The organism is Micromonospora cathayae (assembly GCF_028993575.1).
Taxonomy (GTDB): domain Bacteria; phylum Actinomycetota; class Actinomycetes; order Mycobacteriales; family Micromonosporaceae; genus Micromonospora; species Micromonospora cathayae.
On record NZ_CP118615.1, the window covers coordinates 1819451 to 1931555 of the forward strand.

At 73.1% G+C, this 112105-nt stretch carries 107 protein-coding genes, 2 pseudogenes and 1 riboswitch (1 of these 110 only partly in view); of the genes and pseudogenes, 57 read left to right on the forward strand and 52 right to left on the reverse strand.

The genetic code is table 11. The features are described 5' to 3' along the window. Positions 1-84 precede the first annotated feature (84 nt). Genes PVK37_RS08500 through PVK37_RS08510 form a run of 3 tightly spaced genes read left to right on the forward strand, consistent with a single transcriptional unit; the run spans position 85 to position 2281 of the window. Positions 85-591, forward strand: a complete 507-nt coding sequence (locus PVK37_RS08500) for a DUF2231 domain-containing protein (protein WP_275033247.1) — start codon at positions 85-87, stop codon at positions 589-591. Further along, a complete protein-coding gene (locus tag PVK37_RS08505; protein ID WP_275033248.1) occupies positions 588-1166 on the forward strand; it encodes an Hsp20/alpha crystallin family protein in 579 nt (192 codons plus the stop codon). The genes PVK37_RS08500 and PVK37_RS08505 overlap by 4 nt, the downstream gene beginning before the upstream one ends. Before the next feature lie 5 nt (positions 1167-1171). Then, entirely contained in the window at positions 1172-2281 is a 1110-nt protein-coding gene (locus PVK37_RS08510) for a glycosyltransferase family 9 protein (protein WP_275033249.1), read from the forward strand. Here PVK37_RS08510 and PVK37_RS08515 read toward each other — a convergent pair. Together PVK37_RS08515 and rfaE2 are read right to left on the reverse strand one after the other, a co-directional pair. Then, positions 2268-3128, reverse strand: a complete 861-nt coding sequence (locus PVK37_RS08515) for a glycosyltransferase family 2 protein (RefSeq protein WP_275033250.1) — start codon at positions 3126-3128, stop codon at positions 2268-2270. The two genes, PVK37_RS08510 and PVK37_RS08515, sit on opposite strands and share 14 nt — an antisense overlap. After that, on the reverse strand, positions 3125-5095 hold the full coding sequence (gene rfaE2 / locus PVK37_RS08520; protein ID WP_275033251.1) for a D-glycero-beta-D-manno-heptose 1-phosphate adenylyltransferase: 1971 nt from the start codon (positions 5093-5095) through the stop codon (positions 3125-3127). The genes PVK37_RS08515 and rfaE2 overlap by 4 nt, the downstream gene beginning before the upstream one ends. A 161-nt stretch (positions 5096-5256) precedes the next feature. On the opposite strand from rfaE2, the gene PVK37_RS08525 reads away from it, so the two are divergent. Further along, positions 5257-5799: a type 1 glutamine amidotransferase domain-containing protein gene (locus PVK37_RS08525; protein WP_275033252.1), complete on the forward strand. Its 543-nt coding sequence runs from the start codon at positions 5257-5259 to the stop codon at positions 5797-5799. Positions 5800-5812: 13 nt separating this feature from the next. Here the strand turns inward: PVK37_RS08525 and PVK37_RS08530 are convergent, their stop codons facing one another. After that, complete coding sequence (locus tag PVK37_RS08530) at positions 5813-7159, reverse strand: MFS transporter (RefSeq protein WP_275033253.1); 1347 nt, start codon at positions 7157-7159, stop codon at positions 5813-5815. Positions 7160-7231: 72 nt separating this feature from the next. Next, on the reverse strand, positions 7232-7723 hold the full coding sequence (locus PVK37_RS08535) for an NUDIX domain-containing protein (RefSeq protein WP_275033254.1): 492 nt from the start codon (positions 7721-7723) through the stop codon (positions 7232-7234). A 56-nt stretch (positions 7724-7779) separates the two neighbouring features. Between PVK37_RS08535 and PVK37_RS08540 the strand changes: the two genes are divergently transcribed. Then, positions 7780-9423, forward strand: a complete 1644-nt coding sequence (locus tag PVK37_RS08540) for a fatty acid--CoA ligase (RefSeq protein ID WP_275033255.1) — start codon at positions 7780-7782, stop codon at positions 9421-9423. Positions 9424-9708: 285 nt separating this feature from the next. Here the strand turns inward: PVK37_RS08540 and PVK37_RS08545 are convergent, their stop codons facing one another. The 5 genes from PVK37_RS08545 to PVK37_RS08565 form a co-directional block, all read right to left on the reverse strand. Further along, entirely contained in the window at positions 9709-10722 is a 1014-nt protein-coding gene (locus PVK37_RS08545; protein WP_275033256.1) for an NADPH:quinone reductase, read from the reverse strand. A 9-nt stretch (positions 10723-10731) separates the two neighbouring features. Beyond that, positions 10732-11868 carry a glutathione-independent formaldehyde dehydrogenase gene (locus PVK37_RS08550; RefSeq protein WP_275033257.1) on the reverse strand — a complete coding sequence of 379 codons (1137 nt, stop codon included), beginning with the start codon at positions 11866-11868 and terminating at the stop codon, positions 10732-10734. Positions 11869-11909: 41 nt separating this feature from the next. Further along, on the reverse strand, positions 11910-12563 hold the full coding sequence (locus PVK37_RS08555) for an HAD family hydrolase (protein ID WP_275033258.1): 654 nt from the start codon (positions 12561-12563) through the stop codon (positions 11910-11912). A 3-nt stretch (positions 12564-12566) separates the two neighbouring features. Further along, positions 12567-13436 (reverse strand): SCO6745 family protein, encoded by an 870-nt coding sequence (locus PVK37_RS08560; RefSeq protein ID WP_423791020.1) that lies wholly within the window; start codon positions 13434-13436, stop codon positions 12567-12569. A 79-nt stretch (positions 13437-13515) separates the two neighbouring features. Further along, positions 13516-14193 (reverse strand): FKBP-type peptidyl-prolyl cis-trans isomerase, encoded by a 678-nt coding sequence (locus tag PVK37_RS08565; protein ID WP_275033259.1) that lies wholly within the window; start codon positions 14191-14193, stop codon positions 13516-13518. 174 nt (positions 14194-14367) lie between these two features. Here PVK37_RS08565 and PVK37_RS08570 point away from each other — a divergent pair, with 174 nt between their 5' ends. After that, positions 14368-14760: a PPOX class F420-dependent oxidoreductase gene (locus tag PVK37_RS08570; protein ID WP_275033260.1), complete on the forward strand. Its 393-nt coding sequence runs from the start codon at positions 14368-14370 to the stop codon at positions 14758-14760. A gap of 42 nt (positions 14761-14802) precedes the next feature. On the opposite strand, the gene ku is transcribed toward PVK37_RS08570, so the two are convergent. Continuing rightward, complete coding sequence (gene ku, locus PVK37_RS08575) at positions 14803-15843, reverse strand: non-homologous end joining protein Ku (protein WP_275033261.1); 1041 nt, start codon at positions 15841-15843, stop codon at positions 14803-14805. Positions 15844-15930: 87 nt separating this feature from the next. Between ku and ligD (PVK37_RS08580) the strand changes: the two genes are divergently transcribed. Both ligD (PVK37_RS08580) and ligD (PVK37_RS08585) read left to right on the forward strand, forming a co-directional pair. After that, entirely contained in the window at positions 15931-16878 is a 948-nt protein-coding gene (ligD, locus tag PVK37_RS08580) for a non-homologous end-joining DNA ligase (RefSeq protein ID WP_275033262.1), read from the forward strand. Then, positions 16868-17779 carry a non-homologous end-joining DNA ligase gene (gene ligD / locus PVK37_RS08585; RefSeq protein ID WP_275033263.1) on the forward strand — a complete coding sequence of 304 codons (912 nt, stop codon included), beginning with the start codon at positions 16868-16870 and terminating at the stop codon, positions 17777-17779. Before ligD (PVK37_RS08580) ends, ligD (PVK37_RS08585) begins: the two co-directional genes overlap by 11 nt. 52 nt (positions 17780-17831) lie before the next feature. Here the strand turns inward: ligD (PVK37_RS08585) and PVK37_RS08590 are convergent, their stop codons facing one another. Beyond that, a complete protein-coding gene (locus PVK37_RS08590; RefSeq protein WP_275033264.1) occupies positions 17832-18881 on the reverse strand; it encodes a 3-oxoacyl-ACP synthase III family protein in 1050 nt (349 codons plus the stop codon). Positions 18882-19113: 232 nt separating this feature from the next. Then, on the reverse strand, positions 19114-21411 hold the full coding sequence (locus PVK37_RS08595; protein ID WP_275033265.1) for an esterase-like activity of phytase family protein: 2298 nt from the start codon (positions 21409-21411) through the stop codon (positions 19114-19116). 380 nt (positions 21412-21791) lie between these two features. Between PVK37_RS08595 and PVK37_RS08600 the strand changes: the two genes are divergently transcribed. After that, positions 21792-22757: a zinc metalloprotease gene (locus PVK37_RS08600; protein WP_275033266.1), complete on the forward strand. Its 966-nt coding sequence runs from the start codon at positions 21792-21794 to the stop codon at positions 22755-22757. A gap of 54 nt (positions 22758-22811) precedes the next feature. Here the strand turns inward: PVK37_RS08600 and PVK37_RS08605 are convergent, their stop codons facing one another. Then, positions 22812-23087, reverse strand: coding sequence for a hypothetical protein (locus tag PVK37_RS08605; RefSeq protein ID WP_423791021.1), 276 nt, complete (start codon positions 23085-23087; stop codon positions 22812-22814). Positions 23088-23208: 121 nt separating this feature from the next. On the opposite strand from PVK37_RS08605, the gene PVK37_RS08610 reads away from it, so the two are divergent. Continuing rightward, positions 23209-23457 (forward strand): winged helix-turn-helix domain-containing protein, encoded by a 249-nt coding sequence (locus PVK37_RS08610; protein ID WP_275033267.1) that lies wholly within the window; start codon positions 23209-23211, stop codon positions 23455-23457. A gap of 74 nt (positions 23458-23531) precedes the next feature. Here PVK37_RS08610 and PVK37_RS08615 read toward each other — a convergent pair whose 3' ends face one another. Together PVK37_RS08615 and PVK37_RS08620 are read right to left on the reverse strand one after the other, a co-directional pair. Next, positions 23532-24737, reverse strand: coding sequence for an ImmA/IrrE family metallo-endopeptidase (locus PVK37_RS08615; protein ID WP_275033268.1), 1206 nt, complete (start codon positions 24735-24737; stop codon positions 23532-23534). 588 nt (positions 24738-25325) lie between these two features. After that, a complete protein-coding gene (locus PVK37_RS08620) occupies positions 25326-27005 on the reverse strand; it encodes a DNA repair helicase XPB (protein ID WP_275033269.1) in 1680 nt (559 codons plus the stop codon). Between the two features lie 166 nt (positions 27006-27171). Here PVK37_RS08620 and PVK37_RS08625 point away from each other — a divergent pair, with 166 nt between their 5' ends. Both PVK37_RS08625 and PVK37_RS08630 read left to right on the forward strand, forming a co-directional pair. Beyond that, the gene (locus tag PVK37_RS08625) at positions 27172-28134 is read left to right on the forward strand and encodes a L,D-transpeptidase (RefSeq protein WP_275033270.1); all 963 of its coding nucleotides are present in this window, start codon (positions 27172-27174) and stop codon (positions 28132-28134) included. A 196-nt stretch (positions 28135-28330) separates the two neighbouring features. Further along, on the forward strand, positions 28331-28570 hold the full coding sequence (locus PVK37_RS08630) for a hypothetical protein (protein WP_275035037.1): 240 nt from the start codon (positions 28331-28333) through the stop codon (positions 28568-28570). A gap of 15 nt (positions 28571-28585) precedes the next feature. Here the strand turns inward: PVK37_RS08630 and PVK37_RS08635 are convergent, their stop codons facing one another. Continuing rightward, entirely contained in the window at positions 28586-31051 is a 2466-nt protein-coding gene (locus PVK37_RS08635; protein ID WP_275033271.1) for a helicase-associated domain-containing protein, read from the reverse strand. Between the two features lie 85 nt (positions 31052-31136). Between PVK37_RS08635 and PVK37_RS08640 the strand changes: the two genes are divergently transcribed. Together PVK37_RS08640 and PVK37_RS08645 are read left to right on the forward strand one after the other, a co-directional pair. Then, positions 31137-31751: an HAD family hydrolase gene (locus PVK37_RS08640; protein ID WP_275033272.1), complete on the forward strand. Its 615-nt coding sequence runs from the start codon at positions 31137-31139 to the stop codon at positions 31749-31751. Between the two features lie 36 nt (positions 31752-31787). Then, positions 31788-32174, forward strand: coding sequence for a cold-shock protein (locus PVK37_RS08645; protein WP_275033273.1), 387 nt, complete (start codon positions 31788-31790; stop codon positions 32172-32174). Here the strand turns inward: PVK37_RS08645 and PVK37_RS08650 are convergent. Both PVK37_RS08650 and PVK37_RS08655 read right to left on the reverse strand, forming a co-directional pair. Next, positions 32135-33037 carry a 1,4-dihydroxy-6-naphtoate synthase gene (locus tag PVK37_RS08650; protein ID WP_275033274.1) on the reverse strand — a complete coding sequence of 301 codons (903 nt, stop codon included), beginning with the start codon at positions 33035-33037 and terminating at the stop codon, positions 32135-32137. The two genes, PVK37_RS08645 and PVK37_RS08650, sit on opposite strands and share 40 nt — an antisense overlap. A 34-nt stretch (positions 33038-33071) precedes the next feature. Further along, a complete protein-coding gene (locus PVK37_RS08655; protein WP_275033275.1) occupies positions 33072-34424 on the reverse strand; it encodes an MFS transporter in 1353 nt (450 codons plus the stop codon). Between the two features lie 64 nt (positions 34425-34488). Here PVK37_RS08655 and PVK37_RS08660 point away from each other — a divergent pair, with 64 nt between their 5' ends. Genes PVK37_RS08660 through PVK37_RS08670 form a run of 3 tightly spaced genes read left to right on the forward strand, consistent with a single transcriptional unit; the run spans position 34489 to position 37522 of the window. Further along, a complete protein-coding gene (locus PVK37_RS08660) occupies positions 34489-35154 on the forward strand; it encodes a TetR/AcrR family transcriptional regulator (protein ID WP_275033276.1) in 666 nt (221 codons plus the stop codon). Positions 35155-35213: 59 nt separating this feature from the next. Beyond that, positions 35214-36677 carry a flavin-containing monooxygenase gene (locus PVK37_RS08665; protein WP_275033277.1) on the forward strand — a complete coding sequence of 488 codons (1464 nt, stop codon included), beginning with the start codon at positions 35214-35216 and terminating at the stop codon, positions 36675-36677. Beyond that, a complete protein-coding gene (locus tag PVK37_RS08670; protein WP_275033278.1) occupies positions 36674-37522 on the forward strand; it encodes an SDR family NAD(P)-dependent oxidoreductase in 849 nt (282 codons plus the stop codon). Before PVK37_RS08665 ends, PVK37_RS08670 begins: the two co-directional genes overlap by 4 nt. Positions 37523-37533: 11 nt before the next feature. Here the strand turns inward: PVK37_RS08670 and PVK37_RS08675 are convergent, their stop codons facing one another. Continuing rightward, positions 37534-38199: a futalosine hydrolase gene (locus tag PVK37_RS08675; RefSeq protein ID WP_275033279.1), complete on the reverse strand. Its 666-nt coding sequence runs from the start codon at positions 38197-38199 to the stop codon at positions 37534-37536. After that, on the reverse strand, positions 38196-40022 hold the full coding sequence (locus tag PVK37_RS08680; RefSeq protein ID WP_275033280.1) for an MFS transporter: 1827 nt from the start codon (positions 40020-40022) through the stop codon (positions 38196-38198). Before PVK37_RS08680 ends, PVK37_RS08675 begins: the two co-directional genes overlap by 4 nt. 89 nt (positions 40023-40111) lie before the next feature. Between PVK37_RS08680 and PVK37_RS08685 the strand changes: the two genes are divergently transcribed. Beyond that, positions 40112-40996 (forward strand): DUF3027 domain-containing protein, encoded by an 885-nt coding sequence (locus tag PVK37_RS08685; RefSeq protein ID WP_275033281.1) that lies wholly within the window; start codon positions 40112-40114, stop codon positions 40994-40996. A 100-nt stretch (positions 40997-41096) separates the two neighbouring features. Here PVK37_RS08685 and PVK37_RS08690 read toward each other — a convergent pair whose 3' ends face one another. Next, on the reverse strand, positions 41097-41345 hold the full coding sequence (locus PVK37_RS08690) for a DUF2530 domain-containing protein (RefSeq protein ID WP_275033282.1): 249 nt from the start codon (positions 41343-41345) through the stop codon (positions 41097-41099). An 89-nt stretch (positions 41346-41434) separates the two neighbouring features. Here PVK37_RS08690 and PVK37_RS08695 point away from each other — a divergent pair, with 89 nt between their 5' ends. The 5 genes from PVK37_RS08695 (at position 41435) to thpR (ending at position 46036) form a co-directional block, all read left to right on the forward strand. Beyond that, positions 41435-42910 carry an NCS2 family permease gene (locus PVK37_RS08695; protein ID WP_275033284.1) on the forward strand — a complete coding sequence of 492 codons (1476 nt, stop codon included), beginning with the start codon at positions 41435-41437 and terminating at the stop codon, positions 42908-42910. Between the two features lie 119 nt (positions 42911-43029). Further along, a complete protein-coding gene (locus PVK37_RS08700; protein WP_275033285.1) occupies positions 43030-43479 on the forward strand; it encodes a MarR family winged helix-turn-helix transcriptional regulator in 450 nt (149 codons plus the stop codon). Between the two features lie 63 nt (positions 43480-43542). Continuing rightward, the gene (locus PVK37_RS08705) at positions 43543-44826 is read left to right on the forward strand and encodes an MFS transporter (RefSeq protein ID WP_275033286.1); all 1284 of its coding nucleotides are present in this window, start codon (positions 43543-43545) and stop codon (positions 44824-44826) included. A 99-nt stretch (positions 44827-44925) separates the two neighbouring features. Then, positions 44926-45459 carry a hypothetical protein gene (locus tag PVK37_RS08710; RefSeq protein ID WP_275033287.1) on the forward strand — a complete coding sequence of 178 codons (534 nt, stop codon included), beginning with the start codon at positions 44926-44928 and terminating at the stop codon, positions 45457-45459. Between the two features lie 13 nt (positions 45460-45472). Further along, positions 45473-46036, forward strand: coding sequence for an RNA 2',3'-cyclic phosphodiesterase (thpR, locus tag PVK37_RS08715; RefSeq protein WP_275033288.1), 564 nt, complete (start codon positions 45473-45475; stop codon positions 46034-46036). Positions 46037-46145: 109 nt separating this feature from the next. Here thpR and PVK37_RS08720 read toward each other — a convergent pair whose 3' ends face one another. The 4 genes from PVK37_RS08720 to PVK37_RS08735 form a co-directional block, all read right to left on the reverse strand. Further along, on the reverse strand, positions 46146-47132 hold the full coding sequence (locus tag PVK37_RS08720; RefSeq protein ID WP_275033289.1) for an aldo/keto reductase: 987 nt from the start codon (positions 47130-47132) through the stop codon (positions 46146-46148). 99 nt (positions 47133-47231) lie between these two features. Then, positions 47232-48308 carry a septation protein SepH gene (gene sepH / locus PVK37_RS08725; RefSeq protein WP_275033290.1) on the reverse strand — a complete coding sequence of 359 codons (1077 nt, stop codon included), beginning with the start codon at positions 48306-48308 and terminating at the stop codon, positions 47232-47234. Positions 48309-48492: 184 nt separating this feature from the next. Further along, positions 48493-49620, reverse strand: coding sequence for a phosphoserine transaminase (gene serC / locus PVK37_RS08730; RefSeq protein WP_275033291.1), 1128 nt, complete (start codon positions 49618-49620; stop codon positions 48493-48495). A 216-nt stretch (positions 49621-49836) separates the two neighbouring features. Continuing rightward, a complete protein-coding gene (locus tag PVK37_RS08735) occupies positions 49837-50943 on the reverse strand; it encodes a citrate synthase 2 (protein WP_275033292.1) in 1107 nt (368 codons plus the stop codon). Positions 50944-51221: 278 nt separating this feature from the next. Between PVK37_RS08735 and pdxH the strand changes: the two genes are divergently transcribed. From pdxH to PVK37_RS08770, 7 genes and pseudogenes are all read left to right on the forward strand, one after another. Further along, on the forward strand, positions 51222-51851 hold the full coding sequence (pdxH, locus tag PVK37_RS08740) for a pyridoxamine 5'-phosphate oxidase (protein WP_275035039.1): 630 nt from the start codon (positions 51222-51224) through the stop codon (positions 51849-51851). Next, entirely contained in the window at positions 51848-53143 is a 1296-nt protein-coding gene (locus PVK37_RS08745; RefSeq protein WP_275033293.1) for an MFS transporter, read from the forward strand. Before pdxH ends, PVK37_RS08745 begins: the two co-directional genes overlap by 4 nt. A 45-nt stretch (positions 53144-53188) precedes the next feature. Next, a complete protein-coding gene (locus PVK37_RS08750; RefSeq protein ID WP_275033294.1) occupies positions 53189-54118 on the forward strand; it encodes an aldose 1-epimerase family protein in 930 nt (309 codons plus the stop codon). A gap of 13 nt (positions 54119-54131) precedes the next feature. After that, positions 54132-54728, forward strand: a pseudogene (locus PVK37_RS08755) (nitroreductase family protein); the annotation flags it as partial. A gap of 286 nt (positions 54729-55014) precedes the next feature. Then, positions 55015-55320, forward strand: a complete 306-nt coding sequence (locus PVK37_RS08760; protein WP_275033295.1) for a type II toxin-antitoxin system VapB family antitoxin — start codon at positions 55015-55017, stop codon at positions 55318-55320. Positions 55321-55352: 32 nt separating this feature from the next. After that, positions 55353-56519, forward strand: coding sequence for an acyl-CoA dehydrogenase family protein (locus PVK37_RS08765; protein WP_275033296.1), 1167 nt, complete (start codon positions 55353-55355; stop codon positions 56517-56519). Between the two features lie 136 nt (positions 56520-56655). Further along, entirely contained in the window at positions 56656-57444 is a 789-nt protein-coding gene (locus PVK37_RS08770; RefSeq protein ID WP_275033297.1) for a DUF4230 domain-containing protein, read from the forward strand. A gap of 75 nt (positions 57445-57519) precedes the next feature. Here PVK37_RS08770 and PVK37_RS08775 read toward each other — a convergent pair whose 3' ends face one another. Then, on the reverse strand, positions 57520-57723 hold the full coding sequence (locus tag PVK37_RS08775; protein WP_275033298.1) for a PspC domain-containing protein: 204 nt from the start codon (positions 57721-57723) through the stop codon (positions 57520-57522). A gap of 274 nt (positions 57724-57997) precedes the next feature. Between PVK37_RS08775 and PVK37_RS08780 the strand changes: the two genes are divergently transcribed. From PVK37_RS08780 to PVK37_RS08820, 9 genes are all read left to right on the forward strand, one after another. Then, the gene (locus PVK37_RS08780; RefSeq protein ID WP_275033299.1) at positions 57998-59368 is read left to right on the forward strand and encodes an L-serine ammonia-lyase; all 1371 of its coding nucleotides are present in this window, start codon (positions 57998-58000) and stop codon (positions 59366-59368) included. A 92-nt stretch (positions 59369-59460) separates the two neighbouring features. Beyond that, a complete protein-coding gene (locus PVK37_RS08785) occupies positions 59461-60288 on the forward strand; it encodes an ABC transporter permease (protein WP_275033300.1) in 828 nt (275 codons plus the stop codon). Positions 60289-60305: 17 nt separating this feature from the next. Beyond that, a complete protein-coding gene (locus PVK37_RS08790; RefSeq protein WP_275035041.1) occupies positions 60306-61040 on the forward strand; it encodes an ABC transporter ATP-binding protein in 735 nt (244 codons plus the stop codon). A 116-nt stretch (positions 61041-61156) separates the two neighbouring features. Continuing rightward, the gene (locus PVK37_RS08795) at positions 61157-63115 is read left to right on the forward strand and encodes a DUF5941 domain-containing protein (RefSeq protein ID WP_275035043.1); all 1959 of its coding nucleotides are present in this window, start codon (positions 61157-61159) and stop codon (positions 63113-63115) included. 69 nt (positions 63116-63184) lie between these two features. After that, entirely contained in the window at positions 63185-65434 is a 2250-nt protein-coding gene (locus PVK37_RS08800; RefSeq protein ID WP_275033301.1) for a bifunctional glycosyltransferase/CDP-glycerol:glycerophosphate glycerophosphotransferase, read from the forward strand. Positions 65435-65588: 154 nt separating this feature from the next. Beyond that, the gene (locus tag PVK37_RS08805) at positions 65589-66893 is read left to right on the forward strand and encodes an ABC transporter ATP-binding protein (protein WP_275035045.1); all 1305 of its coding nucleotides are present in this window, start codon (positions 65589-65591) and stop codon (positions 66891-66893) included. 54 nt (positions 66894-66947) lie between these two features. Next, positions 66948-67415 carry a DUF4442 domain-containing protein gene (locus PVK37_RS08810; protein ID WP_275033302.1) on the forward strand — a complete coding sequence of 156 codons (468 nt, stop codon included), beginning with the start codon at positions 66948-66950 and terminating at the stop codon, positions 67413-67415. A 41-nt stretch (positions 67416-67456) separates the two neighbouring features. Beyond that, positions 67457-68209: a beta-phosphoglucomutase family hydrolase gene (locus PVK37_RS08815; RefSeq protein WP_275033303.1), complete on the forward strand. Its 753-nt coding sequence runs from the start codon at positions 67457-67459 to the stop codon at positions 68207-68209. Next, positions 68206-70578, forward strand: coding sequence for a glycoside hydrolase family 65 protein (locus tag PVK37_RS08820; RefSeq protein WP_275033304.1), 2373 nt, complete (start codon positions 68206-68208; stop codon positions 70576-70578). The genes PVK37_RS08815 and PVK37_RS08820 overlap by 4 nt, the downstream gene beginning before the upstream one ends. Before the next feature lie 241 nt (positions 70579-70819). Here the strand turns inward: PVK37_RS08820 and PVK37_RS08825 are convergent, their stop codons facing one another. Next, positions 70820-71005, reverse strand: a complete 186-nt coding sequence (locus PVK37_RS08825) for a hypothetical protein (protein WP_275033305.1) — start codon at positions 71003-71005, stop codon at positions 70820-70822. A gap of 343 nt (positions 71006-71348) precedes the next feature. Here PVK37_RS08825 and PVK37_RS08830 point away from each other — a divergent pair, with 343 nt between their 5' ends. Beyond that, complete coding sequence (locus PVK37_RS08830) at positions 71349-71987, forward strand: dienelactone hydrolase family protein (RefSeq protein ID WP_275035047.1); 639 nt, start codon at positions 71349-71351, stop codon at positions 71985-71987. Between the two features lie 90 nt (positions 71988-72077). On the opposite strand, the gene PVK37_RS08835 is transcribed toward PVK37_RS08830, so the two are convergent. Then, complete coding sequence (locus PVK37_RS08835; protein WP_275033307.1) at positions 72078-73271, reverse strand: AI-2E family transporter; 1194 nt, start codon at positions 73269-73271, stop codon at positions 72078-72080. 160 nt (positions 73272-73431) lie between these two features. Here PVK37_RS08835 and PVK37_RS08840 point away from each other — a divergent pair, with 160 nt between their 5' ends. The 3 genes from PVK37_RS08840 (at position 73432) to PVK37_RS08850 (ending at position 75184) form a co-directional block, all read left to right on the forward strand. After that, a complete protein-coding gene (locus tag PVK37_RS08840) occupies positions 73432-73602 on the forward strand; it encodes an antitoxin (protein WP_423791064.1) in 171 nt (56 codons plus the stop codon). 142 nt (positions 73603-73744) lie between these two features. Next, entirely contained in the window at positions 73745-74941 is a 1197-nt protein-coding gene (locus tag PVK37_RS08845) for a cytochrome P450 (protein WP_275033309.1), read from the forward strand. Positions 74942-74956: 15 nt separating this feature from the next. Continuing rightward, entirely contained in the window at positions 74957-75184 is a 228-nt protein-coding gene (locus PVK37_RS08850) for a ferredoxin (protein ID WP_275033311.1), read from the forward strand. A 112-nt stretch (positions 75185-75296) separates the two neighbouring features. Here PVK37_RS08850 and PVK37_RS08855 read toward each other — a convergent pair whose 3' ends face one another. The 5 genes from PVK37_RS08855 to PVK37_RS08875 all read right to left on the reverse strand — a co-directional run bounded on the left by PVK37_RS08855 (position 75297) and on the right by PVK37_RS08875 (position 79025). Beyond that, positions 75297-75902 carry a hemerythrin domain-containing protein gene (locus PVK37_RS08855; RefSeq protein ID WP_275033312.1) on the reverse strand — a complete coding sequence of 202 codons (606 nt, stop codon included), beginning with the start codon at positions 75900-75902 and terminating at the stop codon, positions 75297-75299. A gap of 198 nt (positions 75903-76100) precedes the next feature. Further along, positions 76101-76835, reverse strand: coding sequence for a C39 family peptidase (locus PVK37_RS08860; protein WP_275033314.1), 735 nt, complete (start codon positions 76833-76835; stop codon positions 76101-76103). 181 nt (positions 76836-77016) lie between these two features. Next, complete coding sequence (locus PVK37_RS08865) at positions 77017-77436, reverse strand: pyridoxamine 5'-phosphate oxidase family protein (protein WP_275033315.1); 420 nt, start codon at positions 77434-77436, stop codon at positions 77017-77019. Positions 77437-77505: 69 nt separating this feature from the next. Further along, on the reverse strand, positions 77506-78297 hold the full coding sequence (locus PVK37_RS08870) for a hypothetical protein (protein ID WP_275033317.1): 792 nt from the start codon (positions 78295-78297) through the stop codon (positions 77506-77508). A 359-nt stretch (positions 78298-78656) separates the two neighbouring features. After that, entirely contained in the window at positions 78657-79025 is a 369-nt protein-coding gene (locus PVK37_RS08875; RefSeq protein ID WP_275033318.1) for a hypothetical protein, read from the reverse strand. A 234-nt stretch (positions 79026-79259) separates the two neighbouring features. Between PVK37_RS08875 and PVK37_RS08880 the strand changes: the two genes are divergently transcribed. Then, complete coding sequence (locus PVK37_RS08880) at positions 79260-79859, forward strand: lipocalin family protein (RefSeq protein ID WP_275033319.1); 600 nt, start codon at positions 79260-79262, stop codon at positions 79857-79859. Positions 79860-79890: 31 nt separating this feature from the next. Here the strand turns inward: PVK37_RS08880 and PVK37_RS08885 are convergent, their stop codons facing one another. After that, positions 79891-80241, reverse strand: coding sequence for a helix-turn-helix transcriptional regulator (locus PVK37_RS08885; RefSeq protein ID WP_275033320.1), 351 nt, complete (start codon positions 80239-80241; stop codon positions 79891-79893). A gap of 170 nt (positions 80242-80411) precedes the next feature. Between PVK37_RS08885 and PVK37_RS08890 the strand changes: the two genes are divergently transcribed. After that, positions 80412-81092: a carbonic anhydrase gene (locus tag PVK37_RS08890; RefSeq protein WP_275033321.1), complete on the forward strand. Its 681-nt coding sequence runs from the start codon at positions 80412-80414 to the stop codon at positions 81090-81092. A gap of 188 nt (positions 81093-81280) precedes the next feature. Here PVK37_RS08890 and PVK37_RS08895 read toward each other — a convergent pair whose 3' ends face one another. The 3 genes from PVK37_RS08895 to PVK37_RS08905 form a co-directional block, all read right to left on the reverse strand. Next, positions 81281-82300 carry a coiled-coil domain-containing protein gene (locus tag PVK37_RS08895; RefSeq protein WP_275033322.1) on the reverse strand — a complete coding sequence of 340 codons (1020 nt, stop codon included), beginning with the start codon at positions 82298-82300 and terminating at the stop codon, positions 81281-81283. 4 nt (positions 82301-82304) lie between these two features. Further along, positions 82305-82435, reverse strand: a riboswitch (cyclic di-AMP (ydaO/yuaA leader). Between the two features lie 166 nt (positions 82436-82601). Then, positions 82602-83918, reverse strand: coding sequence for a YibE/F family protein (locus PVK37_RS08900; RefSeq protein ID WP_275033323.1), 1317 nt, complete (start codon positions 83916-83918; stop codon positions 82602-82604). 124 nt (positions 83919-84042) lie between these two features. Continuing rightward, positions 84043-84732, reverse strand: coding sequence for a hypothetical protein (locus PVK37_RS08905; RefSeq protein ID WP_275033324.1), 690 nt, complete (start codon positions 84730-84732; stop codon positions 84043-84045). Positions 84733-84908: 176 nt separating this feature from the next. Between PVK37_RS08905 and PVK37_RS08910 the strand changes: the two genes are divergently transcribed. The 3 genes from PVK37_RS08910 to PVK37_RS08920 are packed head-to-tail and all read left to right on the forward strand — an operon-like array spanning position 84909 to position 86652. Continuing rightward, positions 84909-85706: a helix-turn-helix domain-containing protein gene (locus PVK37_RS08910; protein WP_275033325.1), complete on the forward strand. Its 798-nt coding sequence runs from the start codon at positions 84909-84911 to the stop codon at positions 85704-85706. Beyond that, on the forward strand, positions 85697-85888 hold the full coding sequence (locus tag PVK37_RS08915; RefSeq protein WP_275033326.1) for a DUF397 domain-containing protein: 192 nt from the start codon (positions 85697-85699) through the stop codon (positions 85886-85888). The genes PVK37_RS08910 and PVK37_RS08915 overlap by 10 nt, the downstream gene beginning before the upstream one ends. Positions 85889-85947: 59 nt before the next feature. Next, on the forward strand, positions 85948-86652 hold the full coding sequence (locus PVK37_RS08920; protein ID WP_275033327.1) for a hypothetical protein: 705 nt from the start codon (positions 85948-85950) through the stop codon (positions 86650-86652). A 449-nt stretch (positions 86653-87101) separates the two neighbouring features. Here the strand turns inward: PVK37_RS08920 and PVK37_RS08925 are convergent, their stop codons facing one another. Both PVK37_RS08925 and PVK37_RS08930 read right to left on the reverse strand, forming a co-directional pair. Then, the gene (locus PVK37_RS08925) at positions 87102-87611 is read right to left on the reverse strand and encodes a hypothetical protein (RefSeq protein ID WP_275033328.1); all 510 of its coding nucleotides are present in this window, start codon (positions 87609-87611) and stop codon (positions 87102-87104) included. Positions 87612-87703: 92 nt separating this feature from the next. Continuing rightward, entirely contained in the window at positions 87704-88000 is a 297-nt protein-coding gene (locus PVK37_RS08930) for a metal-sensitive transcriptional regulator (protein WP_275033329.1), read from the reverse strand. 88 nt (positions 88001-88088) lie between these two features. Here PVK37_RS08930 and PVK37_RS08935 point away from each other — a divergent pair, with 88 nt between their 5' ends. From PVK37_RS08935 to PVK37_RS08950, 4 genes and pseudogenes are all read left to right on the forward strand, one after another. Continuing rightward, positions 88089-88298 carry a heavy-metal-associated domain-containing protein gene (locus tag PVK37_RS08935; protein ID WP_275033330.1) on the forward strand — a complete coding sequence of 70 codons (210 nt, stop codon included), beginning with the start codon at positions 88089-88091 and terminating at the stop codon, positions 88296-88298. Next, the gene (locus tag PVK37_RS08940) at positions 88295-89263 is read left to right on the forward strand and encodes a hypothetical protein (protein WP_275033331.1); all 969 of its coding nucleotides are present in this window, start codon (positions 88295-88297) and stop codon (positions 89261-89263) included. Before PVK37_RS08935 ends, PVK37_RS08940 begins: the two co-directional genes overlap by 4 nt. Positions 89264-89275: 12 nt before the next feature. Next, positions 89276-91606: pseudogene (locus tag PVK37_RS08945) on the forward strand (heavy metal translocating P-type ATPase); the annotation flags it as partial. Positions 91607-91668: 62 nt separating this feature from the next. Then, complete coding sequence (locus PVK37_RS08950; RefSeq protein ID WP_275033333.1) at positions 91669-91842, forward strand: CsbD family protein; 174 nt, start codon at positions 91669-91671, stop codon at positions 91840-91842. A gap of 170 nt (positions 91843-92012) precedes the next feature. On the opposite strand, the gene PVK37_RS08955 is transcribed toward PVK37_RS08950, so the two are convergent. From PVK37_RS08955 to PVK37_RS08975, 5 genes are read right to left on the reverse strand one after another with little or no spacing between them, the layout of a single operon-like run. Then, positions 92013-92417, reverse strand: coding sequence for an arsenate reductase ArsC (locus tag PVK37_RS08955; protein WP_275033334.1), 405 nt, complete (start codon positions 92415-92417; stop codon positions 92013-92015). A gap of 31 nt (positions 92418-92448) precedes the next feature. Continuing rightward, positions 92449-93192: an aquaporin gene (locus tag PVK37_RS08960; protein WP_275033336.1), complete on the reverse strand. Its 744-nt coding sequence runs from the start codon at positions 93190-93192 to the stop codon at positions 92449-92451. A 33-nt stretch (positions 93193-93225) separates the two neighbouring features. After that, a complete protein-coding gene (locus PVK37_RS08965; RefSeq protein ID WP_275033337.1) occupies positions 93226-93888 on the reverse strand; it encodes an arsenate reductase ArsC in 663 nt (220 codons plus the stop codon). Next, positions 93881-94570, reverse strand: coding sequence for an arsenate reductase/protein-tyrosine-phosphatase family protein (locus tag PVK37_RS08970; protein ID WP_275033338.1), 690 nt, complete (start codon positions 94568-94570; stop codon positions 93881-93883). The genes PVK37_RS08965 and PVK37_RS08970 overlap by 8 nt, the downstream gene beginning before the upstream one ends. A gap of 11 nt (positions 94571-94581) precedes the next feature. Further along, positions 94582-94953: an ArsR/SmtB family transcription factor gene (locus tag PVK37_RS08975; protein ID WP_275033339.1), complete on the reverse strand. Its 372-nt coding sequence runs from the start codon at positions 94951-94953 to the stop codon at positions 94582-94584. 84 nt (positions 94954-95037) lie between these two features. Here PVK37_RS08975 and PVK37_RS08980 point away from each other — a divergent pair, with 84 nt between their 5' ends. Then, positions 95038-96453 (forward strand): FAD-dependent oxidoreductase, encoded by a 1416-nt coding sequence (locus PVK37_RS08980; protein WP_275033340.1) that lies wholly within the window; start codon positions 95038-95040, stop codon positions 96451-96453. Between the two features lie 297 nt (positions 96454-96750). Further along, entirely contained in the window at positions 96751-97104 is a 354-nt protein-coding gene (locus PVK37_RS08985; RefSeq protein WP_275033341.1) for an STAS domain-containing protein, read from the forward strand. 81 nt (positions 97105-97185) lie between these two features. On the opposite strand, the gene PVK37_RS08990 is transcribed toward PVK37_RS08985, so the two are convergent. Further along, the gene (locus PVK37_RS08990) at positions 97186-97911 is read right to left on the reverse strand and encodes a GAF and ANTAR domain-containing protein (protein WP_275033342.1); all 726 of its coding nucleotides are present in this window, start codon (positions 97909-97911) and stop codon (positions 97186-97188) included. Positions 97912-98188: 277 nt separating this feature from the next. On the opposite strand from PVK37_RS08990, the gene PVK37_RS08995 reads away from it, so the two are divergent. Continuing rightward, positions 98189-98644, forward strand: a complete 456-nt coding sequence (locus PVK37_RS08995; protein ID WP_275033343.1) for a DUF4383 domain-containing protein — start codon at positions 98189-98191, stop codon at positions 98642-98644. Here PVK37_RS08995 and PVK37_RS09000 read toward each other — a convergent pair. The 5 genes from PVK37_RS09000 to PVK37_RS09020 form a co-directional block, all read right to left on the reverse strand. After that, the gene (locus tag PVK37_RS09000; protein ID WP_275033344.1) at positions 98641-101412 is read right to left on the reverse strand and encodes a cation-translocating P-type ATPase; all 2772 of its coding nucleotides are present in this window, start codon (positions 101410-101412) and stop codon (positions 98641-98643) included. The genes PVK37_RS08995 and PVK37_RS09000 overlap by 4 nt on opposite strands. Positions 101413-101625: 213 nt before the next feature. Next, positions 101626-103410 (reverse strand): IucA/IucC family protein, encoded by a 1785-nt coding sequence (locus PVK37_RS09005; RefSeq protein ID WP_275033345.1) that lies wholly within the window; start codon positions 103408-103410, stop codon positions 101626-101628. 15 nt (positions 103411-103425) lie between these two features. Next, complete coding sequence (locus PVK37_RS09010; RefSeq protein WP_275033346.1) at positions 103426-103995, reverse strand: GNAT family N-acetyltransferase; 570 nt, start codon at positions 103993-103995, stop codon at positions 103426-103428. Then, on the reverse strand, positions 103992-105278 hold the full coding sequence (locus PVK37_RS09015) for a lysine N(6)-hydroxylase/L-ornithine N(5)-oxygenase family protein (protein ID WP_275033349.1): 1287 nt from the start codon (positions 105276-105278) through the stop codon (positions 103992-103994). The genes PVK37_RS09010 and PVK37_RS09015 overlap by 4 nt, the downstream gene beginning before the upstream one ends. Before the next feature lie 25 nt (positions 105279-105303). Next, positions 105304-106854: a pyridoxal phosphate-dependent decarboxylase family protein gene (locus PVK37_RS09020; RefSeq protein WP_275033350.1), complete on the reverse strand. Its 1551-nt coding sequence runs from the start codon at positions 106852-106854 to the stop codon at positions 105304-105306. A 210-nt stretch (positions 106855-107064) separates the two neighbouring features. Here PVK37_RS09020 and PVK37_RS09025 point away from each other — a divergent pair, with 210 nt between their 5' ends. Then, the gene (locus tag PVK37_RS09025) at positions 107065-109245 is read left to right on the forward strand and encodes a penicillin acylase family protein (protein WP_275033352.1); all 2181 of its coding nucleotides are present in this window, start codon (positions 107065-107067) and stop codon (positions 109243-109245) included. Beyond that, positions 109229-109813 (forward strand): GNAT family N-acetyltransferase, encoded by a 585-nt coding sequence (locus tag PVK37_RS09030; RefSeq protein WP_275033353.1) that lies wholly within the window; start codon positions 109229-109231, stop codon positions 109811-109813. Before PVK37_RS09025 ends, PVK37_RS09030 begins: the two co-directional genes overlap by 17 nt. Here PVK37_RS09030 and PVK37_RS09035 read toward each other — a convergent pair. Together PVK37_RS09035 and PVK37_RS09040 are read right to left on the reverse strand one after the other, a co-directional pair. Continuing rightward, entirely contained in the window at positions 109783-110751 is a 969-nt protein-coding gene (locus PVK37_RS09035) for a siderophore-interacting protein (RefSeq protein ID WP_275033354.1), read from the reverse strand. The genes PVK37_RS09030 and PVK37_RS09035 overlap by 31 nt on opposite strands. A 46-nt stretch (positions 110752-110797) precedes the next feature. Beyond that, on the reverse strand, positions 110798-112105 hold the 3' portion of the coding sequence (locus PVK37_RS09040; protein WP_275033355.1) for an iron ABC transporter permease. Its footprint extends 801 nt past the window's final position; only the last 1308 of its 2109 coding nucleotides appear in the window; its start codon lies off the right edge, out of view; its stop codon occupies positions 110798-110800.

Sequence of the window (112105 nt, forward strand, 5' to 3'; positions counted from 1 at the left end):
GCGGGGCCTGTCGCTGCGACCGTGCCCGGTGGGTGTCCCCCGCCGCGTACGGTCCGTCCGATCCGACGATCCCGGGAGGCCAAGATGGAGAGCCGACTGAAGGTGCTGGGGCACCCCGTACACCCGATGCTGGTGATGTTCCCGTTCGGCCTGCTGGTGACCGCGGTCTTCTTCGACGTGGTCGACACGCTCGGCGGCCCCGCCGTCCTCGGCGAGGTGGCGTACTGGAACATCAGCGTGGCCCTGGTGATGGGGGTGCTGGCCGCCGCCGCGGGGGCCTTCGACCTGCTCGCCATCCCGACCGGTACCCGGGCCAAGCGGGTGGCGCTCACCCACGCCGCCGCCAACCTGGCGGTGATCCTGCTCTTCGCCGCCGTCTGGGTGGTCCGGTTCAACGCGGACTCGCGGGCGGCCGGAGGCGCGCTCATCGCGATCGAGGTGGTCGCTCTGGCCCTGCTGGGCATCAGCGGCTGGCTCGGCGGGGAACTCGTCGACCGGCTCGGCGTCGGGGTCGACCGGGAGGCCGACCTGAATGCGCCCAGCTCGCTGCGCCCCTCGGCGACCGCGCACCGGGTCGGGGAGGCACGGTGAGCGAGCCGCACGGCGACGGCTCGGGCCGGGGCTGGCGCGGCCGGCAGCCGGGGGGCTGGGACCCGATGGGCGAGTTGCAGTCGCTGCGCGCCGAGCTGAGCCGGCTGGTCGGCGGCCGGTCCGGCCCGCCCGAGGTGGAGCTGACCGAGACCGCCGACGGGTGGGAGGTCGTCGTCCGGCTGCCCGGGGTGGCCCCGGAGGAGGTGGCCGTCGAACTCGACGACCGGGAACTCTGCGTGCGGGCCCGGTCGGAAGCCGAGGTCAACGCCGACCACGGCATCCCCGGCGGGCTGGAGACCCGGGGCTTCGAGTACCGGATCGACCTGCCGTCCCGGGTGGAACCGGACGCGATCGACGCGGTGATGGACCACGGTCTGCTCCGGGTCCGGCTGCCCCGGGCGGCCCGACCCGCGCCGCGCACCATCACCATCGGCCAGCTGCGCTCCACCAACGGCAGCCGGGGCCACCGGGGCTCCGCCGCGTCGGCCGACCGGGGTACGCCCGGCCTGGTCGACCGGGCCGCCGAGCGGGAGCTGCACCACCCGGACGCCACCGACGAGATCGACCGGCCGTAGCGGAAATGGTCGCCCCGGCCCTCCTCGAACCGGTCGCCGACCGGGTACCGGACGTCGAGCGGATCGCCGTGCTGCGGGCCAACGCGCTCGGCGACTTCGTCTTCGTCCTGCCCGCCCTGGACGCGCTGCGGGCCGCGTACCCGGAGGCGGAGCTGGTGCTGCTCGGCGCGCCCTGGCACGCGGAGCTGTTGCGCGACCGGCCCGGCCCGGTGGACCGGGTGCTGGTGGTGCCCCCGGCCCCGGGCATCCGGGACCCGGTACGGGGCGAGCCGGCGTCGGAGCCGGCCCGCTTCCTGGCCGCCGCCCGGGCGGAACGCTTCGACCTGGCGCTGCAACTGCACGGCGGGGGCGGCAACTCGAACCCGCTCGTCAACGGGCTCGGGGCGCGGCTCACCGCCGGGCTGCGGGCCGAGGACGCGCCCCCGCTGGACCGCTGGATCCGGTACGTCTACTACCAGAACGAGGTGCTGCGCTACCTGGAGGTCGTCGGGCTGGTGGGCGCGCCCGCCACCACCGTCGTACCGCGCTTCCCGGTCACCGACGCCGACCGGGCCGAGGCGCGGCGGGTGCTCGGCGACCCGGACCGGCCGAGGGTCGCGCTGCACCCCGGCGCGACCGACACCCGGCGACGCTGGCCGGCCGGCCGGTTCGCCGAGGTGGCCCGGGAACTCGTCGCCGACGGGTACGAGGTGCTGGTCACCGGCACCCCCGCCGAACAGGAACTGGTCGACCGGGTGGTCGCCGCCGCCAAGGTGCCGGTACGCCCCCAGGTCGGCACGCTCGACCTCGGCGCGCTGGCCGCCTGCTACGCCGGCTGCGCCCTGGTGATCTCCAACGACACCGGCCCGCTGCACCTGGCGGCGGCGGTGGGCGCGGCGACGATCGGGGTGTACTGGGTCGGCAACCTGATCAACTCGGGGCACCTGCTGCGTGGCCGGCACCGCCCGATCATGTCCTGGACGGTGCACTGCCCGGTCTGCGGCGTCGACTGCACCCGGGGCGTGTACCCGGCCCGACCCGGCGACGGCGAGTGCCCGCACCGGGACTCCTTCGTCACCGACGTACCCACCGTGGAGGTCGTCGAGACAGCCCGCGAACTGCTCAGAGCCGGGTGACGACCACCTGCCACGCCTCGACGTCCCGTTCGGTCACGGTGGTCGGTGACTCCAGGTGGTACGCCCCGCTGGGCACGATGCCGGCCCCGCCGTACCGGGCGAGCACGGCGAGCTGGGCGGCCACGTCCTCGCCCTGGTGCCGTTCGTGCAGCAGCCGCCAGAAGTCGAAGCCGCCCGCCGCGACCAGCGCGGCCCGGTCGTAGAGCACGCAGCCACCGATCCAGGAGACCCGGTACGCCCGCCAGGCCCCCGGCGGCAGGTCCAGCTGCTCGGTCACGTGCAGCAGGTTCGCCGCGGAGTGGATCGACGCCCGCTGCCACTCGGGGGTGTCGGGGCGTACGGTCTCGGGGACCGGCCGGCCGGTCCACTCCCGGTAGTGCCGGTGGGTCTCCGGGCGCACGTCGTCGGCGTAGGACAGCCCGTGCACCGCGTTGCCGACGAACCCGCAGCCCAGCTCGCCGATCGCGGTGACCAGCCGGCGCAGGGTGCCCGGTTCCAGCCAGACGTCGTCGTCGAGGCAGAGCACGTACCGGGCGGTCGAGCGGTCCAGCAGGTACGCCCGGTGCTCGGCCAGCCCGCGTCTCGGCAGCCGCCGGGTCAGCAGCACCGGACAGCCCCGGTGCCGCAGCGCCCGGACCATGGTGGCGGCGGCCGGATGCCGCCAGCCCGGCTCGCCGTCGGACTGGTCGCTGACCACCACCCCGAACCCGGGTACGCCCTCCTGGGCGGCCAGCCCGGAGAGGGTGACCGCCAGTTCGGTGGGCCGGTTGCGGGTGGGGATCAGCACGTCCAGCGTCCGCTCCCGGCGGAACGCGTCCGGCGTACCGGGGTCGAGCGGGCGATTCACGGTGTCCGGCCGGTCAGCGTGCCCCGGTCGCCGTTCCCGTTCGGGTAGGGCTCCCGGTCGCCGTTGCCGTTCGGGTAGGGCTCCCGGTCGCCGTTCCCGTTCGGGGCGGGCTCCCCGGTGGACACCTGCTGGGCGCGGATCCGCTCGATGATCGCCGAGGTGGACCGGTCGGGGACGTACCCGAGGGTGCGTACCTGCCCGCCGAGGCGACGGACCAGTGGTGCCTCGGGCACCATCTCGGGCGGGTAGTCGCCGCCCTTGACGTACACGTCCGGGCGGACCGTCTCGATCAGCACGGCCGGGGAGTCCTCCTCGAAGACCACCACGTGGTCCACACAGGAGAGCGCGGCGAGCAGCGCGCTGCGGTCCTCGACCGGGTTGACCGGCCGGTCCGGGCCCTTGAGCCGGCGTACGCTGTCGTCCGAGTTGACCGCGACGATCAGCAGGTCACCCAGTTCGGCGGCCTGTTGCAGGTAGCGCACGTGCCCGGGGTGCAGCACGTCGAAGCAGCCGTTGGTGAAGACCACCGAGCGGCCCGCATCGCGGTGTTCCGCCACGATGGCCGCCAGGTCGTCGGGGGTTACCACCACCGTACGCCCGGCCCCGGCGGCGTCGACGCCGAGCGCGGCGAGCAGGTCCTGCCGGCGGCACACGCAGGTGCCGGTGTCCGAGACGGTGATGGTCGCGGCGAGCTGGGCCAGTTGGGCGGCGGTCGGCAGTGGCGCTTCGGCGGCCAGCGCCAGGGTCATCGCGGCCAGGTAGGCGTCGCCGGCCCCCACCGCGTGGCTGGCCGGGACCGGGGTGGCGCGGCTGCGCCGGGACTCGCCCTCGGCCCCGCCGACGACCGCGCCCTCGGTGTCCAGGGTGACCGCCACCACGTCGGCTCCGGTGTGTTCGCGCAGTTCGGCGAGGCGGGCCTGGGCGAGCAGGACCCGGTCGGTGCTGGTCTGCTCCGCGTCGTCCGGGGCGGACGGACCGTTCGGGCCGGCGGCCCGGTGGGGTCCGCCGCCGTTGGCGGTCCGGGGTCCGTCCGTCGCGGCGATGGTCACGCCGGTACCGGTGATGCTGAGGCCGTCCCCGGTCAGCGACATCCGCTCCTCGCCGGGGGTCGGCTCGCCGGTCGGGCCGGTGGCGGGCGGCACGTCCGCGTGCGTCCGTTCGCCGCCCCGGGCCGTCCGGGCCGCGCCCGGGGCGGTGCCGACGACGAGTTCGGACGGGCCGTCCGGCGGGTCGGGATGAAGAGCGACGTCCGCCGCACCGGCCGGGTGCGCGGCGGCGGCGTTGGCGCGGGCGAGCAGCCGGGTGGCCTCGGCGAAGCTGGGGGTCACCACGGTCGGGGCGAGCCCCCGCCAGTCGGCCAGGTCGTGCGCGTCCAGGGCCACGGTGGCGAAGCGGTGCCGGTTCGCGACCAGCCAGGCGCGGATCGGCGCGGAGAGCGCCCCGAGGCCGTAGTCGCAGACCACCAGGGTCGGTACGCTCCCGCCGCTGGCGGCCCGCAGTTCCTCGATCGCGCACTCCACCGCCGTGATCAACCGGGCCACCCCGTCGTCGGTCAGCACGTCGTCGGGCTCGCCGGAGTCCTCGCGCAGCAGGATCTGGTTGCCGGCGAGCATCCGGCGTTTGACCGGGGTGTGCCGGCCGGGCTGGTTGACCGTCCGGTCCCAGACGCCGGCCCGGTCCAGGCAGTCGTGTAGTTCGTCCCCGGCCACGTCCGCGCCGACCGGCGCGACCAGCGCGGCCAGGCCACCGAGGGCGGCCAGGTTGACCGCCGTGTTCGCCGCGCCGCCGGCGGCGGAGATGCGCCGTCGGAGGGTGAGCACCGGGGCGGGCGCCTCCCGGCAGAGCCGGTCGGAGTCGGCGAACCGCCACTCGTCGAGCATGGCGTCACCGATGACCAGGACGGGTCGGGCCCGCCAGCTCTCCACGACGGTGGCGAGCCTGCGCTGTTCCGCTGCTGCTCCTGCCATACCCTGCGGGATCCCCGCACCTCCCCAGGTCAAACCCGGTCCCCGGTCCGCCGCCGGCAGTGGCGGACCGCACGCCGTGTTTCGTCCCTTCCGCCCCGGGAACCCCAACCAGGAACAGGAGAAGCGGAGTCACCGAGGACGAGACGGAAGGAGACTGGCTGATGGCAGGGCGAGTACTGGAGGGCAAGCGGGTCGCGTTCCTCGCCACCGACGGCGTGGAGGAGGTGGAGTACGTCCAGCCGCGCGAGGCGGTGGAGAAGGCCGGGGCGCGGACCGAGCTGGTCTCGCTGAAGGCCGGGAAGGTCACGGCGTTCAACCACCTCGACCCGTCGACGTCGTACGACGTGGACGTGCCGGTCGCGCAGGCGGACGCCGGGGCGTACGACGCGTTGGTGCTGCCCGGTGGGGTGGCGAACCCGGACTTCCTGCGCACCGACCCGGACGCGGTCCGGTTCGTCCGGAGTTTCCAGGAGCAGGGCAAGCCGATCGGGGTGATCTGCCACGGTCCGTGGACGTTGATCGAGGCGGACGTGGTGCGGGGCCGGCGGATGACGAGCTGGCCGAGCCTGCGTACCGACCTGACGAACGCCGGGGCGGACTGGGTGGACGAGGAGTGCGTGGTCGACGGCAACCTGGTGAGCAGCCGGAAGCCGGACGACCTGCCGGCGTTCTGCGCCGCGATCGTCGAGCGGTTCGCGAGGTAGTGCTCCCCGTACCTCAGGCGGGGGCGCGGTCGGCACCTCCGGTGGGGGCGCGGTCGGCACCTCCGGTGGGGGCGCGGTCGGCGGCGGAGGCCGCCCAGGCCGCGTCCTCCGCCTGTTTGCGGGCCAGCCCGCTCCGGCCGTCGTACCGGACGAAGGCGGGCAGCAGGGCGGCGAGCGCGACGGTGCCGACCACGCAGAGCACCCCGCCGGAGACGATGGAGCCGTTGACGCCGATCCACCGGGCGGCCAACCCGGAGCGGAGCTGACCGAGCAGCGGGCCGGTGGAGTAGGACAGCATCTCGATGCCGGCGAGCCGGCCGCGCAGGTGGTCGGGGATGGTCTGGTTCCAGATGATCATGCGGAACAGGCCGGAGACCATGTCCGCCGCGCCGGCCAGGGCCAGGAAGAGCAGCACCAGCCACAGCGAGTCGACCAGGCCGACGACGAGGATCGCCAGCCCCCAGGCCCCGGCGGCGAGGACGACCATCAGGCCGTGCCGGTGCACCCGGGCGGTCCAGCCGGAGCCGAGCGTGGCGACCATCGAGCCGACCGCCGGGGCGGCGTAGAGCAGCCCGAGCACCGACGGCCCACCCAGCTTCTCGGCCATGAACGGGTAGAGCGCCTGCGGCATGCCGAAGAACATCGCGTTGATGTCCACCAGGTAGGTGCCGAGCAGTTCGGGGCGGCTGCGGGCGTACCGCAGGCCGGTGACCACCGAGCGCAGCGACGGCCGGTCGGCGGCCGGGGGCGGCGGCACCGCGCGGACCAGGGCCAGGCAGACCAGCGAGACCGCGAAGGTGGCCAGGTCGAAGGCGTACACCCAGGCCAGGTCGACGGTGGCGATCAGGATGCCGGCCAGGCCGGGACCACCGAGTTGGGCGAGCTGCATGCGCAGCGAGTTCAGCGCGCTGGCCGCCGGGATCTGGTCCGGCGCGACGATGCGCGGGGTCAGCCCCTCCATGGCCGGTCGTTGCAGCCCGTCCAGGGCGGCGGTCAGCGCGGCCACCAGGTAGAGCAGCCAGAGCTGCGGCTGGTGGCCGAGCGAGTTGACCAGCAGTACCCCGCAGAGCACCGTGAAGCCGATCTCGCCGCCGAGGACCAGCAGCCGGCGGTCCAGGTAGTCGGCGAGCGCGCCGCCGACGAACGCCATCACCAGCAGCGGTACGAGTTCACAGACGCCGATCAGCCCGACCAGCAGTGGGTCCCCGGTGAGCTGGTACACCTGGTACGGCAGGGTGACGTAGGTGATGAACGACCCGAAGCTGGAGATGCCGGCCGCGCTGAAGACCAGCCGGTAGTCCCGGGAGGTGCGTAGCGGCGTCAGGTCGATCGCCGCACGGCGGAGCAGGCTGATCAGCACGTACCGGAATGCTCGTCGGCCCGGCCGGCGCTGTCCAGGGATTTTCCTCAGGTGAGGCTTACCTAACTCCGACTATTTGAGGATCAGCCGGTTGGTCTGGTCGAACACCGCCAGGTCGGCGAGGGTCTCGGGGACCGACCCGGAGAGCGGGGCCGGGAACCCGTCCGGGTGGAACCAGCCGGCGTCGGTGGTCTCGTCGGTGACCCGGGCCAGCTCGCCGTCCCACTCGTCGACCCGGAACGCGGCGGTGAAGACCTGGTACGTGTGGCCGTACATGTTGGTGTGGATCCGGTCCGGTCCGGTGTAGAGGGCGAACGCGGAGACCCGCAGCGCCCGCAGCCCGGTCTCCTCGCGGACCTCGCGGACGGCACAGTCGGCGATCGACTCGCCCAGCTCCATCGCGCCGGCCGGCAGCGACCAGTGGCCGTTGTCGGAGCGCTGGATCAGCAGCACCCTACCGGCCTGGTCGGACAGCACGGCCCGTGCGCCGACGAACATCAGGGTGCGGTCGCCGGCCAGCGCGCGTAGCTGCCCGACGTACGACTCGGCCCAGGAGACGCTCACCCGGCCCAATGTACGGGGGTTCCCAACCTGTTATCCGCGACACTAGTTTGTTACTCATGCGTAGCACGATGATGGATCTTCCGCTCCAGGTCGCTCGCATCCTCGAACACGGGTCCACCGTGCACGGCACGGCCGAGGTGGTCACCTGGACCGGCGCGGAACCCCGCCGGATGTCGTACGCCGAGGTGGGCCGGGCCGCGGCCCGGCTGGCCCACGCGTTGCGCGACGAGTGCGGGGTGACCGGCGACGAACGGGTCGCCACCTTCATGTGGAACAACAACGAGCACCTGGTGGCGTACTTCGCGGTGCCCAGCATGGGCGCGGTACTGCACACCCTGAACATCCGGCTCTTCCCGGAGCAGGTCACCTACATCGCCAACCACGCCGAGGACCGGGTGGTGCTGGTCGACGGCACGCTGATCCCGCTGCTGGCCAGGGTGATCGGGGAGATGACCACGGTCCGGCACGTGGTGGTGGTCGGCGAGGGGGACCCGGCGGCGCTGCTGGCGGCGGCCGGCGACCGGATCGCCGTACACCACTGGGACGCCCTGCTGGCCGACCGGCCGGACACCTTCGACTGGCCGGAGCTGGACGAACGCGACGCCGCCGCGCTCTGCTACACGTCGGGGACCACCGGCCACCCGAAGGGTGTCGCCTACTCGCACCGCTCGATCTACCTGCACTCGCTCCAGATCTGCCTGCCGGAGGGCTTCGGGCTCGGCCCGCACGACCGGGAGCTGGCCATCGTGCCGATGTTCCACGCGATGTCCTGGGGGCTGCCGTACGCGGCGTTCCTCTCCGGGGCCTCGCTGGTGATGCCGGACCGCTTCCTCCAGGCCGCGCCGATCGCCGAGATGATCGCCGCCGAGCGGCCGACCCTGGCCGGCGCGGTGCCGACCATCTGGCTCGACCTGCTGGCGTACCTGGACACCCACCAGGTGGACGTCTCCTCGCTGCGGGAGGTGATCGTCGGCGGGTCGGCCTGCCCGCCGGTGCTGATGCACGAGTTCGAGCGGTACGGCATCGACGTGATCCACGCCTGGGGGATGACCGAGATGTCTCCGCTCGGCTCGGTGGCCCGACCGCCGGCCGGGGCGACCGGCGCGGAAGCCTGGCGCTACCGCTACACCCAGGGGCGGGTGCCGGCCGGGGTGGCCGCCCGGATCGTCGGCCCGGCCGGCGAACCGTTGCCGGCCGACGGCGTTTCGGTGGGCGAGCTGGAGGTACGCGGCCCCTGGGTGACTGCCCGTTACGTCGGCGAGACCACCCCTACGGACGAGAAGTTCCGCGACGGATGGCTCCGCACCGGTGACGTCGGTACGCTCTCCGCGGACGGTTTCATCACCCTCACCGACCGGGCCAAGGACGTGATCAAGTCCGGTGGTGAGTGGATCTCCTCGGTGGAGCTGGAGAACGCGCTGATGGCTCATCCCGCCGTGACGGAGGCGTGTGTGGTCGGGGTGCCGGACGACCGGTGGGGCGAGCGGCCACTCGCCACGGTGGTGCTCTCGCCGGGGGCCTCGGTCACGCCGGAGGAGTTGCGGGAGTTCCTCGCCGGTACGGTGGCGCGCTGGCAACTGCCCGAACGCTGGGCGTTCGTCGACGCGGTACCGAAGACCAGCGTGGGCAAGCTCGACAAGAAGGTGGTCCGCTCGCGGTACGCCGAGGGCGGGCTCCGGGTGCACGAAGTGGCGGTGTAACAGTCTCGGGCGTCTCGACGCCTGAAGGGGAGGGGCGATACTCCTAACTCTCCCTCCCCAGGAGCGGCCCCGGCGTTCGCACCGCGCCGGGGCCGCCCGCTCTTGCGGGTCGTGCCCGCACCTGCATTGTTGCGAATCTTCCTCACGTTTGCCCGCAGGACGGCGGATCGGTCCCCCGGTCGGCGGAAACCGGGGCGAACCACTGGCCGCCGGCCCGGCCGTCAGCTCTCGCTGGCGGTGAACGGCCCGGCCGTCAGCTCTCGCTGGCGGTGAACGGCCCGGCCGTCAGCTCCCGCTGGTGCTGACCAGCACCTTCCCGACCACCGCGTTCTCCACGGCGGTGTGCGCCGCCGCCGTCGCGGCCAGCGGATGGTGGTGCAGCGGCAGGCCCGCCGCCTCGCCCACCCGTACGTGCCCCTGCGCCACCGCCGCCGACACGTCCTCGATCGCCCGACCTTTCGCCGGCCACGGCATGGTGTAGACCAGCACGAACTGCCACCGGGCGTTCGGCACCATCAGCGCCCGCACCGGCAGCGTCACCTCCTCGCCACCGTCGTCGGCGTACACGGCGACCACCGCGCCCGGCCGCAGCATCCGTACGTCGGCGGCGGCGTTGCGGGCGGCGGAGACCTCCACCACGGTGTCCACCCCGTCGGGCGAGATCCGCCGGACCTCCTCGACCACGTCCTGCCGCCGGTAGTCGATCACATGGTCGGCGCCGGCCGCCGCCGCCAACTGCGCCTTCTCCGGGCTGCTGACCGTGGCGACCACCGTCGCGTCGGCCCACCGGGCCAGCTGCACCGCCGCGTTGCCCACCGCACCGGCCCCGCCCTGCACCAGCACCACCCGGCCGGTGAGCGCCCCGGCGTGCAGGGTGTCCGGCACGGTCTCCCCGACGGTCAGGCAGCGGTGCGCGGTCAGGAACGGTATGCCCAGGCAGGCTCCCAGGTCGAAGGAGGCGTCGCCGAGCGGCACCGCCTGCCGGGCCGGCACCACCGTGTACTCCGCAGCCGTCCCCCAGGGCCGCTGCCAGGCCGCCTCCCACACCCAGACCCGCTCGCCGATCAGCCGCCGGTCCAGCCCGGTGCCGACCGCCTCGACCACCCCCGCGCCGTCCTGCCCCGGCGTCTGCCACCCGGCCGGCAGCGGCCACTGCCGCCGGGCCTTCCAGTCGGTCGGGTTCACCCCGGCGACCGCGAGCCGTACCAGCACCTCACCCGGACCCGGCTCCGGGACCGGCCGGTCCACCACCGTCAGCACCGAGGGGTCGCCGTTGTGCTCGTACACGATCGCCTTCATCGTCTCTCCTCACGCGGCCGGCTTGAGTACCACCTTCGAGTAGCCTGCCTCCCGCCGGTCGAAACGCTGGTACGCGTCGGGCGCGTCGTCCAGCGGCAGCTCCTTGCTCACCACGAAGCTCGGCCGGGCCCGGCCGGCGACGATCAGGTTCCGCAGGTACTCGTTGTACGCCTTGACGTTGGCCTGCCCGCTGCCCATCCGGAGGCCCTTCTCGAAGAAGGTGCCCACCTTGACCAGCAGCTCGCCCCGGCCGGAGTGCGCGTCCGGCGCACCCGGGTCGTGCGCCAGGTAGAGCCCGACCACCCCGATCGTGCCGGTCGCCCGGACCACGTCGATCAGGCTGTTCAACACCGCCGCCGGCTGCTCCTCGCCACCCGCGCCGTGCGCCTGGTAGCCGACCGCGTCCACGCCCCGGTCGGTGCCGGTACCGCCGGTACGCTCCCGGATCTGCGCCACCGGGTCACCGGCGGTGAAGTCGATCGCGGTCGCCCCGATCGACTCGGCCAGCCGCAGCCGGTCCGGCACCTTGTCCACCACGAACACCTCGGCCGCCCCCATCAGCAGCGCCGAGTACGCGGCCATCAGCCCGACCGGCCCGCCGCCCATCACGGTGATGGTCTCGCCCGGCCGCAGCCCGGTCATCGCCACCCCGTGGTACCCGGTGGGGAAGATGTCGGCGAGCATCGCGAAGTCGTTCTCGTGCTCGGTGCCCGGCGGCAGCTTCAGGCAGTTGAAGTCGGCGAACGGCACCCGAAGGTACTCGGCCTGCCCGCCCCGGTACGGCCCCATCGACACGTAGCCGTACGCGCCACCGGCGAAGCCGGGGTTCACCGTCAGGCAGAACCCGGTCCGGCCGGCCCGGCAGTTGCGGCAGAACCCGCAGGCCACGTTGAACGGCATGCTGACCCGGTCACCGGTGCGCAGGCTGACCACGCCCGGCCCGGTCTCCACGATCGTGCCCATGTTCTCGTGACCGAAGACGATGCCCGGTTCGGCGTCCGTCCGACCCTCGTACATGTGCAGGTCGGAACCGCAGATCGCGGTCGTCGTGACCCGGACGACGACGTCGTTCGGATCCTCGATCCTCGGGTCCGGCACCTCGGTCACCCGGACGTCGTGCGGCCCCGCGTACACCACAGCCCTCATGACCTCGACCGTAGGCGGGCGGGCCGCCGTGCGCGGCGGGTTCAGCCGAGCCGGTCCACCACCTCCGGGGTGAGGTCCCCGATCGCCGGCAGCACCACCGCCGCGAGGCGTTCGGCGTCCGGGTCCAGCGGGTACGCGCCGTGCGGCACCGCCACCACCCGCATCCCGGCCGCGGCGGCCGAGCGTACCCCGTTGGACGAGTCCTCCACCGCCACGCAGCGGGCCGGGTCCACCCCGAGCCGCCCGGCCACCGTCAGGTACACGTCGGGGGCGGGCTTGCCGTGCGCGGTCTCCTCGGTGGAGAGGGTCGCGCCGAACGCGTCGGTCAGCCCGGTGGCGGCCAGCGCCGCCGCGATCAGCCGGGTCGGCGACGAGCTGGCCAGCCCGAGCGGCCACCGCCCGGCCAGCCGGCGCACCACGTCCACCGCGCCGTCGATCACCGGCACCCGGTCGGCGTACCGGCGGGCCATCTCGTCGACCACCTCGGCGGCGACCTGCCCGGCGGTCCGGTCCACGCCCAGCTCACCGCTGAGGTACCGGGCCCACTCGCCGGTGCTCATCCCCATCAGCCGGCGCTGGGTGTCCGGTTGCCAGTTGCCGCCGTGCGCCGCCACGTACGCCCGGCGGACCTCCTCCCAGACCGGCTCGGAGTCCACGATCACGCCGTCCAGGTCGAAGATCACCGCGTCCGTCATGTCTCACGCCTCCGTGAGCAGGGTCGGCAGGCCGATCGGGTTGCCCGGCGGGATGACGGTGTGGCAGCGACGGGCCAGCGGGTCCAGCAGTTCCCGCAGTCGCGCGACGCGTTCCGCGCCGAGGGCCCGCCACGGGTGGGCGGCGGCCGCGTCGGTGGCCTCCTCGACCGCCCGGAACCCGGCCCGGCCCGCCTCGGACGGCTTCCCCTCCGGGGTCAGCCAGCCCCGCCCGACCAGCCGGTCGCGGGCCGCGTGCCACTGCTCCTCGGTCCAGCCCCGGCCGGTCAGCATGATCGGGGCCATCCCGTCGGCGATCTTGAACGCCAGCGTCTCCACCGGGTCGAGGCCGGCGGCGACCAGCGCCGCGACGTGCCCGTCACCCCGGTGCTCGCGCAGCGTGGTGGCGGCCTGCCAGAGCCGGGCCAGCGGGTACTCGGCCAGGGCCAGGGCGGCGTTGGCCGCGCCGAGCACCCGGCCGCCCGGCTCGACCGCCCCGGCGGCGGCCTCCAGCAGGTCGGCCGCCTCGACCAGGTGCTCCTCCGGCAGTTCGTAGGTCAGCTCGGCGAGCGCCTGGACCGCGCCGGTGAGCCGGGCCCGCAGCGCCTCCTCGGGGCTGGCGAGCTGCCAGACGGCCGGGAGGGCCCGCTCGACCATGGCCGGCGCGAAGCTGAAGAACGTGGCGACCACCGGGGCGGGACCGGTCGCGCCCAGCGGGGCGGCCCGTCCGGCGAAGTACCCCCGCCAGTAGCCGCGCAGCCCGACCGCCTCGAAGGCGGCCCGGGCCCGGGGATGGAAGTAGGTGACCACGTGCAGCGGCTCGTAGTAGGTCCACAGCACCCGAGCGGTACGCCCCGCTTCGTCCTGGTTCGTCACATGCCCCTCCGTGTCCCGCGCGTCCCTGCCGGTGTCGATCCTGGTGGCGGCCGGCACCCGGCCGCCACCAGGAATTCGGTCACTGTGCGGCGAGGACGTCGACCACGAAGCGCAGCGGGCCGGCCGGACGACCACCGGCGGCGTTCTCGCCGTACGCCAGGTCGGCCGGGAGGTCGAGCTGGACCCGGCTGCCCACGTTCACCCCGACCAGGCCCTGGTCCCAACCCGGGATCACCTGACCGGCACCCACCTGGAAGGTGAACGGCTGGCCGGTCTTCCAGGAGGCGTCGAACTCCTCCCCGGTCTTGTAGAACACGCCGACGTAGTTGACCGTGATCTGCTGTCCGGCCTTGGTGGCCGGGCCGGTGCCCTTGATCAGCGGGGTGACGGTGAGCTTGGTCAGGTCACCCTCGCCCTTGGTCACCGTCGGCTTGGTGCCCAGCGCCGGGTCCGCGCCCTCGGGCAGCTGCGGGGCGCCGGGGGCGGGCGCGTCCGGCGCGTCCGGCGCGCCGGACGTCGCCCCGGCCGACGGGGCGCTCGCCGTCTCCCCGACCGGCTCGTCGTCGTTGCCCCCGAAGACCAGGAACGCCGCCACGATCACGGCGACCACGGCCAGACCGGCGAGCGCCCCGAGCATCGACTGCCGGCGACGCTTCGCCTCGGCGGCCTTCTGGGCGGCCAGCTTGGCGGCCAGCCGCCGCTCCGACTTGCTCGCCGTGCTCTGGCCGGTGGACCGGCTCTCCGCGCGCTCACTCACGTCGTGAACTCCCTGTAGCGATGAAGGTGGGTCGGCGCCGGTGCCGGGCCGAGGTCGACGCAAACGGTACCCGGATCGATGCCCCGCAGGCAGGGGGCGCGGACGGACGCCGGAGAAGGCGGGGTCCGGGTGCGTCGGGCGGTGGCGGCGGCCGGGGGCCGGTAGATTTCGGCCATGGCGTTCCTCACCGCAGACGACATTGCCCTCCTGAACGAGCCGCAGCTGGCCCACGTGGCCACCGTCGAAGCCGACGGCACCCCGCACGTCACCCCGGTGTGGGTGGACACGGACGGCGAACACATCATCTTCAACACCGCTCAGGGGCGGGTGAAGCACCGCAACATGGAGCGCAACCCGGTCGTCGGGATCTCGATCTCGGACCGGGCGAACGACTACCGCACCCTCTGGGTCAAGGGCACCGTCGAGATCACCGCCGAGGGTGCCGACGAGCACATCGACAAGATGGCGAAGAAGTACCTCAACGAGGACAGCTACCCGTTCCGCAAGCCGAACGAGGTGCGCCTGATCGTCAGGGTCACCCCGACCCAGCGGCTCAAGCAGGGCTGAGGCCGGCGGGAAGGCCAGGCCGAGGACGGCGAGAAGCCGGGATCAGGCGGTCTTGCGGGCCGCCTTCTTCGGGGCGGCCTTCCTGGCCCCGGTCTTCTCCTCGGCGGCCTTCCCGGTGGTCTTCCCCGCCGGCTCGGCCTTCTTCGCGGCGGTCTTCTTCTCCGTGGTCTTCTTCGCGGTGGTCTTCTTGGCCGGAGCGGCGGCCTTCCCGGCCGCCTTCTTCGCCGGGGCGGCCGGCTTCTCCGCCGGGGTCTTCCGGGCCGACTTCGCCGCCGAGATCGGCGTCGGCTCGGCGGCCGACTCGCCCCGGGCGGCCTTGGCCCGCTCCACGGACGCCTTGAGCGCCGCCATCAGGTCCACCGCGGCGGCCGGGGCCTCCTCGACCTCCTCCGGCTGCACCACCTCGCGCCCCTCCACCTTGGCGTCGATGACCTCCTGCAACGCGGCCCGGTAGTCGTCGGTGAAGGCGTCCGGCTCGAACTCGCCGGCCATCGAGTCGATCAGCGAACTCGCCATCGCCAGCTCCGGGGGGCGGACGGTGATGTCCTCGCCCAGGAAACCGAAGTCCGGTTTGCGTATCTCGTCCGGCCAGAGCATGGTGTTGAGCAGCAGCACACCCTCCCGGACCCGTAGCGTCGCCAGCTGCTCCCGCTGGCGCAGCGCGATCTTCACGATCGCCACCCGCTCGGAGTCGACCAGCGCGTCCCGCAGCAGCACGTACGGCTTGGTGGCGGTGCCCTCCGGCTCCAGGAAGTACGCCTTGTTGTAGAGGATCGGGTCGACCTGCTCGGCCGGCACGAACTCCAGCACGTCGATCGCGTGCGAGGTGCTCAGCGGCAGGTCGGCGAAGTCGGCGTCGGTGAGCACCACCATCTCGCCGCCGCCGATGTCGTACCCCTTGGCGATGTCGTCGTAGCTCACCTCCTCGCCACAGACCGAGCAGGTGCGCTTGTACCTGATCCGCCCGCCGTCCTCGCGGTGGACCTGGTGGAAGCGGATGTCCTTCTCCTCGGTTGCGGAGAAGAGCTTCACCGCGATCGAGACCAGGCCGAACGAGACGGCACCCTTCCAGATCGCCCGCATTGTCGAGCTCCTCTCCCCGGTTCTGACCAGGATCCCAAATGATCGAAGGTCACGCGAGGTGTTCGATTGCCAACTACAGTCGCAGATGTGCCCGGCGCCCCGCTCAAGCCGATGCTCGCCACGACCGGGCCGCTACCCGCCGGCCCGGACTGGACGTACGAGTTCAAATGGGACGGAGTGCGCGCGCTGGCGGACATCTCCCGGGGCCAGCAGCGTCTCTACGCCCGGTCCGGTGTGGAGATCACCGCCGCGTACCCGGAACTGGCGACCCTGCACGACCAGGTCGGCGACGACGTGCTCCTCGACGGCGAGGTGGTGCTCTACGGCGCGTCCGGTCAGCCGTCGTTCACCGCCCTGGCCGAGCGGATGCACGTCCGGGACCGTAACCGGGCGGCCCGGCTGGCGGCGGTCGCCCCGGTGACGTACATGATCTTCGACGTGCTGCGGCTGCGCGGCCAGGACCTGACCGGCCGGCCGTACGCGCAGCGGCGGGCCGCCCTGGAGGCGCTGAACCTCGGCGCGGCCCGGTGGGCGGTGCCGCCGAGCTTCCCGGACGGACCGGCCACCTACGAGGCGGCCGGCGAACACGGCCTGGAAGGGGTGCTCGCCAAGCGGACCGGCTCGCCGTACCGGCCGGGCGTGCGCTCGCCGGACTGGGTGAAGGTCAAGCTGGAGGTGACCGGCGACTTCCTGGTCGGCGGCTGGCGACCCGGGGTACGCAAGCTCGGTGGGCTGCTGGTCGGCGTGCCCCGCCCGGACGGCCGGCTGGCCTTCCGGGGCCGGGTCGGTGGCGGGATCGGCGCGGCCCTGGAACGGGCGCTGCTGGCCGAACTGGAACCCCTGCGCGCCACCGGCTCCCCGTTCGCCCCCGGCCAGGTGCCCCGGGACGACGCCCGGGGCGCGGTCTGGGTGACCCCACGGGTGGTGGTCGAGGTGAAGTACAGCCAGCGCACCCCGGACGGTCGGCTGCGCTTCCCGAGGGTACTGCGACTGCGACCGGACAAACCCCCCGAGGAGGTCGAGGATGCCGGCTGAACGGCTGCGCGTGGAGGTCGAGGGACACGCCCTGGAGCTGTCGAACCTGGACAAGGTGCTCTATCCGCAGGCCGGCTTCACCAAGGGCGAGGTGATCGACTACTACACCCGGATCGCCCCGGTGCTCCTGCCGCACCTGCGGGACCGGGCGCTGACCCGGATCCGCTTCCCGAACGGGGTGGCCGACAAGTCGTTCTTCGAGAAGAACAAGCCGGCCGCCACCCCCGACTGGGTACGGGTGGAGACGCTGCCCGCCCCCGGCTCCACAAAGAACCGGGAGACCATCGACTACGTGGTCGCCGACGACCTGCCCACCCTGGTCTGGCTGGCCAACCTCGCCGCGCTGGAACTGCACACTCCACAGTGGAAGATCGGCGCGCACCCCGACATGCTCGTCGTCGACCTGGATCCCGGACCGCCCGCCGGGCTGCGCGAGTGCAGCCAGGTGGCGGTGCTGATGCGCGACCGGCTCGCCGACGACGGCCTGGACAGCTACCCGAAGACCTCCGGCAAGAAGGGCATGCAGCTCTGCTGCCCGGTGGCCGGCACCCAGTCCGCCGAGGTGGTCACCGACTACGCGCACCGGATCGCCCGGGAGCTGGAACAGGCCCACCCGAGACTGGTCGTGTCGCGGATGGCGAAGAACCTGCGGCCCCGGAAGGTCTTCATCGACTGGAGTCAGAACAACGCGGCGAAGACCACGGTCGCGCCGTACTCGCTGCGGGCGCAACCGGTGCCGTCCGTCTCCGCCCCGCTGACCTGGGAGGAGGTGGAGGCGGCCGCCGGCGACGGCGACGCCGTGCGTCCGTTCACCGCCGCCGAGGTGCTGGCCCGGGTCGACGAGTACGGCGACCTGCTCGCCCCACTGCTCGACGGCGGCCCCGAGGTGCCCGTCCGGTAGGAACGCGGCGGGTGCCTGCTCCCGTCAGGGGGCGCGGCGTTGCCGGCTCCCGTCAGGGAGACGGCGGGTGCCAACGGACGGCCGCTGCGGCGGCGATGTCCCCGGCGTGCGCGAAACCGGCCAGCACCAGCAGGTCACCGGGGTGGGGCCGGCCCTGCCGGAGCGCCTCGGCCAGGGTGACCGGCACGGCCGCGCCGAAGAGGTTCCCGTACTCGTCGAAGGTGTCCGGGTGCCGGGCCGGGTCCAGCCCCAGCGCGTCCCGCCAGTGGCGCAGGAAGAGCCGGTTCGGCTGGTTGGTGACCAGCAGGTCGATCGCCGAGGTGGGTACGCCGAGCCGGGCGCAGAGCCGGCCGACCACCTCCGGCACCAGCGCGTTGCCCCGGTCGATGATGGTCCGGACCTTGTGCGGGGTGAACGCCACGTCGAGCTGACCGTGTCCCGGCTCCCAGTACCGCCGGTCCTCCAGCCGGACCCCCATGTCGGCCGCGTACTCGCCGACGTTGCGGACCTCGACGTCCAGGATCGGGGACTCGTCACCGACCCGCAGGTAGCCGACCCCGCAGCCGTCCCCGGGTACCGAGGCGTGCGAGCGCCGGCGCACCTCGGACTGGGCGAACATCTGCCCGGCGGTGTTCTGCACGCAGCAGATCAGCGCGCTGCGGGCCTCGCCGGTCCGCAGGATCTGCCGGGCGGTCCGGAGCAGGTGCACGAAGGAGACGCAGCCCCCGTTGTGCAGGTCGAGGACCCAGCCCGGGTCCTGGCCGAGCCGGTGGGCCACCGCCGCGCCCGCCCCGGTCCACGGCAGGTCGGGCAGTTGGACGTTGGTGAGCAGGACGTCCACCGGCCCGTCCCCGCGGGCCGCCGCCCGTTCCAGGACCGGCCGGGCCGCCTTCTCGATCATGTCGACGGCGGTCTCGCCGGGGGCCACGTGCCGGCGGTGCCGGGGTGAGCGGAACATGGCGCTCGCCGAGAGCGCGTCGTCCTCCCCGCCGTAGAAGTCGGCGGTGACCAGTCGCTCCGGCAGGTAGCTGCCGACGTCGACCAGGCTCACCGGCAGGGGCCGGCCCGTCGGGTCCGGTACCGGTGCGGACAGCTCGCTCATGGGGTGCTCCTTCTGCGCTGCCGTCCGGTGTCGACGGGAGTCGACGGGCAAAGCGTCCGTTAATGATCTTTGTCATGACCCGCCCAGGCAATGGGACGCGAGTATCGCTCGGGACACACCGGGCGTGCGGCCATCGGGTGGTCGTTCGGGTGGGCCGGCCCGGCGCTGCCGGACCCACGACGAAGGGGACGTCCCGGATGACCGGAACGCCCCCTTGCCGAGGTGGAACGAGCTAGCCGAACACCCGCCGCACGCCGCCCAACCGGAGCAGGACCGTCTCGCCGGTGGCGTCCTGCACGGCGTCGTTGTCGGTGACCGCGAAGACCTGGCCGTCCCCGGTGACCGCCAGACCCTCCAACTTCTCCTGGGTCCACCCGTTGGTCGCCCGCAGCGCCGGCAGGACGTCCACGGCGAGCGTCTTCGGTAGGACGGTCAGCGGGCCGGGCGTGGCCGGACCGGCCGGCATCGGCACCGTGTACACGCGCTTGATCCGGGCGGCCGGGCCGTTGAGCTTGTCCCGCTCGATCACCGCCAGCCGGTCGCCGACCACGGTCACCTCGGAGAGCCCGAGCCAGTCGCCGGGGACGCCCGTGGACTCCAGCCGGTAGCCGAACCAGCTCCACGCCCCGTCGGTCACGTCGTACCGGCCGATCCGGACCACGCCGGCCGGGTCCGTGGCGACCTCCCGCTGGAGGACCGCCCAGACCACCTCGCGGCCCCGCCGGTCGGTGCTCGCGGTGACCCCCTCGAAGCCCTGCTTGCCCAGACCGGCGGCCACCTCCGTCGGCAGCGGCACCACCTGCCGGGTGGTCCCGGAGTCGTCCAGCCGGACCAGCTTGTTGTCCGTGCCCTTCGCTCCCTCCACGGCGAGCCAGAAGCCGCCCTGGGGCCGGGCGAAGACGCCTTCGGCGTCGTATCCGGTGGGCTGGCCGGCGGCGTCCAGGACCGGCAGCGCCCGGGTGACGACGGCCGGCGTCCGCCGAGTGTCGATGGTGAGGATCCGGGTCTCGGCGTACGCCGCGTCGGTCACGCTGTAGAGCTGGTGTGGCTGGCCGGGTACGGCGGAGAGAGCACCGAGCGCACCCCAGCCGATCGGGTCACCGGCCTGCTGCGCCGAGACGACGCTCGGGAAGGCCGGCGTACCCCGACCCAGCTCGAACAGGGACACCGAGGCGCGTACCCCGACCTCGGCGTCGTCGGTCTCACTCGAGACCGCGAGTAGCCCCCGGGACGGGATGGGCAGCAACCCCTCCGGCCCGTTCGTGGTGGCGAGGACCTGCTTGAACACCGGCCTGGTCGGCCGGCTCACGTCGTACACGGCGACGAAGTTGCTCCGCTCCGAGCCGACGAAGGCGTACCGCACCCCCCGGTACTCGGCGACCGCCAGGCCCTCCGGTTCGGTGCCCTTGTTCCCGCTGCGGTCGTCGTTGTGCAGCCCGTACGTGACGGCCAGCCGTTCGACGCTGTTGCCCGCGTCCCAGACCACCTCGCCGGTACGGCTGTCGAAGATCGACCAGCTCCGGGTCCCGCCCCGCCAGTCGCCCTCGTTGGCGGTGGCCAGGTACCGGTCGTCCAACCAGGACACGGCGTCCGGTTCCCGGGGAACGTCGACGATCGACCCGGACAGGTCGATCCGCTCGTCCTCGACGGTGTCGATGCCGCGCACGGTGGCCGTGCCGGCGCTGAACGCCTGGGTGACCCGGCCGGTCGGCAGGTCGACCAGGACGATCCCGTTGTTCTCCTGGAGGGTCACCACGAGCTGGTTGCGCCGGTTGATCGAGACGTACTCGGGTTCCGGGTCGGTCGGCTCGGTGATCCCGGCCGCCAGCAGTGCCGGCAGGGCCGCGCCGTCCCGGGCGAGCAGGGACACCTCGCGCAGCTGCCACTGCTTCGGCGCGCCACCGAGGTCGACGACCTGCACGAACCCGGCCGGCTGCTGCGGCAGGTCACCCTCGTCGCCGCCGGGCGGGGCGGCGTCCTCGTCCCGCTCGTTCTCGATGGCGACGGCCGCGTACCGCTGGTCGGGGCTGACCGCGATCGAGTCGGGCTGGCCGTCGAGGTCGAAACTGGCCACCCGCTCGCGGGTCCGCAGCTCGATCACGTCCAGCCGCCCGGACGGGTCGGTGTAGCTGGCGCTGGTGTTGACCACGACCAGGACGTACCGGCCGACCACCGCGACCGAGGTCGGTTCGTCCTCGGCGTCCCCGAGCTGGGCCAGGGAGAGCGTGCCGAGCCCGCGTGGCCGGTCCGGCCGGGTGAGGTCCAGGAACCCGATGCGCTTCGCGGCTGCGTCGGTGTAGACCAGGGTGCGACCGTCCGGGCTGACCGCGGAGATCTCGGCCACCGTCTCGGTGGTCGGGTCCTCGCCGGGCGGCCGGTTCTGGAAGACGGGGTAGGTGGCGACGCGGTCGAAGGCGAGGGGAGGCTGCGCCGAGGGCTGCCGGCCGGCACTGGCCGTGCCCGCGGCCGCCAGGGTGGCGGCGGTGACCCCGGCCACCGCGACGAAGGTGAACGATCTTCTGACTGTCACATCGGTCGAGGGTGGCAGCCACGACCGAGCACAACCCGTCCCCCGGGTGAACGGCAGGAGAAGAACTCCAGCTCAACCCGGTGGCTCCGGTGCCCACCGTCGCCGGGTGCGAGCGGACCGGGTGCAGGGCGCGGTGTGCTCGGTGGGCAGGGCGCACCGGCCCCCGCCGGGCAGTCGCCGGTCACAGAAGACCCGATGCCGTTCGCCCTGATCGTGCGGCTGCGGCCGGAGCGGGGCGGAGGGGGTCGGTGGACCGGCCGGACGAGGTCTTTCTTCGGTGCCACCGACGTGGTCTCATACCGGAACGACGACGTCATAGACCTGGTCATGGCAACCCCGCGTCGATAGGCACCGAACACACCCCATTGAAAGGTGCACCGATGCACAGGAGATCAACCCTTCGACTGGCGGTCCTCACCGCGACCGCCGCGACCTTCCTGGCGGCCAATGGCGCGTCCGGCGCGGTGGTCGCGGCCGCGCCCGTGACCGTCTCCCCGGCAGCCGTCGAGTGCGAGCCCGACACCCACGGGCACAGCGTCGCCCGGGTCAAGGAAGGCGCCACCGCGCAGGAGCCGGAGCTGTACTCCAAGAACGAGGCCAACGCCTACGGCGTGCTCAAGGACGCCCCGCGCCTGCCGGACGGCAGCGTCACCGTGCCGACGGTCTTCCACATGCTCTCCGACGAGCCGTTCAGCGCGGCCGAGAAGACCCGGTGGCAGACCCTCATCGCCGCCCAGATGAAGGTCCTCAACGACTCGTTCTCCGGTGCCACCGCGCCGGACGCGTCCGACACCCCGTTCCGGTTCTCGCTGACCGACACGACCTGGACGGTGAACAGCGACTGGTACACCGTGGTGCCCGGCAAGAACGAGCGGGACATGAAGAAGGCGCTGTACACCGGCGACGCCCGCACCCTGAACGTGTACGCCGGCAACATCGGCGGCGGGCTGCTCGGCTGGGCGTACTTCCCGAAGGGCTACAACAACGGCCGTGACTACATCGACGGCGTGGTCATGCTGGACGAGTCGATGCCGGGCGGCACCGCCGGCAAGTACGCCGAGGGCGACACGCTGACCCACGAGGTCGGGCACTGGCTGATGCTGGAGCACACCTTCGCGCACGGCTGTTCGGCCTCCGGCGACTTCGTCGCGGACACCCCCCGCGAGGCCGCGCCCAACTTCAACTGCCCGGTCGGCGCGGACAGCTGCACCGCTCCCGGCCTGGACCCGATCCACAACTTCATGGACTACACGCAGGACTCCTGCATGAACATGTTCACCCCGGGCCAGGCGGACCGGATGAGCGACGCCTGGGTGGCGTTCCGGGCCGGCGGCGGCAAGCAGTAACCGCACCCTCCCGACACGGGCCGACGGACCGCAGCCCGTCGGCCCCTGTCGCGTCTACCGCCGCCGGTTCAGGCCGGACCGGGTGCAGGGCGCGGTGTGGTCGGTGGGCAGGGCACAGCGGCCCCCGCCGGCCAGCCGCCGGTCACAGAAGACCCGATGTCGTACGCCTTGGGCGTCCTCGGGCGATACGGTCACCTCCCCGGCGTCGATCCGGGACGTGAGCAGCGCCAGGGCGCGCGCCGCCGTACGGGCGAAGATCCGGGCCCGGTGCAGATCGGGTACGACCACCGGCAGGTGGATCACCCACCGTTCCCCGGGCACGTTCACCATCGGCTCGCACCTCGCAGAGTCACGGTAGGGTGCCTTAGCGCTTAAGTCAATGTTCGCTTAAGTGGTTCTGGTCTTATTCGCTGCACCGACATCTTGCAGTCATAAGTTCACCCGTGCTCTGATGGTCTTGGAGACCGAGGAGTGCCAGATGCCAGCACCTAAGTGGGAGCAGCTCGCTGACCACATCCGCAACAAGATCAAGTCCGGTGAGCTGAAGCCGGGTGACAAGCTGCCGTCGACCGCTCAGCTCAAGGCTGAGCACAAGGTGTCCGACTCTGTCATCCGGTACGCCATGCACGCGCTGCGTACCGAGGGGCTGGTCGAGAGCACCCAGGGACTCGGCGTGTTCGTAGCCGAGAAGAAGGGCTGACGCCCACATGCCGCTCCGTGTAACTGGCCTGACTACGCGACGCTACGGTCAGTGCGAGTCCCGGGCGGCGGGGATCACAGGGGGGTGAGCTGGTTCTCGATCTGATGCTTGATGATCAGCGGGGATACTCCGAAATGGGCTTCACTCGCCTCAAACTCATCCATCCCGATTTCGTACGGGGGGCCATCGATGATCTTGGCGATGCCCTCTGCGGGCGCGAGGAGCTCTGCGGCGAAGGCTCGCTCGATTTTCTGCCGGGTGGTCTGTCCCTGCGTGACGAGAAACCGTTTGCGCGGTCGGAACAGGATGTTCCACAACGCGCGGGCGAGCGTGAACCTCGCGGAACTCTCGCGCTGCTGGCGTCCGAGGACGACCCGTGAACTCAGGTGATCCCGGCTGCCGCCCGCCGCTTGGAGGCCACGATCCGGTGCCGGCACGACCGCTTCGTCAAGGTATTCGGCAAAGCTGAAGAAGGCCGTGGAATCCAGACCGAGTGTGCGTCGCAGTGCTTGCGCATCGGCGTAACCACGCCTCCAGAGCGTCGGTGGGCCTGGCTCCGTACGCTTGAGGACCTCAGCACTCAGCGCTTCGAGGTCTCCCCCACGAGTGCTGGTCATGCGCTCGATCTCGCTTCCGGCTGCCGCGACCCACCGAAGATCCTCCACAATCTTCTCTGGGCTGACGGCGCTCAGAAAGTCGTTCAGCAGTTCTGCTTCGAGCTCATCGGCTGCTTGCAGGATGCCACTCTCGTACTTTGCCGCCTCGGAGTACGGATCGAGGCCCAAGCGAGCCGCTGCGAAGCAGTATGCAGCTTCTTCGGGATCGGTCTCCTGAATTGCCGCCCACTCTTCGTGTAGCCGCGTGGACTCGATGCCGAGGTCGGAGAGTCGAGCGATGACCTCCTCCACCAAACCGCCAAGAACCTGCTGGAGCCCCTTCGAATCCACCACGGTCTCGCCTTGCGTCAGGAACCGGATGGGTCTGTTCTCGACATGCCCCCTGTCCGACAGCCAGAGTAGCCGGGTGTTGGAGTCCTCAGGGAGAAGGAACATGTTCGGCCACAAAAAACCGTCGCCGGCTGCACGCAGGCAGTGTCGCTGCCAGATCCTGTTACTGTCGCCCGACAGGCGGCCGGCCCGCAGCGCGGTGGTGCTGGACGCGGAGCGGATGCCCGACTGGAGGAACCACCAGTTGTAGGTGATCCACTCTGCGAGCGGGTAGAGCGAACAGGCGATGGCACGCCTGGAACTAGCCGATTGGCGGTCTTCGACGAGCGTCACGCATTCGTCGCCGACGAATACCGACAGGCGGGCGAAGGTCGCACGTAGTTCGGGCGACCTGATGGTAGGAGCCGGCTCCCACTCCCATTGGATCCGTAACGCAGGCGTCCCGCTCATTTCACGCCCTCCGGCCATTCACTCGGGTCCAGCGGCCACCCCTTGTAGTGGCCGAGTTCCTGGTTGACGAGGCGCCCTTCATACAGGACTTCTCCCTCCCGGTGCCACACGTAGCGTGGGAAGTCACCCTCCCAGGGTTCACCCACGTGACCAAGCCTGACAGCCGAACGTAACCATCTGGTGAGCTGGGCGGCATCTCCCAGTCTGGGGTCGCACTTCGTGGCATCCGCCCGAGGACGGGGGTGGCCAGCGAACGAGGGGTATGTCTTGTGCTCGGGCGAGCCGACATAGAGAACCCGCGAGGCGAGGTGCTCCAGATCCGTTCCGACGGGTACCTCGCTGCGGCAACGACGCATGGGGCGACGACGTTTGGGTGCGCGCATACGCTGAGTATCGCCCACCACTTCGGACGGTAGGGTCCGCGACATGCGGCGGTGTACGTCCTGGGCAGGCTCAGACGGACGTCGGGCGTCAGTCGACGGTGGGTAGTGGCGGGCCGAGGACGTCGTCGGCGTCCACGATGGTGTACGCGTACCCCTGCTCGGCGAGGAACCGCTGGCGGTGGGCGGCGTACTCGGTGTCGATGGTGTCCCGGGAGACCACCGTGTAGAAGTGCGCCTGCCGGCCGTCGGCCTTCGGGCGGAGCACCCGGCCGAGGCGCTGCGCCTCCTCCTGGCGGGACCCGAACGTCCCGGACACCTGGATCGCCACCGCCGCCTCGGGCAAATCGATGGAGAAGTTGCCGACCTTCGAGATGACCAGGGTGCGCAGCTCACCGGCCCGGAACGCGTCGAACAGCCGTTCCCGCTCCTTGTTCGTGGTGGAGCCCTGCACGATCGGCGCGTCCAGGTACTCGCCGAGCTGGTGGAGCTGGTCGATGTACGCGCCGATCACCAGCACCTGGTCGTCCGGGTGCCGGTCCACCAGGGCCTTGATCACGGGCAGTTTGGTGCGGGCGGTGGCCGCCATCTTGTACCGCTCCTCGGCCTCGGCGGTCGCGTACGCCAGCCGCTCGGCGTCGGTCAGGGTGACCCGTACCTCGGTGCACTCTGCCGGGGCGATCCAACCCTGCTGCTCGATGTCCTTCCACGGCGCGTCGTACCGCTTGGGGCCGATCAGGCTGAACACGTCGCCCTCCCGGCCGTCCTCGCGGACCAGGGTGGCGGTCAGGCCGAGCCGGCGGCGGGCCTGGAGGTCGGCGGTGAACCGGAAGATCGGCGCGGGCAGCAGGTGCACCTCGTCGTAGATGACCAGACCCCAGTCCCGCGCGCCGAACAGGTCCAGATGGGTGAACGCGCCGCCGCGTCGGGAGGTGAGCACCTGGTACGTGGCGATGGTGACCGGGCGGATCTCCTTGCGCTCGCCCGAGTACTCGCCGATCTCGTCCTCGGTCAGCGAGGTCCGGGCGACCAGCTCCCGTTTCCACTGCCGACCGGCCACGGTGTTGGTGACCAGGATCAGCGTGGTGGCCTTCGCCTCGGCCATCGCCGCCGCCCCGACCAGGGTCTTGCCGGCCCCGCAGGGCAGCACCACCACACCGGACCCGCCGGCCCAGAACGCCTCCACCGCCGCCCGCTGGTACGACCGCAGCGTGAACGGCTTCCCGCCGCCCCCGCCGTCCTCGGCCAGCTCGATCGGGTGCGCCTCCCCGTCGACGTACCCGGCCAGGTCCTCGGCCGGCCAGCCCAGCTTGAGCAGCGCCTGCTTCAGCCGCCCCCGCTCGGACGGGTGCACCGCGATGGTGTCGTCGTCCAGCTTCGCGCCGAGCATCCCGGCCAGCTTCTTGCTCTTGGCGACCTCGATCAGCACCATCCGGTCCAGCGCGCGCAGCACCAGGCCGTGCGCCGGGTCGTTGGCGAGCTGGAGCCGGCCGTACCGGTCCATCGTGTCGGCCACGTCGACCAGCAGCGCGTGCGGCACCGGGTACCGGGAGTACTTGATCAGGGCGTCGACCACGCCCTCGGCGTCGTGGCCGGCAGCGCGGGCGTTCCACAACCCCAGCGGGGTCAGCCGGTACGTGTGCACGTGCTCGGGGGAACGCTCCAGCTCGGCGAAGGGCGCGATGGCCATCCGGCAGGCCTGCGCGTCCGGGTGGTCGATCTCCAGCAGCAGGGTCTTGTCCGACTGGACGATCAGTGGTCCACCAGTCACGCCGGGTTTCCTCCCTCTCACCAGGTGTTTCGTCTTCCCGGAGCGGTCCGGACGACCCTCCAGTCTTGCACGCGCCCCGAATTCGCAGAAAAATTCACCATCGAGTGCAACCTTCGCAGCACTCGCATACGTCTAGCGAAGGGACGGCCGTCCCCGTGGAGGACACATGAACAGAGTTCGGTCCACCGTCCGGGTCGCCGCCCTGGCAGTGGTCACGCTGGTCGGAGCGGGTGCGTGTGCGCTCGATCCGCAGGCTGACCGGGCCGCCGGGGACGACTCGGCACCGGTCAGCGTCGCGGAACGGAGATCGGGGGCGGGCGGCTCGTCCGGGCCCGACCAGCGGGACCAGCCACTCCCGGACACCCCGGCGGTCGACGCCGCGACGGCCGGGCACGCCGCCGACGTGGCGGATGTCGTCGTGCCGGCCGATGTCGTGCCGGCCGTTCCCGCCGCCGACGCGGCGGTGGCCGTCGCGCCGGCCGTGCAGCGGTCCACTCCGGACGGCGCGGCGGTGCGGACCGTCACCGTCGCCGCGTCCGGTTGCCCCCAGGGTGAGTACCAGCGGGCCGTCGAGACGTACCTGGCCAAGCTGGGCACGTTCGGCAGGGTGATCGTGGACGGCAAGCAGTCCGCCACCGACTGCGCGACGATCAAGAGGTTCCAGCAGCGGTACGACATCCGTCCGGTCCAGGGTCGGGCCGGGCCGCTCACGCACGACGTGTCGAAGCGGCTGGCGACCACGAACGTGAAGGACTGCCGGGCCGGTTCCGGGGTCACCTTCTGCATCGACCTGACCCGGCAGACCACCTGGGTGATGCGCAACGGCACGGTGGTCGTCCCGCCGACGGTCACCCGTACCGGGATGCGCGGCTACGCCACCCCCACCGGGAGTTACAAGATCAATAAGCGGACCGTCAAGGAATGGTCCGACCCGTACGAGGTGTGGCTGCCGTACTGGCAGCGGTTCGTGGGCGGCATCGGCTTCCACCAGACCACCACCTACCTGCACGACAAGTCCATCGGCTCGCACGGCTGCATCAACCTGCTCCCGTACGACGCCAAGCGGTTCTGGGACTGGGGCAAGATCGGCTACCGGGTGAAGGTCTTCGGGCACCGGCCCGGCACCTGACCTGGATCGTCCCCGCGTCCACCCTGTCACTTCCGTCCCTCAGGTGACAGGGTGGGACGCAGGGCGGCAACGGGGAGGGACGATGACGACGGTCGACCGGGACCTGTCCACCGGCGGGGACCATCTCGGCCCCGGCGTAACGGGCTCCACCGCAGCGGACCGCCTCGACGTCACGACGGCGGGCCGCCCGGACGGCATCGGTGGTGACCGCCGCGACGAGGTGGCCGGCCCGGCAGCGCCGCCCGAGGTCGTCTCCACCGCCACCGTGGTCGCGTACGCGCTGGCCGGAGCCGCGATCCTGGGCTGGTTCCTGTTCGGCTGGCTGGTGCTCCAGCAGGGCTTCATCGACTCGGTCGGCGAGTCGGCCGGCGCGGCGTTCGCCCTGCTGCTGGTCATCTCGATCGTCGGCACGTTCCGGCGTAACCGCCGCCGCTGACCGGGTGGCAGGCGGTCACTCGTCCAGTACCGCCGCGGTGATCCGGTGCAGGGCGAAGGTGTGCAGCATCTCCGTCCGCTCGTCCTCGGCCCGCAGGTAGCCCGCGCCGATCGACACCGGACGCACCAACCGGGACGCGGTCGCGCCGTGCGCGTCCACGTACCCCACCCAGACCAGCGCCCGGTCCCGGACCGCCTGCTGGAGCACGGCCAGCGCGTCCCGGTGACCCGGCACCGGCACCGGGCCGGCCCCGGCCGGCACCTGACCACGCAGCACCGTCGGCGCCCGGCGGGCCGCCCGCGCCGCCGCCTCACCCCGCCGGATCTGCTCCACGATGCCCAGCAGCCGGGGCGGCGTCAGCCGGGGCGCGGCCAGCGGGTCGACCGGGCGGGCCCCCACCGGTACCCGGGCCGGGGCCCGGCGGGCCTTCGGCCGGGCCAGCATCGTCGCGCCGGCCGCGTCCTCCGGCACCGGGGCGTACCCGGCGTCGCGCAGCGCCCCCAGCAGCCGTCCCACCTGGTACGGGGTGACCAGCACGGTCGGCGCGAGCCGACGCAGCGACAGCCCCTCCAACCGCCGGTCGGCGACCACCTCGGCCAGCAGCGCCTCGTCGTCGCTGCGCAGGTACGCCCCGGCCGAGCCGGCCCGCAACCCGCCGTGCCGGCGCGCCACGTCGTCCACCAGGTACGTCAGGCCCTGCGGGACCGGGGTCCGGGACCGGCGGCGGAACAGCGCGTGCAGGTCCTCGGCGGACCATCCGGCGTCCAACGCCCGGCGTACGCTGCCCGTGGTCACCCGGTGCACGCTCGCCCCGCCGGCCGACTCCGGTTCGGCCACCACGTCCAGCTCGGCGGCGAGCGTCGGCTCCGGTGGACCCGGCACCACCACCGACAGGTCGGCCTGGACGAGGAAGTGGTCCACCGGCTCGGGCAGCAGCGCGTCCAGCGCCCGCACGGCGGTGGACTGCTCGTCCGGGTCGGTACGCACCCCCAACGGGTCCTCGACCGACTGCGCCTCGGTGTCGGCCAGCAGCAGCCGCCCGTACGAGGTGAGCGCCCCCAGCCCGGTCACGCCCAGCGTGGCCGCCTCGGCCAGCACCTCCCGGTGCGCCGCCTCCCGTCCCCGGCTACGGCGCGGGGCCCGCCAGTCGAGCAGCCCCAGCACCTCGTCCGGGGTGGGCGCGGCGGCCGGCGGCAGGTCGGCGAGGACGGTCAGCACCGCCCGCCGGGCGGCCGGCGCGCCGGCCCGTTCCGCCTCGGCCGAGAACACGCTGATCGGGCGGTCCCGGTCGTCGCGCTGCCCGACCAGCCCGGCCTGCCGGGGCATGGTCAGCCAGGCACGGGCTAACTGCTCCCAGCGGCGGGCCAGCGACACCGCCCGCCACACCTCGTACCCGCCGGTGGGCAGGACCTGCTGGTCGGCCCCGTACCGGCTGGTGGCGGCCCCGGGCAGGTCCAGCTCGCCGAGCAGCCCCGCCGCGTACGCGGTCTCCAGCAGCAGCGCGGTGGTCGGCTCGTCCAGCCCGGTGCCGCGCGCCAGCCGGCGCAGGTCGCGGACCCCGATCCCGCCGGCCCGCAACACCGGGGCCGGCTCGGCGGCGAGCGCCTCCAGCAGCGCCTCGGTGTGGCGTACCACCTCCATGGTCTGCCCGGCCCCGGCGTTGTCGACCAGCGTCGGCTCGCGGGGCGCGGCGGCCACCGTCGGCGGCTCGGTGCGCAGCGGACCGAGCGGGCCGGTCTCCCGGCGCAGCAGCAGCCCGACCTCGCGGGGCAGCTCCACCGCACCCGCCCCGCCGGACTCCGCCCCGGAGACCGGCACCAGCAGCCGGTGGTCGACCAGCCAGCGCACCGGCGAACCGGTCGGCGGGCCACCGTTGGTCGGGTCGGTCGGCACCACGTCCGCCACCCCGAGGGCGGGGGCCCGCAGTGCACCGGGGGGCACCGTGCCGACCGGTGGTCCGGCGGCGAGCCGGTCCAGGATCGCCCGCGCCGACGGCGGGGCGGCGAGCAGCGTCCGCCGCAGTTTCGCCGGGTCCGCGCAGAGCGACGCCGTGGCCGGGTCCAGCTCCGCCGCCGGCCGGCCCAGCCCCGCCGGGTACGCGGACACCTCGTCCACGCTCGCCACCACGTGCAGGTCGTGCTCCGGGCCGTACAGCAGGAACAGCTCGCGCAGCCGGGTCAGGGCGGTGCGGACGGCGGTGGGGGCCGGCGGGCGCGGCCCGGCGGTGGCCATGGCGAGCACCGCCTCGACCGAGGTGCTCCCGTCGTCCGCGCGGGTCAGCCGGGCGGCGTCGAGGATCTGGAGGGTGAACTGGTCCAGCCCGTCCAGGGCGCGGGCCACCGACACCCGGGACTGGGCCCGGACGGCGAGCGCGCCGAGGTCGGCGGGGACCGGCACGACGAGGTCCGGCCGCCGCCCGAGCAGCGCGGCGAGCGCGTCGTCCGGCAGGGTCCGCAGGTGGTCGGCGAGTGAGATGGTCATCGTCTTTCCACGCTAGCCGCCCGGTGGGTGGTCGCGCCCCTCGGACGTTCGGCCCGACCCGTGCGGTGGCGGTAGGTTCGCCACCATGCCCTCGCTGACGGTCGGTTTCGACCTCGACATGACCCTGGTCGACTCCCGTCCCGGGATCGCCGCCGCCTTCCGGGCCCTGACCGCCGAGACCGGCGTGCACGTCGACGCGGACCTGGCGGTGTCCCGGCTCGGCCCGCCGCTGCGCACCGAACTGTCCTACTGGTTCCCGCCGGAGGAGGTCGAGTCGGCGGTCGAGGTCTACCGGGCGCTGTACCCGGCGTACGCGATCACGCCCAGCGTGCCGATGCCCGGCGCGCGGGCCGCCCTCGACGCGGTACGGGCCCACGGCGGGCGGGTGCTGGTGGTCACCGCGAAGCTGGGACGGCTGGCCCGGCTGCACCTGGACCACCTGGGGCTGACCGTGGACGAGGTGGCCGGTGACCTGTTCGCCGAGGGGAAGGCGACCGCGCTGACCGAGCACGGCGCGACCCACTACGTGGGGGACCACACCGCCGACGTGGTGGCCGCCCGGACCGCCGGCATCCCCGGGATCGCGGTGGCGACCGGCCCGTGTTCGGCCGAGGAGCTGCGCGCGGCCGGAGCGGACGTGATCCTCGATGATCTCACTGGATTCCCGGCGGCGATCGGGCGGTGGATCCGGCTAGCCTGATGGGAGTAGACGTCTCAACGAAGCAGGGGTTCTCAGGTGCCGACGGGTCGAGTGAAGTGGTATGACGCGGCCAAGGGATACGGGTTCGTCACCAGTGACGAAGGTGGCGACGTGTTCCTGCCCAAGGGCGCGCTGCCGACAGGGGTCACCGATCTGAAGGGTGGGCAGCGCGTCGACTTCAGCGTGGTGGACAGCCGCCGGGGCGCGCAGGCGATGGGGGTCAAGGTGCTCGACGCCCCGCCGTCCGTGGCCGAGCTGCGCCGGCGGCCGGCGGAGGAGCTGCACGGCCTGGTCGAGGACATGATCAAGGTGCTGGAGGCGAAGGTCCAGCCGGACCTGCGACGGGGTCGCTTCCCGGACCGCAAGACCGCCCAGAAGATCGCTCAGCTCGTCCACGCGGTGGCCCGCGAGCTGGAGGTCTGAGGCACCAGCCCGGCGTCGGCGGCCCGGCGCAGCAGCGCGTCCACGGCGGCGAACCCGTCCCGACCCAGGTCGGCGGTGAACTCGTTGACGTAGAGGTCGATGTGCCGGTCCACCACGTCGGGCTCCATCTCCTGGGCGTGCGTCAGTACGTACGCCCGGCTCGCCGCCGGGTCGGCCCACGCCCGTTCCACCGAGGCGCGGATCCACCCGGCGGCGGCCGTCGGGTCCACCACGCCCTTGCGGGCCAGGATCGCGCCCAGCGGGATCGGCAGGCCGGTGTCGGCCTCCCACCACTCGCCCAGGTCGACCAGGGCGGTCAGCCCGTGCCGGTGGTACGTGAACCGGGCCTCGTGGATCACCAGCCCGGCGTCGTACCGGCCGGCGGCCACCCCCGGCATGATCTCGTGGAACGGGACCACCTCGATCCGGGCCGGCGGCCGGTCCGCCGACCAGAGCCGGAACAGCAGGTACGCGGTGGTCCGGTCACCGGGGACGGCGACCGTCGCGCCGGTCAGGTCGGCCCGGTCCGCCCGGCGTCCGGTGGCCCCGGTGCCGGTCGTTTCGTCCCGGTGTCCGGTGTCCCCGGGGTCGGTCGGCTCGCCCCGGGTGAGCAGCAGCGGGCCGCAGCCCCGGCCCAGCGCCCCGCCGCAGGGCAGCAGGTAGTAGTCGTCCAGCAGCCAGGGCAGCGCCCCGTAGCTCACCTTGACCAGGTCGAACGCACCCTGTTCGGCGGCGGTGTTGGTGACGTCCACGTCGGCGTAGGTGACCTCGACCGGCGGCGCGCCGGGCACCAGGCCGTGCACCAGCGCGTGGAAGACGAAGGTGTCGTTCGGGCAGGGGCTGATCGCCAGGGAGAGCGCCACGGCCCCCACGGTAACCCCCGGGTGGGCGGAGGGCTCAGCCGGTGGCGCGGGCGGTGGTGTCGAGCCGGTAGCGGCGCTGGAGCAGCAGGGCGGCGATCATGCAGGCCGCCGGGAGCAGCCCGAAGCCGTACCGGATCGCGGTCAGCGCGGAGTCGGGCTGGTCGACGGTGGTGCCGGTGGCCGAGGCGACGAAGCCGCCGGCGGCCAGGCAGAGCGCGTAGGCGTACGGGCCGAGGGCGGCCCCGGTGGCCTCGGTGGCCGTCCACACCCCGGTGTACGTACCGGCCGGGCCGCCACCGGCCCGGATCACGTCGGGCAGCATCGAGAACGGCAGCAGCTGCATGCCGGCGAAGGAGACACCGAGCACGGTGACCGCGGCGAGCAGCACCGGCAGCCCGGCCGGCCGGCCCAGGGCGAGGACCAGCGAGCCGGCGGCGAAGGCGGCCTGCGCGGCGAGCAGCGCCGGCTGCTTGCCGACCCGGCGGGCCACCACCAGCCACAGCGGGGTGACCAGCAGGGCGGGCGCGACGAACGCGGCGACCAGCACGGTGGTCAGCTCCGGCCGGCCCAGCTCGTACTCGGCGTAGTAGGGCACGGCGGCCAGCACCAGGTGGCTGGTGGTGGACATGGCCAGGTAGGCGGCGACCAGCCAGCGGAACTGCCGGTCGCGCAGGGCGGCCAGCAGGGCCGGCCAGCCGTGTCCGCCGGTGGGCGGGACGGTGGCGGTGCTGCGGCGCAGCCGGCCGATGCCGGCCACCCCGACCAGCATGGTGACCAGCATGCCGACGCCGAGCAGCAGACCCATCCGGAGGTACCCGTCCCGGGTGGGGGTGTCACCGCCGGTGAGCAGCGGCGCGGCCAGGCCGGACAGCAGGATGCCGAGGGTCAGCACCACCATCCGGAAGGCCATCAGCCGGGTCCGCTCGTGGTAGCCGGTGGCCAGGTCGGCGGGGGTGGCCAGGTAGGGCACCTGGTACGCGGCGAAGAGCAGGTTGCCGGCGACGAAGGCGACGGCCACCCAGGCGGCGGCCGGGGCGCCGGTGAGGCCGCCGGGGACGGCGAACAGGACGGCGAAGGCGACCGGCAGGGCACAGCCGACGAGCAGCAGCCGCCGCCGGTCGCCGTGGCGGGCGTACCCGAGGTCGCTGCGGTGCCCGATCCAGGGGTGCAGCAGCACGTCGGCGACCTTGGGGACCAGCAGGGCCAACCCGGCCAGCCAGGGCGGTACGGCGAGCACGTCGGTGAGGAAGTAGAGCAGCAGCAGGCCCGGTACGGTGACCCAGATCCCCATGCCGACGGAGCCGGTGGCGTACCCGACCAGCGGGGCGCGGGGCAGCCCGGTGGCCGGGGCGGCGGGTGCGGCGGGCTGCTGCCGTAGGCCGGTCATCGCCGTCTCCTCGCTGCCGTACCCAATCCAACGGTGGCTGGATTGTAGGGGCAGAATGGCCGGCATGACCATGCCCCGTCGCAGGCCGGGACGCCCCCGGCGGGACGACCAACGGCAGACCCGCGAGCTGGTGCTGGCGGTGGCGACCCGGCTCTTCGCCGAGCGGGGCTTCGACGGGGTGGGGCTGCGCGAGGTGGCGGCGGCGGCCGACGTGGACGTGGCCACCGTGGCCCACCACACCGGGACGAAGGCTCAGCTCTACGACGCCTGCTTCGCCCGGGTGTACGACGCCGAGCGGGAGGTGCTGGAGCGGGCCGCGCGCCGGGCCCGGGAGGCGGCCGGCGGCTCGGCGGCCGAGGCGCTCGCCGGACTGCACCACCTGGCGGACGTCTTCGTCGACTTCCTGGAGGACCGCCCGGAGACCACCCGGCTGTGGCTGCGGCGCTGGTTGGAACCGGGCCGGCACGGCGGGTTCGACCAGCGGTACGCCGTGCCGCTGTACCGGCTGGCCGAGGAGCTGCTCGACACGGCGAGCGCCGCCGGGCGGCTGACCGAGCCGGCGGCGCACGTCGTGGTGCGCAGTCTGGTGTGGGCGGTACACGGGCACGTGGTGGCCCTGGCGGACGTGGCACCGGACCAGCTCGCCGGGCGGCGGGCCGAGTTCCGGGCGTTCGTGCACCGCTGGCTGGACGCGCTGTACGGCACCCGGGACGTACCACCGCCGGGTTGACGCAGGTCATCCGTCCGGCCATTATCCATCCATCGTTGGATTGATGCCGGGAGGCGACGGTGGGCACGAAACCCCGGGTGGCGGTGATCGGAGCGGGCGCGGCCGGCCTGGCCGCCCTCAAGGCCCTCGCCGACCGCGGCGTCCCCGCCGTCTGCTTCGAGTCGGCCGGGACCGTCGGCGGCCTGTGGGTGTACGGCCCCACGGACTCCCCGGCGTACCGCACCCTGCACCTGAACACCAGCCGGGGGCGTACCCAGTTCGCCGACCTGCCGATGCCGGCGGACTGGCCGGACTACCCCGACCACACCCGGATCGCCGGCTACCTGCGGGAGTACGCCACCCGCTTCGGCCTGACCGACACGATCCGGCTGCGGCACACCGTACGAGAGGTCACCCGGGAACCGACGGGCCGGTGGCGGGTGCACGTCACCGGACCGGACGGCCCCACCCGGTTGGACGTCGACGCGGTGGTGGTCGCCAACGGGCACAACCGGGAACCCCGCTGGCCCGAACCCGGCTACCCCGGCGAGTGCACCGCCGACCAGCTGCACAGCCACGACTACCGGGGACCGGAGCAGCTCGCCGACCGGCGGGTGCTGGTCGTCGGCGGCGGCAACTCGGCGATGGACATCGCGGTGGACGCCGGCCGGGTCGCCACCCGTACCCTGCTGTCCCTGCGGCGGGGCATCTGGGTGGTGCCGAAGTACCTGCTGGGCCGCCCGTCGGACACCCTCAACGGCGCGCTGGCCCGGCGGCTGCCGTGGCGGCTACGGCAGCGGATCAGCCAGCGCATGCTCGCGGTGGCGGTCGGCCCACCCACCCGGTACGGGCTGCCCGCGCCGGAGCACGGCTTCCTGGAGGACCACCCGACGCTCTCCGACGGGCTGTTCTCCGGGTTGACCCACGGCGCGATCGAGCCGCGCCCCGGCATCGACTCCTTCGACGGTGCCCGGGTGCGGTTCGCCGACGGCCGGGCCGACGAGATCGACCTGATTGTCTGGTGCACCGGATACCGGGTCGCCATGCCGTTCCTGGAGCCGGCGGTGCTCGGGGCCGAACCGGAGGACCTGCCGCTGTACCGACACGTGTTCCACCTCGACCAGCCGGGGCTGCTGTTCGTCGGGCACATGCAGTCCACCGGGGCGGCCCTGCCGCTGGTCGAGGCGCAGGCCCGGCTGGTCGCCGGGTACCTGTCCGGCCGGTACGCGCTGCCCGGGACGGACCGGCAGCGGGCCGACTGCCGGGCGGAACTGCGCGCCGCCACCGCCCGCTGGGGACGGCGTCGCCCGGCGATGCGGGTGGACTTCGACGCGTACCTGGCGCAACTGGCCCGGGAACTGACCGTCGGCACCCGGCGCGCGGACCGGGGCCGGGGCGTCCGCTGGCCGGACCCACCCCCGGCCGGGTCCGGCGCTGCCGTGCGCGGAACGGGCGCGCGGTCCGACGGTGCCGTCCCCGGGGCGGGTCCGGAGGCCGGCGGTGACGTCCCCGGGGCGGGTCCGTCCGCGGCGGCGTCCCGGTGAACCGGGTCCGGGTCGACCGGCTGGCCGGCCGGCGGGTCCTGGTCACCGGGGCGGCCGGCACCTTCGGCAGGCAGCTCTGCGCCGACCTGGTCGCCGCCGGGGCCCGGGTGGTCGGCGTGGACCGGCAGCCCGGCACCGGCCCCGACGGGGTGCCGGTGCTCGGGGCCGACCTGACCGACCCGGACACGGTCGGGCCGGCGGTCACCGCCGCCGTCGACCGGCTGGGCGGGCTGGACCTGCTGGTCAACAACGCCGGGGTGGGCGGTCCCGCCCCGGCGGAACTGCCACCGGACGAGACGGTCCGCCAGCAGTTGGAGGTGAACCTGCTCGGGGCGTGGCGGGTCACCGCCGCCGCGCTCCCCGCGCTGGAGGCCGCCCGGGGACGGGTGGTCTTCGTGGCCAGCCGGATGGCGCTGCTGCCGTTGCCGCTGGCCGCCGCGTACGGGGTCAGCAAACGGGCCCTGGTCGCGTACGCCGACGCGCTGCGCCACGAGGTCGGCAGCCACGTCGGGGTGAGCGTGGTCTACCCGAGCATGGTCGCCTCGCCGATCCACGACAGCACCGCCGAGGCGGGCCTCTCGCTGTCCGGGGTGTCCCGGCTGGAGCCGGTGACCGGCGTGATCCGGGCCATCCTGTACGCCGCCACCGCCCCACGGGCCCCCCGGGACGTCGCCACCACCGGCCGGGGACGGGTCGAGCTGGCCCTGGCCCGGCACGCCCCGGCACTGGCGGACCGGATCGTCCGGCGCACCGTACGGGCCCGGCTCGCCGCCGGTGACCTGGACGGGGCACCCCTGGCGGCCGGCATGGTCCGTCGGCACCGGGACCCGTCCACCCGCCCCTGACCAGCCGGCCGTCAGCCGGTCGGTACCCGCGCCAGGGCCGTCGCCGCCGGGCCGAGCGCGGTGAGGGCCTCCCGCAGCCGCCACGAACCCCGGTCCCGGGGACCGATCGGGTTGGAGACGGTCCGCAGCTCGACGAAGGGCAGCCCGGCCTGGGCGGCGGCCACCGCCACGCCGTACCCCTCCATCGCCTCGGCCACCGCGTCCGGGTGCCGGGCGGCGAGCGCCCGGGTGCTGGTGGCGGTACCGGTCACCGTGCTGACCGTCAGCACCGCGCCGACGACCGCGTCGGGCAGCGCCGCCCGCAGGGCGGCGAGCAGCGCCGGATCCGCCTCGACGGCGCTGGCGACCCCGAGCTGTTCGGGGGTCATGCCCAGCTCGTCGACCGGGATGAATCCTTCCGGTGACTCCGCCCCCAGGTCGGCCGCGACGCTGCGGGTGGCCAGCACCGTCCCGCCGACCGGTACCCGGTGCGCGAAGCCGCCGGCCACCCCGGCGCTGACCACCCCGGCGTACGGCCGGCCGGCGGCCTCGGCGAGCGCCAGCAGCCGGGCGGTGGCGGCAGCTGCGACCGCTGGACCCACCCCGACCGGCACGACCGTGGCGTCCACCCCGGTCAGGCCGACCCGTACCGCCTCCGCCTCGGCCGCTACCGCGGTCACCACCAGCAGTCCGGTCACGTGAGCGGTCCCCGGGCCTCCGGCCGGGTCCCCTCGTCGTGCTGGTCGAGCGCCGAGGATGGCCGGTAGATGTGGTACCCCGGTGGGGCCAGCCGGTCGTCCGTGGCCGCGGAGGGAACGGGCGGTGCCGGGGTCGACGTCGGTGCAGCCGTACCCATGGCGGACGCGCCCGGGGTGTGGGCCGGCCGGGAGGCCCCTGGTGCCGGGGCCTGGGCGGGCCCGGTGGTGCCGGGTGTCCCGGCGTGGGCGGTGGAGCCGGCAGGGACCGGTGCGAACGGTCCGTCGTCGGCCGGGGCCGGGTCAGGCGGTGCGCCGTCGGTCGGCTGCGGCGGCGTTCCGGCCGGGCCCTGGCCGGTCGGCGGGCCCCCGGCCGAGTCCCGGTCCGAGTGGGGATCTGCCCCCGGCGGGGGCGGGTCGGTGGTGGGACCGTCGTCGCCGAGCGGCCGGCCGGCCAGCCGTTCCCCCCGCAGCCGGCGGGTGACCAGCATGCCCCGGACGGCGGCGAGCACGCCCACCCCGGCGGCCACCCCGATGCCGACCCGGCCGTCGAACGGGACGAGACCGAGCCCGCCGCCGGCCACGAAGGCGAGCATCAGCACCGTCTCGGAATGGGCGAAGGAACTGGCCCGGAGCCGCTCCGGGATGCGCTCCTGGATCGAGGCGTCCACGGCGAGCTTGGCGATGCCGCTGATCAGCGCGGCGACCAGGCACAACGCCGCCACCATCAGGAGCGAGAACCGGACGGTGGCGAGTACCGCCACCCCGGCCACGATGACCATGCCGCTGGACTGGATCAGCGCCGGATGGTGGATGCGCAGCCGGGTGCCCACCGCGGTGGCCAGGAAGGTGCCCACCGCCAGCGCCCCGCCGACCAGGCCGAGCGCCGCCTCGTGGCCCAGCTCCCGGCCGAAAAGATCGGTGGTGAGGTCACCGGCCTTGATCGCGAAGGCGAGGAAGAGCAGCAGGAACCCGTAGATCGCGCGGAGCGTGGCCGCACCGAGCAGGGTGGCCAGCACCAGCCGGCCGGCCGGTCGGCCCCGGCCCAGCGGACGTTCGCCGTCCCGGCCGAACGCCCGGCGCAGCGGACGCGGCACCCGCTCCGGCGGCTCCGAATCGGCCCGGGGTGGCAGCCGTAGGGCGATCACCATGCCGACCAGGAAGATCATCGACGCGACCCGGAGCGGCCACTGCGGGCCGAACCAGAACGCGGCCAGCCCGATCGGGGCGAGCAGCGCGCCGGCCACCGTGCCGTAGACGCTGGCCCGCGCGCCGACCTGGGACAGGCCGAGCCCCGCCGGCAGCAGCCTCGGCACGGCGGCGGAGCGTGCCACCCCGTACGCGCGGGACAGGGCGAGCACCCCGAACGCGGCCGGGTAGAGGCCGAAACCGTGGATGTAGTCGGAGATCAGCCAGGCCAGGAAGGCGCGACCGAGCATGGTGGCGGCCAGCGCGTACCGCCGGCCGTGCCGGAAGTGGTCCAGCAGCGGCCCGACCACCGGGGCCAGCATCGCGAACGGCACCATCGTGACCAGCAGGTAGAGCGCCACCTTGCTGCGCGCCTCGCCGAGCGGGACGTTGAAGAAGATCGTCCCGGCCAGCCCGATCGCGATCAGGGTGTCGCCGGCGCAGGAGACGGCGTGCAGGTCGAACAGGCGGACCATGCCGGCCTCGCCGCCGGCGCTGCGGGTCCGGGCCCGTCCGATCCGTCGACCCAGCCACCGGCCGCCGTTGACCGACCCCCGGAACATCCGTCGGGTGGCGCGGACGCCCGTGCCGACGGTCGTCCCCAGGACGGACCGGCCGGAGCGGGAGGACGACGACATGTGCTCCATCCTCGCCCATCGGCCCGCCCGTCGCCGCATCTGGCTGGGATTGCGGTCCGCCGGGGAGCCCCTGTCGGTCGCCCGTACCGATGGGGAACAATGGACCGGTGACCAGGCCCGCCTCCGCCCGTGCCGCCCGTCTCGACCAGGTCTGCGCCGCCGCCGTCGAGGTGGCCCGCGCCGGCATCACCGAGGTGGAGTCCTCCGCCATCGGTGATCATCTTCAGGCCGTTGCCGAGGGGGACCGGCTGGTCACCCACTACTTCGCCTGCCTGCTGCCGGGTTACCGGGGCTGGCGCTGGGCGGTGACCGTCACCCGCATCCCGCGCAGCCGCAACGTCACGATCTGCGAGACGGTCCTGCTGCCCGGTCCGGACGCCCTGCTGGCACCGGGCTGGCTGCCCTGGCAGGAACGCCTCCAGCCGGGTGACCTCGGCCCCGGCGACCTGCTGCCCACCCCGGCGGACGACGAGCGGCTCGCCCCGGGGTACCTCCTCTCCGACGACCCGGCGGTGGAGGAGACCGCCTGGGAGTTGGGGCTGGGTCGTCCCCGGGTCTTCTCCCGCGAGGGCCGGATGGACACCGCCCAGCGGTGGTACGACGGCGACCACGGGCCGGGTGCCCCCATCTCGACCGCCGCTCCGGCCGCCGCCCGCTGCGGCACCTGCGGCTTCTACCTCCCGCTGGCCGGTGCGCTGCGGCAGTCCTTCGGGGCCTGCGGCAACTTCTACGCCCCGGACGACGGCCGGGTGGTGAGCGCCGACCACGGCTGCGGGGCGCACTCGGAGGCGCTGACCGAGACCCCCGAGACCCCGATCGACGAGCTGCCCACGGTCTACGACGACAGCGCGGTCGAAGAGTTGCCGGTCGACCGGGCAGCCGACGCGGTGGAGTCGCCCGACGCGGTGGAGTCGCCCGGGTCGTCGGACTCGGCCGGGTCGGTCGAGTCGCCGGAGGCATCCGCCCAGTCCTGAGCCGCTCAGCCCCGCTGCCGGCCGGTCCTGAGCCGGCCAGCCCGGTGGCGGTGGCGGCCACCCGGTGGCGGGCCGCCCGACGGCGGTACCGGTGGTGGCGTCAGCGGCCGGCGCGGCGTCGGCGGCGGTTCGCGTCGTGCCGCATCATCACCGCCAGACCGGGAAAGCCCCACAGGAAGCCGGCCAGGCAGGTCCAGAGCCAGTCCTGACGGCCGGTCGTGGTGAGCCAGTCACGGAAGAAGAGCAGCAGCACCAGCCCGACGACCGCCCAGATCACGATCCCGGCGACGGCGAAGGGCACCATCGGTGGATCGAGCGGCTCGGGCCGCGGCGGCTGCTGTCTGGGCACGTTGGGAAGCGTATCGCGATCGACTTTCCCCAGTAACTGTGATCTGCGACGATGCGCCCGACAAACGGAAGATCAGTAGCGAGGATCCGATGGACACAGCGCCGCCCGGCACCGGCACACCGCCCGAACCCGCCCCACCCCGTAACGGTTTCGACCGTTTCTTCGAGATCTCCGCCCGGGGCTCGACGGTGGGCCGTGAGGTACGTGGCGGTCTGGCGACCTTCTTCACGATGGCCTACATCGTGGTGCTCAACCCGCTGATCATCGGCGGGGCCGTCGACGGGGACAACAAGCGGCTGGCGATCCCCGCCCTGGCGGCGGCCACCGCGCTGGTCGCCGGCCTGATGACCATCCTGATGGGCGTGGTGGGCCGCTTCCCGCTGGCGCTGGCCGCCGGTCTCGGGGTGAACGCGCTGGTCGCGTACGAGATCGCCCCGCAGATGACCTGGGCGGACGCGATGGGGCTGGTGGTGATCGAGGGTGTGATCATCGCGGTGCTGGTCCTCACCGGCCTGCGTACCGCGGTGTTCCGATCGGTGCCCACCCAGATGAAGACGGCGATCGGCGTCGGTATCGGCCTCTTCCTGACCATCATCGGTCTGGTCGACGCCGGGTTCGTCCGGCGGGTGCCGGACGCGGCGAACAGCACCGTCCCGGTCGGGCTGGGCATCGGCGGGAAGCTGGTGAGCTGGCCGATGCTGGTCTTCGTCCTCGGGTTGCTGCTGACCCTGGTGCTGGTGATCCGCAAGGTCCGGGGCGCGATCCTGATCGGCATCCTGGCCTCGACGGTGCTGGCGATCGTCGTGGAGGCGGTCGCCAACGTAGGCCCGTCGTTCGTCAACGGTCAGCCCAACCCGAAGGGCTGGGCGTTGAACGTGCCGGAGCTGCCGAAGACGGTGGTGGACGTGCCGGACCTCTCCCTGCTCGGCAACTTCAACGTGCTCGACTCGTGGGGCCGCGCCGGCTGGCTGGTCGTGCTGATGTTCATCTTCACCCTGCTGATCACGGACTTCTTCGACACCATGGGGACGATGGTCGCGGTCGGCCAGGAGGGCGGCATGCTCGACGAGCAGGGCACCCCGCCCCGGGCCAAGGAGATCCTGCTGGTCGACTCGATCGCGGCGGCGGCCGGTGGTGCGGCGAGCACGTCGAGCAACACCTCGTACATCGAGAGTGCCGCCGGTGTCGCGGAGGGCGCCCGGACCGGCGCGGCGAACCTGGTCACCGGGGCGCTGTTCCTGCTGGCGATGTTCCTGGCGCCGCTGGTGGTGATCGTGCCGTTCGAGGCCGCGTCGACCGCGCTGGTGGTGGTCGGGTTCCTGATGATGACCGCGGTGCGGACCATCGACTGGACCGACTACGAGATCGGGATCCCGGCGTTCCTCACCATCGTGCTGATGCCCTTCACGTACTCGATCTCCAACGGCATCGGTGCCGGCCTGATCACGTACGTGCTGATGAAGCTGGCCAAGGGCAAGGCCCGTGAGGTGCACCCCCTGCTGTACGGGGTGGCCGCCCTCTTCGTGCTGTACTTCCTGCGGGGGCCGATCGAGTCGGTGCTCTGAGATCGACGGTCCGGCCCGGGGTGCCGCAGCTGGTACCCCGGGCCGGGCCGGACATTCCTCCCGGTGAGGATGCTCATATCGGATGTCGTTAGCCTGGCTTATTAGCTAGGCTAACCAACGTGACGGAGCGGACGGTGACGACGAAGCGCGTGCCGCCGACGCAACTGGCCCAACAGTTGCGAGATGCGCTCACCCGGCTCAACCGGCGGGTCCGACAGACCCGCCCGGTGGGCGACCTGACGGGGACCCAGCTCTCCGCCCTGATCAGCCTCCGGCTGGCGGGCGCGCTGACCCCCCGGGAACTCGCCGACGTCGAACGGGTGCAGCCGCCGACGATGACCAAGATCGTCGCGAAGTTGGAGGAGCGCGGCCTGGTGGGCCGCACCCCCCACCCGACCGACGGCCGGCAGGTCATCCTGGCACCCACCGACGGGGGCCGGGCCGTGCTCGACCAGTTCGAGCGGGCCCGGGACGAGTGGCTGGCCACCAGGCTGGCCGGCCTCACCGAAGAGGAACGCGACACGCTCCGGCGGGCCGCCGAGATCCTTCAGCAGCTCGCCCGCGCCTGACCGCCGCCGGCGTTCGCACCGTCATCCGTGGATGACGCGTACGACGGAGGAGGCGCACCGAGAGTGCGGGCGAAGCTGAGCACGACGTTCCAGTCCCTACAGATCCGTAACTACCGGCTCTTCGCGACCGGACAGCTGATCAAACTGATCGGCGTCTGGATGATGTTCATCGCCCAGGACTGGCTCGTGCTCGAGCTCTCCGACAACTCCGCCACCGCGCTCGGCATCGTGGTCGCCTGCCAGTTCACCCCGGTGCTGCTGCTCACCCTCCTCTCCGGCCGGCTCGCCGACCGGTACGACAAGCGGCTGCTCCTCTTCGTCGCCAACGCCTTCTGGAGCGTGCTGGCGATCGGCATGAGCGTGCTGGTCCTCACCGACCTGGTGCAGCTCTGGCACGTCTTCGTCTTCGCCGGCCTGCTCGGCGTCGCCAACGCCGTGGAGACCCCGGTCCGGCAGTCGTTCGTCTCCGAGCTGGTCGGTACGCCCCTGCTGCCGAACGCGCTCGCCCTCTCGGCGGCCACCTTCAACAGCGCCCGGATCGTCGGCCCGGCCGTCGCCGGCCTCGCCATCGCCGCCTTCGACGTCGGGCCGGTCTTCCTGGTCAGCGCGCTCAGCTCGCTCGCCCCGCTGGCGAACGTGGCCCGGATGAACCCGGCCGACCTGCACCGGGAACCACTGCCGGCCAAGGAGGACCGGGCCTCGGCCAAGGTGGTGGACGGGCTCCGGTACGTCGCGCGCCGCCCCGACCTGCTGCTCCCGATGGCGCTGATGTCGGTGATCGGGATGAGCCTGTTCAACTTCCAGCTCACCCTGGCCGCGCTCGCCAAGACCGTCTTCAACACCGGAGCCGCCTCGTTCGGGCTGTTCAGCACCGCGCTGGCGGTCGGCTCGCTGGCCGGAGCACTGGCCGGCAGCGGCCGGCGCAGCCGCCCCTCGGTCTGGGTGGTGCTCGGCGCGGCGGTCGCCTGCTCGGTCTTCGGTACCCTGGTCGGGCTCGCCCCGGCGTACTGGCTGGTCGTGGCGCTGCTGCCGCTGGCCGGGTTCTTCATGGTGTTCTTCGCCCAGGCGTCCAACCAGCGGGTGCAGCTCGGCACCGACGCCGCCTTCCGGGGCCGGGTGATGGCGCTCTGGGTGCTGGTCTTCCTCGGCACCAACCCGATCGGCGCGCCGCTGATCGGCTGGGTGGCGGAGACCTTCGGCGCCGGCGCGAGCATCTGGATCGGCGGCCTGATCTCGCTCACCGTCGCCCTGCTCGCCCTGACCTGGCAGCTTCGCCGCTCCGGTGCCCGGATCAGGCTGCGGATCCTGCCGATGCCCCGTTTCTACGTGGTCTCCCCCGAGGGCTGAGAAGAAGGTCCCCGGTCCGGGCCTGCACCGCCCGAACACCGCAATCCGGATACCGGCATTTCGCTGGCACGGTGGACCGCCGGGGATTAGCGTCGATACGTGGAGGTCGGGTGGGCGCTGCTGCTGGCACCGGTGATTCTTGCCGTGTCGTGTCTTTCGGTCGTCGTCGCCCGGTTCCGCCGCAGGGGAAAGCGGGGCTGGTTCCGGGGCGGCTTTGATCGGGGCCGGCCCGGCCCGGTGCTCGCCGGATGGCGGGAGCGCCACCGGCGACGTCGGGTGATCGTCCGGCTCGACCGGGCCGTCGACGCCGACTCGATCGCCCGCCACGTCGACCTCACCGAGTTCGACCGGGACGACCGCCGTCCGTTGGAGGAGATCGCCGCCGACCTGTGGCGGCTCCGCGAGTACCGGATCGGACGCGGTGGCCGCCCCATCGTCTGGCCGCTGCTGCTGATCAAGGCGTACGACGACCGGCTCCGGTCGGCCTGCCGGTGCCTCGGCATCCCGGAACACCTGGCCGACCTGGAAGGCGTCGACCGCGAGATCGAACGGGTCCGGGTCGAGGGCGAGCTGCACGCCGCCGGGCTACCGCTGCCGGCGGCCGTCGCCGAACACCGGCAACGACACCACTGAGCGGCCGGCCGTCGTGCGGCTCTTCCTGGCCGTCCACCCGCCCCCGGAGGCGGTGGCCGACCTCGCCGCCCGGATCAGCCGGCTGCGGATCGGTACCGCCGCCGCGGCGGGCACCAACGTCCGGTTGGCCGACCCGGCGAACGCGCACGTCACCCTCGCCTTCCTCGGTGACGTGCCCGACGACCGGCTGCCCGCCGTACGGGACACGGTAGGGCTGGCGGCGGGCCGCTGCCGGGGGCCCGTGCCGCCGCGCCTCCGGCTCGGTCGCGGCGGACGGTTCGGGCAGGGCCGCACCACCGTGCTCTGGGTGGACGTGTTGGGAGAGGTGGAACGGCTGCACCTGCTCGCCGGGCAGCTCCGTGCGGGGCTGCGGGCCGCCGGCCTCCCGTACGACGACCGTCCCTACCGTCCGCACCTGACGATCGCCCGCCCCGGCGACCGGATCGACGTCGAGCCGGACCGGATCAGCCTGGACAGCTACCTCGGTCCCTGGTGGCCGGCCAACCACCTGACACTGGTCCGGAGCCACCTCGGGACGGACCGGCGGTACGAGACCCTCGGCAGCTGGCCCCTCTGAGCCGGCTACCGCGACCGGCCGTTCGTCCGGTGCGGACGGCCACCGCGCCCGGCCGGGCGTCCGGAGTGGAGCCGGGGCGGAGTCCGGACGGATCGGCCCCGGCCTCCGGTCACCAGGCCCACGCCTCCGGGCCCGGACCACCGTTGCCGACCGGCGGGAACAGCTCGTCCAGCCGATCGGCGGTCGCCTCGTCGAGGCGTACCGCGAGGGCGCCCAGGGACCGGTCGAGCTGCTCGACGGTACGCGGGCCGATGATCGGCGCGGTCACCCCGGGCCGGGCGAGCAGCCAGCCCAGCGCCACGTCGGCCGGGTCGTGACCGAGGTCGGCGCAGAGCTGCTCGTACGCCTCGATGGTGGCCCGGTGTTCGGTCAGCGCGTCGGCCGACCGGCCGCCCGCCCCGCGTACCGCCCCGCCTTCGGTCATCTTGCGCAGCACCCCGGCGAGCAGTCCGCCGTGCAGCGGTGACCAGGGGATGATGCCCATGCCGAGGTGCTGCGCGGCCGGGACCACCTCCAGTTCGACGTGCCGGGTCATCAGGTTGTAGATGCACTGCTCGGAGACGAGGCCGAGGAAGTTGCGCCGCCCGGCGGCCTCCTGCGCGACCGCCAGGTGCCAGCCGGCGAAGTTGGACGAGCCGACATAGAGCACCTTGCCCTGGGCGACCAGGGTCTCCATCGCCTGCCAGATCTCCTCCCACGGGGTGCTCCGGGAGATGTGGTGCATCTGGTACAGGTCGATGGTGTCGGTCTGGAGCCGGCGCAGCGAGTCCTCGCAGGCCCGGACGATGTGCCGGGCGGAGAGACCCTGGTCGTTTGGCCAGTCGCTCATCTTGCCGTACACCTTGGTGGCGAGGACGACCTTGTCCCGCCGGCCGCCGCCCTGGGCGAACCACCGGCCGATGATCTGCTCGGTGACGCCCTCGCCGGTCTGCCAGCCGTAGACGTTGGCGGTGTCGAAGAAGTTCAGCCCGTGCTCCAGCGCCCGGTCCATGATCGCGTAGCTGTCGGGTTCGCTGGTCTGCGGGCCGAAGTTCATGGTGCCGAGGCAGAGCCGGCTGACCGAGAGGCCGGTCCGGCCGAGGTTGGTGTACTCCATGGGCTCACCCTGCCACGACCTGGATCTTCCCGCCGGGCCGATCCGACGGGGCGTGCCCCGGTTCCACGGACCGGGCCGGCGGGCAGGATGGACAGCGGGTCAGGAGGACTCGCGGGCCGCCGGGCCGGAGCCGAAGAGCACGTCGTCCCAGCTCGGCAGGCGCTTACGCGGCTTGCCGGTGGTGTCGGTGGCGGCCTCCGCGGCGGGCGCGCCGGTGCGCCGGGGCCGGAGCACCGCCAGCGACGGGACGGCCGGCACTTCCTTCGGCGCGTCCGAGTCGTCGTCGAACGCCGAGCCCTGACCACCGCCGAGCAGGGCCGCCGCGCCACCGCTGACCGCCCGCTGCCGGGGGGCCTCCTGGTCGCCGAGGGCGGCGGCCGGGGTACGCGGCTCCAGGCCCCGGCCGGACGTCGACCCGAGCGGCCGGTCCAGCGAGGCGAGCAGGGCGTCCCGGCCGGCGCGGATCGGGTCCCGACCGGGGCGGGTGCGCTCGACCGGGGTGGGCAGGCCGTGGCCGCCCCGGCTGGAGTCGCCGCGGGTCGGGCCGGGCAGCGCGTGCCCACGCTCCGGCGGCGGCTCCTGGCCGAGGATCGGGGTGGGCCGCTCGGCGCACAGGTACTGCGCCATGTCGTCGTGCGGGGCGACGTTCTGCCGGGTCTTGTCGAGATCCCAGACCGCCTGCGCGGTGGCCTTGCCGGACGGCCAGGTGGCGATGATCCGCCAGGTGCCGTCGTCGCGCCGGTACGCGTCCCAGGAGATCTTCTCGGTGTCGATGCCGTGCTGGGCCAGCCGGCCGTTGACCACCTCGGCCAGCGGGGTGGGCTTCTCGGCGCCCTTCAGCCGGGTCCGCCGGGCGTGCTGGGCGAGCATGGCCCGCTCCTGGAGCACCGGGCCGGCGTACCGCAGCACCCGGTCGACCGGGACCCCGGCGATCCGGGCGACGTCCTCAGCGGACTCACCGGAGCGGATCTTGGCCTGGATGTCCCGGGGGGAGAGCGACGGGACCGGGTCCGGCGGACGCTCGGTGGCGACGGCCAGCGGCGGCGCGCCGGGCTCGGTGTGCAGCACCGTGGCGATGCGCTCGTCGATCGGAAGGGCGAGCAGTCGCCCGACCTCGTCGGCGAGCACCAGGGCCTGACCGTCCTCGGAGAGGGCGACGAAGCGTACTGGGCGCATGTCGTTGCCTCCGTCCCGCTTCGCTGGCCGCACGCCACGAGTCAGCCACCCCGGCGTCTGGTCAACACGGTACGCCCATCCGGGCTCCGGTGTCAGGAGCCACGCCCGCAAGTTGCGGGTGAGCAGGTCAAGGATCACAGTCGAGGGGACGCCGCCGGGCGGCGACGCCCCTCCACCATAACGGTCAGAGCCGCTCGACGACGTAGTCGATCGAGGCGGTCAGCGCCTCCACGTCGGCCGGCTCCACGGCCGGGAAGAGCGCCACCCGGAGCTGGTTGCGGCCGAGCTTGCGGTACGGCTCGGTGTCCACGATGCCGTTGGCCCGCAGCGCCTTCGCGATCGCCGAGGCGTCCACCCCGTCGGCGAAGTCGATGGTGGCGACCACGTTGGAGCGCAGCGCCGGGTCGGTGACGAACGGGGTCGCCACGGCGGACCGCTCGGCCCAGCCGTACACGGCCCCGGCGCTCTCGGCGGTGCGCTTGGCCGCCCAGGACAGCCCGCCCTGGCTGTTCATCCAGTCGGTCTGCTCGGCGGCCAGGAAGATGGTCGCCAGCGCCGGGGTGTTGTAGGTCTGCTCCAGCCGCGAGTTGTCGATCGCGGTGACCAGGTCGAGGAAGGCCGGAATGTACCGGCCGGACGCCTTGATCGCGGTGGCCCGCTCCAGGGCGGCCGGCGACATCAGCGCGATCCAGAGCCCGCCGTCGGAACCGAAGCACTTCTGCGGGGCGAAGTAGTAGACGTCGGTCTCGCCGACGTTGACGTCCAGCCCGCCCGCGCCGGAGGTGGCGTCGACCAGCAGCAGCGACCCCGGGTCGGCGTCGGCCACCCGGGAGATCGGCACCGCCACACCGGTGGAGGTCTCGTTGTGCGGGGTGGCGTAGACGTCCACCCCGGCCTCGGCGACCAGCGACGGCGCGCTGCCCGGGTCGGACTTGCGGACGGTCGGCTCACCGAGGAACGGCGCGTCCTTGACCGACTTGGCGAACTTCGCGCCGAACTCGCCGAAGCTGGCGAACTGGGCCCGGTCCCGGACCAGACCGAAGGTGGCGACCTCCCAGAACGCGGTGGTGCCGCCGTTGCCGATCACGACCTCGTACCCCTCGGGGAGGGAGAAGAACTCGGCGAGGCCCCGCCGCAGCCGGGCGACCTGGTCGCGGACGGTCTTCTGCCGGTGCGAGGTGCCGAGGTAGCTGGTCGCGACGTCGGCGAGCGCGGACACGGCCGCCGGACGGACCTTGGACGGCCCGCAGCCGAACCGGCCGTCGGCGGGCTTGATCTCGTCGGGAATCCGGATGGTCGAAACATCAGCCACGGTGATCAGGCTTCCTTCTGTGGGCCACTTGACCGGGTGCGGTGCGGTACGTCCGGCGACGCTGCCGAGGCCCCCATCCTTCCATCCGGGCGGCGGTGGAACGCCGTCGGCCGCTCGGGGAGCGGTGAGGCGCTGACCACACTCCGACGTCGGAAAGGGCCCCGGACGCAGGAAGGCCCCCTGCCGGACACCGGCGGGGAGCCTTCCTCGGGTGGATCAGACGCCGTGCGGGATGGCGTTCCAGCCGTCCACGTCCTGCGGCTTGCGCGGCCCGTGGCCGACGTACCGGGCGGACGGCCGGACCAGGCGCTGGAGCCGCTTCTGCTCCAGGATGTGCGCGCTCCAGCCGCCCATCCGGGCGCAGGTGAACATGGAGGTGAACATGTGCGCCGGCACCTCGGCGAAGTCGAGCACCACGGCCGACCAGAACTCGACGTTGGTGGCGAGCACCCGGTCCGGGCGGCGGGCCTGGAGCTCGGCCAGCGCGGCCTTCTCCAGCGCCTCGGCCACCTCGAAGCGGGGCGCGCCCAGCTCACGGGCGGTACGCCGGAGCACCCGGGCGCGGGGGTCCTCGGCCCGGTAGACCCGGTGCCCGAAGCCCATCAGCCGCTCGCCACGGTCGAGGACGCCCTTGACGTACCCCTCGGCGTCGCCGCTGCGCTCGACCGCCTCCAGCATGGTCAGCACCCGGGACGGGGCGCCGCCGTGCAGCGGGCCGGAGAGCGCGCCGATGCCGGAGGAGATGCAGGCCGCCGCGTCGGCCCCGGTGGAGGCGACGATCCGGGTGGTGAAGGTGGAGGCGTTCATGCCGTGCTCGGCGGCGGAGATGAAGTACGCGTCGACGGCCTTGACGTGCCGGGGGTCGGGCTCGCCGCGCCAGCGCTTCATGAACCGCTCGACGATGGTGGACGCCTTGTCGATCTCCTTCTGCGGCACGGCCGGCAGGCCGAGACCCCGGGCGGACTGGGCGACGAAGGAGAGCGCGGTGACGGAGACCCGGGCCAGGTCCTCGCGGGCCTGCTCGTCGGAGATGTCGAGGAGCTGGCTGAGCCCCCAGTACGGGGCGAGCATGGCGACCGCGGACTGCACGTCCACCCGGATGTCACCGGAGTGCACCGGCACCGGGAACGGCTCGGCCGGCGGCAGTCCCGGACCGAACCGGCCGTCGACCAGCAGCGCCCACACGTTGCCGAAGGAGACCTGGCCGATGAGATCCTCGATGTCGACCCCGCGGTAGCGCAGCGCCCCACCCTCGCGGTCGGGTTCGGCGATCTCGGTCTCGAAGGCCACCACGCCCTCGAGCCCCGGTTTGAAGTCAGCCATGTCGTCTCCTGGCTCTGCTCGGTGCGCCCGCCCGGGCTCATCCGGCCGGTCGGCCGAGCGCCTTAGGCGACCCTCAGGGATGTGTTCGGAACATCTTGCCTGGTGGGTAACCAGGTTTGCGACCCGCAACCACTGTGCTACAGACGACATCCCGGTGGGCGGTCATCCGCAATGCCGCCGTGACGCAGGGCACAACCTGCTGGTCAGCGGCGTATGGCACGGTATCGGCAGCCGACGAGGAGGGGAACGTGACGGGAGACACAGTGGTCCCGGCCGCGATGCGCAGCGAGTATGCCGAGGAGAAAGGGCTTTCCTCGGCGGATCTGGCGGCCGACTGGACCGCCCAGTTCGACCGCTGGTTCGCCGACGCCGTCGCGTACCCGCTGCCCGAACCGAACGCGATGGTGCTCGGCACCGCCGACGCCGACGGCCGGCCGAGCGGCCGGATCGTGCTGCTCAAGGGGTACGACCCGGACGGCTTCGTGTTCTTCACCAACCACACCTCCCGCAAGGGCCGCCAACTCCAGGCAAACCCGTACGCGAGCCTGGTCTTCCCGTGGTTTCCCATGCAGCGCCAGGTGAATGTCACCGGGCGGGTGGTGCCGGTGGACCGGGCCGAGACCGAGGCGTACTTCGCGAGCCGGCCGCGCGGCTCCCAGCTCGGCGCGTGGGCCAGCCCGCAGTCGCAGGTCATCCCGGACCGGGCGACGCTGGAGGAGAACCAGCGGGCGGTAGCGGAACGCTTCGCCGACGTCGACCCGATCCCCGCCCCGCCGCACTGGGGTGGGCTGCGGGTCCTGCCCGACACGGTGGAGTTCTGGCAGGGGCGGGCCAGCCGGCTGCACGACCGGCTCCGGTACCGCCGCACCGACGAGGGCCCCTGGGTCGTCGAGCGGCTCGCGCCGTGACGAAGCTGGACCCGGCCCGGTCGCGTACCCCACGCCGCTGGGCGATCGACCTGCGTCCGCTGCGGGTGCCGGCGTACCGGCGGCTCTGGACCGGCAACAGCGTGGCGATGTTCGGCTTTCAATTTACGGCGGTAGCCGTCCCGGTGGAGATGTTCGCCCTGACCCGCGACTCGTTCTGGGTGGGCCTGATCGGGGTGGCCGCGTTCGGACCGTTGCTGGTCTTCGGGCTGTGGGGCGGGGTGATCGCGGACGCCCGGGACCGCCGTTCGGTGCTGCTGGCCGGCTCGCTGCTGCTCTGGGCGTCCACCCTCGGGCTGCTGGTGCAGGCGCTGCTCGGGGCGCGCAGCCCGGTGCTCCTGCTGGCCCTGGTCGCGGTGCAGTCGGTCGCGTTCGCGGTCACCTCGCCGGCGCGCAGCGCGATGCTGCCCCGGCTGGTCCCGCTGGACCTGGTGCCGTCGGCCAGCACGCTGAACTTCACCACCAACACCGCCGCCACGGTGGCCGGGCCGATGGTCGCCGGGCTGATCTTCGGTATCTGGGGCACCGACACCGGCCTGCCGATCGCGTACGCGGCGGACGCCGTCCTGCTCACCGCGCTGATCTGGGCCGCGCGCGGGCTGCCCGCCCTGCCGCCGGAACCGGACCCGGACGGCGCGCCCCGCCGACGGGGGCTGGCCAGCGTGGTCGACGGGTTCCGGTACCTCGCCACCACCCCGGTGCTGCTGCTGTCGTTCGGCATCGACCTGATCGCCATGATCCTCGCCATGCCCCGGGCGCTGTTCCCGGAGATCGCCGAGGAACGCTTCGGTGGCGGGGCGGCGGTCGGCTGGCTGTTCAGCGCCATCGCGGTCGGCTCGCTGCTGGGCGGGCTGACCTCGGGGTGGATCGGCCGGCTCCGGCGGCAGGGGCTGGCCCTGGTGGTCGCGGTGGTCGGCTGGGGGCTGGCGATCGCGGCGGCCGGGCTCGCCGGCCACCTCTGGCTGGCCGTCCTGCTGCTCGCCGTGGCCGGCGCGGCCGACCTGGTCAGCGCGGTGCTGCGGCAGTCGATGCTGCTGGTGTACGCCCCGGACCGGATGCGCGGCCGGCTCCAGGGGGTGAACACGGTGGTGGTCGCCGGTGGCCCGCGCCTGGGTGACCTGCGGGCCGGGACGATGGCGGCCGGGCTGGGCAGCGGGGTCGCCTGGGTCGGTGGTGGCCTGGCGGCGGCGGTGCTGGCGGTGCTGCTCGCGGTCAGCTTCCCGGCCCTCATCCGGTACCGCCGGCCGGCCGTCCCGCCCGGCGACCGGCCGTGAGGGGAGTCCGGCGGGAACCGGGACGGAGGCACTAGGGTCGCCGGAATGGAGACCACCCAGCCGCGTTCGCCCTCCGGGGCACAGTGGACGATTGCCGCCGCCGGTCACGAGGCCGTCATCGTGGAGGTGGGGGGTGGTCTGCGGACGTACCGCCACGACGGCGTCGACTACCTCGACGGCTACGCCGCCGACGAGATCTGCCCCGGCGGCACCGGGCAGGTGCTCGCCCCCTGGCCGAACCGGATCCGCGACGGCGAGTACTCGTTCGGCGGCCGGTCGTACGCGCTGCCGCTGACCGAACCGGCCCGGCACGTCGCCCTGCACGGCCTGGTCAACTGGGTGCCGTGGCGGCTGGTCGAGCAGGCCGACGACGCCGTCACCGTCGAGTACGAGATGCCGCCGATCCCGGCGTACCCGTGGGCGCTGCGGCTGTGGACCCGGTGGAGCGTCGGGGCGGACGGGCTGCGCGCCGAGCACGAGGTGGTGAACGAGTCGGCCGGGGAGGCCCCGTTCGGCTTCTCCGTCCACCCGTACCTGCAACTCCCCGGCGTGCCCGTCGATGACCTGGTCATGCGGGTGCCGGGCCGGACCCGGCTGGTGGTCGACGGCCGGCTGCTGCCGATCGGCGCGACCCCGGTGGCCGGTACGAAGTACGACTGGACCACGCCGCGCCCGATCGGGGACGCGGTGCTGGACAACACCTTCGGCGGGGTGATCCGGGACGCCGACGGCGGCTCGGCGGTCACCCTGACCGCGCCGGACGACTCGGCCGGGGTGCGGCTCTGGGCGGACCCCGGGTTCGGCTGGTGGCAGGTCTTCACCGGGGACGCGCTGACCGGTGAACGGCACCGCCGTTCGGTGGCGGTCGAGCCGATGACCTGCCCGCCGGACGCGTTCCGCTCCGGCCGGGACCTGATCACCCTGGCCCCGGGCGAGACCTGGCGGGGCACCTGGGGCATCCGGCCGGGCGTCTGAGCGGGGGACAGGCATGGAGTTCAGGGAGGTCGTCCGGCGGCGGCGGATGGTGCGTAACTACGACCCGGACCGACCGGTACCCCCCGAGGTGGTCGACCGGCTGCTGGACCACGCGGTCCGCGCCCCGTCGGCCGGGTTCAGCCAGGGCTGGGGCTTCCTGGTGCTGGACGACCCGGCCGACCGGGACCGGTTCTGGGCGGCGACCACCCCGGACCGGGGCGGCCGGAACCGCTGGCTGGACGGGATGCGGCGGGCCCCGCTGATCGTGGTGCCGCACGCCAACCGCTCGGCCTACCTGGACCGGTACGCCGAGCCGGACAAGGGCTGGACGGACCGCGACGAGGCCCGCTGGCCGGTGCCGTACTGGCACGTCGACACCGGGTTCGCGGCGTTGCTGATGCTGCTCACGGTGGTGGACGAGGGGCTCGGGGCGTGCTTCTTCGGGATCCCGCCGGAGCGTACGGACGCGTTCCGGGCGGCGTTCGACGTGCCGGCGGAGTTCACCCCGGTCGGCGCGCTCACCATCGGTTACCGGGCTCCCGACCTGCGGTCGCCGTCGCTGAAGCGGGGCCGCCGGCCGGTGGACGAGGTGGTGCACCGCGGCCGGTGGGGCCGCCCGGACGCGGACCCCGCCGCCGTTGACGCCGGCCCCGGGCCGGGCAGTGCCGCCGCCGGGCCGGGCAGTGATGCCGCCCGGCCGGGCGGTGGTGCCGCCGCCGGTCCGGATACCGCCGTGGCGGCCGAGTAGCGAAACTGACATGAGGGAGCAAAATGCGAAGTGACGTGGGCCGCTAGGCTGACAAGGTCATCGAATACCGCTGGGTCGCGGTGTCACGCCGCGGCCCTCGGCTGGCGGGTGCCGGCCGGCTCGGCGCAGGGGAGGGGAGCGTGCCGTCGTGATCTTCAGAGCGGTCCGGGACGGGCGTCCCTATCCGGAGCACAACCTCACGCTCAAGCAGTGGGCCGAGATCCCGCCGCGTCCGCTCCGTCTCGACCAGCTCATCACCACCAAGCGGGAGTTGGCGCTGGACAAGCTCCTCGCCGAGGACTCCACCTTCTACGGGGACCTCTTCCCGCACGTGGTGCAGTGGAACGGCGGGCTCTACCTGGAGGACGGGCTGCACCGGGCGCTGCGCGCCGCCCTCCAGCAGCGCAACCAGATCCACGCCCGGGTACTGGTGCTCGCCGGCCAGCCGGACTGAGCGCAGACTGAGGAGTCGTTAAGGTGAGCGACATGAGCGCGCCCACCATCGACCTGCTCGACCTGGACTCCTCGCTCGACGAGGAGGAACGGCAGATCCGCGCCGTCGTGCGCCGGGTGGTCGACGACCGGGTCCGCCCGTACGTCGCCGAGTGGTACGAGCGGGGCGAGACACCGGTCCGCGAGCTGGCCCGCGAGTTCGGCCGGCTCGGCCTGCTCGGCATGCACCTGACCGGGTACGGCTGCGCCGGCTCCTCGGCCGTGGCGTACGGCCTGGCCTGCCTGGAACTGGAGGCCGGCGACTCGGGGGTGCGGTCCCTGGTCTCGGTGCAGGGCTCGCTGGCCATGTACGCGATCTGGCGGTACGGCAGCGAGGAACAGAAGCGGCGCTGGCTGCCCGGCATGGCGGCCGGTGAGCTGATCGGCTGTTTCGGGCTGACCGAGCCGGACCACGGCTCCGACCCGGCGTCGATGACCACCCGGGCCCGCCGCGACGGCGACGACTGGCTGCTGCACGGCGGCAAGATGTGGATCACCAACGCGCCGGTCGCCGACGTCGGGGTGATCTGGGCGCGTACCGCCGACGGGGTGCGCGGGTTCGCCGTACCGATGGACACCCCGGGGGTGACCACCCGCGAGATCCGCCGGAAGATGTCGCTGCGCGCGTCCGTCACCGGGGAGATCGCCCTCGACGACGTGCGGCTGCCGGCGGACGCCCTGCTGCCGGAGGCGGCCGGGCTGCGGGCCCCGCTGAGCTGCCTCACCGAGGCCCGGCACGGCATCGTCTGGGGCTCCCTCGGCGCGGCCCGCGACTGCCTGGAGACCACCCTGACGTACGCGGGCACCCGCACCCAGTTCGGCCGCCCGCTCGCCGGTTTCCAGCTCACCCAGGCCAAGCTCGCCGACATGGCGGTGGAGTGGCAGAAGGGCTTCCTGCTCGCCCTGCACCTGGGCCGGCTGGCCGATGCCGGGAAGCTCCGCCCGGAGCAGGTCAGCGTCGGCAAGCTGAACAACGTCCGGGAGGCCCTCGCCATCGCCCGGCAGTGCCGGACGATCCTCGGCGCGAACGGCGTCTCCGGGGAGTACCCGGTGATGCGGCACGGCGACAACCTGGAGAGCGTGCTGACGTACGAGGGCACCTCGGAGATCCACCAGTTGGTGATCGGCCAGAAGCTGACCGGGATCTCCGCGTTCACCTGAGCCGGCAGTGGTCCCGGCTCCGTGCCGGGGCACGCCTGACGTTCCGGACGTGAGTCCGGCTCGACGGGCGCGTGTCGTACCGGGGCCGTACCGTCATCGTCAGGCAGTGATGTGACGACTGAGGACGGTGAGGGCGATGTCTCGCAACGGCGATGTCAACCAGCCCACGCGTGAGTTCCCGGGGCTTCCGGCCGGCTCGACCCCGGCCGACCAGTCAGCGGGCCGCAGCGACCAGCCGCCGGGCCGTACCGACCAGCCCGACCGGCCCGACCGGACCGGTCGTGGTGGTCCGGCGCGCGGGCTGCTGCTGGTGCTCGGTGCCGCCGCGCTGGTCGTGGTGGTGCTGCTCGGCACCCAGGTGGCCGGTCTCTGGCCGAGCTGGCGCAACCCGTTCGCCGAGGAGACCACCGACCGCAGCCAGCCGCCGCTGCTCAAGTCGATCCAGGACCTCAGCCGCTACGTGGCCGCCGAGGGCAACTTCCAGGTGGTGGTGGATCTCCAGACCGACCGCAAGTACGTGCCGGACTTCCTCCTCGACGAGCGCACCCTCTTCGTCGGGGCGGGCACCGTCGAGGCGTACGTCGACTTCTCGAAGATCTCCGAGGGGGCGGTGAAGCCGTCCGCCGACGGTAAGTCGGTCGAGATCACCCTGCCCGCGCCGCAGCTCGGCGAGACCAACCTGGACATCGAGTCCAGCTACGTCTTCGCCGAGAAGCGCGGCCTGCTCAACCGGCTCGGTGACGTCTTCGCCGACGACCCCAACCGGCAGCGGGAGGTCTACCGTCTCGCCGAGGAGAAGATCACCGCCGCGGCCCGGGACAGCGGCCTGGGCGACCGGGCCCAGGCGAACACCCGAAAGATGCTGGAGGGGCTGCTCCGCTCGCTCGGCTACCAGACGGTGACGATCACCTACACCGCGCCCTGACCGGTCGGGTCCTCGTAACGGCGGGACGCCCGCCCCGGACGTGGCCGGGGCGGGCGTCGTCGTGGGGTGGGCGGGTCAGTAGCGGACGGCGTACCGGTCCTCGTTGGGCATCAGGATCCAGAGCACCAGGTAGACGATCACCTGGGTACCGGGCAGCAGCAGGGACAGCAGGAACAGCAGCCGGACGAAACCGGGGGACCGGCCGAACCGCTGCGCCAGGCCGGCGCAGACGCCGGCGAGCATGCGCCCCTGACGGGGCCGGACCAGTTTGCCACTCATCGTCGTGTACTCCCACTCTGCGGCGCTTTGGCCGCCTCTGTTATCCACGGTAGGTCGGTCGTGCCACCTCGCCCTCGGTCGGAAGTCGGATCGACCACCGCCGTACCCGTAGGTGCTTACCCGGGCCGGCCGTGACCGACGCGTCCCCTGACCAGCACAGGTAGGCTCGCCCCGACGCCCGCCCACACCCCCGGGGGCGGGCGACCACTCCGCCCACCCTCCCGGGCGGCGACCACTGCGCCCACCGGCCGGGGGCGGGCGAGGAAGTGCGGACATGATCAGCGTTTTCGATCTCTTCAGCGTGGGCATCGGGCCGTCCAGCTCGCACACGGTCGGGCCGATGCGCGCCGCGCGTACCTTCGTCGGCGGGCTCAAGGCCGACGGGCTGCTCGCCGCCACCGCGCAGGTACGCGCCGAACTGTTCGGCTCGCTCGGCGCGACCGGGCACGGGCACGGCAGCGACCGGGCGGTGCTGCTCGGCCTGGCCGGCGAGGCCCCGGAGACGGTCGACACCGACGGCGTCGGACCCCGGGTCGCCCGGATCCGGGCCGACCGTCGGCTCTCCCTGCTCGACACGCACGAGATCGACTTCGACCCGGACCGGGACCTGGTGCTGCACCGGCGTCGCTCGCTGCCGTACCACCCGAACGGGATGACCTTCGCCGCGTACGACGCCGACGGCACCGAACTGCGGACCCGCACCTACTACTCGGTCGGCGGCGGGTTCGTGGTGGACGAGGCGGCGGCCGGCGCGGACCGGATCAAGCCGGACGACACCCCGGTCCGGTACCCGTTCTCCACCGGCGTCGAACTGCTGGAGGTGACCACCGCCACCGGGCTGTCGATCAGCGAGGTGATGCTCGCCAACGAGCTGTCCTGGCGGAGCGAGGCGGAGGTCCGGGCCGGGCTGCTGGACATCTGGCGGGTGATGCGGGAGTGCGTCGAGCAGGGCTGCGCCCGGGACGGCGTACTGCCGGGCGGGCTGAAGGTGCGGCGGCGCGCGGCCGAACTGCGGCGCGCGCTGGAGGCGGACACCGGCAGCACCGACCCGCTGCGGGTGATGGACTGGGTGACCCTGTTCGCTCTGGCGGTCAACGAGGAGAACGCGGCCGGCGGCCGGGTGGTCACCGCCCCGACCAACGGGGCCGCCGGGATCATCCCGGCCGTGCTGCACTACTACACCCGGTTCGTGCCGGACGCCGACGAGGCGGGCGTGGTCCGGTTCCTGCTGGCGGCCGGCGCGATCGGTGTGCTGTTCAAGGAGAACGCGTCGATCTCCGGCGCGGAGGTCGGCTGCCAGGGCGAGGTCGGCTCGGCGTGTTCGATGGCGGCGGCCGGGCTGGCCGAGGCGCTCGGCGGCACCCCGGCCCAGGTGGAGAACGCCGCCGAGATCGGCATGGAGCACAACCTGGGGCTGACCTGTGACCCGGTCGGGGGTCTGGTGCAGATCCCCTGCATCGAACGGAACGCGGTGGCTAGCATCAAGGCGATCACGGCCGCCCGGCTCGCGCTGCGCGGCGACGGCGTGCACGCGGTCTCCCTGGACAAGGTGATCAAGACGATGCGGGAGACCGGCGCCGACATGAAGGTCAAGTACAAGGAGACGGCACGCGGGGGGCTCGCGGTCAACGTGATCGAGTGCTGAGTCCGGGCCACTGAGCACCGGAACCGGCGGCTCGCGCCGGGCCACCCGCGGGACGGCCCCGGCGGTGGGCCGGGCCGGGTCGGGAGGCGACGGTGGCGACCGGAGTCGCGGCCCTGTGGTCGCACCGTAACGCGCTGCGCATCCTGGTCCGGCGGGACCTGGCGGTCAAGTACCAGCAGTCGGTGCTGGGCTACCTCTGGTCGCTGATCGAACCGCTCGGCATGGGCGCGATCTACTGGTTCGTCTTCGGGGTGCTCTACGCCCGGGACACCGACCGGCACCTCGGCGAGGCGGCCGGGTCGTACCCGCTGTTCCTGATCTCCGGGATCTTCGCCTGGCAGTGGGCCAGCTCGGCGATCAGCGAGGCGAGCGGCGCGCTGACCGGCCAGGCCCGGCTGATCACCGTACTGAACGTGCCCCGGGAGATCTTCCCGGTCGGTCGGGTCGCCGGCCGCTTCGCCGAGTACCTCGCCGGGCTGCCCATCCTGGTCGGCGTCGCGGCGTTCTACGCGGTACGCGGACGGATCGAACCGGGGATCTCGCTGCTCGCCCTGCCGCTGGCCCTGCTGGTGCAGGGGGTGCTGCTGGTCGGGGTGGCGTTGCTGCTCTCCGCGCTGAACGTGCTGATGCGCGACGTCGAGCGGCTGCTGCGGCTGGCCATCCGGGTGTTCTTCTACGCCACGCCGATCATCTACCCGTTGAGCCTGGTACAGGACTCCGCGATCCCCGGCTGGGCGAAGACCCTCTACCTGCTGAACCCGCTGGTCGGCATCATGCAGCTGCACCACGCCGCCTGGTACCCGGACGAGTTCCCGGACACCCGGCTGCTGGTCACCACGGTCGCCGGCAGCCTGCTGGTGTGCGTGGTCGGCTGGGTGACGTTCCACCGCCTCGAACCCGCCGTACTCAAGGAGCTGTGAGCCGTGCCGTGGCGACGATGATCGAGGCCGACCGGCTGGGTATCCGGTTCGTCCGGAACCGGCGGCGTCAGCTCCGCCTCCGTGAGCTGGTCATCCACCGGGGTGACCGGCGTGCCGCCGACGGCCGCTTCTGGCCGCTGCGGGACGTGTCGTTCACCGTCTCGGCCGGGGAACGGGTCGGCGTGATCGGGCGCAACGGCAGCGGCAAGAGCACCCTGCTCCGGCTGATCGCCGGGGTGCTGATCCCGGACGAGGGCCGGGTCCGGGTGCACGGCGACGTGGCCCCGCTGCTGGAACTGAGCGCCGGGTTCACCAACGACCTGACCGGACGGGAGAACCTGCATCTGGTCGGTGGGCTGCACGGGCTGTCACCGGATTACCTCCGACGGCACTTCGATGACATCATCTCCTTCGCTGGCGAGCAGGTCGAGCGGGCCGTCGACACCCCGGTACGGCACTACTCCTCCGGGATGAAGATCCGGCTCGGCTTCGCGATCATCTCCCGGCTGCCGCACCCGGTCCTGCTGATGGACGAGGTGACGGCGGTCGGGGACGCGGAGTTCCGTGCGAAGTGCTACGCCACCATCGACCGACTGCTCGCGGAGGGGCGCACCTTGGTGCTGGTGTCACACAACGAGAAGGACCTGACCCGGTTCTGCCGTCGGGGTCTCTACCTGGACGGTGGCCGGTTGGCCGTGGACGGGACGCTGGCCGAGGCGCTCGACGCGTACCAGCGGTCGGTCACCCGGTGAGCGGTCGGTCCGCCTCGCCGCCCGGGGCGTTGGCGATCGTGCTCGCCGCCGGGGATCCGGTGCCGACGCTGCCCGTCGGAGCGGCGGGCACACCGGCCGCCGGTCCCGCGCCGGCGCTGCCCGGTGAGACCGTCGGCCACCTCGTCGAGCAGTGGCGGCGGGCCGGGGTGACCGAGGTGCGGGTCGCCGCCGACCTGACCGAGCTGGCCGCGCTGGCCGAGCGGGCCACCGGGCCGGTGCTGCTCTGCGGGCCGGACCTGGTGGCCCACACGACCGTGCTGAAGCACCTGGCGACCAACCCGATGGCCGGCACGGTCGCGCTGGTGCTGGCCGACCCGCCGGCGGCCGGGCACGCGGCGGTACGGGAGGAACGCGGCCAGGTGGTCGCCGTCGCCCCGGCCGGCGACCTGCCCGACGCCACCGGCAGCTTCGGCGGGGCGCTGCGGGTCGCCGCCGCCGACGTGCCCGCCCTGGTCGCCGCCGCCCGCACCGCCGCCACGCCGGTCCGTACCGGGCCCGGCGCGCCACCGGTGGCCGGCGCGCCACGACCGGGCAGCGCGTCCGCGCCGGCTGCCGTGCCGTCCGGGCTGGCCGACACGGCGACGACGACGGTGGCGGGGGGCGGGGTGGACCGGCTGGTCACCGCGCTCACCGCCACCGGCACGCTGCTCTTCGCCCAGCGGGTACGCCTGCTCGTCGCGCACCGGGTCGTCGACCCGGCCGGGCTGGCGGCGGCGCGCGCCGAGCTGGCCGGAGTGGACGAGGACGCCGCCGAGCTGCGGCTGTCGGTGAAGGAACGGGACGACTTCTTCACCACGTACTTCGTCTCCACCTGGTCGCCGTACGTCACGAAGGCGTGCGCCCGGCTGGGCCTGACGCCGACCGGGGTCACCATGATCTCGGTGCTGTTCGCGGCGGTCGCGGCGGTGCTGTTCGGCGTCGGCGGACGGCCGGCGCTGGTCACCGGCGGCATCCTGCTCTACCTCGGTTTCATGCTGGACTGCGTGGACGGGCAGTTGGCCCGGTACACCCGGAACTTCAGCCCGTGGGGCGGCTGGCTGGACACCATGGCCGACCGGGCCAAGGAGTACCTGGTCTACGCCGGTCTCGGGTTCGGGGTGACCCACGCCGGGCTGGGCAACGGCTGGGCGTTGGCGATCGCCGCGATGACGTTGCAGACCGTCCGGCACCTCACCGACGCCTGGTACGGCGTCCTGCACGACGAGGCGGCCCGCCGGCCGAAGGCGGCCACCCCCGGCGGGGGCATCGGCGACAAGCTCAACGCCGCGTCCAACCGGGTGCAGGCCGACACCGGCTCGCTGTCGTACTGGCTGAAGCGGACCGTGGTGTTCCCGATCGGGGAGCGGTGGGCGCTGATCGCGATCACCGCCGCGCTGTTCGATCCGCTGGTCAGCCTGGTCGCGGTGCTGGTCTGGGGCACGCTGGCGTTCGGGTACACCGGGGCGCTGCGTACCCTGCGGGCCCGGTTCATGCGGGTGCCGGCGCTCGGTACGGTCGACGCCGGTCTGCACCGGGACGACGGCGTGCTGCTGCGCCGCCTCGGTGGCCGGGTGCCGGCGCAGCTGCCGCTGGCCGTGCTGGCCGCCCTTGGCGCGTTCGCGCTGCTCGGCGCGGCGCTGGCCGGCTGGGACGGGGTGCGCTGGGCGGCGCCGGTGGCGCTGCTGGTGCTGCTCGCCGCCGGGCTGGCCGCCCGGGGCCGGGCGGACGGGGCGCTGGACTGGCTGGTGCCGGCCGCGTTGCGGGCCGCCGAGTACGTCTTCGCGATCGCCGTCGGGGTGGCCGGGGAGGTGCCGCTGCCGCTGGTCTTCGGGTACCTGTTCGTGCTGACCCTGCTGCACTACGACCTGGTGGCCCGGCTGGAGAAGCGGCAACCGGCCCCGCCGCTGCACGACGTGACGCTGGGCTGGGAGGGGCGTTCGATCCTGCTGACCGTGGCGCTGATCGCCGGATTTGCCACAGCCGGAATGGCTACACTCGGTACGTACCTTTTCGTGGTTTTCGTGATGAGTGTGGTCGCCGCCTGGGTGCTCGTGCCGGCCCGCGCGACGCGGTAGGCGACGCCGCTCGTCCGGCCTGACCGGGGGCGTCGCCCGAGGGACGGCCAGCGGTGGTGGAGGCCCGGGATGACGTTGGTCAGCTTCGTCGTACCGGTCCACCGGGTGCAGGGCTACCTGGGCGAATGCCTGGACTCGCTGCTCGGGCAGGCGTTCGGTGACGTCGAGGTGATCGCCGTCGACGACTGCTCACCCGACGCCAGCCCGGAGATCCTCACCTCGTACGCCGGCCGCGACCCCCGGGTCCGGGTGGTCCGGCTGACCGGCAACGTCGGTCTCGGTCCGGCCCGCAACGTCGGGCTGGACCGGGCCACCGGCGAGTACGTGTGGTTCGTCGACGGCGACGACTGGCTCGCCCCCGGCTGCCTGCCGGTGATCGCCGAGCGGCTCCGCGCCACCCGGCCGGACGTGCTGCTGGTCGACCACGTCCGGGTGCACTGGGACCACACCGTCACCCGCAGCGCGCTACGCGACCGGTACCCGGAGCCGGTCGGGCCGGAGACCTTCCGGCTGGCCGACCGGCCCGAGGTGGTCGGGCTGCTGCACACCGCCTGGAACAAGCTGGTCCGCCGGGAGTTCCTGGTCGGGCTCGGCCTGCGGTTCGCGCCCGGCTGGTACGAGGACGTGTCGTTCACGTACCCGGTGCTGCTGGCCGCCGAGCGGATCGGTCTGCTCGACCTGGTCTGCGTCAACTACCGGCAGCGCCGGACCGGGGCGATCACCCGCACCCCCGGGGACCGGCACTTCGACGTCTTCGCCCAGTGGGAGCGGGTGTTCCGGTTCCTGACCGAGCACCGGGCGGACGACCTGCACGGGCCGGGTGACCTCAAGCACGGGCCGGACGACCTCGCGCCCGGGGCGGGCGACCTGCACGCCGTCCTGTTCGAGCGGATGATCTGGCACTACCTGACGGTGCTCGGCAACGGGGAGCGGATCGCCCCCGAGCTGCGGGCGGCGTTCTTCGACCGGATCACCGCCGACCACGCCCGGTGGCGGCCACCGGGCGGCTACCGGTGGCCCGACGGCGCGGAGGGACTCAAGCACCGGCTGGTGGCGGCCGGCCGGTGGGGCACCTTCAGCGCGTTGCGCCGGGCCCGGCAGGCCGGCGCGACGGTACGCCGGACCGCGCGGACCACCCGGCGGTGGGGCGGACCGGTGCTGCGCGGCGCGGCCGGGCTGGGCCGGGACACCGTACGGCAGGCCTGGTACCAGGCGGAACTCCGCCGGCCGGTGGATCCGACGCTGGCCCTGTACGCGGCGTACTGGTACCGGGGGTACGCCTGCAACCCGGCGGCGATCCACGCCGCCGCCCGCCGACTGGCCCCGCAGGTCCGGGGCGTCTGGGTGGTGCGCCCGGACCGGGTCGACGCGCTGCCGCCCGGCGTCGAGTACGTGGTGGCCGGCACCCGGGCGTACTTCCGGGCGCTGGCCCGCGCCCGGTGGCTGGTCAACAACGTCAACTTCCCGGACCACCTGCGCAAACGGCCCGGCACCGTGCACGTGCAGACGCACCACGGCACCCCGGTCAAGGTGATGGGGTTGGACCAGCAGCGCTACCCGGCCGGCGCGCCCGGGATGGACTTCGCCGCGCTGCTGCGCCGGATCGACCGCTGGGACTTCAGCATCTCCTCGAACAGCTTCTCCACCCAGATGTGGGAGCGGGCGTACCCGGCGGCGTACACCACCCTGGAGGTCGGGTACCCGCGCAACGACCGGCTGGTCACCGCCACCGCCGACGAGGTCGCCGAGGTGCGTGCCGCGCTCGGGGTGGCCCCGGGCGACCGGGTGGTGCTGTACGCCCCCACCCACCGGGAGCACCTGCCCGGCTACCGGCCCCCGTTCGAGCCGGGCCGGCTGCTCGATGCGCTGGGACCGGGCGGGCGGCTGCTGGTACGCGGTCACTACTTCCACGACCGGGAGCCGGCCGGCGTCGGCTGGCCGGTCGACCACCCCCGGGTGACCGACGTGACCGGCCACGAACCGGTGGAGGACCTGTACCTGGCGGCGGACGTGCTGGTCACCGACTACTCGTCGGCGATGTTCGACTACGCCCTGCTGGACCGTCCGATCGTGCTGTACGTCCCGGACTGGCCGGCGTACCGGCTGACCCGGGGGGTCTACTTCGACGTGACCGCGCAGCCGCCGGGCGCGGTGGCGACCACCTTCGCGGAGCTGCTGGACGTGTTCGGCACCGGGGCGGCCGACTCGGCCGGCGCGGACCGGGACCGGCAGCGTTTCCGGGCCCGGTTCTGCGTCTGGGACGACGGCCGGGCCGCCGAGCGGGTGGTCCGCCGGGTCTTCCTCGACGAATCCGGTTGATCATCGATGACGATGGACGTGAATTCCCCCGGAAGGACGGCCGGCGTAATAAGTCTGTCACGAACAGAACATGGCACGTTTACCCGATGTCCTGAGCCGATGATGCTGGTCACAGTCATTCCGTTGTCGGCCGGCAAGGAGCGGGGAGGTGACGGTGGCCACCGTTGCGTTGAAGGATGTCTCCAAGGTGTTCCCGGACGGGACGCTGGCGGTGGACAACGTCAACCTCGACGTCAACGACGGCGAGTTCATGGTGCTGCTGGGGCCGTCCGGCTGCGGGAAGTCGACCGTGCTGCGCATGGTCGCCGGCCTGGAGGACCCGACCAGCGGCGCGGTGATGCTCGACGGCGAGTACGCCAACGACCTGCCACCGCGCGACCGGGGCATCGCCATGGTGTTCCAGGACTTCGCGCTCTACCCGCACATGACCGTCGGCGACAACATCGGTTTCCCGCTGAAGCTGGCCGGGGTGGAACCGTCCCCCCGGGACGAGCGGGTGGCGAACGTGGCGAGCGCCCTGGGCATCGGGGACGTGTTGGGCCGCCGGCCCAGCCAACTCTCCGGCGGGCAGCGGCAGCGGGTCGCGATGGGCCGGGCCATCGTCCGTCGGCCCGGCCTGTTCCTGATGGACGAGCCGCTGTCCAACCTGGACAGCGGCCTCCGCGCCGAGCTGCGCGCGGAGATCTCCGCGCTCACCCGTGAGCTGGGCGTCACCACCATCTACGTCACCCACGACCAGGCCGAGGCGCTGACCATGGCCGACCGGGTCGCCATCATGCGCAAGGGTGTGCTCCAGGACGTCGGCACCCCCACCCAGGTGTACGGGCGTCCGGCCACCCTCTACGTCGCCGCGTTCCTGGGCAGCCCCCGGATGAACCTGCTGGAGGCGTCGGTCTACGTCCACCTCGACCGGTACGTCGCGCTCAACCTCGGTGAGCAGTCGCTCTACCTGCCCTGGGACGACATCCGCAGCCGGTCGGTGGCGCACTACCACGGTGAACGGATCGTGGTCGGGATGCGTGCCGAGGCGCTGACCCCGGTGCCCCCGGACGCGCCGGGCGACGTCCTCCAGGGGCGGATCCGCTACCTGGAGCACCACGGTCACGAGTCGCTCGCCTTCCTGGACGTGGGGGCGACCGCCGTGGTGGTGGACGAGATGAGCGGCCCGGTCGGCGGCCCGGGGGCGGGCGCGCGCAGCCTGCGCCGGGGGCTCGGGCAGGTGGTGCAGCGGCTCACCGGCCGGGCGGCCGAGCAGGTGGAGTCGGCGACCGGTGGTGGCAGCCGGACGAGTGTGCTCGGTGACCCGGGCCGGCACCACCGTCGTCCGGCGGAGCTGGCGGTCCGGCTGGCCCCGTACCCGGCGGTCTCGTCGGGCCAGCAGCTCGCGGTCTCGGTACGGATGGACGCCGTGCACTTCTTCGACGAGCGCGGCGACCGGATCGACGTGGGCTGGCGCTGACCGGCCGGGGTGGCGTCCTTGCCCCAGAAACCTACCGGACAGTAACGTCTGGGTATGTCCATCGACTCGCGCCAGGTGGCCGCCGGTCTGCTCGCGGCGGTCCCGTTCGTCCGTACCCTCGATCTCGAGGTCGTCGAGGTCGCGCCGGAAGCCGACGGCGGGATCCGGGCGGTGCTGCGGCTGCCCGACACCCCGGCCACCCACAACCACGTCGGCGGCCCGCACGCCGGGGCGATGTTCGCCCTCGGCGAGAGCGCCTCCGGCGCGGTGGTGCTGGCCGCCTTCGGGCATTTGCTGGACCGGGCCACCCCGCTGGCCGTCAGCGCCGACATCAGGTACCGCAAGCTGGCGATGGGGCCGGTCACCGCCACCGCCCGGCTCGGTCGCCCGGCCGCCGAGGTGACCGCCGAACTGGAGTCCGGCCAGCGTCCCGAGTTCCCGGTACCCATCGAGATCGCCACCGCCGACGGGACCGTCACCACCACGATGACCGTGCTCTGGACCCTGCGCCCCAACAGCTGAATCGGCGTTTGCCGGGCGGCCCGGCTGGTTAGATTCATGGGGTGCTGGGCCTACCTGATCATGTGACCGCCTGTCTCTTCGATCTGGACGGCGTGCTGACGCAGACCGCCCGGGTGCACAACGCCGCGTGGACCGAGACCTTCGACGCGTTCCTCCGGAACCGGTCCACCGCGACCGGCGAGCCGTACCGCCCCTTCGACCCCGGTGACGACTACAACCGGTACGTCGACGGCCGCCCCCGGGCCGACGGGGTACGCGCCTTTCTCGCCTCGCGCGGCATCGCCCTGCCCGAGGGCGAGCCGGACGACCCGCCCGGCGCGGAGACCGTGCACGGCCTCGGCAACCGCAAGAACGTCGTGCTGCTGGAACGGCTGCGCAGCGGCGGGGTGGAGGTCTACCCCGGTTCGGTGGCGTACCTGGAGGCGGCCACCGCCGCCGGGCTGCGCCGCGCCGTCGTCTCGGCCAGCGCCAACTGCCGCCAGGTGGTCGCCGCGGCCGGGCTGGAACACCTGCTCGAAGCCCGGGTGGACGGCCTGGTCGCCCGGGCCGAGGGACTGCGCGGCAAACCGCACCCGGACACCTTCCTTGCCGGGGCCCGGCTGCTCGGCGTGGTGCCCGCCCAGACGGTGGTCTTCGAGGACGCGCTGGCCGGGGTGGCCGCCGGCCGGGCCGGCGGATTCGGGTACGTGGTCGGCGTCGACCGGGTCGGGCAGGCCGACGAACTGCGCGCCCAGGGCGCCGACGTGGTGGTCGCCGACCTCGGTGACCTGCTGAGCGGGGAGCTGGGCGGGTGATCAGGGAACGCACCTTCCCGGTCGAGCCGTGGCACGTCCGGGAGGTGCAGCTCGACCTGGACGTACTGGCCCAGTCGGAGTCGGTGTTCGCGCTCTCCAACGGTCACATCGGGCTGCGCGGCAACCTCGACGAGGGCGAACCGCACGGCCTCCCCGGCACCTACCTCAACTCGTTCTACGAGCTGCGCCCCCTGCCGTACGCGGAGGCCGGCTTCGGGTTCCCCGAGTCCGGGCAGACCGTCGTCAACGTCACCAACGGCAAACTGATCCGGCTGATGATCGACGACGAGCCGCTCGACGTCCGGTACGGCGAACTCCTCGACCACGAACGGGTCCTCGACCTGCGGGCCGGGACGCTGTACCGGACGCTGCACTGGCGTTCCCCGGCCGGCCGGGAGGTGAAGGTGCACAGCACCCGGCTGGTCTCCTTCCGGCAGCGCTCGGTCGCCGCGATCCACTACGAGGTCGAGGCGGTGAACGGGCCGATCCGCCTGATCCTCCAGTCGGAACTGGTCGCCAACGAGAGCCTGCCGGCGCAGAGCCGGGACCCCCGGGTCGCCGCGGTGCTCGAGTCACCCCTGCTCGCCGAGGAACACCTCACCCGGGACACCGGCGGTCTGCTGATCCACCGGACGAAGGTCAGCGGCCTGCGGCTGGCCGCCGCGATGGACCACGAGGTACGCGGCCCGGCGCACACCACCACCGAAACCGAGGGGTACGACGACTGGGTACGCACCACCGTCGGCTGCGTCCTGGAACCGGGCCAGAAACTCCAGGTGGTCAAGCTGCTCACCTACAGCTGGTCGAGCCGGCGGTCCCTGCCGGCGCTGCGCGACCAGGTCGGGGCGGCCCTCGCGGCGGCCAAGCTGGACGGTTGGGACGGTCTGCGCCGCGAGCAGCGGGAGTACCTCGACGAGTTCTGGGAGGCCGCCGACGTCCGGGTCGAGGGCGACCCGGAGGTGCAGCAGGCGGTGCGTTTCGGACTGTTCCACGTGCTCCAGGCCGGGGCGCGGGCCGAACGCCGGCCGATCGCCGCGAAGGGCCTGACCGGCCCCGGCTACGACGGGCACGCCTTCTGGGACACCGAGATGTTCGTGCTGCCGGTGCTCACCTACACCCAGCCGAGCGCGGTCCGGGACGCGCTGTACTGGCGGCACTCCACCCTGGCGCAGGCCCGGGAACGGGCCCGGACGCTCAACCTGGCCGGCGCGGCCTTCCCCTGGCGCACCATCGAGGGGCCGGAGTCGTCGGCGTACTGGCCGGCCGGCACGGCCGCCTTCCACATCGCCGCCGACGTGGCCGACGCGTTGCGCCGGTACGTCCTGGTCACCGGGGACACCGACCTGGAGCAGGCGATCGGGCTGGAACTGCTGGTCGAGACGGCCCGACTGTGGCGCTCGCTGGGGCACCACGACCGGCACGGCGCGTTCCACATCGACGGGGTGACCGGGCCGGACGAGTACACCGCGGTCAAGAACGACAACATCTACACCAACCTGATGGCCCAACGGAACCTGCTCACCGCCGCCGACGTGGCGATGCGCCACCGCGACCAGGCGATCCGGCTCGGGGTGACCGAGGAGGAGGCGGCGGCCTGGCGGGACGCGGCCAACGCCATGCACATCCCGTACGACGACGAGATCCTGGTGCACGAGCAGGTCGAGGGCTTCACCCGGCTGGAGGAATGGGACTTCGAGCACACCCCGCCGGACAAGTACCCGCTGCTGCTGCACTACCCGTACTTCGACCTGTACCGCAAACAGGTGGTCAAGCAGGCGGACCTGGTGCTGGCGATGCACTGGCGGGGCGACGCGTTCAGCCCGGTCGACAAGGCGCGCAACTTCGACTACTACGAGCGGCGTACCGTCCGGGACTCGTCCCTGTCGGCCTGCACGCAGGCGGTGCTGGCGGCCGAGGTGGGCCATCCCGAGCTGGCGCACAGCTACCTGCGCGAGGCCGCGCTGATGGACCTGCACGACCTGAACGAGAACACCCGCGACGGCGTGCACATGGCCTCCCTGGCCGGCGCGTGGATCGCCCTGGTGGCCGGTTTCGGTGGCCTGCGCGACCATGACGGCACGCTGGCCTTCTGCCCGAGACTGTCCAGCCGGCTCAGCCGCCTGGAGTTCTCCGTCCAGTGGCGGGGCCTGCGGCTGAGGGTGGACATCCGGGCGCACCAGACGACGTACTCGCTGCGGCACGGCGGGCCGGACGCCGTCCTGGAACTGCTGCACCACGGCGAACCGGTCCGGGTGACCTGCGCCCAGCCGGTCACCATGCCGGTGCCGCCGCCGCACCCGTCCGGCCCGGCCCCGCAACAGCCCCCGGGCCGGGCCCCGCTCCGCCAGGCCGACAAGATCCGCGAGTGAACCGCCCGGCCGGACCTCCGGGCACCTGAGCGTGCCGCCCGGCCGTGCGACTCCTGAGCGCGCCGGCCCGGCCGTGCGACTCCTGAGCGGCCCGGCCCGGCCGTGCGACTCCTGAGCGGCCCGGCCCGGCCGTGCGACTCCTGAGCGCGCCGGCCCGGCCGTCCGACTCCTGAGCGCGCCGGCCGGCCGGTCATCCGGTCGGGTCGTGCGTCGGGGCGGCGTCCGGGCGCGTCGGGGGTGCTCAGCGCCTCCGTTCGCGGGTACCGGTGGTGGAGGGCCGGCCGGCGGCGTCGTGCGGGGCCATCGCGCGGGGGTCGTCGGCGGTACGGGCCTGGGCCGCCTCGTCCGCCCAGTCCCGCCCGCGCTCCTCGTCCTCGCGTCGGCCCTGCTCGTCGCGCCGCTTGCGGGCCTGCTCCTGCTGCGCCATGTCGATCCTCCCCCGTGGCCGGCGGGCCGGTCGCGCCGCCGCTGACCGCGCCTACCCCTCACCCCCACCACCAAACCCACCCCCCGGTCCTGTTGATCATGAAGTTGTTGACACGACACGCCGGTGCGCCGGACAACAACTTCATGGTCAACGCAACAACTTCATGATCAACGTGGGCGACGGACGGCAGGTAGGCGGCGCGGAGGAGGGCCGGCCCCGGCCCACCGGGTGTCGGCCACAGGTGGGACTGTGGCCGACCGGGGCGGGTATCCGGGGACGGAGAGCCGGCGGCCGGCCGGCGGAGCCCGACGGAGGTCGGACCGTGACCACGGACGTACGCGCCATGCCGGCGACCATTCCGGTCGCCGACGTCGAACTCCTCGCGGACCTGCTCGTACCGGTCGAACCGGTCGGTGTCGTGCTGTTCGCGCACGGCAGTGGCTCGTCCCGGCACAGCCCGCGCAACGTGGCGGTGGCGCACACGCTCAACGACCGGGCGCTCGCCACCGTCCTGGTGGACCTGCTGACCCCCGAGGAGGAGCGGGTGGACGAGCGGACCGCCGAACTCCGGTTCGACATCGGTCTGCTCGCCGGGCGGCTGGCCGGCATCGTCGATTGGCTCGCCACCGACCCCACCCTGGGCGGGCTGCCCGTCGGGCTGTTCGGGGCCAGCACCGGCGCGGCCGGGGCGCTGGTGGCGGCGGCGGCCCGCCCGGAACGGGTCCGGGCGGTGGTCTCCCGGGGTGGCCGCCCGGATCTGGCCGGCGAGGCCCTGGCCCGGGTACGCGCGCCGAGCCTGCTGCTGGTCGGTGGCCGGGACGAGCAGGTGATCGGGTTGAACGAGTCCGCCATGACCTCCCTCGACGGGGTGGCCGAGCTGCGGGTGGTGCCCGGCGCGACGCACCTGTTCGAGGAGCCCGGCACCCTGGAGCAGGTGGCCGACGAGGCCGGTACCTGGTTCACCACCCACCTCCGACGCTGAAGCCGGGCCGGGTACGGCGTGGCCAGGCGGGCGGCGGTGAGGGGGACAGGCGGGCGTCGGCGTGGTCAGGCTGGCGTCGGTGAGGCGTGGTCAGGCGGGCGTCGGTGGGCCGGCGGGCGGTGGCGTGGTGGTGGGCGGTGGGGTGGTGGGCGGCGGCAGGTCCGCCCTGCGGTGCCGCTGGATGGTGTCGACCACGCGGTACGCGACGGCGGTGACCGGCACCGACACGAAGGCGCCCGCGATCCCGGCGATCAGCGTGCCGGCGGTCACCGCCACCAGGATCACCGCCGGGTGCAGCCGTACCTGACGCTTCATGATCAGCGGTTCCAGCAGGTTGCCCTCGGCCTGCTGCACGGCGATCACCGCCGCGAGGACCAACAGGGCGGTGCCGGGACCGTTCGCGGCGAGCGCCACCAGTACGGCGACGGCACCCGCGACGGTGGCCCCGATGATCGGGACGAACGCGCCGAGGAAGGTGATCAGCGCCAACGGGAACGCCAACGGCACGCCGAGCAGGACCAGGGCCAGCCCGATGCCGACGGCGTCGATCGCGGCGATCATCATGGTGCCCCGGCTGTACGCGCCGAGCGTGTGCCAGCCGGCCCGGCCCGCCTCGGCGGCGACCGTCCGGTTGCGCTCGGAGACCCGGCCGACCACCCACCGCCACATCGGCCGACCGTCCTTCAGCAGGAAGAACAGCAGTACCAGCGAGAGCAGGACCGCGCCGGCCACCTCGGCGGCGGCCCGCGCGCCGGAGACCGGGTCCGGTGAGCTGCCGCTCATCCCGCTCTGCGCCTGCTTGACCAGCCGATCGAGCTGGGCGTCGCTGACCGGCAGGGTGGACGTGACGAAGTCCCGGGTCCGTTCGACGCCCTGGTCGAGTTCGCTGGTGAGTTCGCTGAACTGGCCGGCGGTCAGGCTCCACACCAGCGCGACCGCACCGAAGATCACCCCGAGCAGGAGCAGCACGGTGAGCAGCGCCGCCAGCGCACCCGGCAGCCGTAGCCGGCGCAGCAGCCGGGTGACCGGATCGAGCAGCGCGGTGAGGAAGAAGGTGGCGGCCAGGGCGATCGCCAGCGGGGCCAGCAGCACCGCGATCCGGCCGATCAGGTAGAGCGCCGCGACGACCAGCACCAGGCAGGCGCTCCACATCACCACCGACCGCACCAGCCAGGGCAGCCGGTCCCAGGTGCCCCGCAGCCCGTCCCGCCCGGTCGGCCCGTCGGGCACGCGTACCGCCCCGGTCGGCCGGTCGGGCGTCCGTAAGCCGTCGTCGTCGATCACGTCGGTCCTCCTCGATGTGTTCGCTGCTCCCGGTACCCGCCGGTCGGCCGGTCGACACTCCGCCGACGGGTCCCCGATCGGTGGGTTGTTTGTGCGGTGCGGGCCAGGGAAGGCAGCAGGAACCGACCCGAGGTGGAAGGAGAACCCCGTGAGCGACTTCATGGACAAGGCCAAGGACTTCGCCGGCCAGCACGACAAGCAGGTGGACCAGGGCCTGGAGAAGGCCGGTGAGCAGGTGGACCAGCGCACCGGCGGGAAGCACGACAAGCAGATCGACCAGGGTGTGGACCAGGCCCAGCGGCGTACCGGTGAGGGCGACCAGGTGCGCTGAGCCCTCGTTCGGCATCCCGGGCACTGGTCAGGATCGACCACTCTCGCTACTATCCGCAATCAGGGCATGACTCGATGTCGAGTCGTGGGCAGCGGACGTGACAGCCGCGGTGACGCGGCCGCCGACGAGAGGACGTCATCCGGTGACCGACACGATCGCGCACTCCTACCCCTTCGGCGCACCCGACCGGCTCAACCTCGACCCCCGGTACGCCGAACTCCGCCGCGACGAGCCGCTGGTCCGGGTGCGGCTGCCGTACGGGGAACCGGCCTGGCTCGCCACCCGGTACGCCGACGTGCGCATGGTGCTCGGCGACTCCCGGTTCAGCCGGGCCGCCGCGGTGGGGCGCGACGAACCTCGCAACGTCCCGGAGCAGCGGGAGTCCGGCATCCTCGGGATGGATCCGCCCGAACACACCCGGCTGCGGCGGGTGGTGGCGAAGGCGTTCACCGCCCGCCGGGTCGAGGAGCTGCGGCCCCGTACCCGACGGATCGCCGACGAACTGGTCGACGGGATGCTCGCCGCCGGGGCGCCCGCCGATCTGGTCGCGCACGTCGCCACCCCGCTGCCGATCCGGGTCATCTGTGACCTGCTCGGTGTGCCGGTGGCCGACCAGGACCGGTTCCACACCTGGTCCGAGGCGATCGTCTCGACCACCGCGTTGACCCCGGAACGCGCCCAGAAGTATCTCGACAACCTGCTGTCGTACATGGCCGGGCTGGTCGAGCAGCGGCGCCGGACGCCGACCGACGACCTGATCGGCGCGATGGTTCGGACCCGTGACTCCGACGCCGACCGGCTCACCGAGGACGAGCTGGTCAGGCTGGCCGCCGGGCTGCTCGCGGCCGGGCACGAGACCACCGTGAACCAGATCCCCAACCTGGTGTACGTGCTGCTGACCAACCCGGAGCAGTGGGCGCGGCTGCGCGCCGAGCCGGAGCTGGTGCCGAGCGCCGTCGAGGAGCTGATGCGGTTCATCCCGCTCGGCGCGACCGCCGCCTTCCCCCGGTACGCCACCGAGGACGTCGAGGTCGGCGGGGTGCTGGTCCGGGCCGGTGAGCCGGTCATCGTCTCGATCCATTCGGCGAACCGGGACGAGCGGGCCTTCGCCGAGCCGGACGTGATCGACCTGGCCCGGTCGGTCAACCCGCACCTCGGCTTCGGGCACGGCGTCCACCACTGCGTCGGCGCGCAGCTGGCCCGGATGGAACTCCAGGTCGTCCTGGGCACCCTGCTCGACCGGACGCCCGACCTGCGGCTCGCCGTGTCCGAGCCGGAACTGACCTGGAAGTCCGGCCTGCTGGTGCGTGGCCTGACCAGCCTGCCGGTGAGCTGGTAGCGAGAGGAGACCCCTGTGACCTCGGCGTGGCGGGTGACCGTCGACCCCACCCGGTGTATCGGATCCGGCATCTGTACGGGTGCCGCACCGGACCATTTCGTCCTCGTTGACGGCCTGTCCTGTCCCCGGGACGAGCTGATCGAGCCGGCGGACCCGGTGATCGACGCGGCCGAGTCCTGCCCGGTGGAGGCCATCCAGGTGGCCGACGCGGCGAGCGACCGGCGGATCGCCCCGGAGCTGTGAAGTCGGATTGATTCGGCCCCGGGACGGTGGCGGAGCCGGGTTCGGCCCGGGACCGTGACGGTCCCGGGCCGAACTGTCCCGGCTGTCCGGGCGGCTCTGCTGTCCGGTGTGGTCAGTGGGTCTGCTTCTCCCGCAGCTCGGTCACCGAGGTGGGACGGCCGCTGATCGCGTCACGTACCCGGTCCACCAGCCCGGTGCCGGGGGCGAGCAGCTTGTTCGCCGGCGGACGGTCCGGTGCGGCCGGGTGCGGCCGGGTGGGCGCGGTCTTCTTCGCCGCCTCCACCTTGCCGGCCAGCTCCACCAGTTCCTCGTGTGCGACGGCGGCCCGCAGCCGGGGGAACAGGTCGCTCTCCTCTTCCTGGACGTGGTGCCGGATGGTGCTGGTCAGGTGGGCCAGCAGCTCGTCGAAACGGGGGTCGGACGGGTCCAGGGACTCCAGGTCCTTCATGGTCCGTTCGGCGTCGGAGTGTTCGTCGATCTCGTGGTCGGCGAGCTGGTCACCGTCGGGGAGGGCCTTACGGGCGGCCGGGTAGACGTACGCCTCCTCGGCGATCGAGTGCCGGACCAGTTCGGCGATCACCACGTCGGCGAGCTGTCGACGGTGCTCCGGCGTGCCCTGCCGGCTCTCCAGTTCGACGAAGAGTGCCTCGACCTCGCGGTGGTCGGTGGTCAGGATGTCGATGACGTCCCGTCCGGCCGTGCCTTCATGGTGGGTCATGTCTGTGCCCCTTACCGGTACGAGCTGTTGCGGATGCTCGATTCGGTACCCCTCGATCCGGGGCTCAACCCCGTCGCCGGAAAGTGGACGCCGACCGGCCGGGCCCCGTCCGGCCCGGCACCCCGAGGGGCCGGCCCCCGGTTCGGGGTGGCCGGCCCGTCGGCGTCGGGTGCCCGTTGACGTCGGGTGCCGGTCAGGTCAGGAGCTGTAGCCGCGTTCGGCGATCCAGTGGGCCAACCGCTCGGTGCTGAGCCAGTACTCGCCGACCGGGTCGGCCGGGTCCGCGATGCGTACGGTGTCACCGCCGTCCCGGTAGGCGACCACCGTCAGGTAGTGCCCACCCGGGTACGAGTGCTCCCGGCCGTCGGTGTCGACCGTCCCGCCCTTGATGTTGGCGACCACCGGGTCACCGGCGTCCAGGGCGTCCACGACGTCGGCGCGGAGCCGTTCGATCTGCTCGGGGCGGGCCACCGGGTCCCGGATCTCGGTGGTCCGGTAACCGCCGCCGGTCAGCTCGTTCAGCACCCGGGTGACGTCCTCGGCCGAGTTGGTGCCGGCGACGGTGGTGCCGAGCTTCTCGGCCAACTCGTCCTGGCTGAGGAGCTTGCCATCGGCGGAGAGGGCGATCCGGGTGGCGGCCGGGCCACAGTAGTAGAAGTTCGGCTGGGCCTGGTAGGCGACGCGGAGCGCGCGTTCCCGGCGGGTGTCCCGGGCGTCCCGGTCGTCCCGCCGGTCACCGGCGTCACTCCGGTCCCAGCGGGCCGGGGAGGTCGTGGTCCGCTCGGCCGGTCCGGCGATGGCGGACGTCGGTCCGGTCGTGGTGGCCGCCGGTCCGGTCGCGGCGTGTGCGGCCACCGCCGGTCCGACCACGGCACCACCGGTGAGGACCAGGCCGGCGACGGAGAGGCTGCTTCTGCGCAGGATCCGGTTCACGTCGAAGCTCCTTCGGGGGTTGACGGCGTCGCGGCCGGGGGCGGGTGGCGCGACGCGGCACCGCGTGGGCGCTCGGCTGTTCGGGGAATCCAGCGGCCCTGCTCGGGCCTACCGAGCATGCAACGACCCGGCCCCGGCCCGCATTTCGGCGGGGCCTCGGGGAGCAGCGGGGACGGACGGTTCAGAGGCTGCCGAGCAGGCGGGTCACGGTGATCTCGATGACGACCCGGGCGGGATTCGGGCGGGGTGGCCGGTACCGCTCGGTGTAACGGCGTTCCGCCTCGGTTACCGCCGCCGTGTCCGACCGCACCACGGCCCGGCCCTCGATGGTCAGCCAGCGTCGCCCGTCGACCTGACAGACCGCCACCAGGGCACCCTCGGGGCCGGCTGCGGCGACGTGACGCGCCTTGCGGGACGTTCCGGAGGTGATCACCCGGGCCAGGCCGGCGGCCGCGTCGAAGGTGACCCCGACCGGTACGACGTGCGGGGTGCCGTCCGCGCGTACGGTGGTCAGGGTCGCCAGGTGCCGTTCCCGGCAGAAGGCGGCGACCCGCTCGTCATGCGGGGCCAGGCGGTGCCCGCCCCCCGATCGCTGCCCCATGCGCGTCCCCTGTCTCCGGCTGTCAGCTACCGGCGATCATGACACGGTCGCCGCGGAGCCGGCCGGGGATCAGGCGACGGCGGCCCGACCCCGGCGGTACTCGGTCCGGGCCGGGCGCGGCTCGACGACCGGAACCGGCTGGGTGGCCTCGGTCAGCGGGAGCAGGCTGTCGGTCTCCGGCCTGCGCAGCGTGGCGGTCCAGGTCTCGTCCCGCAGGCTCCGGGCTGCGGCGGCGGCCAGCTCGGCGGCCTGCCAGGCGACCCGCTCCCGCTCGGTGGCGGCCCGGTGCCGGGCGAGCAGGTGGTCCCGGACCGCCCGCCGCAGCATCACTTCCTGCTCGACCGGGTGCCGGCGCGGGTCCCAGCCGGCGCGGTACGCGAGCGCGTCGTCGAGCTGCGCCTTCGAGAGTTCCCCACGCTGGTACGCGGCCAGCGCCGCCCGGTGCAGGTACCGCTCCCGGTCGGCGTACTCGGCCGGCGTCTGCGGCGTACGGGGCAGCGGCATGGCCGCGGCGGCGGCCAACCGACGCAGGTCCTCCTCGACGGTCTGGTACGCCTGCCAGGCGGTCTCGACCTCCTCCTGGGCGGCGAGCCACTCGGCCCGGCGGCGCTCGGCGGTCGTCGCGGCGCGTTCGGCGGCGACGGCGATCTCCTCCGCGTACCGGTCGAGGTCGCGCTGCTCCTCGGCCACCTCGGGTTCGGCCGGTAGGACGGCCCGCCGGATGCGTTCCCCGGCCCGGAACCGGTCCGGCCGGACGAGCAGGGTGGCCACGGCGGCCACGATCACGCCGAGCAGGGCCAGCCAGATGACGGCGGCCCGGGGGACGTCGAGCAGGACGGAGGAGAGAACGGTCTGCATCATCACCAGCACCTCGTGACGGAACGGACGGGACAGGCTCGACAGGGATGCCCGGACGACCGGGCGGAGACGGACCACGCGACCCACGGGCCCCCGGAGCCGTCGGCACCGCGACCGGGAACCGGTGGGCCGACCCACGGACGTCCGGGACCGGGCGGGCCGACCCACGGCGACCGGAGAGCGGCCGGACCGGGTGCGCCTGCCGGGGTGCGGCAGGGCCTACCGGAAGGCGGCCGGACTACCGGGGCGTAGCGGCCTGCCGGGGGTGCGGCCGGACCACCGGGGTACGGCCGGAGCCGAAGACGGTCAGGTGCGCGGTCGGGAACTGCCGGCGGCGCGCGTGCGCGGGCGGGCGGTCGCGGTCAGGCGCGGGGCGGGCCGCGGAGACCGAGCGGCCCCCGGTCGGGGGCGGCGGTGAGCGGGACCGGCCGGAACCGCACCGGAGTGGTGGCCGGTCGGTCGGCGGCGGGTCGGTCGGCGGCGGCCGGATCGCGCGGGGGCCGCTCGGCCAGCCCGGCGCGCTCGTCGACCGGCCGGTCGACGGCCTGCGGTGGGCCGGTCAGGGCCGGGCGTAGCTGGACGGCGGCCGGTGTGGACGGGGCCGCCGTGGTGGCCGTCGCGCCGCCGAAGGTCAGCGTCAGGACCAGCGCGGCCATCGCCAGTCGGGTCAGCACCCGCAGCGCGCGCAGCACCGTCGGCCGCAACGGGCGGACGAAGGCTGAGGGCTGCACGGTTCCAACCTAACCCCGCGGCGGCCCGGTCGCCTCTCCGGGAAACAGGTGTGACCGGTTCCACCGCCATTCGCCGGACAGCCTGCTCCCACCGGGGATACGGGCGCCGGGGCCACTGTGGATGCATCGACGACGATGATATTTACGACAGTTTTCCCAGGTGGGCCGCCGGGCATCTGTCGGCCGGCCGGCGTCGACCGGACGCCGCCGGAGCCGATCGGTGAAGGAGTTCTCATGGGAGCACGACGTCGGGGTGCGGGCCTGGTGGCCCTCGCCGCCGCACTGCTGGTCACCGCCGTGCCGGGCCCGGCAGCCGCAGCCACGGTGGACACCGGGCTGGTCCGGCCGGTGGAGTCGGTGGACGTGCAGCGGTACGTCGGTGAGTGGTACCAGGTGGCCGCCGTCCCGGCCATCTTCGAGATCCAGTGCTTCAAGAACGTCAAGGCCCGGTACGACGTCCAGCCGGACGGCACGATCGGGGTGTACAACAGCTGCCGGACGATCATCGGCACCACCAGCGCGGTCACCGGCCGGGCCCGCAGCGAGAACCCGCCGGCCGACTCGGTGCTGACCGTCTCGTTCCTCAAGCTGGCCGGTCAGTGGCGGTACTTCGGCGGCCCCAACTACGTGATCATCGGGCTGGACCCGGAGTACCGCTGGGCGGTGGTCGGCGACCCGGACCGTAGCAGTGGCTTCGTGCTCTCCCGGGAGCCGGTGCTGACCGCCGGGCAGACGGCGGCGGCGAAGGCGGTGCTGACCGCCAACGGCTACGACCTGTGCGACTTCCGGACCACCCGGCAGGACGGGGGCGCGCCGGCCGGCCCGTTCTGCTGACCGCTGCCGGCCCGGGGCCGGCCGCTGGTCGTCACGAGGGGGACGGCTCGGCGGTCGGCTCGGGGTCGACCGGGTCGGTGAAGAGGGCCAGCAGGGCACCCACGCTCTGGTACGCCTCGGCGGGGTGGCGGAACCGTCCGGCCGGGTTCACCGTGTACTCGTTGCGTCGGCCGACCCGGGTCCGCTGGAGGTAACCCTCGGCTTCCAGGTCGGCGACGATCGCCTGGGCGGCCCGCTCGGTGACCCCCACCTCGTCGGCGACGTCGCGCAGCCGGGCGGTCGGGTTGCGGGCGATGGCGAGCAGTACGTGCGCGTGGTTGGTGAGGAAGGTCCAGTGTCGCTGGCTCCCGTTCTCACTGCGTGTCGTCGCCATGACCGTCATGCTATGACCATGCCTTCGTGTTCCGGTCTCGCACCCTGGACGGATGTCAACACCTGAAACGCAGATCACGTATCTCTTGACGTAGTTTGCGCTGCGTGTGACCGTGGTGGCAAGCCGTGTCCATCCCCGCCGGGGAGCGCGGACCGGCCCGGTGAAGGGGTGGGAAAGCAATGACCGTTCCCGGATCGCAACGGCCTCCGGCGACTCCGGCGCAGGCCCTGGCCGAGTTGCAGGCCGGCAACCGGCGCTTCGTCACCGGTGACACCAGGCACCCCAACCAGGACGCCGACCACCGGGCCGCCGTCGCCGACGGCCAGCACCCGTTCGCGGTGATCCTCGGCTGCTCGGACTCCCGCCTCGCCGCCGAGATCATCTTCGACCGGGGTCTCGGTGACCTCTTCGTGGTGCGTACCGCCGGGCACACCGTCGGGGCCGAGGTGCTCGGCAGCGTCGAGTACGCGGTGGCCGTCCTGGGGACCCCGCTGGTGGTCGTCCTCGGGCACGACTCGTGCGGGGCGGTGCAGGCCGCCCGGGAGGCGGACGGCACCGGTACGGCACCCTCCGGTCACCTCGGCGCGATCGTCGGCGCGGTGGTGCCCAGCCTGCGCCGGGCCGCCCGGCAGGGCGTCGACGACATCGAGGGGATCGTCGACATCCACATCTCCCACACGGTCGACGTGCTGCTGGAACGGTCGGTGACCCTGGCCCGAGCGGTCGAGCTCGGGCAGTGCGCGGTGGTCGGCATGTCGTACCGGCTCGCCGCCGGTGAGGTCCAGGTGGTCGCCCCCCTGCCGGCCGACGACCGGTACACCCTCGCCGCCGGGCCGCTCGCCCCGGCCGAACCCCGCTGACGTACCCGCCGAACCGCGCCCGGACCGCCGCCGACGTACCCGCCGGACCTCGCCCGGACCGCCGTCGGGACCCCGCCTGGCTCCCGGCCGGGGTTCCCGCCGGAACCCTGCCGACGACGGACCGCCCGACAACCGCGACAGCCCCCCTCCGTACCCGGAGAGGGGCTGTCGGCGTCGGTGCGGGTGGCTCAGAGCAGCGACACGTGCACGTGGTCGGTGTGGTCGGACGGACCGCTGTACGAACTCCAGCCGGTCGCCGGGAACCAGATCAGCTTGTTCCAGATCACGTAGTAGACGCCCAGCCGGTCGGCGTTACGGACCAGGAACGCGCTCAGGTTGTTGCCGTACTTCCGCTCGTCCATCGTGTCCCACGAGCTGAAGCCCTTGTTCTGGAGCGACCAGTCGCAGGCCCGGCCCTTCGGGTGCTCGTACGGCCCGCCGGGTCGGTAGCACCCCACGAACCGGTCGAACCCGGCCCGCTTGACCTCCTTGTACATGTGGAGGGTGCGGGGGGTGATGCAGCCGCCGGTGGTCGGGTCGTCCTCGGTGCAGCTCATCGGCTGCCACTCGCCGCTGGAGGACCGTCCCGGGCCCATCCGGGCCACCGGGGAGGTGGCGTCCACGAAACCACCGGTCACCCGGAGGCCGCCGACCAGGGCGAGCGACTTCTCCGCCTCGCTCTTGCGCTTGCGCAGGATGTCGTTCTGCTTCTGCTGCTCGAGGATCTCGGCGTCGAGCGCCTTCTTGGCGCGTACCGTCTGCTCCCGGGCAGTGGTGACCGCGGCGATCCGCTTGGCGTTGATCCGGTTCATCTCGTCGAGCGCGCTGACCCGTCGGACGAACGAGTCGGGGGAGTTGGTGTCGAGCAGCAGGGCCGCCGCGCCGATCCGGCCGGTCCGGTAGGACTGGGCGGCGATCGTGGCCACCTGCGGGGTGAGCGCCTTCAGTTCGCTCTCGGCGCGCTGCACCTCGAGGGCCAGCGTCAACTGCCGCTTCTTCGACTCCTCCAGCTTGACCTTCGCCTGCGCGTAGCTGCGGTTCGCCGCCTCGATCACGTCGTTGAGCATCTTGGGCTGCCCGCCCTCGTGCCCGGAGGGGGACGAGGGGTTCGAGGGGGCCGCGCTGGCCGGTGCCGGACCGGCGGCCACGGCGCACACGGCGAGTACGGCGACAACGGGTTTCAGCCACCGGCGTAGGGGTGCCGTCACAGTGTTCCCTTCCGTCGACCGCCGACCGGGTTAGCTGACGGGTTCGGGGCGGAAGTGGCCCCTACCGCTGGCGCGGATGCACCCCACGAACCTGGTTCCCCGGCTCGCCCACAGGCGATTGGGCGGTGGCCCCGCTGGCGCCGCTGCGCGCCTTCGGCGGTGACCGGCAGCGAGGTTACCCGACGGCGGCCGTTGGTTTCTACGTCCGTATCCCGACCAAAAGCGTTATTTGGTAATCCCTTTCCGTCACTCGTGACACATTTATCAAGATCACGGGGGGTGGTGGTCACGCTGAGGAGTGTCACCATGTCGTATCCGTGCTCCTTTGCCGGGTCGGCCAGGCGGCGGGGGTGTCGGCGGGTTCGGTGGTGCCGCGCGGGGTACTCAGGGCGGCCAATGCGTCGTCCCGGTCGCCGGTGGGCCGGGGCGGACGGGTGGTCGTCGGGCGGCCCCGACCGGCGGTGGTGACCAGCGCGGCCAGGCCGGTGGTGATCGGTACGGCGGCGATCAGGCCGAGCGTCGCGACGATGCTGCGGACGATCTCCTGGGCCAGGAACTCGCTGGTCACGATCTCGCTGACGCCCCGGGTGTCGGCTGTGATCAGCAGCAACAGCGGCAGCGACGCGCCCGCGTAGGCGAGCACGATCGTGTTGACCGTCGAGGCGATGTGCGCCCGGCCGACCCGGGTGGCCGCCCGGTAGAGCTGGAGCCGGGTCAGGTTCGGATTGGCGTGCGCCAGCTCGGTGACCGTGGCCGCCTGGGTGACCGTCACGTCGTCCAGGACGCCCAGCGAACCGATGATGATGCCGGCCAGCAGCAGCCCGTGCAGGTCCACGTCGGCCTGGAACATCGACAGCGTGGTGGCGTCCTCCGAGCCGTGTCCCGTCAAATGTGTGAACGCGGTCGCCAACACGCCGAGAATTCCGGTGAGCACCAGACTCGCCAGGGTGCCCAGCACCGCCACCGAGGTCTGCGCGCTGATCCCGTGGGTGAGATACAACACCACGAACATGATCAGGGCCGCGCCGGTGATCGCCACCGGCAGCGGGGACTGGCCGGCGCCGATCCCGGGCAGCACGAAGAGCAGCAGGATGCCGAAACTGACCACCAGCCCACCGAGCGCGGCCAGCCCACGCCACCGGCCGAACGCCACGATGGCGACCGCGAAGACCAGGGCCAGCCAGACCAGCGGCTTCCCGCGCTGGTGCGCGGCGATGCTGTAGTTGCTCACCGTCGGGTCGGTCGGGTCGGTCAGCACGACCAGTACCACCTTGTCGCCGACGTCGACCTTTGGCGCACCCGGACCGGCCGGGATCGGCGTCTCCACCTGCCGCCCGGCGTCCGGCCCGGTGTCCACCGACACGGTGGCGGTGCCGCACGGCCCCTCGCCCCCGTCCGGATCCTCCGGCGTCGGCGGGCACGTCTCGGTCACCAACCGGCTGACCGTGCCGTGGTAGCGCGGCACGTCCTCGCCCCCGGGCACCTGCGCGGTGTCCCGGGGCCAGAGCACCAGCGCCGCGACCACGCTCAGCAGGAACAGCGGGACCACGGTCGCGATCAGGATGCGGCGCACCCGTGGCGGTGCCGCCGCGACCGGGCGACTGTGGTCGTGACCCATGGCTACTCCAAACGATCCTCACGTCGGTACGGGCTGACGGTCCGGCCGGTTCATTCTGCCGGGTGGCGGACCCGCCGCTCGCAGCGCATGCTGGCCGGCCAGTCATGATCCACTCCGTTTCAGGTCACGGCTGCCCGCCTCCCGCGTTCTGCTCCGCTGTACCGGGTGCCCCTCCCGGTGCCAGGGCGGCGACCGTCCCACGCAGGCTCGCAGCGCTCCGGTCGAGCTGCTCGGCGGCCCGTACCCACTGCTCGCTCACCGCCGCCACGGTCGGATCGTGCCGCCTCGCGGCGCGCAGCTGTTCCTCGGCGACCCGGATGCGGTGCGGGAACCGGTCGATCCGGTCGGCCGCCGCGCCGAGCCGGACCGCGACCACCGCGAGCGTGGTCGCCCGGTCCCCGCCGGTCCCGCGTCGCCCCGGCGTCCGGCGCAGCCACTGCACGCCCAGGCCGAGCAGCCGTTCCGCCTCGTCGGCCAGGTCCAGCGCCAGATCCGCCCCGTACCGCGCCGCGCGCACCACCGGGTCGGTCGCGCCACCGCCGAGCCGTTCCAGCAGGACCAGCGCGTTCGCCACCATCACGTACGCCTCCCGCAGCTCGTCGGTCACCCCGGACACCGCCCACGCCGCGCTGGCCGCCGGCACGCCGCCCGGCATCGGGTACGCGGGCCCGGCCGCCGGCGTGGCCGGTTCCACGGGGACCGGGGCGTGCCGGTCCGGGCACGGCCAGGGCAGGCCGCAGGAGCACCGTCGCCAACAGGTACGCCAGTCCCGGCGGTGCCGAGGGGCGAGGGGTACGGGGAGTGGTCGCTGCACAGTGGAACCTCCTCTTTCGTCGCCTATGCGGCGATCCAGCGGTAACCGACGGTGTACAGCGTGGACCCAGAAGTCTTACGATCGGAACCCTGCGCCACTGGTTGGGGACTATGAGTAGTCAGTCCAGGTGGTGCAGGGGAAGACCTGACCGAAATCGGGGAAAGCGGGGGAAGTTCATGGGAATCTCGCCATCCGAGTTCCTTATCCGCGAACTACGGCGGCGGCGTACGGCTGCTGGCTTGAGTCAGGGGGCGCTCGGTGAACGCATTCACTACTCGGACACTCATGTCAGTGCGATCGAGACGGGCAGCAAGCCGCCAAGACCCGATTATCTCAGGGCGGTAGACGAGGCGCTAGATACCGGCGGGCTGTTCATCAGCCTGTGGGAAGACCTCGTCAAAGACAGCGCCGCGCCCGTGTGGCTGCGGGAATGGATCGAGTTCGAGCGGGAGGCAAAAGCCTTCCGGTGGTTCGAACCCGGCTTCGTCCCGGGCCTGTTGCAGACAGAGGCTTACGCTCGGGCGTCGCTGGCCGGTGAGATGCTGACAACTGACGAGGTGGATCAACTGGTCGATTCCCGTATGGAGCGGCAGAGCATCCTCGGCAGGGCGCGCCCTCCACTGCTTGTCGTCGCTCTTGACGAGCTGATCGTCCGTCGTCCGGCCTACGGCGACAGGAAGCTGATGGCTCAGCAGGTGGAACACCTCGTCGGGTGCGCTGAGCTTCCCCACGTGCAGATCCACATCGTGCCGGCAGACACCGGCATGTATCCCGGGCTGGGCGGCGGTTTCATCCTGGCCGACTGCGACTCTGGGCCGGTCGCCTACTCGGACAGCCAGATATCGGCGCATATCGTTAACGGCGGCGACGTGCTTGCTAGACTCGCTGCGAGGTGGGAAGGCATTCGTGGTGAGACGCTCACCCGTCAACGATCACTCGATCTCCTCAAGGAAGCAGCGGAGCAATGGGCATGACTACGCCGGCTTGGCGCAAGGCAAGTCGTTCCACGAACAACGGTGGGGCCTGCGTCGAGGTGGCGGACAATCTCCCGGGTGTGGTTCTCGTCCGGGACACCAAGGACCGTGACGGCGGGACGTTGACCTTCAGCCCCGAATCGTGGCGGCGGTTCGTCACCCAGGTCGACGCTCGGCGGTAGGGCCGCCCGGGGTTCGACGGTGGCAGAACCGTTGCGCTCGGTCGATAGCGTTCTCCATTGTGGATCAGTTGACGATGGAGCAGCGAGCGGCCGAGCTGCTCCGGAGTGACGACGTCGACCGGGAGGATCTGCGTTTTTTCCTGTCCCGTCTGCTCCAGATCCAGGACGACCAGGGTCGCGACGTGACCAGGGCGATATCCCGTGCGGTCGTGCTCGGCGTGGTGTTCGTGGTCCTCGCCCATGGCGACCTGGTGGAGGTCGAGCTGCTGGGAATGAAGGTCCAGGATCTGTCCGACTTCCGGTACGTCATTCCGGTCGCCATGGTGCTGCTGGTGCTTCGGGCGGTCGTCGTCCTGCGCCTGTCGCTCTTCTACCGGCGGGTTCTCGGCGAGGTGGTCCGATCGCACCTGCCGGGCTGGCACGCGTCCGGTCTGGTGCCCCTGCTCACTCCGTGGAAGGGGCCGATGTCGACCCACGCCAGTCAGATCCGTCTCGATGCGGCCGAACATCCGGGCATCGACCGGCTTCATCAGGTGCTGCGGGCGGTCGATTCCTCGTCCGGCATTGTCGCGGTGGTGGCCTTTCAGGCGTACGCGTTCGTCAATCTGTTCCAGGATCCGAGGATTCCTGACGTCTCCGTCGGGGTTTCGCTCGGCCTGTCCCTGCTTCTGCTCGCCTTCGTCGGTGCCTACCTGCGGCTGGTGAGGCTGAGCGGCCTACCGGGCCCGCGACGCCGCCCGTCTGCTCTGGCCGATGACCGGTGAACTGTGCCGGCCGTCTGCTCACCTGCGGGTATGCCGCCGGGCTGGCCGACAGTGGTCACGGTGGGTGTCCGTCACGTTGGGTAGCCCTCACGCTGGACGCCTCATCGCACCACGCGCCCTTTGCTCTGCACCCCCATGCGCGCCATGGCCCTTGAGCAGGAAGCCATGCTAGATCGACGATCAAAAGCGGGGTGATCGCCGGTCATTGAACGTGCCTGGCGCGGGGAAGGGTGCAGAGCAAAGGACGCGAAGTGGCGTTCGGGCCCTCGGCCCGGCGGTCACACAAAGTGAGATAAAAGAGGTGTCGACAGAACCGCCGACATGTGTCCGCAGAAGCCGCCGGCAGGTCATCCCGCCGGCAGGTCATGCGGTTGGACGTCCGGACCCGGGGCAGGTACCTCGACTGCCGTGGGCCTGGTGGGGCGGACAGGCGCTTCCGGGCGACGGGCTCACCCGTGCGCCGCAGACGCTGCACTGGCTTCCTGGGGCCACGAACGGACTCCGTCCGGGAACTGGTAGTCCGGGTGCGGGTCCTGCTCGGGCTCCTTGGCTGCTCCGGCTGCGTTCGTCACCCGAAGGTGAATCTTGGTGCCGTCGGAGGCGGTGATCCGTAGGCCCGCCGGGGAGATGTGTACGCCGGGGTAGATGCACGGCTCCCAACTGGTGAATGCGTCGGGGCGTGCGAAGTCGAACAGTTGCACGGCGAACATCACCATGCGTTGCACACGCTGCGGGGGTGGTGGCATCTCGGCCGGCAGTGCGACGGTTGCCGCGTCCGGCTTGGCGGCGGTGACCCAGATCAGCGTCGACGAGCCCGACCGGTGGGTGACCTTTACCCCGGGTGGGGAGTTTCCGCCGGGGGCGGTGTCGGTGCCGTAACGGGTGACGTTCGGGAAATCGGGGTGGGCGCTGGCGCGCAGTAGCGCCTCGATCACGTCAAGGGCTGCGCTTATCTGCATCGCGTCTCCGATTTCCGAACGTGTTCCGGCAACTCGGGCATCGGCACAGTCTAGTCCGGCCGGGGTGGGGGGGCCGGTCAGGCGGAGAGAGGTCAGCCGCGTTTCATCAGGCGGCCGACGGCGGCCATCATCTCGGTGGCCATCTCGTCGGCGCGGCCCTCGGCGGCGCCCTCGTGCATGCAGTGCCGGGCGTGGCCGTCGAGCAGGCCGAGGGCGACCTTGTCCAGGGCGGCCTGGATGGCCGAGATCTGGGTGAGCACGTCGATGCAGTACCGGTCCTCGTCGACCATCTTCTCGATCCCCCGGACCTGGCCCTCGATGCGGCGCAGGCGGGCGAGCAACTGGTCCTTGCTGGCGGTGTAGCCCCGGATCGGCGTGGCTGAGGTCATGGCAGCGAGGATAGCTTACCCCTGGGGGGTATGCTAGCGTCCGGGATGTGGATACCCCTGCCGGGTATCCGTACCGAGAGGAGTTCCGATGGTCACCAGCACGTACCAGGTCCAGGGCATGACCTGCGGGCACTGCGTCAGCGCGGTCAGCGCCGAGGTGGGCGCGCTGGAGGGGGTCAGCGACGTCAAGGTGGACCTGCCCTCCGGTCAGGTCACCGTCACCAGCGAGGCCCCGCTGGCGACCGACGCCGTGCGCGCCGCCGTGGACGAGGCCGGATACGAGCTCGTCGGGTCATGAACACCGGCACCAAGCTGGGGGGCTTCGCCCTTGCTCTCGGGGCGGTCTTCAGCACGGCGTACGGGGCCGGTCAGCTGGCCGGCCCCGGCACCCCCACCAGCGGAAGCAGCCACGAGAGCAGCGACGGCACCAGCCACGGCGACACCGACACGAGGCCCGGAGACACCAACCACGGGAGCACCGACGACAGCGACCACGGGGACGGGGACGGGCACGGCGGGACGACCCAGGCCCCGGCCGGCGACCACCTGCCCGGTGGGCTGCTGGTCTCCGACCGGGGGTACACGTTCACCCCGGTCGACGCCCCGGCCGGCGAGTTCGCCTTCCGGATCACCGGCCCGGACGGGCACCCGGTCACCGCGTTCGACGAGGCACACGACAAGCGGATGCACCTGATCGTGGCCCGCCGGGACCTGTCCGGCTTCCGGCACGTCCACCCCGAGCTGGGCGCGGACGGCACCTGGCGGGTGGCCTCCCCGCTCGGCGCGCCGGGCAGCTGGCGGGCCTTCGCCGACTTCACGCCGACCGGCGGTGAGCCGCTCACCCTGGGCGTGGACGTCGCGGTCCCCGGCAGCTTCACGCCGCGTACGCTGCCCGCGCCGGCGGCCACCGCGACCGTGGACGGGTACACCGTCACCCTCGACGGCACCCTCGAACCCGGGGCCACCAGTGCCGTGACGCTGACCGTCAGTCGGGACGGTGTGCCGGTCACCGACCTTCAGCCGTACCTCGGCGCGTACGGGCACCTGGTGGCGCTGCGCCAGGGCGACCTGGCCTACCTGCACGTGCACCCGGACGGCGTACCCGGGGACGGCCGGACCCGGCCCGGCCCGGAGGTGGCCTTCCGGGCCGAGGTGCCGTCGGCCGGGACGTACCGCCTCTACCTGGACTTCCAGCACGGCGGCGTGGTGCGTACCGCCGAGTTCACCCTGGTGGCCGGCGCGGCCGACCACCCCCACGACTGATCGGAGGTCGTCATGTCCACCGCTGAGCCACTGAAGGTGGCCCCGAACCAGATCGAGCTGGCGATCGGCGGTATGACCTGTGCCTCCTGCGCCGCCCGGATCGAGAAGAAGCTCAACCGCCTCGACGGGGTGACCGCCACGGTCAACTACGCCACCGAGAAGGCCAGCGTCCGGTACGACGACGGGGTCACCCCGGCGGACCTGATCGCCACGGTCGAGAAGACCGGGTACACCGCCGCCCTGCCACCGCCCCCCGCCGAGCCCGACGCGGAGCGCACCGCCGAACCGGTGGACGAGCTGCGCGGGCTGCGTACCCGGCTGTGGGTGTCGGCGGCGCTGGCCGTACCGGTGATCGTGCTGGCCATGGTGCCGGCCTGGCAGTTCACCTACTGGCAGTGGTTGTCGCTGACCCTGGCCGCCCCGGTGGTGGTCTACGGCGGGCTGCCGTTCCACCGGGCCGCGCTGGTCAACCTGCGGCACGGGGCGGCGACCATGGACACCCTGGTCTCGCTGGGCACGCTCGCCGCGTTCGGTTGGTCGCTGTGGGCGCTGTTCCTCGGCGACGCCGGGATGCCCGGCATGACCCACCCGTTCAGCCTCGACATCGCCCGCACCGACGGGGCCGGCAACATCTACCTGGAGGCGGCGGCCGGGGTGACGGTGTTCATCCTCGCCGGCCGGTACTTCGAGGCCCGCTCCAAGCGCACCGCCGGTGCCGCCCTGCGCGCCCTGCTCGAACTGGGGGCCCGGGAGGTGGCGGTGCTCCGCGACGGCGGGGAGACCCGCATCCCGGTCGACCGGCTCGCCGTCGGGGACCGGTTCGTGGTCCGACCCGGCGAGAAGATCGCCACCGACGGGGTGGTCGCCGAGGGCACCTCGGCGGTGGACGCCAGCATGCTCACCGGCGAGTCGGTACCGGTCGAGGTCGGGCCGGGTGACCCGGTGGTCGGGGCGACCGTGAACGCGGGCGGTCGGCTGGTCGTCACCGCCACCCGGGTCGGCGCGGACACCCAGCTCGCCCAGATGGCCAGGCTGGTCGAGCAGGCCCAGACCGGCAAGGCGGCGGTACAGCGGCTGGCCGACCGGATCTCCGGGGTGTTCGTGCCGATCGTGATCGCGCTCGCGGTCGGCACCCTGGGCTGGTGGATCGGCAGCGGCGGCGGCCTGACCGCCGCGTTCACCGCCGCCGTGGCGGTGCTGATCATCGCGTGCCCGTGCGCGCTCGGGCTGGCCACGCCGACCGCGCTGCTGGTGGGCACCGGTCGGGGCGCGCAGCTCGGCATCCTGATCAAGGGCCCGGAGGTGCTGGAGTCCACCCGTCGGGTCGACACCGTCGTGCTCGACAAGACCGGCACCGTCACCACCGGCAGGATGACCCTGGTCGACGTGCTCCCGGCCGCCGGTGAGGACGCCGACGAGCTGCTCCGGCTGGCCGGCGCGCTGGAGGCGGCCAGCGAACACCCGATCGCCCGGGCCGTCGCCGCCGCAGCGGGGGCCGGGGGCAGCACCGCCGCAGCCACCGCCGGAAGCGCTGTCGTCGGGGTCGGGGCCGGGGCCGGGGGTGCCGCCGGAGCGGCGGTCGGGGCCGGCAGGCTGCCGGCGGTCACCGGGTTCGCCAACGTCGAGGGGCTCGGCGTCACCGGCAGCGTCGAGGGCCGGGAACTGGTCGTCGGCCGGGTCCGGCTGCTGCGCGAGCGGGGTCTCGACGTACCGGAGGAGGTGGAACGGGCGGTGACCACCGCGCAGGCCGAGGGGCGGACGGCGGTGGTGGCCGGCTGGGCCGGCCGGGCGCGGGGTGCGCTGGTGGTCGCGGACGTGGTCAAGCCGACCAGCCGGACGGCCATCGACCAGCTTCGGGCGCTCGGGCTGACCCCGGTGCTGCTCACCGGGGACAACGCCGCCGCCGCCCGGACCGTGGCCGCCGAGGTCGGCGTCGACGAGGTGATCGCCGAGGTGCTGCCGGCCGAGAAGGTGGACGTGGTCAAGCGGCTCCAGGCCGAGGGGAAGGTGGTGGCGATGGTCGGGGACGGGGTCAACGACGCCGCCGCGCTCGCCCAGGCCGACCTGGGGCTGGCCATGGGCACCGGTACGGACGCGGCGATCGAGGCGTCCGACCTGACCCTGGTCCGGGGTGACCTGGTGACGGCGGTGGACGCGATCCGGTTGTCCCGACGCACCCTGCGGATCATCAAGAGCAACCTGTTCTGGGCGTTCGCCTACAACGTGGCGGCCCTGCCGCTGGCCGCCGCCGGGCTGCTCAACCCGATGATCGCCGGGGCGGCGATGGCGTTCTCGTCGGTGTTCGTGGTCGCCAACAGTCTCCGGCTGCGCGGCTTCCGGCCAAATGGTTGACCTGCTCGCCTCGGGGTAGGAGGAGGGCACGAACAGACGACCTGGAGGTCCGCATGGGTATCGACGACAAGATCGGCAATGCGTCCGAGCAGGCGGCCGGCAAGGTCAAGGAGGGGGCCGGCCGGGCCACCGGTGACGAGCGGCTGGAGGCCGAGGGCCGGGGGGACCAGGCCAGCGCCAACCTGAAGCAGGCCGGCGAGAAGATCAAGGACGTGTTCAAGAGCTGAGTTCCGTACCGTCGCGTCGGGTCGGCCACACCGGTCGGCCCGACGCGACGTAGGTACGGAGCTTCCCGCCGGACGCGACGCGGGTGTGGAACAGCCCGGTCGAACCGCCGCGACCTGGGTACGGGCAGCGTCCGGTCAACCAGTCGTGACGGCCCGGAACAGCGGGCCGGTCAGGCGGCGGGGGCCAGTTCGGCGAGGAGCAGCTCGACCCGGCGGCGGATCTCGTCGCGGATCGGCCGGACAGCCGCCACGCCCTTGCCGGCGGGGTCGGCGAGCTGCCAGTCCTCGTACCGCTTCCCCGGGAAGACCGGGCAGGCGTCGCCGCAGCCCATGGTGACGATCACGTCGGAGGACTCGGCGGTGGCGTACTCCAGGAGTTTCGGGGTCTGGTCGGTGATGTCCACACCGACCTCACGCATCGCCTCGACGGCCGCCGGGTTGACCGTCTCGGCCGGCGCGCTGCCGGCGGACCGTACCTCGACCGCGTCGCCGGCCAGGTGGCGTAGCCACCCGGCGGCCATCTGGGACCGGCCGGCGTTGTGCACGCAGACGAACAGGACACTGGGCTTGGTCATCGGGGTCTCCTTCGGGTAGGTGGGCGGCGGGTCAGCGCGCCTGCTCGGTCGGTACGGCCCGGTCGGCGGGGACGACGACCCGGTCGGCGGCGGCACCGACGCCGGGGTAGAGGGCGAGCAGCAGCGCGACGCCGACGGTGAGACCGACGAGCTGCGCGAGGACGAAACCGGGCACCGAGGCCGGCGCGATGCCGGCGAAGGTGTCGGTGAACGCGCGGCCGACGGTGACCGCCGGGTTCGCGAACGACGTGGACGAGGTGAACCAGTAGGCCGCGCCGATGTACGCGCCGACGGCCGCCGGGGCGACCGGGGCCCGCCCGGACCTGGCGAGGGCGAACACCAGCAGCACCAGGCCAGCGGTGGCGACCACCTCGCCGAGCCAGAGGTGCCCGCCGGAGCGTTCCTTCCCGGAGAGGGTCACCGCCGACAGGTCGAACATCAGGTTCGCCAGGACCGACCCGGCGATCGCGCCGGTGACCTGGGCGAGAACGTACCCGCCGAGGTCACGGCCGGTGAGGCCGGTGCCGGCGCGGCGGCCGAGGAACCAGTCGGCGGCGGAGACCACCGGATTGAGGTGCGCGCCGGACACCGGCCCGAAGATCAGGATCAGCGCGCCGAGGGCGAAGGCGGTGGCGACCGAGTTCTCCAGCAGTTGCAGCCCGACGTCGTCGGGGGAGAGGGTGGCGGCCATGACGCCGGACCCCACCACGGCGGTGACCAGCAGGGCGGTGCCGGTGAACTCGGCCAGCAGCCGTCGGGGAAGTGCGATGGTCATCGGGTGATCTCTCCAGGTGCCGGGGGGTCGGGACTACCGGGTGACGGGTACGCCGAGCTGGTCGAGCAGCCGCCGGACCCGACGTTCGACGTCGTCACGGATCGGTCGGACCTCGGCCACGGAACGACCGGCGGGATCGTCGATCTCCCAGTTCTCGTAGCGGGTGCCGGGGAAGACCGGGCAGGCGTCGCCGCAGCCCATGGTCACCACCACGTCGGCGGCCCGGACGACCTCGTCCGTCCAGGGCTTCGGATACTCGGTGGAGATGTCGATGCCGCGTTCCGCCATCGCGGCGACGGCCGCCGGGTTGACGCCGGTGCCCGGTTCGCTGCCGCCGGACCAGGCCACCGCGGCCTCCCCGGCGAGGTGGGTGAAGAAGCCGAGGGCCAGCTGCGAGCGGCCGGCGTTGTGGGTGCACAGGAAGAGTACGACCGGTCGGCCGTCGCGATGGTGCCCCTCGACCCGGGCCAGGGCCTGGAGCCGTTGCCGGGCGAACCGCTCGGCGAGCAGCGGCAGGTAGTTCGGGACGCTGCTGCCGCTGGCGAACTGGTCGTAACTGGTGTGCAGGAAACGTTCGATGGTCTCGACCCCGTACGTGCCGGCGAACTCGGTGAGCAGGCGGCTCGCGGCGGTCCGCAGAGCCAGCTGCTGGTCGACGGAGAGGTCCTTACGCAGGGTGGTGAGGCTGTCAGCCATGGCGTTCTCCGGGGGAGATGGCGGGGGCGACGCGGTCGATCCGGCCGGCGAGGTCGGCGTACGCGGCTTCGAACGCCTCGTCCGTGTCGACGCGGACCGGATCGGGCACCGACCAGTGCAGGCGCGGCCGGAGCGGTCCGGTCAGCTCCTCGTGGGCGTTGTCGCAGACCGCGATGACCAGGTCCCCGGCGGACACGACCTGGTCGACGTGAGCGGTGCCGGTCGGGTCCAGCGGCAGGCCGTGCCGGTGGGCCACGGCCACCGCGCGGGGGTGGACGCGGGCAGCCGGCCGGGTACCCGCCGAGGTGGCCGGGGTGCGGACCCGGCGGGCCCAGAGCGCGGCGGCGAGCTGGGAGCGGGCCGAGTTGTGGGTGCAGACGAAGACCACCCGGCCGACCCCGTCGAGCGGGGGCGGGGTCAACGCGGCCAGGGCCTCGGGTCGCAGTCGCAGGTAGGTGCGGCGGCGGTCCCCCTCGGAGCGTCCCCGGACGACCAGGCCGGCGTCGGTCAGCACCTTGACGTGGTGGGCGACGAGGTTACTGGGCAGCGCGAGGGCGTGGGCGATCTCGCCCGGTGAGGCGTCGCCCAGCACGAGGGTGTCGACCACCGCCAGGCGGGCGGGGTCACCCAGGGCGGCGTGGATCCGCGCCCGGGCAACCCGAGAAGAAAGCTCAGCGTTCATTGACTCAATGATTATTGAGCTTCCGTGCTGATGTCAACCGCCAGTAGGGCGGCGAGCTGCCGCAGCAGTCCGGGGCGGACCCGGTAGTAGACCCAGGTGCCCCGCCGTTCGGCGTCGACCAGGCCGGCCTGTCGCAGGGTGCGCAGATGGTGGGAGATGGTGGGACCGGTCAGGTCGAAGGCCGGGGTCAGATCGCAGACGCAGATCTCGCCGCCCTCGGCCGAGGCGATCATCGACACGAGCTGGAGGCGTACCGGGTCGCCGAGGGCCTTGAAGGCGGGGGCCAGCGTGGCGGCGGTCTCCGCCGGGACGCGGCCCCGGGTCAGTGGCCCGCAGCAGGTCGGCGCGGTGAGGTCGATGATCGGCGGCACCTGATTCGACATGCGTCTAGCTTGACGATCGTCTAATCAATGTGCAACCGTCTGATTCGACGAACGTCGAGACAGCCTGGTTCGAGGGGGACGCACATGACGACGAACGCGCTGGCCGAACTGCCCGTGGTGGTGATCGGGGCCGGTCCGGTGGGGCTGGCCGCCGCAGCCCACCTGCACGAACGAGGGCTCGCGTTCACCGTGCTCGAAGCCGGTGACGGCCCCGGCGCGGCGGTACGCCAGTGGGGGCACGTCCGGCTCTTCTCGCCCTGGCGGTACGACATCGACGCCGCCGCCCGTCGACTGCTGGCGGCCACCGGCTGGGTCGCCCCCGCCGAGGACGATCTGCCGACCGGTACCGAGCTGGTCGAGGCGTACCTCCGACCGCTCGCGGAACTGCCGCAGCTCGCCCCGCACCTGCGCTACCGGGCCCGGGTCGTCGCGGTCGGCCGGCTGGGGCTGGACCGGCTACGCACCACCGGCCGGGAGAACGCCCCGTTCCTGGTCCGGCTCGCCGACGGTACGGACCTCCTGGCCCGGGCGGTCGTCGACGCGTCCGGCACCTGGGGCACCCCCAACGTGCTGGGCGGCTCCGGCCTGCCGGCGCACGGCGAGGACACCGTCGCGGGGTACGTCGAGCCGGCCCTGCCGGACGTCCCCGGCGCGGACCGGGACCGGTTCGCCGGCCGGCACACCCTGGTCGTCGGGGCCGGACACTCCGCCGCCAACACCCTGCTCGCCCTGGCCGACCTCGCCGCGGTGGCAGCCGGCACCACGGTGACCTGGGCGATCCGCTCGACCAGTCCGGCCCGCACCTACGGTGGCGGCGACGCCGACGCGCTGCCGGCGCGGGGCGCGCTCGGCAGCCGGCTGCGTGAGCACGTCGAGGCGGGCCGGATCCGGCTGCTCACCGGCTTCTCCGTGCACGCGCTCGCCGAGGTGGACGGGCGGGTCGAGGTGACCGTCCGGGCGGCGGACGGGGCGACCCGGAGCGTGACCGTCGACCGGATCGTCTCGGCCACCGGGTTCCGCCCGGACCACTCCATCACCACTGAACTCCGGCTGGACCTCGACCCGGTGCTCGGGGCGACCCGTGCGCTCGCGCCGCTGATCGACCCGAACGAGCACTCCTGCGGTACGGTCCCGCCGCACGGGGTGGACGAACTCGCCCACCCCGAGCCGGGCTACCACGCGGTCGGCGTGAAGAGCTACGGTCGCGCGCCGACCTTCCTGATGGCCACCGGTTACGAGCAGGTCCGCTCGGTGGTCGCCGCGCTCGCCGGGGACTGGGCGGCGGCCCGGGACGTCCGGCTGGAACTCCCGGAGACCGGCGTGTGCACCAGCAACCCGGTCGATTCGGTGGACGGAGCGGACTGCTGTGGCGGCCCCGCCCCGGCGGCGGAGGACATCCAGGCCAAGGCCACCCGGGGACTGCCCACCGGCGTCGCCGGTGGCCTGCTCACCGCGCCGCTGGCTCTGCTGCCCACGGCAGGCGGCTGCTGTGCCGACTGACCGGCTGTCGGCGCGGCATCCGGACGGCGATGGTGGCGGTGGCCCGGCCGGCGGTTGCTGTGCCGGCTGACCGGCCGGCGGTTGCCCGGCCGGTGGTTCCGGCCGGCGGCTGTGGTGCCGACTGGGTGGCCGGTGGTATGGCCCGGACGGGCCGGGCGCGTTGCGGCTTCCGGCCCGGCAGGTCCGGCGGAACCGGTGGAGTGTGTTGATTCGGTCGGGCAGCGACTACGCTGTCTAGAGCCGATCGTGCCTTCTGCTACGTAGGGCCCTCGGTCGGCGGATAGATGGAGTTCTATCGTGACGACCGCCCGAACCACGCACAACGCGTTCTCGACGGCAGGTCTCTCGCTCGTCCCGATCCGGATCGCCGACGACCGGGTCCGGCTGGCCGTGGCGGGCGAGGTCGACATGGCCACCGCCAGGCAGTTCGACGACGTCCTGATCGGGCTGCTCCAGGAACGTCCGACGCTGATCGATGTCGATCTGGAAGGGCTGCGCTTCCTGGACTCGGCGGGCATCCTGGTCCTTCTGCGCAACCACACCTCCGCCGCCGAACAGGGCTGCCAGCTGATGATCAGCAACCCGCCGGCCACCGTACGGCGGGTGCTGCACATCACCGGCGTACTCGCCCTGCTGACCGCGGAGGCGTGACCCGGCCCGCCATCCGATCGCCCTGCCGACCAGCGGGTCGTCCGGCACCGGGCAGCACCGGTGCCGGACCGCCGCAGCCGATCAGCGGTGCCGGTCGACCAGTTCGCCGGTCTCCACCAGATAGCGAGCCACGTCGATCAGCTTCAGGTTCAGCCCCTGGCTGGCCCGGACCAGCAGTGCGAACGCCTCGTCGCCGGTGACCTTGTGCCGCTCCATCAGGATGCCCTTGGCCTGCCCGATCACGTCCCGTACGCCGAGTGCCTGGGAAAGCTGCGCCAGCTTGCGCGCGTCGGCCAGCGCAACGGCGGCGTGCGCGGCGAACAGGGTACCGACCTGCTCGGATTCCGGGGTGAACGCGTACGCCTCCGAGGCGTACAGGTTGAGTGAGCCGAGGCTGTCCCGTCCCACGTACAGCTGGAAGGAGAGCATGCTGCACACCCCCAGCCCGGCGGCCCGGGCGGTGAACGCGGGCCAGCGTCGCTCGGTGCCGATGTCCGGCAACAGGACGGTCCGGTGCTCGCACAGCGCATCGAGGCAGGGACCCTGGCCGGTGTCGTACTGCGCCTGGTCCACCTGGTAGACCAGGTCGCCGGTGGCGGCGCTGGTCCGGAAGGTCCGCTGCCGCCGCTCCACCTCGGAGATGCCGGCATGCCAGGCGCCCGGCACGGTGTCGACGGCCGCGCGGACGATCGCGTCGAGAGTGTCCTGCACGTTCGGTTCGGTACGCAGGGCGCGGGCCAGCTCACCGAGCTGCCTGGCCAGGGCGACCCGGCCCCCCTGCGGGTGTTGCTCCACGTTACCGGCCACGGTTTTCCTGCCCTTCGCCCTGCGTGTACCGTCGCCCGCTCGCCTCCCAGGCTGGAAGCACTACCCGCCGGTACTGATCGTGAATCCTGGTGACCCGCAGCGCCGGCCGCCCCGGTGCCCTGCTCCGGCAGGGCCCCGCCGGCCGCCACCCGCCGCCCCGCCGCCGGCCCGTCGGCGCCCCGCCGCCGGCCCGTCGGCGACCGGGGCGGTTCGGGGTTTCAGCCGGTGGGGAAGGGGGAGACCGTCCCGGCTTCTTCTGCGCTGTGGAGGTGACGAAATGGCCGCCAGAACCAGGACCGGCACCCCGGTCCGACACCCGGTACGCACGGCCGCCCGCGCGGTCGGTGCGGTGTTCCTGCTGATCGGGGTGCTCGGCTTCGTGCCCGGCATCACCTACGACCTCAGCGAGATCACACTCGCCGGGCACCGCTCCGGGGCGAAGCTGTTCGGGCTGTTCCAGGTGTCCGTGCTGCACAACCTGGTGCACCTGGCGTTCGGCGTCGCCGGGCTCGCGTTGGCCCGCACCGTCGCCGGCGCCCGGACGTACCTGGTCGGCGGCGGAGCCATCTACCTGGTGCTCTGGCTGTACGGCCTGGTGGTGAACCACGACAGCGGCGCCAACTTCGTCCCGGTCAACAACGCCGACAACTGGCTGCACCTGTTCCTGGGCGTCGGCATGATCGCCCTCGGCATCGTGCTCACCCGGGGTGCCCCCGGCGCCCGTCGCCGCTAGCCGGTCCGGGTCGCCGTCCGTCGCCGGGCCCGGAGCGCCGCCCGACGGATCTCGTCCGCGCCCCACACCACCGGCGGGAAGAGCAGCAGCAGGGCGAGCAGCTCCGGCGGTGGCGGCCGGGTGCCGAAGACGTCCCGCAGCACCGGCACGGTCACCACCAGCGCGGCGAAGACGATCTCGAAGGCGATGCCCCACAGCAGCAGCCGGTTACTGGTCACCCCGACGGTCCGCAGCGAGGCGTGCTCGGTACGGGCGGCGAACGCGGTGCCGATCTGGCAGGCCACGATGCCGAGGAAGGTCATCGTGGTGGCCTGCTGGTACGCCCCGTGCAACGGGCTGCCCGGCCCGGTCGGGTCACCCGGCCGCCATCCGGCCCACAGCAGCACGACGAAGAACCCGCCCAGCACCAGCACGGCGGAGATCAGGCCGAGGAACGCCCAGGCCCGGACCAGCATCGGCACGTCGATCACCTGCTCGGTACGCCGACGCGGCGGACGTTGCATCAGGCCCGGCTCGGCGGGTTCCCGGCCGAGAGCGAGCGCGGGCAGGGTCTCGGTACCCAGGTCGATGGCGAGGATCTGCATGACGGTCAGCGGCAACGGCACCGCCCCGGCGGTGAGCGCGAAGACCAGGAACGGCACCACCTCGGGGGTGGCGTGGGCGAAGATGTACAGGATGAACTTGCGGACGTTGTCGTAGGCCCGACGCCCGGCCGCCACGGCGGCCACGATGGTGGCGAAGTTGTCGTCGGTGAGCACCATGGTCGCCGCCTCCCGGGTGACGTCGGTGCCGGTCCGGCCCATCGCCACGCCGATGTCGGCGCGGCGCAGGGCGGGCGCGTCGTTCACCCCGTCCCCGGTCATCGCCACGGTCTGCCCGTCGGCCCGTAACGCCTCGGCGATGTGCAGTTTCGCCTCCGGCGACACCCGGGCGAACACCACCTCCCGCCGGTCGGACAGCAGCCGCCGCAACTCGTCGGCGGAGAGCCGGTCCAGGTCGACGCCGGTGACCACGGTCGCGTCACCCCGGGTGATGCCGACCTGCCGGGCGATGGCGGCGGCGGTCCGGCCGTGGTCCCCGGTCACCATGATGATCCGGATTCCGGCGGTGTGGCAGCGGGCGACCGCGTCGGGCACCTCCGGCCGGGGCGGGTCGATCATGGCGACGAAACCGAGGAAGGTCAGGTCCCGTTCCACCCCGGCCCGCTCACCAGGCCCGGCACCCGCGCCGCCCGGGGGATGGCCAGGTGTCGCGGCGAGCCGGCGGCGGGCGGCGGCCAGCACCCGGCGGCCCCGGTCGGCCTGTTCGGTGACGGCCCGGGTGAGTTCCGCGCGCCGGGCGTCGTCGAGCGGACGTTCCCGACCGTCGGCGGTCAGCACCGTCGTGCACCGCCGCAGCACCTCCTCCGGGGCGCCCTTGGTGTGCAGCCACAGCTCCCCGCCGACCGCGTCGACCGTGGACATCAGCCGCAGCTTCGGGTCGAAGTGGAACTGCGCCCGGCGGGCCGCCCGGTCCGGACGGTCCGGCAGGCCCAAGCCGGCGGCGAGCCGCAACAGCGCCGTCTCGGTCGGGTCACCGACCGCCCCGTCCGTACGGAGTTCGGCGTTGTTGCAGGCCACCATGGCCCCGGCCAGCGCGCACAGCGCCACGCCGGGCCGGTCGGGTCGCTCGGGCAGCGGATCCAGCAGTTCGTCGCCGGCGTGGAGGGCGGTGACCCGCATCCGGTTCTCGGTCAGGGTGCCGGTCTTGTCGGTGCAGATGACCGTGGTGGAACCGAGCGTCTCCACCGCGCTGAGGCGTTTCACCACCGCGCCGGTGCGGGCCAGCCCGCGTACCCCGACGGCCAGCGCGAGCGTGATGGTGGGGAGCAGCCCCTCGGGGACGTTCGCCACCAGCAGCCCGATGGCGAAGGTGAACGCGTCCGCGACCGGCATGCCGGCGGCGAGGACGCCGATCGGGAAGAACACCGCGCCGACCGCGACCGCCACGGCGGCGATCAGCCAGGCCACCCGGCGTACCTGCCGTTCCAGCGGGCTCTCCTCCCGGCCGACCCGCTGCGACAGGGCGGCGATCCGCCCCAACTCGGTACGCATCCCGGTGGCGTAGACCAGGGCGTGGGCCTCGTCGGCCAGGCACGAGGTGCCGCTGAACACCAGGTTGCCGGCCTCGGTACGGGAGCCGGCGTGATCCGGGGCGTCGGCCGACCGGTACGCCGGCTGGGACTCGCCGGTCAGCGCGGACAGGTCCACCTCCACCGTGCCGTCGAGCAGCCGGGCGTCGGCGGAGACCCGGTCGCCTTCGCCGATCGCCAGCACGTCCCCGGGTACCAGGTCGGTGGTCGGTACCTCCTGCCACCGGCCGTCCCGCCGGACCCGGGCGCGTTGCGGCAGGTACCGGGTGAGCGCCTCCACGGCCCGTTCGGCCTGCCGTTCCTGTACCGAGGCGAAGACCGCGTTCAGCGCGATGACCACGACGATCGCGCCGGCCAGCGTGGCGGTGCCGGACACCCAGGCCAGTGCGGCGGCCACCCAGAGCAGCAGGGCGAGCGGGTGCACCACCTGCCGGCCCAGCTCCCGCCACCAGCTGCGCCGCCGGTGCCGGCGGAGCTGGTTCGGGCCGTACCGGGTGAGCCGTTCCCGGGCCTGCGCGGAGGTGAGCCCGTCCGGCCCGGCGTCGAGCGCCCGGAGCAGCTCCGGCAGCGGGGTGCGCGGGTCCGGCCCGCCCTCGGCGGCCACCGTCGCCTTCCGTCCGCTCCCGGCGTGTGTCACCCGCCCTCCTTGTCCCGCGATGTACCGCTCTGCCCGTGCTGCGGTCGCGGACTCCCCATCCAGCGCGGCCACAAACCCCGGACGCACGGACACCGCCGGTACCCCGACCGCGAGGCGCGCTGCCGGGCCAGCCGATCGTGGTGGCTTACGGCCCGCCCGAGGGCCGTAAGCCGCCACGATCACCGTGGGCGGGGGGAGAGAGCGGGCGGGGCGTCAGCGGCGCCAGGGGGCGAGGGGGTTGGGGAGGGTGCCGACCAGTTGCAGCGCGGCGGACGGGTCGGACAGGTCGACCATCTGCTGGTTGTCGCGGAGTTGTAGCCGGTTGAGGCAGGACAGCGCGAACTCGTCGGCGAACAGGTCGTACCGCTGGAACCGGTCGGCCAGGTGCGGCACCCGGTCCCGGTAGTCGGCGGCACACTCGGCGACGGTCCGCCAGAAGGTGTCCTCGTCGAGTACGCCCTCGCTGGCCAGGGTGGCGTTCAGGAACCGGAAGAAGCAGTCGAACACGTCCGTGAAGATGGACAGCAGCCGCATCTCCTCCGGCACCTCGGCCTGGACGCGGCGGACCGCCTCCGGCAGCTCCACCGCCGGGTCCATGACACAGATCTCCTCGGCGATGTCCTTGAAGATGACCCGCTGCACCCGGCCACCGTCCAGCACCAGGATGACGTTCTCGCCGTGCGGCATGAACGCCAGGTCGTACGCGTAGAAGGCGTGCAGCAGCGGCACCAGGTACCCGTCCAGGTACTGCCGCAGCCACACCTCGGGGGCCAGCCCCGACTCGGCGATCAGCGCGGCGGCCAGCGACCGGCCGTCGGTGTCGGTGTGCAGCAGGGACGCCATGGTCGCCAGTCGCTGCCCCGGCTCCAGCGCCGGCAGCGGGCTCTCCCGCCACAGCGCGGCCAGCATCTTCCGGTACGGGGAGAAGCGGTCGGTGGCCGCCTCGAACTGCCGGTGCCGGTACCCGATGGCGGCCCGCTCGCGCAGGAGCACCAGCCCGGTGGACTTGATCACCTCGTCGGCGGCGAACAGTTCGTGCAGCCAGTCGTTGATGGCCGGGGTGGCCGCCATGTACGCGGCGGAGAGCCCGCGCAGGAACCCCATGTTCAGCACCGACAGCGCGGTCTTCACGTAGTGCCGGTCCGGCCGGTCGACGTTGAAGAAGGTCCGGATGGACTGCTGGGCGAGGTACTCGTCCGGCCCTTCGCCCAGGCAGACCAGCCGCCGCCGGGCCACCTCCCCGGCGAACGTCACCGAGGTCCGGTTCCACCACTGCCACGGGTGCACCGGCAGGTAGAGGTAGTCGGCCGGGTCCAGGCCCAGCCCGGTGAGCGTGTCGGCGAACCGGGCCAGGGTCTCCTCGTCCAGCTCGTACCGGAGGTGGGTGTCGTAGTCGAGGTCGGCGGCGCAGGTGAAGTCGGCGTGGTCGCGGTGCGCGGCCAGCCAGACCAACCGGACCGGCTGGGCGGCCTCCGGGGCGTACCGGTGGTAGTCGTGCACGCCGAAGCCGAGCCGCCCGTTGTTGGCGACGAAGCACGGGTGCCCTTCGGTCATCCCGGTCTCGATGGCCTGGAAGTCGGCGCGGGCCAGTTCGGCGGCGCTGACCGGCGGCTTGCCCAGCTTGTACGCGGTCCCGGCCAGGGTGGAGGTGATCTCCTCCAGGTAGACCGGCAGCACCCGGTCGGACAGGCCGAGCGTGCCGCGCAGCTCGGTGCACAGGTCCAGCGCGTCCAGCGGCAGTTCGGCACCGTCGGGGAGGGCGTGCCGGGTGATGCTGTCCGGGTCGATCTGCCAGTGGTCGAGGGTGCGTACCCGGGCGGTGAACCGGTACTCCACGCTGCCGTCGTCGGCGCGGACGGCGTACCGGTCGGCGTCGAGCGGTTCGGGGGTGAGCAGCCGTTCGTGGGCGAACTCGGCGAGCGCCTTGCGGACCAGCAGCCGGTTGGCCCGCGCCCAGTGCTCCGGGGTCAGGTGGGTGACGGACTCGGCGGGGTTCACGTACGGACTCCTCGGTCAGACGGCCAGGCCGGTGGCGCTGGCGAACATGGCACGGGTACAGACGCTGAGCAGGGCGTTCTTCTCGGGCTTGGCGACCGGGCCGACCACCTGGAAACCGACGGCGGCGTTGAGCGCGTGCACCGCCGTGTTGCGGACGTCCGGCTCCACCACCACCCGGCGGGTGGCCGGGTCGGCGAAGAGCCAGGCCAGCACGGTGGTGATCACGGCGCGGGTGAAGCCGTGCACGGGCTTCCCGGCGGGCGCGCAGAGGAAGTGCATGCCGACGTCGCCGGGCTCGGCGTCGTACAGGCCGACCAGTTCGACGCGCGCCGGGTCGTACCGTTCGGCGAGGAAGGCCGGGCGGTCCCGCCACAGGCCGACGAACGCGTCGTGGCGCGGGTGGTCGTGGATGCGCCGGTACTCGGCGGCGACCCGGGCCGGGTCCGCGTCCTGCATCAGCCAGAACGCCGCCTTCGGGTGGGTCACCCAGCCGTGCAGCAGCGCGGCGTCGGCGTCCGGATCGACGGTACGCAGCGCGAACGCGCCCAGCGCCGGGTCGTCGCGGCGGTACACCACCGTCGTCATGCGCCGATCTCCGCCGGTACGCCGAACTCCTGGAAGGCGATCCGCCGCTCGATCGGGTAGTGCTCGCGGCCGGTCAGCTCCCGGATGATCCACGAGTTCCGGTACGGCCCCATGCCCAGGTCGGGTGAGGTGATGCTGTGCGTGTGGGTGCCGGCGTTCTGGAGGAAGATCTCCCGTCCGGCATGGTCGACGGTGTAGTTGCGGGCCACGTCGAAGCGACCGTGGTCGTCCCAGCGGATCCGGTCCCGGACCGGGTCGAGGAAGTCCGGCACCCGGTAGTGGTACCCGGTGGCCAGGACCAGCCCTTCGGTGGTCAGGGTGGCGTCCCGGCCCTGCTCGACGTGGTGCAGCCCGAGGGTGTACGTGCCGGTGGCCTCGTCGAAGCCGGCGCTGGTCAGTTCGGTGTTGGTGAGCAGTCGGGTGCGGACCGGCCCGTCCAGGCTGCGCGCGTACAGCAGGTCGAAGATGTCGTTGATCAGATCCGAGTTGATCCCCTTGAACAGCCCCTTCTGCTGGGCCTCCAGCCGGTACCTGGTCTCCTCGGGCAGCGCGTGGAAGTAGTCCACGTAGTCCGGGGAGGTCATCTCCAGGGTGAGCTTGGTGTACTCCAGCGGGAAGAAGCGCGGCGACCGGGTGACCCAGGTGAGCTGCTGGTCGCCACCGGCGGAGAGCAGGTCGTGGTAGATCTCGGCGGCGCTCTGTCCACTGCCGACCACGGTGACGCTGCGCTTGGCGAGCAGCGCGTCCCGGTGTTCCAGGTACCGCGAGTTGTGGATCATGTCCCCGCCCAGCCCGGCGCAGGCCGGCGGCAGGTACGGCGGGGTGCCGGTGCCCAGCACCAGGTGCCGCCCCCGGAACGCGACCGGCTCCCCGGTCGCGGTCACCGTGGCGTGCACCGTGTAGACCCCGTCGGCGTACCCGACCGAGGTGACCCGGTGGCCGAAGCGCAGGCTGTCCAGCTTCCCGGCCGCCCAGCGGCAGTAGTCGTTGTACTCCCGGCGCAGCGGGAAGAAGCTCTCCCGGATGTAGAACGGGTACAGCCGGCCGGACTCCTTCAGGTAGTTCAGGAACGAGTACGGCGAGGTCGGGTCGGCCAGGGTGACCAGGTCGGCGATGAACGGCGTCTGGAGCCGGGTGGACTCCAGCAGCATCCCGGGGTGCCAGTCGAACTCCGGCCGGGCCTCCAGGAAGACACCGTCCAGCTCGGCGACCGGCTCGGTCAGGCAGGCCAGCCCCAGGTTGTACGGGCCGAGCCCGATCGCGATGAAGTCGTGCGTCGACATGCGGCTCTCTTCTCGTCCGGGTGGGTCAGCCGACCGGGCAGGGCTGCTGCGGCTCGGTGGTGGTCTCGGCGGCGGTCTTCGTCCGCACGTACCGGCTGGCGTGGCCGGCGATCAGCTCGATGACGTGGGCGATGTCGTCGACCGTGGTCTCCGGGTTGAGCAGGGTGAACTTCAGGTAGTGCCGACCGTCCACCCGGGTTCCGGCGATCACGGCCGCGCCGGAGGCGGCCAGCGCCTCCCGGGCGTACAGGTTGGCGTCGTCGGCGAGGTGGCGCTCGGCCGGCAGGTACCGGAAGACCACGGTGCTCAGCGGCGAGCGGGTGACCACCTCGAAGCGGGGGTCTTCGCTGAGCAGCCGCCAGGCGTCGGCGGCCCGGTCCACCACCTCGTCGAAGAGCGTGCCGACCGCGTCCGGCCCCATGATCCGCAGGGTGAGCCAGAGCTTGAGCGCGTCGAACCGGCGGGTGGTCTGGAGGCTCTTGTCGACCTGGTTGGGGATGCGCTGCTCGGCCATCCGGGCCGGGTTCAGGTAGTCGGCGTGGTAGGTGGCGTGCCGCAGCACCGCCCGGTCCCGGACCAGCACCGCGCTGGAGCTGACCGGCTGGAAGAACGACTTGTGGTAGTCCACGGTCACCGAGTCGGCCTGCTCGATGCCGTCCAGCAGGTGCCGGCGGTTGGGCGAGACCAGCAGCCCGCACCCGTACGCGGCGTCCACGTGCAGCCAGACCCCGGCGGCCCGGCACAGGTCGGCGACGGCCGGCAGCGGGTCGATGGTGCCGAAGTCGGTGGTGCCGGCGGTGGCGACCACGGCCATCACCAGCTGGCCGGCGCGGCGGCAGCGGGCGATCTCGTTCGCCAGCGCGGTGGGCCGCATCCGGCGGTCGGCGTCGGTCTCCACGGTGATCACGGCGTCCCGGGCCAGGCCGAGCAGCTTCGCGGACTTCTGCACGCTGAAGTGCCCGGCGGCGGAGGCGAGGATGCGCAGCCGGGGCAGCAGTTCCTCGCGGGGGAGGGCGGTGGCGGCCAGGGTCTCCTCCCGGGCCAGCAGCAGCGCGTGCAGGTTGGACTGGGTGCCGCCGCTGGTGAAGACCCCGTCGGCGTCGGGGCCGAGGCCGATCCGGTCGGCCGTCCAGTCGATCAGGCGGCGTTCGATGAGGGTGCCGCCGGCGCTCTGGTCCCAGGTGTCCAGCGAGGAGTTGACCGCGCTGAGCACCGCCTCGCCGAGCAGCGCCGGGATGACCACCGGGCAGTTGAGGTGGGCCAGGTAGCGGGGGTGGTGGAAGAAGACCGCGTCGCGCAGGTAGACCGACTCCAGTTCGTCGAGGGCGGCGGCCGGGTCGGTGAGCGGCCGGTCCAGGTCGATCCGGTCGATCTCGGGGGCGAGCCGGGCCGGGGCGATGCCGGTGCAGGGGCGGTCCACCTCGGCCACCCGGCCGGCCACCCGGTCCACCCCGGCGGCCAGCAGCTGCCGGTACCGGTCGACGGTGCCCTGGTGGAACAGGTGCGCGCGGGCGGCCGTCAGGTCGCCGGACGCCGCGCTCGACGCGGCCTCGGCCGGATGCCCCGGAAGGTTCATGGCGGGTTTCCTGTCGCGTGGGGACGGTGGACCGGTCGACTCCGGTGCCGGGGGAGCAGCGACCAGCGGCGAGCCGAAGTTAGGTTACCCTAACCTAACTTCTTGTCAAGGAGTTGTCGCCGCCTCGCGGGGTGTCACCACGCCGGCCGGGATTGTGCCCACGCCGGGGATTCCATAGGTTAGGCAAACCTTATCGATGAAAGGGGTCGCGTGGAACATCAGGTTCTCCGGGATCCGTGGGGAATCCCACACCTCCGGGCCGGTGACCCCCGGGCGCTCGCGTACGCCCAGGGCCGGGTCACCGCCCTCGACCGGGCCTGGCAGCTCGAAGTGGAACGACACCGCGCCCAGGGGACCAGCGCGTCCTTCCTCGGTGCCGAGGCCGTCGACTGGGACCGGCTCGCCCGCCGGGCCCGCCTCGCCGACACCGCCCGCCGCTGCCACGCCAACCTCGACCCCGACACCGCCGACTGGGTCGCCGCGTACGTCGACGGGGTCAACGCCGGCCTCGCCGCCGGGGCCCGCCGCGCCCCGCAGTTCACCGCCACCGGGCTCACCCCCGGACGCTGGCAGCCCTGGACACCGCTCGCCGTCTGGCTCGCCCACCACATCCTGTTCGCCGGCTTCCCCGGCAAACTCTGGCGGACCGAGGTCGCCCGGCACCTCGGCGACGACGCGGTCGGCCACTTCGCCACCGACGGCCCGGACACCTCCGGCAGCAACGGCTGGCTGCTCAACGGGGCCCGTACCGCCACCGGTCAGCCCATCGTCGCCGGAGACCCGCACCGCTACATCGAGGACCCCGGCATCTACCAGCAGATCCGGCTGGCCTGCCCGGCGTACGACGTGGTCGGTCTCGCCGTGCCTGGCGTGCCCGGCATCGCCCACTTCGGACACACCGGCCCGGTGGCCTGGGCCATCACCAACGCGATGGCCGACTACCAGGACCTGTACGCCGAGCGGCTGCGCCGCCGGGCCGACGGTACGGTCGAGGCGCTCGGCCCGGACGGCTGGCGGCCCGCCGAGGCGCACGTGGAGACCATCGAGGTGGCCGGCGGTGACCCGGTCGACGTCGAGGTGATCGAGACCGAACGCGGCCCGGTCGTCATCGGCGGCCCGGCACCGTCCGGCGGCCCGGCCACCCCCGACGGGCCGGCTGGCGGCCCGGCCAATCCCGACGGGCCGGCTGGCGGCCCGGCCAATCCCGACGGGCCGTCCGGCGGCCCGGACACGGCTGTCGACCCGGACGCCGAGCCGGTCGTCAGTCTGCGCTACCCGCCCCGGGTCCGGGGCGACCTCGGCTTCGCCGCGCTCCCCGCCCTGCTCGCGGCCACCTCGGTGGCCGACGTGGACGCCGCCTGCGACCACTGGGTGGAACCGGTCAACGTGGTGCTGGCCGCCGACACCGCCGGTGGGCTGCTGCACCGGGTCGCCGGCGCGGTACCGGTCCGCGACCCGGCCAACGGGCGGGGCGTGGTGCCCGCCTGGGAACCCGGCCACGAGTGGCGGGGCTGGCACGACCTGCCGCGCGCCGACGTCGCCGACGTCGCGGTGATGGCGAACGAACGGGGGATCTCCGCGCCGCTCGGCGTCGACTTCGCCCCGCCGTACCGGGCCGACCGGATCCGGACGCTGCTCACCGAACGGGCCGACTGGACGGCCAGCGAGCTGACCGTCGTGCACACCGACACCCGGCTGGCCTCGGCCGAGTCACTGCTCGCCCCCCTCGCCGACCTGACCGGACTCAGCCCGGACGCCGTCGCGTTACGCGACCGGCTGCTGGGCTGGGACCGCCGGATGCGGGCCGACAGCACCGACGCCGCCGCCTACGCCGCCGTCCGGGCCGCCGTGGTCCGCCGGCTGGCCGCCCATCCGGCCCTGGCCCCGCTGACCGAGGTGCCCCGGCGGTACCCGCCGCTGTTCCACCCCTGGCTGGGGCTGGTGTCCAAGGTGGGCTTCGCGCTGGAGAACCTGCTCCGCGCCGACCTGCTGCCCGCCGCCGACCGGGCCGACGCGCTGCGCGCCGCCGTCGAGGAGGTGGCCGGGACCGACCCGGTGACCTGGGGCGAGCTGCACCGGCTCGCCCCCTGGCAGGCGCTGCCCGAGCCGGAGCGGGAGTGGCCCGGCCTCGCCGGGGACCACGACTGCGTGCTCGCCACCTCCAGCGTCCCCGGCGTCACCCACCACTGTTTCCGGGCCTCCGCCGCCCGGTACGTCTGGGACCTGACCCGCCGCGACCACAGCCGGTGGATCGTGCCGTTCGGTGCCTCCGGCGTACCCGACGACCCGCACCAACGCGACCAGTTGCCGTACTGGCTGCGCGGCGACCTGATCCCGGTCGTCACCGACTGGCCCCGACTCACCGAGGAGCACGATGACACCGACCAGTGAGCCGGTCTGGCGTCGCCACGTCGACGGCTTCGGGGAGGTGACCGTCCGGCCCGTCGCCCCGGACACCGACGCCGACCTGATCCACGACTGGGTGACCCGGGAACGCGCCCGGTACTGGGGGATGCGCGACGCCGACCGGGAGCGGGTCCGGGACGTGTACGCCTACGTCGACTCGCTGCCCAGCCACCACGCGTACCTGATCCACCGGGACGGCCGCCCGGTCGGGCTGTTCCAGACGTACGAGCCGACGGCCGACCCGGTGGGCGAGTGCTACGACGTCCAGCCGGGCGACTTCGGCATCCACCTGATGGTCGCCCCGCCGGACGGCGGCCCCGAACCCGGTTTCACGGGCGCGGTGCTCGGCGCGTTCCTGGAGTTCGTGCTGGCCGACCCGGCGCACCGCCGGATCGTGGCCGAACCCGACGCCCGCAACGACCGGGCCATCGCCCGGCTGGCCCGCGCGGGCTTCGTACCCGGCCCGCAGATCGACCTGCCGGAGAAACGCGCCCAGCTCATGTTCCTGGTACCCGGGGAGGATCAGTCGGCGGTACGGCCCAGCCGCCAGTAGCCCATGAACGCCACCGCACCCCGGTCGAGGCCGCGTTCGGTGACCAGGTGCCGGCGCAGCACCCGGATCACGCCGGCCTCGCCGGCCAGCCAGGCGTACAGCGGGGCCGGGTCGGCGAGGGTGGGCACCTCCCAGAGGATGTCCCGGTCCACGTCCACCTCGGTGAGCGTCCCGGCCGTCCCGGCGCCGACGCCGGCCAGGGCCAGGGCGGGCCGGGCGTCCAGCGGCGCGCCGGCACCGGACAGCGGGCCGTCGGCGTCCGGCAGGAGTTCGGCGGCGGCCGCGGCGACCGCCGGTACCAGCCGGCTGCCGTGCCCGCCGTCGGCCCGGGGCAGCCAGGTCACGGTCATCCCGGCCGGGGCGGCCACCGGCAGGACGTCGGCCGGGTCGGGTACCTCGATCATCGCCTGGCCGCGCGCGTCGGCCGGCAGCCGTTCCAGGATGGCGCAGATCGCCGGGGCGGCGGTCTCGTCCCCGGCGAGCAGCAGCGTCCCGGCCGGCGGCGGCCGGAACTCGATGCCACCGTGTTCGCCGTCGTAGCCGGCGTCCGGGCCGACCACGGCGAGCTGGTCACCGAGCCGGGCCCGGCGCGCCCACCGGGTCGCCGGACCGCCGTCGCCGTGCAGGACCAGGTCGACGTCCACCTCGGCCACCGCCGGCCGGACCGCCCGGACCGTGTACGTGCGGACCGGGCTGCGCCGGTCCGCGGGCAGCGCCCGCCACCGGGCGTACCAGTCGGGGCCGTCCGGCAGCTCGGCCACGGTGTCCCCGGCCAGCGGCAGGGCCAGCTTGATCCGCTGGTCGTAGCCGTTGTCGGCGAACCGGTCCAGGTCAGGGCCGGTGAAGGTGACCCGCAGGAACGACGGGCTGAGCCGGCGCAGCGCGCGGACCTCGACGCCGAAGACGCGCCAGGGGGCGACGGAGAGGGTGCTCGGCATGACGGCCTTCCTCATCGGGGTGCCCGGTGCACGGGCGGGCGGGTGTTCATCGGGGTCCGCTGGCCGTGCCGCGCGAGCGCCACAGCAGCCAGACGAAGTAGGGGGTGCCGATCATGGCGGTGACCAGGCCGGCGGGGATCTGGGCGGGGGCGATGACGGTGCGGCCCAGGGTGTCGGCCAGGCTGACCAGCGCCGCGCCGAGCAGCACCGCGACCGGTAGTACCCGGGCGTGCCGGCCGCCGACGAGGGCCCGCGCGGCGTGCGGGGCGACCAGCCCGACGAAGCCGATCACGCCGACCGCGGAGACGGCGGTCGAGGTGAGCAGCGCCGCCGCGCCCAGGGCGAGTAGCCGGGTACGTTCCAGCCGGACCCCGAGCACCCGGGGGGTGTCGTCGTCCAGCGCGAGCAGGTCGAGTTCCCGGCGGGCCGCGATCACGGCCGGGACGGCGAGCAGCAGGGCGATCGCCACCGGCAGCACCTGCGGGCCGGTCCGCCCGTAGGTGGAGCCGGAGAGCCAGGTCAGCGCCTTGCCGGTGTTCCACGGGTCGGAGCTGACGATGATGAACGTGATGATCGCGGTGCCGCCCTGCCACACCCCGAAACCGATCAGCACCAGCCGGTCGGAGCTGAGACCCCCGTACCGGGCCAGGCCGTAGACCAGGGCGAACGCCACGATCGCACCGAGGCCGGCGGCCCCGGAGATGGCGGCGACCCCGGCCAGCGGGACGACGGTCAGCAGGGTCACCGCGCCGATCCCGGCACCGGCGGTGATGCCGAGGATGCCCGGTTCGGCGAGCGGGTTGCGGCAGACCGCCTGCACGGTGGTGCCGGCGACGGCGAGGGCCGCCCCGGCCAGCAGCGCCGCCGTCACCCGCGGCCACCGCTGGTCCAGCACGAAGGTGTACGCCGGACCGGTGCGCCCCTGCACCCAGTTGGTCACGTCGCCGAGCAGGACCCAGGTGTCCCCGGCCAGCATGCCCAGCAGTACCGCCCCGACGGTGACCGCCGCGCACACCGCGACCACCGTCAGGTGGAAGGCCCGGGACCGGACGGCGGCGTGCCCGCCCGGCGGGCGGCGGGTCGGCCCGGCGTCCCGGTGCCGGCGGGCCAGCCAGACCAGCAGCACCGCCCCGAACAGGGTGGTGACCACCCCGGTGGGCACCTCCACCCCGGCCTCCGCGCCGAGGACGGCCCGCAGCAGCACGTCGGAACCGAGCACGATGATCACGCCGACGATGCCGGAGAGCGGCAGCAGCACCCGGTGCCGGTGCACCCCGGGCACCAGCCGGCCGAGCAGCCGGACGATCACCGGGGCGCAGAGCCCGACGAAACCGATCGGCCCGGCCAGGGTCAC

What these genes read in the sequence shown, in the direction of transcription:
- PVK37_RS08500 (WP_275033247.1), top strand. Translation starts at nt 85, where the DNA reads ATGGAGAGCCGACTGAAGGTGCTGGGGCACCCCGTACACCCGATGCTG.
- PVK37_RS08510 (WP_275033249.1), top strand. Translation starts at nt 1,172, where the DNA reads ATGGTCGCCCCGGCCCTCCTCGAACCGGTCGCCGACCGGGTACCGGAC.
- rfaE2 (WP_275033251.1), bottom strand. Translation starts at nt 5,095, where the DNA reads ATGGCAGGAGCAGCAGCGGAACAGCGCAGGCTCGCCACCGTCGTGGAG.
- PVK37_RS08525 (WP_275033252.1), top strand. Translation starts at nt 5,257, where the DNA reads ATGGCAGGGCGAGTACTGGAGGGCAAGCGGGTCGCGTTCCTCGCCACC.
- PVK37_RS08540 (WP_275033255.1), top strand. Translation starts at nt 7,780, where the DNA reads ATGCGTAGCACGATGATGGATCTTCCGCTCCAGGTCGCTCGCATCCTC.
- PVK37_RS08545 (WP_275033256.1), bottom strand. Translation starts at nt 10,722, where the DNA reads ATGAAGGCGATCGTGTACGAGCACAACGGCGACCCCTCGGTGCTGACG.
- PVK37_RS08550 (WP_275033257.1), bottom strand. Translation starts at nt 11,868, where the DNA reads ATGAGGGCTGTGGTGTACGCGGGGCCGCACGACGTCCGGGTGACCGAG.
- PVK37_RS08555 (WP_275033258.1), bottom strand. Translation starts at nt 12,563, where the DNA reads ATGACGGACGCGGTGATCTTCGACCTGGACGGCGTGATCGTGGACTCC.
- PVK37_RS08570 (WP_275033260.1), top strand. Translation starts at nt 14,368, where the DNA reads ATGGCGTTCCTCACCGCAGACGACATTGCCCTCCTGAACGAGCCGCAG.
- ku (WP_275033261.1), bottom strand. Translation starts at nt 15,843, where the DNA reads ATGCGGGCGATCTGGAAGGGTGCCGTCTCGTTCGGCCTGGTCTCGATC.
- ligD (WP_275033263.1), top strand. Translation starts at nt 16,868, where the DNA reads ATGCCGGCTGAACGGCTGCGCGTGGAGGTCGAGGGACACGCCCTGGAG.
- PVK37_RS08590 (WP_275033264.1), bottom strand. Translation starts at nt 18,881, where the DNA reads ATGAGCGAGCTGTCCGCACCGGTACCGGACCCGACGGGCCGGCCCCTG.
- PVK37_RS08600 (WP_275033266.1), top strand. Translation starts at nt 21,792, where the DNA reads ATGCACAGGAGATCAACCCTTCGACTGGCGGTCCTCACCGCGACCGCC.
- PVK37_RS08605 (WP_423791021.1), bottom strand. Translation starts at nt 23,087, where the DNA reads ATGGTGAACGTGCCCGGGGAACGGTGGGTGATCCACCTGCCGGTGGTC.
- PVK37_RS08610 (WP_275033267.1), top strand. Translation starts at nt 23,209, where the DNA reads ATGGTCTTGGAGACCGAGGAGTGCCAGATGCCAGCACCTAAGTGGGAG.
- PVK37_RS08625 (WP_275033270.1), top strand. Translation starts at nt 27,172, where the DNA reads ATGAACAGAGTTCGGTCCACCGTCCGGGTCGCCGCCCTGGCAGTGGTC.
- PVK37_RS08635 (WP_275033271.1), bottom strand. Translation starts at nt 31,051, where the DNA reads ATGACCATCTCACTCGCCGACCACCTGCGGACCCTGCCGGACGACGCG.
- PVK37_RS08640 (WP_275033272.1), top strand. Translation starts at nt 31,137, where the DNA reads ATGCCCTCGCTGACGGTCGGTTTCGACCTCGACATGACCCTGGTCGAC.
- PVK37_RS08655 (WP_275033275.1), bottom strand. Translation starts at nt 34,424, where the DNA reads ATGACCGGCCTACGGCAGCAGCCCGCCGCACCCGCCGCCCCGGCCACC.
- PVK37_RS08660 (WP_275033276.1), top strand. Translation starts at nt 34,489, where the DNA reads ATGACCATGCCCCGTCGCAGGCCGGGACGCCCCCGGCGGGACGACCAA.
- PVK37_RS08680 (WP_275033280.1), bottom strand. Translation starts at nt 40,022, where the DNA reads ATGTCGTCGTCCTCCCGCTCCGGCCGGTCCGTCCTGGGGACGACCGTC.
- PVK37_RS08685 (WP_275033281.1), top strand. Translation starts at nt 40,112, where the DNA reads ATGGGGAACAATGGACCGGTGACCAGGCCCGCCTCCGCCCGTGCCGCC.
- PVK37_RS08695 (WP_275033284.1), top strand. Translation starts at nt 41,435, where the DNA reads ATGGACACAGCGCCGCCCGGCACCGGCACACCGCCCGAACCCGCCCCA.
- PVK37_RS08720 (WP_275033289.1), bottom strand. Translation starts at nt 47,132, where the DNA reads ATGGAGTACACCAACCTCGGCCGGACCGGCCTCTCGGTCAGCCGGCTC.
- sepH (WP_275033290.1), bottom strand. Translation starts at nt 48,308, where the DNA reads ATGCGCCCAGTACGCTTCGTCGCCCTCTCCGAGGACGGTCAGGCCCTG.
- PVK37_RS08735 (WP_275033292.1), bottom strand. Translation starts at nt 50,943, where the DNA reads ATGGCTGACTTCAAACCGGGGCTCGAGGGCGTGGTGGCCTTCGAGACC.
- pdxH (WP_275035039.1), top strand. Translation starts at nt 51,222, where the DNA reads ATGCGCAGCGAGTATGCCGAGGAGAAAGGGCTTTCCTCGGCGGATCTG.
- PVK37_RS08750 (WP_275033294.1), top strand. Translation starts at nt 53,189, where the DNA reads ATGGAGACCACCCAGCCGCGTTCGCCCTCCGGGGCACAGTGGACGATT.
- PVK37_RS08765 (WP_275033296.1), top strand. Translation starts at nt 55,353, where the DNA reads ATGAGCGCGCCCACCATCGACCTGCTCGACCTGGACTCCTCGCTCGAC.
- PVK37_RS08770 (WP_275033297.1), top strand. Translation starts at nt 56,656, where the DNA reads ATGTCTCGCAACGGCGATGTCAACCAGCCCACGCGTGAGTTCCCGGGG.
- PVK37_RS08775 (WP_275033298.1), bottom strand. Translation starts at nt 57,723, where the DNA reads ATGAGTGGCAAACTGGTCCGGCCCCGTCAGGGGCGCATGCTCGCCGGC.
- PVK37_RS08780 (WP_275033299.1), top strand. Translation starts at nt 57,998, where the DNA reads ATGATCAGCGTTTTCGATCTCTTCAGCGTGGGCATCGGGCCGTCCAGC.
- PVK37_RS08790 (WP_275035041.1), top strand. Translation starts at nt 60,306, where the DNA reads ATGATCGAGGCCGACCGGCTGGGTATCCGGTTCGTCCGGAACCGGCGG.
- PVK37_RS08800 (WP_275033301.1), top strand. Translation starts at nt 63,185, where the DNA reads ATGACGTTGGTCAGCTTCGTCGTACCGGTCCACCGGGTGCAGGGCTAC.
- PVK37_RS08810 (WP_275033302.1), top strand. Translation starts at nt 66,948, where the DNA reads ATGTCCATCGACTCGCGCCAGGTGGCCGCCGGTCTGCTCGCGGCGGTC.
- PVK37_RS08825 (WP_275033305.1), bottom strand. Translation starts at nt 71,005, where the DNA reads ATGGCGCAGCAGGAGCAGGCCCGCAAGCGGCGCGACGAGCAGGGCCGA.
- PVK37_RS08830 (WP_275035047.1), top strand. Translation starts at nt 71,349, where the DNA reads ATGCCGGCGACCATTCCGGTCGCCGACGTCGAACTCCTCGCGGACCTG.
- PVK37_RS08840 (WP_423791064.1), top strand. Translation starts at nt 73,432, where the DNA reads ATGGACAAGGCCAAGGACTTCGCCGGCCAGCACGACAAGCAGGTGGAC.
- PVK37_RS08855 (WP_275033312.1), bottom strand. Translation starts at nt 75,902, where the DNA reads ATGACCCACCATGAAGGCACGGCCGGACGGGACGTCATCGACATCCTG.
- PVK37_RS08865 (WP_275033315.1), bottom strand. Translation starts at nt 77,436, where the DNA reads ATGGGGCAGCGATCGGGGGGCGGGCACCGCCTGGCCCCGCATGACGAG.
- PVK37_RS08870 (WP_275033317.1), bottom strand. Translation starts at nt 78,297, where the DNA reads ATGATGCAGACCGTTCTCTCCTCCGTCCTGCTCGACGTCCCCCGGGCC.
- PVK37_RS08880 (WP_275033319.1), top strand. Translation starts at nt 79,260, where the DNA reads ATGGGAGCACGACGTCGGGGTGCGGGCCTGGTGGCCCTCGCCGCCGCA.
- PVK37_RS08885 (WP_275033320.1), bottom strand. Translation starts at nt 80,241, where the DNA reads ATGACGGTCATGGCGACGACACGCAGTGAGAACGGGAGCCAGCGACAC.
- PVK37_RS08890 (WP_275033321.1), top strand. Translation starts at nt 80,412, where the DNA reads ATGACCGTTCCCGGATCGCAACGGCCTCCGGCGACTCCGGCGCAGGCC.
- PVK37_RS08900 (WP_275033323.1), bottom strand. Translation starts at nt 83,918, where the DNA reads ATGGGTCACGACCACAGTCGCCCGGTCGCGGCGGCACCGCCACGGGTG.
- PVK37_RS08910 (WP_275033325.1), top strand. Translation starts at nt 84,909, where the DNA reads ATGGGAATCTCGCCATCCGAGTTCCTTATCCGCGAACTACGGCGGCGG.
- PVK37_RS08915 (WP_275033326.1), top strand. Translation starts at nt 85,697, where the DNA reads ATGGGCATGACTACGCCGGCTTGGCGCAAGGCAAGTCGTTCCACGAAC.
- PVK37_RS08925 (WP_275033328.1), bottom strand. Translation starts at nt 87,611, where the DNA reads ATGCAGATAAGCGCAGCCCTTGACGTGATCGAGGCGCTACTGCGCGCC.
- PVK37_RS08930 (WP_275033329.1), bottom strand. Translation starts at nt 88,000, where the DNA reads ATGACCTCAGCCACGCCGATCCGGGGCTACACCGCCAGCAAGGACCAG.
- PVK37_RS08935 (WP_275033330.1), top strand. Translation starts at nt 88,089, where the DNA reads ATGGTCACCAGCACGTACCAGGTCCAGGGCATGACCTGCGGGCACTGC.
- PVK37_RS08940 (WP_275033331.1), top strand. Translation starts at nt 88,295, where the DNA reads ATGAACACCGGCACCAAGCTGGGGGGCTTCGCCCTTGCTCTCGGGGCG.
- PVK37_RS08950 (WP_275033333.1), top strand. Translation starts at nt 91,669, where the DNA reads ATGGGTATCGACGACAAGATCGGCAATGCGTCCGAGCAGGCGGCCGGC.
- PVK37_RS08955 (WP_275033334.1), bottom strand. Translation starts at nt 92,417, where the DNA reads ATGACCAAGCCCAGTGTCCTGTTCGTCTGCGTGCACAACGCCGGCCGG.
- PVK37_RS08960 (WP_275033336.1), bottom strand. Translation starts at nt 93,192, where the DNA reads ATGACCATCGCACTTCCCCGACGGCTGCTGGCCGAGTTCACCGGCACC.
- PVK37_RS08965 (WP_275033337.1), bottom strand. Translation starts at nt 93,888, where the DNA reads ATGGCTGACAGCCTCACCACCCTGCGTAAGGACCTCTCCGTCGACCAG.
- PVK37_RS08970 (WP_275033338.1), bottom strand. Translation starts at nt 94,570, where the DNA reads ATGAACGCTGAGCTTTCTTCTCGGGTTGCCCGGGCGCGGATCCACGCC.
- PVK37_RS08975 (WP_275033339.1), bottom strand. Translation starts at nt 94,953, where the DNA reads ATGTCGAATCAGGTGCCGCCGATCATCGACCTCACCGCGCCGACCTGC.
- PVK37_RS08980 (WP_275033340.1), top strand. Translation starts at nt 95,038, where the DNA reads ATGACGACGAACGCGCTGGCCGAACTGCCCGTGGTGGTGATCGGGGCC.
- PVK37_RS08995 (WP_275033343.1), top strand. Translation starts at nt 98,189, where the DNA reads ATGGCCGCCAGAACCAGGACCGGCACCCCGGTCCGACACCCGGTACGC.
- PVK37_RS09010 (WP_275033346.1), bottom strand. Translation starts at nt 103,995, where the DNA reads ATGACGACGGTGGTGTACCGCCGCGACGACCCGGCGCTGGGCGCGTTC.
- PVK37_RS09015 (WP_275033349.1), bottom strand. Translation starts at nt 105,278, where the DNA reads ATGTCGACGCACGACTTCATCGCGATCGGGCTCGGCCCGTACAACCTG.
- PVK37_RS09020 (WP_275033350.1), bottom strand. Translation starts at nt 106,854, where the DNA reads ATGAACCTTCCGGGGCATCCGGCCGAGGCCGCGTCGAGCGCGGCGTCC.
- PVK37_RS09030 (WP_275033353.1), top strand. Translation starts at nt 109,229, where the DNA reads ATGACACCGACCAGTGAGCCGGTCTGGCGTCGCCACGTCGACGGCTTC.
- PVK37_RS09035 (WP_275033354.1), bottom strand. Translation starts at nt 110,751, where the DNA reads ATGCCGAGCACCCTCTCCGTCGCCCCCTGGCGCGTCTTCGGCGTCGAG.